Source organism: Pedobacter sp. AJM, assembly GCF_002197755.1.
Classification (GTDB): domain Bacteria; phylum Bacteroidota; class Bacteroidia; order Sphingobacteriales; family Sphingobacteriaceae; genus Pedobacter.
The window spans coordinates 1-115343 of sequence record NZ_NHOT01000011.1; the positions used below are offsets into that span (position 1 = coordinate 1).

Annotated in this window: 90 protein-coding genes, 1 tRNA gene and 1 other RNA gene; 52 read left to right on the plus strand and 40 right to left on the minus strand. The window is 39.2% G+C overall.

The features are described 5' to 3' along the window. On the plus strand, positions 1–364 hold a 364-nt coding region (locus CBW18_RS17415), incomplete at its 5' end, for an OmpA family protein (RefSeq protein ID WP_140418706.1). Positions 365–452: 88 nt separating this feature from the next. Here the strand turns inward: CBW18_RS17415 and CBW18_RS17420 are convergent. Next, on the minus strand, positions 453–1751 hold the full coding sequence (locus tag CBW18_RS17420) for a DEAD/DEAH box helicase (protein WP_088302612.1): 1299 nt from the start codon (positions 1749–1751) through the stop codon (positions 453–455). 337 nt (positions 1752–2088) lie between these two features. Between CBW18_RS17420 and CBW18_RS21460 the strand changes: the two genes are divergently transcribed. The 3 genes from CBW18_RS21460 to CBW18_RS17430 all read left to right on the plus strand — a co-directional run bounded on the left by CBW18_RS21460 (position 2089) and on the right by CBW18_RS17430 (position 3753). Further along, a complete protein-coding gene (locus tag CBW18_RS21460) occupies positions 2089–2250 on the plus strand; it encodes a hypothetical protein (protein WP_172406563.1) in 162 nt (53 codons plus the stop codon). Between the two features lie 7 nt (positions 2251–2257). Further along, positions 2258–2329: transfer RNA gene (locus CBW18_RS21465), tRNA-Met, on the plus strand. A 419-nt stretch (positions 2330–2748) separates the two neighbouring features. Further along, a complete protein-coding gene (locus CBW18_RS17430) occupies positions 2749–3753 on the plus strand; it encodes an LD-carboxypeptidase (RefSeq protein ID WP_088302741.1) in 1005 nt (334 codons plus the stop codon). A 354-nt stretch (positions 3754–4107) separates the two neighbouring features. Here CBW18_RS17430 and CBW18_RS17435 read toward each other — a convergent pair whose 3' ends face one another. Both CBW18_RS17435 and CBW18_RS17440 read right to left on the minus strand, forming a co-directional pair. Continuing rightward, complete coding sequence (locus CBW18_RS17435; RefSeq protein WP_088302614.1) at positions 4108–5424, minus strand: nicotinamide mononucleotide adenylyltransferase; 1317 nt, start codon at positions 5422–5424, stop codon at positions 4108–4110. A gap of 183 nt (positions 5425–5607) precedes the next feature. After that, the gene (locus CBW18_RS17440) at positions 5608–6042 is read right to left on the minus strand and encodes an Hsp20/alpha crystallin family protein (protein WP_088302615.1); all 435 of its coding nucleotides are present in this window, start codon (positions 6040–6042) and stop codon (positions 5608–5610) included. A gap of 115 nt (positions 6043–6157) precedes the next feature. Between CBW18_RS17440 and CBW18_RS17445 the strand changes: the two genes are divergently transcribed. Continuing rightward, positions 6158–6595 (plus strand): thioesterase family protein, encoded by a 438-nt coding sequence (locus CBW18_RS17445; RefSeq protein WP_253249076.1) that lies wholly within the window; start codon positions 6158–6160, stop codon positions 6593–6595. Between the two features lie 91 nt (positions 6596–6686). Here the strand turns inward: CBW18_RS17445 and CBW18_RS17450 are convergent, their stop codons facing one another. Together CBW18_RS17450 and folB are read right to left on the minus strand one after the other, a co-directional pair. Then, entirely contained in the window at positions 6687–8090 is a 1404-nt protein-coding gene (locus tag CBW18_RS17450; protein ID WP_088302616.1) for an FAD-binding oxidoreductase, read from the minus strand. 1 nt (position 8091) lies between these two features. Continuing rightward, complete coding sequence (gene folB, locus CBW18_RS17455) at positions 8092–8460, minus strand: dihydroneopterin aldolase (RefSeq protein ID WP_088302617.1); 369 nt, start codon at positions 8458–8460, stop codon at positions 8092–8094. Positions 8461–8572: 112 nt separating this feature from the next. Here folB and CBW18_RS17460 point away from each other — a divergent pair, with 112 nt between their 5' ends. The 4 genes from CBW18_RS17460 to CBW18_RS17475 all read left to right on the plus strand — a co-directional run bounded on the left by CBW18_RS17460 (position 8573) and on the right by CBW18_RS17475 (position 10849). Further along, on the plus strand, positions 8573–9763 hold the full coding sequence (locus tag CBW18_RS17460; protein ID WP_088302620.1) for an acyl-CoA dehydrogenase family protein: 1191 nt from the start codon (positions 8573–8575) through the stop codon (positions 9761–9763). Between the two features lie 23 nt (positions 9764–9786). Beyond that, positions 9787–10167, plus strand: coding sequence for an SRPBCC domain-containing protein (locus tag CBW18_RS17465; RefSeq protein ID WP_088302622.1), 381 nt, complete (start codon positions 9787–9789; stop codon positions 10165–10167). Between the two features lie 48 nt (positions 10168–10215). Then, complete coding sequence (locus CBW18_RS17470) at positions 10216–10431, plus strand: hypothetical protein (protein WP_088302623.1); 216 nt, start codon at positions 10216–10218, stop codon at positions 10429–10431. 226 nt (positions 10432–10657) lie between these two features. Continuing rightward, on the plus strand, positions 10658–10849 hold the full coding sequence (locus tag CBW18_RS17475) for a pinensin family lanthipeptide (RefSeq protein ID WP_088302624.1): 192 nt from the start codon (positions 10658–10660) through the stop codon (positions 10847–10849). Between the two features lie 40 nt (positions 10850–10889). On the opposite strand, the gene CBW18_RS17480 is transcribed toward CBW18_RS17475, so the two are convergent. Genes CBW18_RS17480 through CBW18_RS17495 form a run of 4 tightly spaced genes read right to left on the minus strand, consistent with a single transcriptional unit; the run spans position 10890 to position 18564 of the window. Then, entirely contained in the window at positions 10890–12785 is a 1896-nt protein-coding gene (locus CBW18_RS17480; RefSeq protein WP_088302626.1) for a lanthionine synthetase LanC family protein, read from the minus strand. A 5-nt stretch (positions 12786–12790) separates the two neighbouring features. Further along, on the minus strand, positions 12791–13672 hold the full coding sequence (locus CBW18_RS17485; protein WP_088302627.1) for a thiopeptide-type bacteriocin biosynthesis protein: 882 nt from the start codon (positions 13670–13672) through the stop codon (positions 12791–12793). Then, positions 13665–16337, minus strand: coding sequence for a lantibiotic dehydratase (locus CBW18_RS17490; protein ID WP_088302628.1), 2673 nt, complete (start codon positions 16335–16337; stop codon positions 13665–13667). The genes CBW18_RS17485 and CBW18_RS17490 overlap by 8 nt, the downstream gene beginning before the upstream one ends. A 25-nt stretch (positions 16338–16362) precedes the next feature. Next, positions 16363–18564, minus strand: a complete 2202-nt coding sequence (locus tag CBW18_RS17495; RefSeq protein ID WP_172406564.1) for a peptidase domain-containing ABC transporter — start codon at positions 18562–18564, stop codon at positions 16363–16365. A gap of 87 nt (positions 18565–18651) precedes the next feature. On the opposite strand from CBW18_RS17495, the gene CBW18_RS17500 reads away from it, so the two are divergent. The 3 genes from CBW18_RS17500 to CBW18_RS17510 are packed head-to-tail and all read left to right on the plus strand — an operon-like array spanning position 18652 to position 23793. Next, positions 18652–20097, plus strand: a complete 1446-nt coding sequence (locus CBW18_RS17500; protein ID WP_088302631.1) for an ABC transporter permease subunit — start codon at positions 18652–18654, stop codon at positions 20095–20097. Further along, a complete protein-coding gene (locus CBW18_RS17505; RefSeq protein ID WP_088302632.1) occupies positions 20084–21508 on the plus strand; it encodes an ABC transporter permease in 1425 nt (474 codons plus the stop codon). Before CBW18_RS17500 ends, CBW18_RS17505 begins: the two co-directional genes overlap by 14 nt. A gap of 32 nt (positions 21509–21540) precedes the next feature. Then, positions 21541–23793, plus strand: a complete 2253-nt coding sequence (locus tag CBW18_RS17510) for a TonB-dependent siderophore receptor (protein WP_088302633.1) — start codon at positions 21541–21543, stop codon at positions 23791–23793. Between the two features lie 70 nt (positions 23794–23863). Here CBW18_RS17510 and lysA read toward each other — a convergent pair whose 3' ends face one another. After that, positions 23864–25033, minus strand: a complete 1170-nt coding sequence (lysA, locus tag CBW18_RS17515) for a diaminopimelate decarboxylase (protein ID WP_088302635.1) — start codon at positions 25031–25033, stop codon at positions 23864–23866. 165 nt (positions 25034–25198) lie between these two features. On the opposite strand from lysA, the gene CBW18_RS21470 reads away from it, so the two are divergent. Further along, entirely contained in the window at positions 25199–25363 is a 165-nt protein-coding gene (locus tag CBW18_RS21470; protein ID WP_172406565.1) for a hypothetical protein, read from the plus strand. On the opposite strand, the gene CBW18_RS17520 is transcribed toward CBW18_RS21470, so the two are convergent. Continuing rightward, positions 25352–26665 (minus strand): aspartate kinase, encoded by a 1314-nt coding sequence (locus CBW18_RS17520; RefSeq protein ID WP_088302636.1) that lies wholly within the window; start codon positions 26663–26665, stop codon positions 25352–25354. The genes CBW18_RS21470 and CBW18_RS17520 overlap by 12 nt on opposite strands. 261 nt (positions 26666–26926) lie before the next feature. On the opposite strand from CBW18_RS17520, the gene CBW18_RS17525 reads away from it, so the two are divergent. The 12 genes from CBW18_RS17525 (at position 26927) to CBW18_RS17580 (ending at position 36736) form a co-directional block, all read left to right on the plus strand. Continuing rightward, positions 26927–28663 carry a phospho-sugar mutase gene (locus CBW18_RS17525; RefSeq protein WP_088302637.1) on the plus strand — a complete coding sequence of 579 codons (1737 nt, stop codon included), beginning with the start codon at positions 26927–26929 and terminating at the stop codon, positions 28661–28663. A gap of 165 nt (positions 28664–28828) precedes the next feature. Then, positions 28829–29038 (plus strand): hypothetical protein, encoded by a 210-nt coding sequence (locus CBW18_RS17530; protein WP_088302638.1) that lies wholly within the window; start codon positions 28829–28831, stop codon positions 29036–29038. A 27-nt stretch (positions 29039–29065) separates the two neighbouring features. Further along, positions 29066–29395: a type II toxin-antitoxin system VapC family toxin gene (locus tag CBW18_RS17535; protein ID WP_216359264.1), complete on the plus strand. Its 330-nt coding sequence runs from the start codon at positions 29066–29068 to the stop codon at positions 29393–29395. Positions 29396–29540: 145 nt separating this feature from the next. Continuing rightward, positions 29541–29855, plus strand: a complete 315-nt coding sequence (locus CBW18_RS17540; protein ID WP_140418708.1) for a hypothetical protein — start codon at positions 29541–29543, stop codon at positions 29853–29855. 152 nt (positions 29856–30007) lie between these two features. Then, complete coding sequence (locus CBW18_RS17545; RefSeq protein ID WP_088302641.1) at positions 30008–30778, plus strand: MbnP family protein; 771 nt, start codon at positions 30008–30010, stop codon at positions 30776–30778. 32 nt (positions 30779–30810) lie between these two features. Further along, a complete protein-coding gene (locus CBW18_RS17550) occupies positions 30811–31815 on the plus strand; it encodes a cytochrome-c peroxidase (RefSeq protein ID WP_253249077.1) in 1005 nt (334 codons plus the stop codon). After that, positions 31778–32755: a transporter gene (locus tag CBW18_RS17555; protein ID WP_088302645.1), complete on the plus strand. Its 978-nt coding sequence runs from the start codon at positions 31778–31780 to the stop codon at positions 32753–32755. The genes CBW18_RS17550 and CBW18_RS17555 overlap by 38 nt, the downstream gene beginning before the upstream one ends. Positions 32756–32766: 11 nt before the next feature. Continuing rightward, positions 32767–33222, plus strand: a complete 456-nt coding sequence (locus tag CBW18_RS17560) for a hypothetical protein (RefSeq protein WP_088302647.1) — start codon at positions 32767–32769, stop codon at positions 33220–33222. Positions 33223–33509: 287 nt separating this feature from the next. Beyond that, positions 33510–34160, plus strand: a complete 651-nt coding sequence (locus CBW18_RS17565; protein ID WP_088302649.1) for an SCO family protein — start codon at positions 33510–33512, stop codon at positions 34158–34160. A 32-nt stretch (positions 34161–34192) separates the two neighbouring features. Continuing rightward, complete coding sequence (locus CBW18_RS17570; RefSeq protein WP_253249078.1) at positions 34193–34672, plus strand: cytochrome c; 480 nt, start codon at positions 34193–34195, stop codon at positions 34670–34672. 48 nt (positions 34673–34720) lie between these two features. After that, positions 34721–35099: RNase P RNA component class A (rnpB, locus tag CBW18_RS17575), an RNA gene on the plus strand. 224 nt (positions 35100–35323) lie between these two features. After that, the gene (locus tag CBW18_RS17580) at positions 35324–36736 is read left to right on the plus strand and encodes a sigma-54 dependent transcriptional regulator (RefSeq protein ID WP_088302651.1); all 1413 of its coding nucleotides are present in this window, start codon (positions 35324–35326) and stop codon (positions 36734–36736) included. A 91-nt stretch (positions 36737–36827) separates the two neighbouring features. On the opposite strand, the gene CBW18_RS17585 is transcribed toward CBW18_RS17580, so the two are convergent. Beyond that, entirely contained in the window at positions 36828–38057 is a 1230-nt protein-coding gene (locus CBW18_RS17585) for an MFS transporter (RefSeq protein ID WP_088302653.1), read from the minus strand. A gap of 170 nt (positions 38058–38227) precedes the next feature. Here CBW18_RS17585 and CBW18_RS17590 point away from each other — a divergent pair, with 170 nt between their 5' ends. From CBW18_RS17590 to CBW18_RS17645, 11 genes are all read left to right on the plus strand, one after another. Continuing rightward, entirely contained in the window at positions 38228–38671 is a 444-nt protein-coding gene (locus tag CBW18_RS17590) for a MarR family winged helix-turn-helix transcriptional regulator (RefSeq protein WP_088302655.1), read from the plus strand. Positions 38672–38715: 44 nt separating this feature from the next. Continuing rightward, positions 38716–39546 carry an MBL fold metallo-hydrolase gene (locus CBW18_RS17595; RefSeq protein WP_088302657.1) on the plus strand — a complete coding sequence of 277 codons (831 nt, stop codon included), beginning with the start codon at positions 38716–38718 and terminating at the stop codon, positions 39544–39546. Positions 39547–40389: 843 nt separating this feature from the next. Continuing rightward, complete coding sequence (locus tag CBW18_RS17605; RefSeq protein ID WP_088302662.1) at positions 40390–47421, plus strand: type I polyketide synthase; 7032 nt, start codon at positions 40390–40392, stop codon at positions 47419–47421. A gap of 13 nt (positions 47422–47434) precedes the next feature. Next, a complete protein-coding gene (locus tag CBW18_RS17610) occupies positions 47435–51670 on the plus strand; it encodes a type I polyketide synthase (RefSeq protein WP_088302664.1) in 4236 nt (1411 codons plus the stop codon). Between the two features lie 38 nt (positions 51671–51708). Then, positions 51709–51957, plus strand: a complete 249-nt coding sequence (locus CBW18_RS17615; protein WP_229676745.1) for a phosphopantetheine-binding protein — start codon at positions 51709–51711, stop codon at positions 51955–51957. Continuing rightward, positions 51945–52709: an alpha/beta fold hydrolase gene (locus CBW18_RS17620; protein ID WP_088302668.1), complete on the plus strand. Its 765-nt coding sequence runs from the start codon at positions 51945–51947 to the stop codon at positions 52707–52709. The genes CBW18_RS17615 and CBW18_RS17620 overlap by 13 nt, the downstream gene beginning before the upstream one ends. Positions 52710–52725: 16 nt before the next feature. After that, entirely contained in the window at positions 52726–53931 is a 1206-nt protein-coding gene (locus CBW18_RS17625) for a glycosyltransferase (protein ID WP_088302670.1), read from the plus strand. 6 nt (positions 53932–53937) lie between these two features. Then, entirely contained in the window at positions 53938–55140 is a 1203-nt protein-coding gene (locus CBW18_RS17630; protein WP_088302672.1) for a glycosyltransferase, read from the plus strand. An 8-nt stretch (positions 55141–55148) separates the two neighbouring features. Further along, on the plus strand, positions 55149–56411 hold the full coding sequence (locus CBW18_RS17635) for a condensation domain-containing protein (RefSeq protein ID WP_088302744.1): 1263 nt from the start codon (positions 55149–55151) through the stop codon (positions 56409–56411). Positions 56412–56421: 10 nt separating this feature from the next. Continuing rightward, entirely contained in the window at positions 56422–57684 is a 1263-nt protein-coding gene (locus CBW18_RS17640) for a hypothetical protein (RefSeq protein WP_172406566.1), read from the plus strand. Beyond that, complete coding sequence (locus tag CBW18_RS17645) at positions 57677–58171, plus strand: hypothetical protein (RefSeq protein WP_172406567.1); 495 nt, start codon at positions 57677–57679, stop codon at positions 58169–58171. Before CBW18_RS17640 ends, CBW18_RS17645 begins: the two co-directional genes overlap by 8 nt. 143 nt (positions 58172–58314) lie before the next feature. Here CBW18_RS17645 and CBW18_RS17650 read toward each other — a convergent pair whose 3' ends face one another. Continuing rightward, positions 58315–58830 carry a glutathione peroxidase gene (locus CBW18_RS17650; protein WP_088302678.1) on the minus strand — a complete coding sequence of 172 codons (516 nt, stop codon included), beginning with the start codon at positions 58828–58830 and terminating at the stop codon, positions 58315–58317. A 240-nt stretch (positions 58831–59070) separates the two neighbouring features. Between CBW18_RS17650 and topA the strand changes: the two genes are divergently transcribed. Both topA and CBW18_RS17660 read left to right on the plus strand, forming a co-directional pair. Then, entirely contained in the window at positions 59071–61635 is a 2565-nt protein-coding gene (gene topA, locus CBW18_RS17655) for a type I DNA topoisomerase (protein ID WP_088302680.1), read from the plus strand. Positions 61636–61715: 80 nt separating this feature from the next. After that, positions 61716–62120 carry a hypothetical protein gene (locus tag CBW18_RS17660; RefSeq protein WP_088302682.1) on the plus strand — a complete coding sequence of 135 codons (405 nt, stop codon included), beginning with the start codon at positions 61716–61718 and terminating at the stop codon, positions 62118–62120. Positions 62121–62303: 183 nt separating this feature from the next. Here CBW18_RS17660 and CBW18_RS17665 read toward each other — a convergent pair whose 3' ends face one another. Further along, positions 62304–62738, minus strand: coding sequence for a nuclear transport factor 2 family protein (locus tag CBW18_RS17665; protein ID WP_253249079.1), 435 nt, complete (start codon positions 62736–62738; stop codon positions 62304–62306). A gap of 251 nt (positions 62739–62989) precedes the next feature. Here CBW18_RS17665 and CBW18_RS17670 point away from each other — a divergent pair, with 251 nt between their 5' ends. Continuing rightward, positions 62990–68581 carry an alpha-2-macroglobulin gene (locus CBW18_RS17670; RefSeq protein ID WP_088302686.1) on the plus strand — a complete coding sequence of 1864 codons (5592 nt, stop codon included), beginning with the start codon at positions 62990–62992 and terminating at the stop codon, positions 68579–68581. A 75-nt stretch (positions 68582–68656) separates the two neighbouring features. Then, positions 68657–71032, plus strand: coding sequence for a penicillin-binding protein 1C (pbpC, locus tag CBW18_RS17675; protein ID WP_088302688.1), 2376 nt, complete (start codon positions 68657–68659; stop codon positions 71030–71032). A gap of 158 nt (positions 71033–71190) precedes the next feature. Here the strand turns inward: pbpC and CBW18_RS17680 are convergent, their stop codons facing one another. The 4 genes from CBW18_RS17680 to CBW18_RS17695 all read right to left on the minus strand — a co-directional run bounded on the left by CBW18_RS17680 (position 71191) and on the right by CBW18_RS17695 (position 74968). Beyond that, entirely contained in the window at positions 71191–71883 is a 693-nt protein-coding gene (locus CBW18_RS17680; protein WP_088302690.1) for a lysoplasmalogenase, read from the minus strand. A gap of 73 nt (positions 71884–71956) precedes the next feature. Beyond that, the gene (locus CBW18_RS17685) at positions 71957–72154 is read right to left on the minus strand and encodes a hypothetical protein (RefSeq protein ID WP_088302692.1); all 198 of its coding nucleotides are present in this window, start codon (positions 72152–72154) and stop codon (positions 71957–71959) included. 300 nt (positions 72155–72454) lie between these two features. After that, the gene (locus CBW18_RS17690; RefSeq protein WP_088302694.1) at positions 72455–73879 is read right to left on the minus strand and encodes a glycoside hydrolase family 125 protein; all 1425 of its coding nucleotides are present in this window, start codon (positions 73877–73879) and stop codon (positions 72455–72457) included. Between the two features lie 12 nt (positions 73880–73891). After that, positions 73892–74968, minus strand: a complete 1077-nt coding sequence (locus CBW18_RS17695; protein WP_088302696.1) for a glycoside hydrolase family 76 protein — start codon at positions 74966–74968, stop codon at positions 73892–73894. A 381-nt stretch (positions 74969–75349) separates the two neighbouring features. Between CBW18_RS17695 and CBW18_RS17700 the strand changes: the two genes are divergently transcribed. After that, positions 75350–76537: a DUF1624 domain-containing protein gene (locus CBW18_RS17700; RefSeq protein ID WP_172406568.1), complete on the plus strand. Its 1188-nt coding sequence runs from the start codon at positions 75350–75352 to the stop codon at positions 76535–76537. 93 nt (positions 76538–76630) lie between these two features. On the opposite strand, the gene CBW18_RS17705 is transcribed toward CBW18_RS17700, so the two are convergent. Then, positions 76631–78916 (minus strand): GH92 family glycosyl hydrolase, encoded by a 2286-nt coding sequence (locus CBW18_RS17705; RefSeq protein WP_088302698.1) that lies wholly within the window; start codon positions 78914–78916, stop codon positions 76631–76633. A gap of 270 nt (positions 78917–79186) precedes the next feature. On the opposite strand from CBW18_RS17705, the gene mnmA reads away from it, so the two are divergent. Further along, entirely contained in the window at positions 79187–80278 is a 1092-nt protein-coding gene (gene mnmA, locus CBW18_RS17710; protein ID WP_088302700.1) for a tRNA 2-thiouridine(34) synthase MnmA, read from the plus strand. 144 nt (positions 80279–80422) lie between these two features. Beyond that, entirely contained in the window at positions 80423–82240 is a 1818-nt protein-coding gene (locus tag CBW18_RS17715; RefSeq protein ID WP_088302702.1) for a glycoside hydrolase family 15 protein, read from the plus strand. 11 nt (positions 82241–82251) lie between these two features. Here the strand turns inward: CBW18_RS17715 and CBW18_RS17720 are convergent, their stop codons facing one another. The 6 genes from CBW18_RS17720 to CBW18_RS17745 form a co-directional block, all read right to left on the minus strand. Continuing rightward, the gene (locus CBW18_RS17720) at positions 82252–83022 is read right to left on the minus strand and encodes an SDR family NAD(P)-dependent oxidoreductase (protein ID WP_088302704.1); all 771 of its coding nucleotides are present in this window, start codon (positions 83020–83022) and stop codon (positions 82252–82254) included. A gap of 28 nt (positions 83023–83050) precedes the next feature. Then, positions 83051–84133 carry an AI-2E family transporter gene (locus tag CBW18_RS17725; protein WP_088302706.1) on the minus strand — a complete coding sequence of 361 codons (1083 nt, stop codon included), beginning with the start codon at positions 84131–84133 and terminating at the stop codon, positions 83051–83053. 57 nt (positions 84134–84190) lie between these two features. Continuing rightward, positions 84191–84406 carry a hypothetical protein gene (locus CBW18_RS17730; RefSeq protein ID WP_088302708.1) on the minus strand — a complete coding sequence of 72 codons (216 nt, stop codon included), beginning with the start codon at positions 84404–84406 and terminating at the stop codon, positions 84191–84193. Between the two features lie 140 nt (positions 84407–84546). After that, positions 84547–85197 (minus strand): response regulator transcription factor, encoded by a 651-nt coding sequence (locus CBW18_RS17735; protein WP_088302710.1) that lies wholly within the window; start codon positions 85195–85197, stop codon positions 84547–84549. 56 nt (positions 85198–85253) lie between these two features. After that, positions 85254–86324, minus strand: a complete 1071-nt coding sequence (locus tag CBW18_RS17740; protein ID WP_088302747.1) for a PAS domain-containing sensor histidine kinase — start codon at positions 86322–86324, stop codon at positions 85254–85256. A gap of 94 nt (positions 86325–86418) precedes the next feature. Beyond that, the gene (locus tag CBW18_RS17745; RefSeq protein WP_088302712.1) at positions 86419–86796 is read right to left on the minus strand and encodes a response regulator transcription factor; all 378 of its coding nucleotides are present in this window, start codon (positions 86794–86796) and stop codon (positions 86419–86421) included. Between the two features lie 396 nt (positions 86797–87192). On the opposite strand from CBW18_RS17745, the gene CBW18_RS17750 reads away from it, so the two are divergent. Continuing rightward, positions 87193–87486: a hypothetical protein gene (locus tag CBW18_RS17750; RefSeq protein ID WP_140418710.1), complete on the plus strand. Its 294-nt coding sequence runs from the start codon at positions 87193–87195 to the stop codon at positions 87484–87486. A gap of 355 nt (positions 87487–87841) precedes the next feature. Here CBW18_RS17750 and CBW18_RS17755 read toward each other — a convergent pair whose 3' ends face one another. Then, positions 87842–88357: a DinB family protein gene (locus CBW18_RS17755; protein ID WP_088302716.1), complete on the minus strand. Its 516-nt coding sequence runs from the start codon at positions 88355–88357 to the stop codon at positions 87842–87844. Positions 88358–88570: 213 nt separating this feature from the next. On the opposite strand from CBW18_RS17755, the gene CBW18_RS17760 reads away from it, so the two are divergent. After that, positions 88571–89389 (plus strand): hypothetical protein, encoded by an 819-nt coding sequence (locus CBW18_RS17760; RefSeq protein ID WP_088302718.1) that lies wholly within the window; start codon positions 88571–88573, stop codon positions 89387–89389. A 66-nt stretch (positions 89390–89455) separates the two neighbouring features. Here CBW18_RS17760 and CBW18_RS17765 read toward each other — a convergent pair whose 3' ends face one another. From CBW18_RS17765 to CBW18_RS17775, 3 genes are all read right to left on the minus strand, one after another. Continuing rightward, entirely contained in the window at positions 89456–90532 is a 1077-nt protein-coding gene (locus CBW18_RS17765; protein ID WP_088302720.1) for a calcium:proton antiporter, read from the minus strand. A gap of 349 nt (positions 90533–90881) precedes the next feature. Then, the gene (locus CBW18_RS17770; protein ID WP_172406569.1) at positions 90882–91583 is read right to left on the minus strand and encodes a DUF421 domain-containing protein; all 702 of its coding nucleotides are present in this window, start codon (positions 91581–91583) and stop codon (positions 90882–90884) included. A gap of 60 nt (positions 91584–91643) precedes the next feature. Continuing rightward, positions 91644–92138 carry a hypothetical protein gene (locus CBW18_RS17775; protein ID WP_088302722.1) on the minus strand — a complete coding sequence of 165 codons (495 nt, stop codon included), beginning with the start codon at positions 92136–92138 and terminating at the stop codon, positions 91644–91646. Between the two features lie 234 nt (positions 92139–92372). Here CBW18_RS17775 and CBW18_RS17780 point away from each other — a divergent pair, with 234 nt between their 5' ends. Beyond that, entirely contained in the window at positions 92373–92867 is a 495-nt protein-coding gene (locus CBW18_RS17780; protein WP_088302724.1) for a hypothetical protein, read from the plus strand. Positions 92868–93031: 164 nt separating this feature from the next. Here the strand turns inward: CBW18_RS17780 and CBW18_RS17785 are convergent, their stop codons facing one another. Beyond that, a complete protein-coding gene (locus CBW18_RS17785) occupies positions 93032–93424 on the minus strand; it encodes a response regulator transcription factor (protein ID WP_036677030.1) in 393 nt (130 codons plus the stop codon). A 39-nt stretch (positions 93425–93463) separates the two neighbouring features. Continuing rightward, positions 93464–94228 (minus strand): DeoR/GlpR family DNA-binding transcription regulator, encoded by a 765-nt coding sequence (locus tag CBW18_RS17790; protein WP_088302726.1) that lies wholly within the window; start codon positions 94226–94228, stop codon positions 93464–93466. 159 nt (positions 94229–94387) lie between these two features. Between CBW18_RS17790 and CBW18_RS17795 the strand changes: the two genes are divergently transcribed. The 5 genes from CBW18_RS17795 (at position 94388) to CBW18_RS17815 (ending at position 100505) form a co-directional block, all read left to right on the plus strand. Next, the gene (locus CBW18_RS17795; protein ID WP_088302727.1) at positions 94388–95974 is read left to right on the plus strand and encodes a glycerol-3-phosphate dehydrogenase/oxidase; all 1587 of its coding nucleotides are present in this window, start codon (positions 94388–94390) and stop codon (positions 95972–95974) included. A 25-nt stretch (positions 95975–95999) separates the two neighbouring features. After that, positions 96000–97490: a glycerol kinase GlpK gene (glpK, locus tag CBW18_RS17800; protein ID WP_088302750.1), complete on the plus strand. Its 1491-nt coding sequence runs from the start codon at positions 96000–96002 to the stop codon at positions 97488–97490. 34 nt (positions 97491–97524) lie between these two features. Continuing rightward, positions 97525–98256 (plus strand): MIP/aquaporin family protein, encoded by a 732-nt coding sequence (locus CBW18_RS17805; RefSeq protein WP_088302728.1) that lies wholly within the window; start codon positions 97525–97527, stop codon positions 98254–98256. A gap of 129 nt (positions 98257–98385) precedes the next feature. Continuing rightward, the gene (locus CBW18_RS17810) at positions 98386–99069 is read left to right on the plus strand and encodes a 3'-5' exonuclease (RefSeq protein WP_088302730.1); all 684 of its coding nucleotides are present in this window, start codon (positions 98386–98388) and stop codon (positions 99067–99069) included. Continuing rightward, a complete protein-coding gene (locus CBW18_RS17815; RefSeq protein WP_088302731.1) occupies positions 99054–100505 on the plus strand; it encodes a DUF294 nucleotidyltransferase-like domain-containing protein in 1452 nt (483 codons plus the stop codon). The genes CBW18_RS17810 and CBW18_RS17815 overlap by 16 nt, the downstream gene beginning before the upstream one ends. Positions 100506–100788: 283 nt before the next feature. On the opposite strand, the gene rplT is transcribed toward CBW18_RS17815, so the two are convergent. The 8 genes from rplT to CBW18_RS17860 all read right to left on the minus strand — a co-directional run bounded on the left by rplT (position 100789) and on the right by CBW18_RS17860 (position 109679). After that, positions 100789–101133 carry a 50S ribosomal protein L20 gene (rplT, locus tag CBW18_RS17820; protein ID WP_029285460.1) on the minus strand — a complete coding sequence of 115 codons (345 nt, stop codon included), beginning with the start codon at positions 101131–101133 and terminating at the stop codon, positions 100789–100791. Positions 101134–101208: 75 nt separating this feature from the next. After that, entirely contained in the window at positions 101209–101409 is a 201-nt protein-coding gene (gene rpmI, locus CBW18_RS17825) for a 50S ribosomal protein L35 (protein WP_010600880.1), read from the minus strand. Between the two features lie 29 nt (positions 101410–101438). Then, positions 101439–102008, minus strand: a complete 570-nt coding sequence (infC, locus tag CBW18_RS17830) for a translation initiation factor IF-3 (protein WP_088302733.1) — start codon at positions 102006–102008, stop codon at positions 101439–101441. An 18-nt stretch (positions 102009–102026) separates the two neighbouring features. Beyond that, entirely contained in the window at positions 102027–103952 is a 1926-nt protein-coding gene (gene thrS, locus CBW18_RS17835) for a threonine--tRNA ligase (RefSeq protein WP_088302734.1), read from the minus strand. A 451-nt stretch (positions 103953–104403) separates the two neighbouring features. Further along, on the minus strand, positions 104404–105297 hold the full coding sequence (locus tag CBW18_RS17840) for a hypothetical protein (RefSeq protein ID WP_088302735.1): 894 nt from the start codon (positions 105295–105297) through the stop codon (positions 104404–104406). A 278-nt stretch (positions 105298–105575) separates the two neighbouring features. Continuing rightward, positions 105576–106313 (minus strand): (Fe-S)-binding protein, encoded by a 738-nt coding sequence (locus tag CBW18_RS17850; protein ID WP_088302736.1) that lies wholly within the window; start codon positions 106311–106313, stop codon positions 105576–105578. A gap of 17 nt (positions 106314–106330) precedes the next feature. Beyond that, a complete protein-coding gene (locus tag CBW18_RS17855) occupies positions 106331–107638 on the minus strand; it encodes an MFS transporter (RefSeq protein ID WP_088302737.1) in 1308 nt (435 codons plus the stop codon). 142 nt (positions 107639–107780) lie between these two features. Beyond that, positions 107781–109679 carry an ATP-dependent DNA helicase RecQ gene (locus CBW18_RS17860; RefSeq protein ID WP_088302739.1) on the minus strand — a complete coding sequence of 633 codons (1899 nt, stop codon included), beginning with the start codon at positions 109677–109679 and terminating at the stop codon, positions 107781–107783. A gap of 169 nt (positions 109680–109848) precedes the next feature. On the opposite strand from CBW18_RS17860, the gene CBW18_RS17865 reads away from it, so the two are divergent. Next, positions 109849–113076 carry an amidohydrolase family protein gene (locus CBW18_RS17865; RefSeq protein ID WP_172406570.1) on the plus strand — a complete coding sequence of 1076 codons (3228 nt, stop codon included), beginning with the start codon at positions 109849–109851 and terminating at the stop codon, positions 113074–113076. 67 nt (positions 113077–113143) lie between these two features. Here the strand turns inward: CBW18_RS17865 and CBW18_RS17870 are convergent, their stop codons facing one another. After that, positions 113144–115339, minus strand: coding sequence for a radical SAM protein (locus tag CBW18_RS17870; RefSeq protein ID WP_088302740.1), 2196 nt, complete (start codon positions 115337–115339; stop codon positions 113144–113146). Between the last annotated feature and the right edge of the window lie 4 nt (positions 115340–115343).

Consider the following 115343-nt stretch of genomic DNA (forward strand, 5'->3'; position numbering starts at 1 on the left):
TAAGGTAATCACTGAGGAAGACCGTAAGGTAGTTAAAGATGCGATTTCAAACTTAGAATTTGACTTAGGTAAATCAACTATCCGTTCTAAATCATATGCTAGCTTAAACAGGGTTGCTGGATTATTGGTAGACAAAAACTTTAGCTTAAAATTAGCTGGTCACACCGATAACACTGGTGGCAGAGAGTTAAACTTACGTTTATCTAAAGAAAGAGCAGAATCTGTAAAAGCTTATTTGGTATCTCAGGGTGCTAATGCTTCCAGAATCGAAGCTACTGGTTACGGACCTGATCAACCGATTTCATCTAACAAAACTGCGACTGGTCGTCAGGAAAACCGTCGTGTAGAATTTACATTATACTAGTCAACAGTAAAATGAAATAGAAAAGCCCCGATGAAAATCGGGGCTTTTTGTGTTTTAAACTTTTCGCCATCTCACTGGCCATGGCCAATTAAGATAATCCCTTTTTATTTTTGTAGGTCATTTTAGCTTTAGTACCTGCGCTATAGTTGTAGTTTTTTAGGTTACTCGCTTTCTTTTCGTGAAATGCAGCGCCTCGTTCAGACTGCTCTTCTTCATCATCCCCCTTCTTTTTCTTCGGTTTGGTGGTGGGATCAACTATTTTCAAATCTTCCGGTAATTCCATGACATCCATCCGCTGGCCAATGGCCTGTTCAATCTTTTTTACTTCACTCAGTTCAATATCTGTTGAGAAAGTAATGGCAACCACTTCATCATCATTATGCTTAATGATCCGCTGAATTAAGGTTTCCTTTTGCTCCGGTAATTCAAAATGAATAATAAAAGGAATACCCTGAATATCAAGGCTATCCAGATTTTCATTGGCTACGATGAGTACTCTTGAATTTGGGTTAGACTTAAAATCTTCAATATCATCATAACCCTTATCATCAAAAAACAGTGACCGGTAAATCGCATATTCCTCATCATTGGCATGATTGAAGTTTTTGTAAACGGTTTGTGCTGTTAATCGCGTATTAACAAATACCACTACTTTATCAAAAAACTCAGTATCGTTCATTAACAGGGTTAACAAATTCAGTTTCGTTCGAAAATTGGGAACCTGATATAACATTTGCTGATACACCTCTGCCTGCTTTTCGCCGATCTCATCCACTTCAATCGTAGTGGTTGAATCTTTCATGAAAGGTGATATCATATGATTTAATTTTTCATGCATTACCTCTGTAAACACAACATGTTGAGATTTATAAGCACTGTTTGCCAATTCAACAACAGGTAATTGCAAACCCTTTTTAACAATTAATTCGGCGTTATCAACGATAAATAACTGAATTTTGTTGGTATTAAGTGCAAGTTTGAGGTATAAGGCGCGTGCCCTGTCTGGAACAGCCACGATGATATCACAACCATCAGTGATCTCATTCATTTGTGCATCAACTGCTCCACGGCTATCGATGCCTAAAATTCTGAAAGTTTTATTTCTGTTTAATAAATTAAACTGTTCCAGCACATGATCTACATGTTCAGCATCAGGAACGAGGATTAAAGCCCTTGGTGCTTCTTCAAAAGCATATTTCAACTTCATTAAAGTAGCTAAAACATAAGTTGTTGTTTTCCCCGAACCCTCCGGTCCTACTGCAATAACATCCTGACCACCTAAAATTCTAGACATGGTTTTGACCTGGATTTCTTTTGGCGTTAAAAATCCTGCATCAGTCATGGCAGCAACCAGTGGTTTGCTAAGTTTTAATTTATCTAATGACACGCTTATTATTTTAATGTTTGAAATTGCAAATATCCTTAAAATAATTAGCTTTTCAGAAACTGAATTTAAAGACCCCGAAAGGTATGCACTCAAATTATACGAAACTTTAATGCTTAATCGCCTTCATTTCAAAGGTATATTGGAATGGCTATCCTCAACTTGGCTATTGAATCTATCGAATATTGAAATAATTAAAAATTTATTTATCTGTAAATCAGTAAGTTAATTAAAAAAAACTACGAAAGACTATAAAACCTATAGATATTATATACTAATTTATATATTTGCATACATAATCATTAACTAAACAAGTATTAAACCATTAAAAACTCAAGTGATGTCTGTTTATTTTCAATATCCCGCCATAGCCGAATATCCAAACTTGATTGAGGTCATAACTTCTCAAGTGAAAGATCAGAAAAAAATAAAAGATGAAGATACCTTAAATGATGAACTGGTAAAAGAACTGAGTGATTTTTTAGCGCTTAAATCAGTTTAATAAATACGGCCAGTTGACCGATTGGAAGGTTGGGGTTTCATAAACCCATGTACAATGGTTCGAATCCATTACTAGGCCGCTAAGTGTATCTCAAGCACTTAAAACCTGATTATGCTCAAATCAGGCAAGATTTGGTTATCTTATATTTGTTTTGTTGTTAGCAAGGCTATTCGCGATGGATAGCCTTAACTTTTTTAAGAGATTCAGCTAGATGATGTAAATACCTTTACCTTAAAGTTTCATTTTGAATAAAAAGATTTCAGGATAGTTCTATTGAGAAGTAAATCCGTTATTTCTTCTGGTTGTAAAATCTAAAATATTTTTTTTAAGGCAAAACATTTTATTTTATTCATGGTTATCTATATAATTCACATTATACTAATCTATTACAGATTAATTTGTTTGGTTTAAAAAAGGGATTTATGGATATGAATCCCTTTTCTTTTGTGCAAATTTTTAAAGGCTTATATTCGTTGTACGAAATCAATTCCCATAATTGTGAACAGAAAACATTTTCTTTCTTCATTTATTGCTGCTGCAACGGTCATGCCTGCATTTAAAACATTAGCTAAAACAGTTGAAAATGAAGGTTCATCTTTTAAAATTCCACCGTATCTAAAACAAGGTGACATGATCGGTATCACCAGTCCTGCAGGTTATATCAATGCTGAACAAATTCAGCCATCAGTTCTGCTTATGCAAAGCTGGGGGTTCCAGATTAAAATTGGCGAAACTATTGGAAAACGTGATTTTACCTATGGCGGAACTGATAAAGAAAGGTTAGCTGATTTTCAAAAAATGCTCGATGATCCGGGTGTTAAGGCCATTATGTGTGCCCGCGGAGGCTATGGTTTTATCCGGATTATTGATCAGCTTGATTTTTCATCATTTAAGAAAAGGCCTAAATGGATTATCGGCTTTAGTGATATCACTGTGCTGCATTGCCATCTGACTAAGAATTATGGTATTGCCTCAATTCATGCGAAAATGTGCAACAGTTTCCCGGATAACTGGGCAAAGGCCGAACCCATTCAGATTGAAACCATTTTATCCATAAAAAGTGCATTAACGGGTGAGCAAATGGGTTATGCTGCCCCGGCTAATTCAAACAATCGGTTAGGAAAGGTTGATGGAATTTTAGTCGGCGGTAATTTAAGCATCATTGAAACATTGGCCGGAACTGATTCTGATTTAGATACCAAAGATAAAATGCTGTTTATTGAAGATACGGGCGAGTACCTTTACAGCATTGACCGGATGCTTTGGAATTTAAAAAGAAGTGGTAAACTGAAAAATTTAAAAGCGCTCATTATCGGTGGCTTTAAAGTTAAACCTGATGATGCAGACGAAGAGTTTGGTAAAACCATCTACGAAATTGTTCTTGAGAAAGTTACAGAATACAAATACCCTATTGCTTTTGATTTCCCTGTTGGTCACCAGCGAAATAATTATGCGCTAAAATGCGGTGTAAATCATGTGTTAGAAGTGAACGAGCTTGGCTAAGTATTAAGAACAGTTTAACTCAACTCTTGGCATCTGAATTTGTTAAGATATCAAATGAGCATATTTAAGATTGAAATTTGTTTAAATGTTCCTTTTCAAAAGAAAGATGAAAGCCCTTATAATCCCCCAATTTGTAGTAAAAATAAAATTACGTATGAAAAGTGCTGAAAAAGGCAATGTTATCAGGATTAAAGATTCCAAAAATATATGAGGAATATTTTATAGCAGTTGAAAAGCAAGCCAAAGAAAGATTTAGAGGTTCAATTTAAATCTGGCGAAAAAGCACATATTAAAAGAATACATCCTTACCGTTACTATTGTCTCTGGTCTAGGTCATTATGGCGATAAATAATGCTAAACCGTTTTCACTTCATCTTCTGCATAATCTTCAATGTCTGTGATATAATTGTTAATCAGCAGGAAATCAAATAAAGGCTTCGCTTCTGGAGTAACAGGCATATTAGAAGTAGTAACCACCTCATTTGTCTTTTTATCAAGATAAGGATAAGCAAATAACCGGACATTTGTATTGAACATATCATTCACATAGCTTAAAAGCTGACCGGAATAATTCTCGCCTTTAAAATTAGTGGAGTTAAATACAAATTTCAGGTTGTTAATGTTTGTTGCTAAACCTACGCTTTTGGGTTTACACCGGGCCAGGTATTTGGCTAAACGATTGTGCCTGGTAAAGTTGGATACAATCACAATATTACCCGTATCGCACATTTCCTGCGCACGTTTAGCCACTGATTCCAGGTCAATATCATCAGGTGTTTCCTGTTCATCAGTTAAAACATTGGTTAATAAAACTTCAATCATCACCGCGAGATTCCTCTCCTCTACCTGATTGGTACGTTTAAACTGATCGGTGGCCTTATTAAACAGATTGAAGTTTGGCAATGATTTCTGGCCGTATTTGGTTCTCAAAATCATGATATCTTTCTTATATAATAAATCCTTAGCCTGGCGGGGATGTGCATCAGCATCAAAAATGGCTGCTGCTGAAAAATCTTTCATAATCATATAGAGATTAAGCAAGATATTATCTACTTCAGGAAAGGCAGGGCCTTTAACGGAAATTAAATCAATTTCTACCGAGCCTATGGTAAGGTTATCCGCTAAAGATTCAACCATTAACTTCGGATCCTGATAATGATAAAAAGCAGCGTAAAGCAAATTCACCCCAATAATTCCCAGTACACGTTGCTGCATGTTAACATCTGTATCCAGCAATCGGACGTGAAAGAATATTTCATTCGGCAAACCTCCGGGTTCATTCTGAAAGCGAATACCCACCCATCCGTGAGGTTCATTCGTACGTTTATAATTGAGCGTGGTTACCGTATCGGCAAAGGCAAAGAAGGTTCTGCTTTCATATTTCTCACCAGATAGCCGCTCATTCAATAAACCAAATTCATGATCAAGCATCTGAAGGAGCCTGTTCTGGGAAACATATCGTCCGTCTGATTCTGCACCATAAATGGCATCACTAAAAGTCATGTCATAAGCAGACATGGTTTTGGCTACTGTTCCGGATGCTGCACCGGCGTTAAAGAAGTTCCTGGAAACTTCCTGTCCGGCACCGATCTCGGCGAAGGTACCGTAAATTCTGGGATCGAGGTTTATTTTTAATGCTTTACGTTTAGTATCCAGGATTTCTCTTGCCATGGCGCAAAAATAATAAAAATCATTAGTTCATTCGTATTATTGGCCCATTTGTTTAATTACGGCTCATAATGAACTTTTCTATAATCGATATCCTAAAATAAAATAAGGTTAGCACCATCCGGTACTAACCTTATAAAAACCTAAACTTAAACTATGATGAATCCTTTTCAGGAATTCTAGATATTATGATACTACAATTTCCCTGTGTTTCAATTTAGCATCATCCTTTTTACTGATGTTGATGTTTAAAATTCCATCTTTATATTCAGCACTGATGTTATCACCATCTGCAGTATCTGGCAAATTAAATGAGCGTGCAAATGAGCTGTAGTCAAATTCTTTACGGGTAAAATCTTTGGCTACCTGGGTTTCGTCTTTTTTAACTTCTGCCCAAACAGAAAGTGTGTCTTTTTTCAGGTTGATCTGAAAATCTTCTTTTTTTAATCCCGGCGCAGCCAATTCAATTACATAAGCCATTTCATTTTCGTAAATATTGACGTTTGGTGACTGGCTGATCATTTTGTTTTTAGTTACAGCGTCGCTAAACAATGAATCAAAAACATTGTTAAAGTAAGGAGCTGTGTTGCGGGTTCTGTTGTTAAAATTTACAAGTGTCATATCTCTAATTGTTATTTTTTTAATTGATATTAACCCTTATTCAACTTACATACCAAACCAAAATTTTATGATTTTAAAGACATTATGGCAAAAATTTACAAAAAACAAAGACAAATTGTCAGAAATAAGATCTTTTTCAGACAAATTCAACTATAAAACGAATATTCACTTGCGGTTTATAGACTTTGATATGATGGGCCATGTAAATAATTCTGTGTATTTTACTTACCTGGAAATAGCCAGAACCAAGTATTGGGAAGAGATTATAAAATGGGATTGGAAGAAAACAGGAATTGTAATCGCTCATGCTGAACTGGATTATATTTTACCAATTGTTATGCATGATAAAATTGCAGTTCATGTTAAAACTTCGAGGATTGGACTAACCAGTTTCGATTTGGAATATCAAATTGTAAAACTTAAGGGCACTGAAGAAATAATTTGCAGTAAAGGCAAAACGGTTTGTATTGCGGTTGACTATAATACAAAAAGACCAACAACCATACCTGAAGCTGAAAAACAAAAGATGCTGGGGTTTGAGCAGTTAACTTAAAAGTAAGTCGTTATGCTTAACTTTGTTTGGGCATCTTAATGATGATAAAAAATATTAAGCCCCTGAATCAAGTTCAGGGTGACGAACTACATTAATCTGGCATTATCTTTCCGGGATTTAAAATTCCATTCGGATCAAAAACACTTTTAATACCCCGCATCAGGTTTAAATGAATTTCAGAATATTTGATGGGCATAAATTCTTTTTGCACCAAGCCAATTCCATGTTCACCGGATAATGTTCCGCCTAAAGCTGTTGTCAATTCAAAAATTTCAGTAATACCAAATTTCAGTTTATCTTTCCAGTCTTCATCGCTCATCCCAGCTTTAATAATATTCACGTGCAAGTTTCCATCGCCGGCATGACCATAACAAACGCTTTCGAAGCCATATTTAGAACCAATTTCTTTAATTCCGCTGATTAATTTTGGTAATGCTGCACGAGGAACGACCGTATCTTCTTCTTTATAAACAGAATTGGCCTTAACCGATTCAGCCATTGTTCTGCGCATCCGCCACAATTCTTCCTTTTGAGTTGCAGTATCTGCAAATAATACTTCGGTACAATTGTGTTCTTCCAAAACGATGTTTGCTTTCTCACAATTCTTAAAAATATCATCCAAATCATCGCCATCAAACTCAATCATTAATAAGGCGGCCACTTCATCTTTCAAATCAAATTTGATATCGTCAAATTGAATTACCCACTCCACTCCTTTCCGTTCCATAAATTCCAGGGCCGATGGCGTAACTCCAGCTCTAAAAATGGCCGAAACTGCTGCACAGGCAGCCTCATTGGTACTGAAAGATCCCATCATTAAAACAGACTGACCAGGTTTTGGTAAAAGCTTGGTCACGATTTTGGTTACCACCCCCAAAGTACCTTCTGATCCAATCATAAGTTGCGTCAGGTTATAGCCTGATGCATATTTTAACGTATTGGCACCTGTCCAGATGATGTCTCCGTTAGGCAAAACCACTTCCAGGTTTAAAATGTATTCACGGATGGTTCCGTATTTTACTACCCTTGGTCCGCCAGAACCATGTGCCACATTTCCTCCAATAAAGCAAGAACCTTTACTACTGGGATCTACCGGATAAAGCAATCCCTCTTCTGCTACTGCATTAATAAAATCTTCTGTAATCACACCAGGTTCAACTGTTGCCTGCAGATTTTCAGTATCGATATTGATGATGGATTTAAACTTTTCCATGGATAAGGAAATACCACCAAAAATCGGCAGAGCAGCACCGCTTAAGCCCGTTCCCCCACCGCGTGGCGTTACCGGAACATGATGGTGGTTACAAATCTTGAGCAAAGCAGACACTTCTTCGGGAGAGGTTGGCTTTACCACCACCTCCGGCTGAAAATGTAAGTCTTCCGTTTCATCATGACTGTATTGATCTAAACTTTCTGCATCGGTAAAAACCTTTTCATCACCCAGGGCTGATTTAATTTCAGCTAAAATTGCGGCATTTATTTTGGTAAAAATCATTTTATCGGGCTGAATTATAGGATAACTGGACAAAAGAATGCCCAATTTGTCCGGGCATTGGCGGGTTTAATTTTTTTACACTCACACTTACATGTTGCACAAAGGGATAAATATCGATCACTTTAGAAATAATATTTTTTAAAACCGTTTCCAGAAGCTTTTGCGTATTTTTCATTTCATTCAAAACAATAGTATTTAAATCTTCATAGTTAACGGTTTGAGCAAGTTCATCATCAAAGCCCTGAGGTGTAAATTCCGTTTCCAGATCGATTATAAAATGATTTCCGGTTAACTGTTCTTCCGGATAATAACCGTGTAGCGCAAAGCATTTGATATCTTTTAAGGCAACGGTTTGTTTGAATTGATTCATGTATGTTTTGTATGCTGCAAAATTAAATTTTTATTCATGAATATCACGCCCCTTACCGTAAATTGTTACCTTTGAAAGGAAAGCTATTTCTTAACCAGCGTATAAGAATGATATGAGCAAATCAGCAAAAAAAGACCTTTATGAGGCACCAGATTACTATTTATTGGATGAATTATTAACCGACGAACATAAATTAATTCGTTCTACCGCAAGGGAATGGGTAAAAAAGGAAGTCAGTCCGATCATAGAAGATTATGCGCAACGGGCAGAATTTCCTAAACATTTAATTAAAGGTTTAGCAGAAATCGGTGCATTCGGACCAACTATTCCGGTGGAATATGGCGGCGCAGGTTTGGATTATACCGCTTATGGAATCCTGATGCAGGAAATTGAACGTGGCGACTCCGGGATTCGCTCTACGGCCTCCGTTCAGGGTTCTTTGGTGATGTATCCGATTTATGCTTATGGAACTGAGGAACAGCGTAAAAAATATCTTCCAAAATTAGCCAGTGGTGAAATGATGGGCTGTTTTGGATTAACTGAACCCGATCATGGTTCAAACCCTGGCGGGATGGTAACGAATATTAAAGATGCCGGCACTCATTATATATTAAATGGTGCTAAAATGTGGATCAGTAATGCGCCCTTTGCGGATATTGCTGTGGTTTGGGCTAAAGATGAGGCTGGTAAAATTCGTGGGATGGTTGTAGAACGAGGAATGGAGGGATTTTCTACACCCGAAACGCATAACAAATGGAGCTTACGTGCATCTGCAACAGGCGAACTTGTTTTCGATAATGTTCAGATTCCGAAAGAAAATGTTTTTCCGGAAATCAGTGGATTAAAAGGACCATTAGGTTGTTTAAATCAGGCGCGTTATGGCATTGCATGGGGCGCTTTAGGTGCAGCGATGGATTGTTATGATACTGCTTTGCGTTACTCAAAGGAGCGTGTTCAGTTTGGAAAACCAATTGGCGGTTTTCAGCTTCAACAAAAGAAACTGGCCGAAATGGTGACTGAAATTACTAAAGGTCAGTTGTTGGTTTGGCGCCTGGGTACGCTAAAAAGCGAAAACCGCGCTACGGCTGAACAAATATCAATGGCTAAACGAAACAGTGTAGAGATTGCGTTGGATATTGCCCGCAACGCCCGCCAGATGCTTGGCGGAATGGGCATCACCGGTGAATATTCGATAATGCGTCACATGATGAACCTCGAATCGGTGGTAACCTACGAAGGAACACATGATATTCACCTACTGATTACAGGAATGGATGTGACCGGATTGAATGCGTTTAAATAACAAAAGATTTAAAAATTAAGTTAATGAAAGATTTTAAAAAATATACCTACATACCTGCAACACCTGAAGAAGTTTATTTAGCACTGACCAAAGATATCAGCATTAAGCTCTGGACTGGTGCTGAAGTAGAATTTGAAGAAAAACCAGACACCGAATTTTCTTTCTGGGATGGTGATATCGTTGGTAAAAACCTGGAATTTGAAACCAATAAAAGAATTGTGCAACAATGGTATTTTGGCGAAGATGCTGAACCTTCCATTGTAACCATCAAACTTCATGAAGACAAAAAAGGTACTTCTTTAGAGTTTAAGCAGACCAATATCCCAGATGCGGATTATAAAGACTTTACCGAAGGAATAGATGAATATTTTCTTGGCGGTCTGGTGGATTTCTTTGACGAATAAAACATAAAGTTAAGCGGGCTGTTTAGTTTTTAACCAATTTATAACGTCATGAACAGAACTGTAGGACTCATATTAATCATTGCTGGCATTGCCATGCTGATCTGGACCGGCTTCTCCTATACTAAAAAAGAAAAGATAGTGGATGCGGGTCCGATTCAAATTTCTGCAGACAGACAAAAGTCTGTGAACTGGCCTCCTTACGCAGGTGGTATTATTTTAGTGACGGGTGTTATTGTATTCATCGCATCTGGAAAGCGAAAATAGCTTGCCTTTCTTCTTGATCTCTTCATTTTCTTCCTGTCTCCTATTAAGCAAACGCGTTACGTTTGTAATAAATCTGGTCGGCTTAAATCTTATTGCAACAATGTAGCGATAAATAGATTTTTTATTTTGCAACATAGTTGCAATTGTATATCTTAGTGCTGTTGCAACCGGGGATAAGCCGAAACCCCGTAACCACCAGTAGGCATCATATTTAATCACTTATGTTATGAAAAATCAATCAGAAAAAATCACATTGAGCTTAGAAGACCTTCAGTTAGAAAGTTTTGTAACCAGTATTGACAGTGAAGTTGCGATGCGTTTATCAGGTGGTTTAGGTAATGTATCAGAACCTACGCACACAGAACAAACAGATGACCATCATACCCCACCGGTAAGATGCACCACGGTAATCTGCTAGTTAATTAATTCAATTTCAAGGCGCCAATTTGGCGCCTTGTTTATTCTTCAACACATAAAAAGCCACTCTTTAGCAACAGGCGGATTTGCAACACAATTTTTTGATTGATTTGTTCCTTTTCAGTAGCCGGTTTAAAATATTCACTGGTAATTTTATCAATCAATTTGCCCATTTTCATTTTACCATTGATCAAAGATTTAATGATGATGGCTGGAAAGATTCCGATTTTAATTTCTTCTACACCATTTTCATGGCTATATAAAAGAAGCTTATTGCCGTTTTCATCTTCTCCAAAATATTGTACATGATCATTCAGTTTTAAACTCAGCGCAATGAAATCGGAATCTGATTTTTGACTGGCACTTTCTGCATTTTTTTTGAGGTAAATGTTTCGTTGCTGATAACTAAAATAACCTTTATGAAGTTTCCATAGCTTCAACAGCTCTGATTCCAACCGGAATGATTGCATAATTGCTTCATGCGCTCCCTCTATCTGGCTGATTCTGACAGATAACACCTCACTAAACTCATCAATATTCTTTACTTCATACAGTGCACCAATGCTGACACCTAACAGATCAAGTTTTCCAATAGTTTTTTTGAAGTATGATGAAAAAATCTTCCGTTTAATATCAACCGTTGAGAACCTTCCTTCCAGATTGATTGTTTTTGCAGGTTTGGGTAAAGCTGGTTTTGCCACTGAATCGGATTGATCGCCAGCTATCAGCTGCAAAAGCATATAACCTACACCTGCTTTTCCGGAGAAAAGGCCATAATCATCGGCTCCGCATGATAGGTATTCGCTGTAGCTGTTTGTTTTTCGATATTGTTTAATGGCTCCGTCAATCGCATTACAAATATGATCAGCTATTCCGTCTCTGTCCTTATTGTACATCAAAAACGGAATCATTCCGGTATAGCCGCTTACCAAAGTGAAATCTGGCCGGGGTCTGTTTTGAAGATCTGATAAACATTTTTCAAGTGCCTGGTTACACTGCTTAGAATAGATGTTTTTTTGAGTGAGCGCATATGCAAGACTCCTTGATAAACCCACTCCTGCCGCGCCATGTGCCCAGGCATTTGCCCCTGCCATATCTGAAATAAAAGTTTCCAGTTGCCAGAGATGTGCGCCTGGTTTTGAAAGTTCATAATTACCCATCCGCAAATCAAGCCAGTTATTCGCCGGGGCATAATAATATTGCATTTCATAAGCCAATGCTTCTTCCGCCAGATACAACAAACCTGGTTCATCGAAATACATGCTCAATTGCATAAGACAATATGCAATACCTGATGCCCCGTGAGAAAACCCGGTCATGCTATCGTATGCCTTTTTCGATTGATGATAATCCCATTTCAAACCCATCTCTGATACCCGTGCTTCCAGAATCAACCGGTCTAAGAGCAAACGGATCAATTGTAAAACTTGTTCATTTTGGCTGTGGTGATAAAGTAGAGTGAATACCAGCAAATTACCTGTATAGCCACTTAATAAATCGGCTTTCAGTAATTTCGTACTGAATTGGTTCTGGTTGGACAATGTTAAAAGCAATGCATTATCCAGGTATTTCTGAATTCCTGTTACCTCATAAATTTTTAAATTTGTATAAATCACTCCACCAAGGCCAGTGTAGAATGCAAAAAAACTGGGTTTGAGAATGGCCTCAGATTTCATCATTCTGCTCATCATTTTATCAATTAAACTGATGTGCGTTTCGCTTTGATCAAAACGATAGAGTTCAAGAAAGAATAAGGCAATGCCGCAATTGCCATTAAAAATATCATAGCTTTCCTGGAAGGCATATTCATCGGGATTGATGTAATAAGGCGTTGGCCACCAGGCTTCATCTGCTGTTTCTTTTTTATTTAAGCGCAAATCATTTTTTATTTCATGAAGATGATTGATGAAAACTTCAATCTGAGCAGTTGTAAACATAGATTTTAATTTGAATGATACACTTGGAAAATATATTCGATGCAGATTTTGATCACATACATCAGGTAAGCTTCTTCCTGATTGGCAATGCCCAGTCGATTATTGGTCATGTGTATCAGGCTTGAAACGATTTCCTGGAACTTAAATTCATCAAATTCTGCTGTTTGGTACTGATCCATAACTTTCTGGCTGCAAGTCATGTATTTTGCTAAACCATTATGGAGATTGTTTGTGGCCAGTTCTTCCCAGAAAGAAGCAGCTGCCAGGCAAACAATTTCTTTTTTTGATAAAAATGCCTGCTCAAATTGGTGAAGCCAAAATGCCTTTTCATGGTCATTAGAAAAATCTGAACGGTAAAGCCTTGGTAACCATCCATTTATAAAAAAATCACATAACCTGATGATTTTGTCAGGCTTTAATCCAGCACAGAATAATAGAACCAGGTGAAGCTTTACCGCCTGTAAAGTAACCTGACTGCTATTTTCCCTAATCAGTAACCAGTTTAAAACATAGGTAGATGAAGCGGCAAAATGCTGTTCTGCCCAGGCGATACTTTCCCCGTTCCCATAACGGCTGATTTCCTGCTCGTATTCAACGGACAGAACTTTTTCCACCCTGAAAGATGCGCTTTGAAAATGACAAAGATCTTTACTTAAAGCACCGGTCATCTGTTCATGGTAAAACGGGTTGGCATGAAGCCTCAACCGAATATGACTTCCTCCTTCCCAATAGCGGATAAAGAACCAGGGCGACTCAGCAAAAAAACAAGATTTCCATTGACTGATGAACGGGGCAATGGCCTGTTTCAGAAGCTCATCAGCATTTCCGGAATAATAAATATGCAGACTAAGCCAGGTATAACTGATGGGGTTGATTGTGCTATTCATTATACCACTGCATTAAATATTCTTTAACTCCACTTTCCAAAGGTACCGGAAGTACCTCTTCTATGGTGATGTTATTTCCTGCTCTTGCCAAAAGTCGTTTAAACATAGACACAAACAGTGGCTTATCTAAAGCTAAATATTGTGGTTTATAGTCATCATGCAAGCCCTCTTTTTTGTTGATTTCGCCATCTACAGCCTTGTTTTGATAAGCACGTTTTCTTAGAAATAAAAAGAATTTTATTGGTATTTTGTGCAATTCGAACCAGTTATGTAAGCGAATAAAATAATCAAAATCCTCCTCCGTTGTTTGCTGAACAGGGATTACAGCAGTTTTTATTCTCCATGTTTTTCTCCTGATAATTACTGTTTCTTCAAATGTGATTCTCGGCAGCAGGTAAATTTCAGGCGCTGAATTTGCAAATCTGCCTAGATCATACTGATCTATCAGCTGGATAAAAGGCTGTAATGAAATCCTCGCATCAGGATTAAAGTGGGCCAATAACTGGTATAAGTTGGAACGGTTATAAAAAGATTCCAAACTCAAATCATAACTGTAGAGTTCATGATCATTTAGCCATAGTTTAAGGTTGTTCGTTTCCGAATCAAGGCAAACCCTTAAATCACCAACATTAATTTGCTGATCTGCCGGATAGATATTATTTCCAGAGGGAAGCGTCAGCTCGCGACTGAGCAGAGGAGGGTGAATGTTTGCGTTAAAGGTTGAGGCATCATTTAGTTCAGCTTTAATTACTTCTGGATTTAATGACGCATTCTGAGTAATAAAATCTTCCTGTATTTTTGAATCAAACAAAGACAGAAATCTTCCGCTTACCTTTCCCATTCCGGGCAAAAGCGAATTGATTACCCCATAAAGCTGGTCTTTTTTTTTGCAGGCATAAAATTGTACAAAAGCACCTGCCGATAATATTTTCCCAAGATCCGATGAAACAGGTAAATCTGCAAAAAAATCAGCACTCAGGTTTAATGTATCATCTAAAATCGTTTGCTGCTCCAGTTTGGCCAGAACAGCTGTTTTCCATGACATTGGATCTGTTAATGCCTGATCATTCTGATTTATCTGCTCCTTTTCTGGCTTTTTAACATAAAAATAGTAATCCCGGTAAAACTCGGTGATTTTTATCTTTTCATATTTGGGATAGTGCTTGATATAAAAATTGCGCATTTTGATACGCTCTTTTCGCATCACATCCAGCGGCAGCAGAAATTTGGCAAGCGCGTTGGTTTTAGAAGCAAACTCAGCTATCCCTTTTTCGGACAATACTTCAGTTTCACTTGTAAAACAATCTTCAAAAAAAATATTACGTGCCGAGAAATAGTAAGGAATAAAGTTGTTTGTTAAAAAGGCCTCTTGATGTTGAAATTCTTTTTCTCTGATGATTTTTTTCTCCTCAGCACTCGTATAGTATGGTAAGTTTGCTTCCTTTTGTAATGGAAGAAAAGTGCTGTTCACTGCTCTTTCTGCCTGTTGTAAAAGAACATAGCGTTCATCAGTTCCTGCTGCTGAATAGCTTTCACGGTGGACTTGCAATATTTCGAAAAGGCTGATTAAGGGCTTTACCAAGTGGTTTTTATCTGGTACAGATTTAAAAAACGCCAATAGTTTTACGTCCCAGTTTTCATCCATCCCTGTAAAGCCAAAGCCTGCCTCGAACAAGCCGGTGTTGATCAATTTTATGACATAAGCTTTAATGCTTTCTTGGACGGTATTTTCTACATGTTCTGACAGATATTTGATTAATTCTGCTAAAGTAACTGATTGGTGGTTTTGATGAAAATAATTGACAATCAACAGCTGCAGACCATTTGCGGGCAATTGTTGAAAGGATTCAATGTTGTGGAAATTAGTCAGGAATTGTATTTTATCACCTTTGATTTCTGCTGTGATATTAATTTTAAGCAATAAATATTCATTCAATACCGGATGCTGCCTCAGTATGGATCGTAAGTATTCGAAGAGAATATTGTTCAGCTTCAGCTTACTCTGAACTTTAGGATTTTTATTTGGATGGTTTACCGGGTGAGTACTGGTAGTCATCACACCAGTAAAGGTAAAGCTGCTAAATGGCGACGTTTTGAAAGCCATCCTGCTGAGATACCGCAATACACTAAATTCCATTCGCAGCTCTTTTTGCTTAAAACTTTCCGGGTCTTTTGTGACAAAGTTTTTCAGTTGGGTATAAAGCACCGGGCTGGATAACATTAAGCCATTTTGCAGCGCAGGGTTTAGTGCCATTTGCTGAACAATTTTTTGATGTAATGTTGATTCGTGGTTAAATAGCGTCTTGTTTACCTCAGAAAAATTGTTAATCAGGGTTTCGTTTAAGAGATAAGCTTCAAAAGATTCAGATAATAACTTAGAATTCAATCCTTTAATAAGAGTCGATTGTTCTGCATCTACCCGCTTGTTATTAAATATTTTTCTTTTAAGATTAATTAGCTGTTGCCTCAATTGATCATCGGTTTGTTCACTGATGATCGGAAATAAGGCATCACATAGAGTATTTTTTAATTCTTCCCTTTTTTTGAGGTGGTCACGGTGTGTTTCTATCAACTTTTCGCCCTGATGAAATGTAAGCTGATTGAATACATCGTGGTTAAGATTTGCATATCGAACTAAGGAATAAGGGAAAATTCTGACTGACATAAGATGGTTATAGGTTAATGGAAGATCATTGGCCGAGTTCAAGCTGATTTTTGATCAGGTGGTAATAGTGTCCTTTGATTTGAAGTAGTTGCTGATGTGTACCAACTTCTTTAATTTCACCTTGCTGAAGCACCACAATTTGGTCTGCATTTTTTACTGTGCTAAGCCTGTGGGCGACAATCAGCACCGTTTTACCCTGAAAAAAAGTGTTGAGATTATTTACGATGGAAAGTTCATTCTGTGCATCTAATGAATTAGTGGCTTCGTCAAGAAAAATGTAATCCGGATTACGGTAAATCATCCTGGCGATTAATAAGCGCTGTTTCTGGCCTTCACTTAAGCCAAATCCATCTCTACCAACAACGGTTTCATAGCCGAAGGGCATTTTCAGAAAAAAAGCATGCATGTTGGCCATTTTAGCTGCCTCATGAAGACGGTTAAAATCTTTAACCTCGGCACCAGCAAAAATATTATTGGCGATGGTATCCATAAACACATATCCATCCTGCATCACTACACCGCAATGTTTTCGCCATGATCTGGCATTAATGGCTTCGATTTTTTGCGTGCCAACTTCAATACTGCCTGCGGAAGAAGCATAAAATTTAAGTAAAAGCTTAATTAATGTTGTCTTCCCGCTGCCACTGGTCCCTACAATAGCTGTTACTTTTCCGGCTGGAATGTTCAAACTGACATTTTTTAATACCTGTGCACTGTGTTTACCCCCGTATTGGAACGATACCTGATTCAGCACAATATCTACCGGCTCATCCCCATTCAATTCCTCATCCACACCAAAATCTTCTTCAGTTTCTTGTTGCACTTCATCTATACGCAATAAGCTGAATGCTGCATTCTGCGAAACCCTCGAAAATTCCACCAACTGATTTACCGGAGCATTTAACTGTCCACAGATATAGGTGATGGCCAGCATGCCGCCCAATGTTACCTGGTCATGGATCACCAGCATGGCTGCAGCATAAGTGATCAGCACGTTCTTTACCTCGTTAATAAAAGCACCAACTCCCTGCATCCGTTGATCAAGTTGCAATGCTTCAAGTTTGAGATCGAAAGATTGATCTTGTAATCCTTCCCAAAGCTGTTTTTTTTCATCTTCACTCCCCGTTAATTTGATTTCCTGCATGGCATAGAAAATTTCCAGGAGCAGTTGCTGGTTGGCAGAAAGTACCTTAAACTTTTTCTGATCAATCATTTTTCGCTTCTGTTGAAAAGAGTTAGACCAGATTACGCTGATGCCAGCACCGACAATAAACAGCAGAAAAATCTGCCAGTTGTAATGAAGCAAAACGCCACCAAGTACAATTAAGGTAATTGCCGATAAAATAAAATTGATGAGTGAATTGGTCAGGAACTCCTCTATGCGCTGATTATCATTCACACGCTGCATATTATCTCCCGCCTGCCGGTTATCAAAAAAGGAAAAAGGCAATTTCATCAGCTTCGCCAGAAAATCTTTCAGCATGGTGATGCTCGTTCGGGCACCAATTCTAAATAACAATCTTCCCCGTACAAAATCCATCAGCATCCGGCCAGAAAAAAGCATGAGCTGTCCTAAACAAATCAGCAATAACAAATTGGTGTTTTTTCCTTGAATGCCTTTATCTACGATCATTTGGGTCAGCAAAGGAATCACGAGTGAGAAACCACTAGCCAACGCCAAACTCACCGCTATCGGGAACCAGCCTTTCCGGTGTAATTTCAGGTAAGGAACCAGGTTCCACAATGAAGTTTTATGCTCAGGCTTGCTATCCATTTCATGAAATGAACGGGTTGTCTCTAATAACAATACCCGGCCAATCTGTGTATCATCATTAATATTCCAGCCTGATAAAAATGCAGCTGTATCTAATTTTATTTTACTGTTAAGCGCCGGATCTGCAAGATAGACTGATTCATCATTTACTTCATAAACCACCACATAATGTTCTTTTTGCCAGTGCACGATACAAGGCATGGGCAATCTATTCAGTTTATTATATTCCAATTCTGCAGCCATGGTTTTGAAGCCAATGTTTTCTGCGGCATCAGTTAAATCAAGCATCGTAGTGCCTTGCTTCCCGATTTTGCAGAGCTTTCTTAAATGCTGCATGGAAAAATTCTTACCATGATAGCCGGCAACCATTTTAAGGCAAACCGGACCACAATCCATGGCATCTGGCTGCTTATAAAACGGATACTTTCTCCTGCGGATAAAATCTTTAAGCATGATTAATTTCAAAAATTGTAAATGCAATGCAGTTGCAAATATGTAAAATATAATGCAACTTTGGTGCATTATTAAATTAATCTTTGAATGAAAAAAACCAACATTGCCATTTGGCAAATGCTGATAAAAAAAGAGTTACTGGTGATTTACCGGAACAAGACAATGCTCATCTCCACGGTAATGATCTGGACACTTTTTATGGCGGCTGCCATTTGTACATACTTAGATTATCAATCAGCGCACAAACAAAGAATTGAAGCCAACACAATTTTCAGGCAGCAATGGGCGCATCAACAACGCAATCCACATGATGCGGCACACTTTGGCACCTACCTTTTTAAATCGATCAATCTGTTAAATGTATTTGATACCGGATTAGATGATTATGCCGGGAATACCTATCGTATTGAAGCCCATGTGCAACACGAACCCGATGCAGCAAATGCGGAAGGAAATGACAGCTCCATGCGTTTCGGCAGGCTCACACTTGCATTGATTTTGCAATTGCTCATTCCGCTGCTCATCCTCTTTATCACAGCAACCAGCATAACCATAGAAAAAGAACAGGGTACATTGAAAATGCTGCTGGCTCAGGGATTAAGCACTTCAAGGTTAATATGGGTTAAGGCTATTTCAAGTTATCTTTTCATCATAACAGTGGTTTTGCCAATCTTTTTACTGATGATCATGATGCTATTGATCTCTCCCGGATCTGACGTACTGCTCACCAGATTACTTTGGATGATATTGGCATTTCTATTGTATTTTTTATTCATTGCCTTGCTGGGCATACTGATTTCAGCCTGGAGTGGTAATTCAGGAAAGGCACTTTTAACCGCGTTGAGCTGCTGGATATTAATGAGCATTATCTCGCCGAAATTACTCACCGGAATTGCCGATCGCAGCTATCCGCCAATGTCTCGCGCCGCTTTTACCGATCTTGTTGAACAAGGATACAGAATGGGACTTAACGGCCATGATCCTTATGCAGAACGTGGGGAACGTTTCGTTCATCATATTCTTAAAAATTACCATGCAGACTCCGTTAGCGAGCTTCCTTTTAATATTGAGGGTTTAACTTTTCAATACCATGAGGATTATCGTAATATGGTGTTTAACCATTATCTGGCACAGGTAGCACAACAGTTTGATAAACAACAAAACTTTTTAACGATAGCGGGAGTCTTTAATCCTTTTCTTTCCATCAAACGGATTTCGATGGCCCTCTCTGGTACCGACTATTATCATCACCAGTACTTTTTTAAACAGGCGCAAACTTACCGCAATCATTTAATTAAAAAGCTGAATCTGCAGCTCGCCATGCACAGTAAAGATGTAAAGGGAGAGTATATCCTAGGTCCTAAGTATTTTGCAGGGCTTCAAAACTTTGATGATCAGCTTCCACCTGTCCATAAGGTGATCCAGTTAAACCAGATTGGACTATATGCTATCGCCGGATGGATTCTGCTGCTCGCTGCATTGATCCAGTTTATTGCTTCACGTTCTTTAGCCCGCCATTATGAACCTGCTTAAAATCGTATTTAAATTTGAACTGCGCATGCTTCTCAGACAGCGATTGGTATTGTGCTTAATTTCTTTCTTCTTTCTAACCGGTCTTTACAGCATCTATGATGGTTACCATTTAACCACAAAACAACTTACGGCTATAGATAGTCTGGAACAAAATTACGATCAGAAATTTAAGGAGCTGGCTAAAAATTTCACTGCAGATACCACTACATCAGTAGGAAAAACCAGCTATGCACAGGCAGGAATTCCGGCTGTGATTGAATACCGGAATCCGCTCAATGCGGTACACAGACCAGCATCACTAACCTCACTATCTGTAGGTCAAAGGGATCTGTTGCCTTATTATGAGGTGATTACCAGAAAACGAAATACAGTAAATGCACCAAATGCTGAAATTGCAAACCCGGAAATGCTGGCAGCCGGTAACTTTGATCTCGCCTATGTGATCATTTACCTTTTTCCATTATTGACTATCGCATTGTCATATAATACCTGGTCGAAAGAGAAAGAACAACAAACTGATCGCCTATTGGCTGTTCAGGGAAAGTATCTTGAACACATCATTATTTATAAACTCGGCTTCCGTTTTACCGTGGTGACTTTATTGGCCTGGTTGCTGAGTGCTATCGGAATCATAAGTGATTCGCAGCTCAGCCCCTTTAACCTGACAACTTCCTTATTATGGTTTTTTACCGTTACAGCCTATTTGGCGTTCTGGTTTTCAATCTGTTTAATCCTGATCAAAATCGGTAAAAGTTCTGCTGCGAATGCACTTTACCTACTGGCTTCATGGTGCTTCTTTCTCCTGGTATTGCCTGCCATTACCAATGCCTTCATTCGCCAGCTATATCCTATTCCATTAAAAACAGATGAAGCCGTTGCTTTACGGGAAAACAGTGAAGCCATATGGGCAATGCCAAAACAAGCCCTTATTGATACTTTTTACGCTAATCATCCAAAGTATAATTCCTTAAAAAGCGCTGCGGATACCAGCGAGAATAGCACCGTTCGTTTCAGTGCCTATTATGATCTTCTGGGCAGAAAAATGACTTCGGCGATAGCACAGTACAATCAATATCCGCGAAAGCAAAATTTAATTTCAGCCAAATTAAGCTGGATTAATCCTGCTACGAAAACACAATACTTACTGAATTCAATCGCTGAAAGTGGCCTGACGGATTATTTATCTTATCAAAACCAGGTCAATTGCTTTCAAAAAACATGGGTCGATTTCATGACAGGTTATATTATTCATAATAGAAATTTAAGCCTTGCTGAATTACATCATCTTCCTGAATTTAAAATGAAACCAGCTCCTGGAAAGAACACAAATATCTTAACAGACATCCTTGGTCTGCTGATTATATCTTTTTCTATCCTATCCTTAAGTACAAAAATCAAATTACCATTATAACACAATTACCATCCATTTAACAAATCACAGAAATGAAGAAAAAACTTTACTTGTTATTAGTCATCCTTATTTACATTCCCCGGCTATTTGCACAACAGCAAGGCAAAACAAAATCTACCTTAGATTCTAACAGAACGCAGCAGTTGAGCGAAATTAGTATTGCCGGAAAAAAAGCAGTAAAATTGCGAAAAGACACTTTATCTGCAGCCTTGAGAATGCAGATTCCGCTGCTTCAGATGCCTCAAAACATAATTAGTATTTCCGCTGCATTGATACAGCAGCAAGGAAGTTTTCAATTAAAAGACATGGCGAGGAATGCCAGTGGAATCTATTTCGGATACAACAGTTCGCCTTTTGACAATTCTGCTTCCATTAAAATCAGAGGATTTAATGCCGCTACCACCATTAACGGGATGCCCAGCCGACTGGTACTTGGTGCAACACTTGATGATGAAGCTTTAATTGAAAATCTGGAATTTATTAAGGGTCCGGCAGGATTTATCAGTGCCGTAGGCGAACCCGGCGGAACCTTAAACATTTCTACCAAAACACCGAAAGAAAAGCTACTGAATGTGCAGCTTACGGGAGGTAATTACAACCTTTTCAGATCTACCGTTGATGTTGGCAGTAAAGTTTTAGATAAAGGTTTCTCTTACCGTTTCAACACAGCATATCAGCGGCAAAATTCTTATCTGAACCATATGAAAACGGAGAAATATGTAATTGCTCCGGTAGTTCAGTATAATTTCAGTCCGCGGACTTATGTCATTGCCGAATATAATTACATTCGCGGTGAAGTAAAAAACGGTTCATCAATTAATAAACTTCGCCAGGATAAGGATGTGTTGCAAGATCCGATTGGCGTAAATTACAGCGCAGGTATTGGCCTTCCGTTGAGTGTTGCACAAACACATACGGGCAGATTTGTAGCCGTCCATAAATTCAATTCAAACTGGCAGTTGACTTCACAATCTAATTATGTGAAGGCTCCTTCTACGCAATGGTATATGGTTTCATCAAATAACAGAACTTCCATCAGCTTTGATGATGCGGGTAAAACCAAACGGATATCCAGTAATTCTAATTTGTTAGGTGAAACCTATAACACCAACTTATTTCTGAATGGTAAATTTAACACCGGGCAGTTTAAACATACAATCCTGGTTGGTGGCGATTATACTAAAGGAAAAGACTCGCTTTCAACCTATTATGGAACCAATTCCATCGCGTTCGATCGAAATAATCCAAATTATGATGTCGATCCAAACACGGTAGCTGTAACCAAAAGATCCATCAGGCAGGAAAACAAAATTCATTACACGGCGGCGTACGTTTATGATAACATTGCCTTTGATAAATTTTTACTGACTGCTGGAGCGCGGTATACGGAATATAGAAATCAGAATATTTTAACAACCACAAGAGGCCCACGTACGCCTGATCAATACAAGCAACACGCTTTTTCACCCCGTTTAGCCCTGACTTTTACACCGGATTCTACTTCCTCCATCTACTTTTTGTATGACCAATCTTTTGTTCCGCAAACGGGTCAGGTAGTCACTGAAACCACAGCCAGCGCAACAGCAGGACAGCGGACAGTTACCGGAACGAAACCTATAGACCCTCAATTCGGAAATAGCTTCGATCTTGGTTTTAAGAAAAAATGGTTTAATGGGAAACTGCTGACCACCATAAATGGTTTTCACTCGGCAAAACAAAATGTATCTGCCAGGGATTTCCGAAGTTACACAGCTGCCGCGGGCGCTGTAGCTTATTACCTGCAATTGGGTGAAGTAGTGAGTAACGGGGTTGAAGTTGATGTGATTGGAAACATCACCGATCGGCTTTCATTAGTAGCAAATTACACCTATGTAGATGCAAAAATTACCAAAGACAATAACCTTGATCCTACGCCGGACAATCCTTCTATTGTAGGACAAAAAATGCCCGATGTACCTCAACAAATTTTTAATACCTGGATTCAGTACAGCATTCCATTAAAGGGTTATAATAAAATTGCTCTGAGTGCCGGCCAAACCAGTATTGCAAAGCTCTCTGCAATTAGTCAGCGTGATGTTTTCTTACCTAATTACACCAAGTTTGATGCTGGGGTGAGCTTTACAAATCCGAGATATTGGGTTAGGGTAATTGCAGATAACCTGGCGAATAAACGTTATATTTCTTCCGGAGATATTACAACTGATTTCCCCTATACCGGAAATAACTATTTCTTTGTGGAAGGAGAACCCTTTAACATCAGGTTTTCTGTTGGCCTTAAATTTTAAAACCAGATAGCCTAAATAAAAAGATCGCCGATACGTTTGCAGCATTTGCTCCACGTATCGGCGATTAATATCAGATTTCGTTACTATAAACCGATCTTATGGCATCCCGAAGGTTATACTTGGAAGCCATTACCTCTCCGTAAGCACCTGCGCTACGGATGGCAAAAATATCACCCCTGAACGAAATTGGCTGTTCTACCTCTTTACCAAAGCAATCTGTACTTTCGCAGATTGGTCCAACGATATCGTATTTAACGACTTCGGACTTCGGACTCCCGACTCCGGACTGACTAAGATTTTCGATTTTATGATAGGCCTGATATAAAGCCGGACGCATCAATTCTGTCATGCCAGCATCTAAAACCACGAAGTTTTTTTTCTTCCCGTTTTTGATATATAAAGCTCTTGTAATGAGTGATCCAGTTTGTCCGACAAGCGCTCTACCTAACTCAAAATGAACTTCCTGTCCTGTTTTGATCTCCAAAAATTCATCAAATATTTTGAAATAAGATGCAAAGTCAGGTATTTGATGGTCAGGGTTATAATAGTCGATCCCTAAACCTCCGCCAACATTTAAAACTTTCAAAGTAAAGCCTCTATCTTCAAACCAGGTAGCAAACTCATTCACCCGAACACAAAGATTTTTGTATACATCCAGGTTGGTAATCTGAGAACCAATATGGAAGTGAATGCCAATAAATTTCAGGTTTGCAGATGCTTTCAAAGTCTCCGCACATTCTGGTAAATCCCACGAATTAATGCCAAATTTATTTTCATCTAAACCCGTGGTGATGTTGTGGTGCGTATGGGCATCAACATTTGGATTGATGCGGATAGCCACCTGCGCCACTTTTCCTTTTGCAGCAGCCAGTTCATTTAGCACTTCCAGTTCCTGGATAGATTCTACATTGAAACAGAAAATATCCAGATCCAGGGCTTCATTAATTTCTTTATCGGATTTACCTACGCCTGCAAAAACGATTTTCTGATGATCGAAACCTACTTCAACCGCTCTTCTCACCTCTCCGGCACTCACACAATCTGCGCCGAAACCAATGCCCTTAATCTCTTCAAGCAAAACAGCATTGAAGTTGGCTTTTAATGCATAATGGATATGAAAATGATACGGAGCTGCCGCTGCGGCACAGTTACGAAGCGTCTTTTGCAACAAATCGGTATCATAATAGTAAAAAGGGGTTTCTATATTGTTAAACTTTGATATATCTTTATCCGCAAACATGTTCAAATTCCTTATTATAATTTTAATTTTATTCTTTGGGCTGGTTTACTTCGGTAATTACCTCGATTTAAAGAATGGAAGAATTACCCAAAAACAATACAATGGAAAAATCCGGTTTACTATCGTTTTGCTCCTGATTGTACTGTTTATATTATTTATTAAAAAATGAAGATTGTAGCCGCTATATTTATTGTATTCATCATTTCCCTGGGATTATTCAATTCATATAAAAAATACAAAAATGATTTGCTTCCAAAAGGCTTTTTAGCTTTGCACATCTTACTTGGCCTTCTGGTCATCACCGGTGCATTCTATCTCCTATTCGAATAACCTGTTGTGTAAGCTTCTTAAAGCCTCGGTTTTATATTCGCTTAAAATAAGTAAGGACACATTGTAATTGCTTCCTCCGTAAGAAATCATCCGGATTGGAATATGCTTTAAACCTTCCAGAACCCTGCTGGCGAAACCATGTTTCTCTGAGCCGAAATCGCCCACCACGCATACAATACTATGGTTGGTGTCTACTTCAACGGTTCCGAAACTTTCCAGCTCTTCAATGATCTTTGGAAGATTTCCAATTTCATCAATGGTTAAAGAAACGGCAACCTCAGAAGTCGTGATCATATCGATAGGCGTTTTATAGCGTTCAAATACCTCGAAAACGCGACGAAGGAAACCATAAGCCAGTAACATCCTGCTTGATTGAATCCGAATGGCAGTAATGCCATCTTTTGCAGCGATAGATTTTATTTTTCCTTTTTCACTGTTATGGGTAATCAGTGTTCCGGCTGCTGAGGGTTCCATCGTGTTTAGCAAACGAACTGGTATTTTATATTTCTGAGCAGGAAAAACCGACTGCGGATGCAAAATTTTCGCACCGAAATAAGCCAGCTCAGCCGCTTCATCAAAAGACAATTGTGCAATAGGCTTTGTACCTTTTACAATTCGCGGATCATTGTTATGCATTCCATCAATATCGGTCCAGATCTGAACTTCTTCCGCTAAAATCGCAGCGCCTAATAATGATGCGGTATAATCGCTTCCTCCACGGCGTAAATTATCTACCTCTCCAAAACTGTTGCGGCAAATAAACCCTTGCGTGATGAACAATTTATTGTCTTTGTGCTGCTCTAAAAGCGGGGTTAAATGTTTCGTGGTAAATGGAATATCCGGTTCGTTATCCTCATCGGTTTTCATGAAATCAAGGGCAGGCAACAACACAGACCCGATTCCAATCGATTTTAAATAAATGTGGTATAAAGTGGTAGACAACAATTCACCCTGCGCCAAAACCACTTTCTCTTCAACAGGAGTAAAAATATCGTTGGTTAAAACCGCTAAAAAGCTGAAATGATAATCAATTACTTCATTCCCCATCTCCTGAAAATCAGCATCAGGCAAAAGTTCAATCACAAAATCTTTATATTTCTGGTACAAATTTTCTACTGCGCTGCTCCCCTTCTGCTTATCTCCGGACAAAAAATAATTAGAAATTTCAACTAAACTATTTGTAGTACCAGAAACGGCTGATAACACTACAATCTGCTCTTCATTTGGATTAATGATATCCAATAACTTCGTCATGCGCTCGGGACTACCAACAGACGTACCCCCAAATTTTAATATTTTCATCTACTTAAATTATATGAACTGTGATAAAAACTGCCAAAACTTTACATAATTCCTTTCGGACTGTGAAAAAGTTTAGATGGTTTTATTTTAATACCGGAATTTCTTTATTATTGTATCGGGGCGTGAAAATAAGCAAAACAAGCTTAAAAGCAACATCCTTAACAAAATAAAATTTGGATAAATAGAAATAAAATTCAATTCAGCCAAACTTCATTCATGAAATTTTGTTCAACACGAGATATTTAATTAAAAAACAGCTCAATGCAAGCAATTGACCAATCTACACAAGCCACCATTAACCAATGGCTAGGCGGTAATTACGACGAAAAAACAAAGGCAGAGATACAAGCCTTAGTTGATCAAAATGCAACAACAGAACTTATTGATTCATTTTATAAAAGTTTAGAGTTCGGAACGGGTGGCTTACGCGGAATTATGGGTGCGGGATCTAACCGCATTAATAAGTATACTATCGGTACAGCTACCCAAGGTTTAGCCAATTATCTGAATAATAAATATCCTGGTGAAAAAATCAGTGTAGCCATTGCGCATGATAGCCGCAACAATTCTGATTATTTCGCCAAAATTACAGCTGATGTTTTCTCAGCCAACGGCATTTATGTTTACTTTTTTGAAGCATTAAGACCTACACCGGAACTTTCTTTTGCGGTACGTCATTTCGGTTGTAAAAGTGGTGTGATGTTAACGGCTTCTCATAATCCAAAAGAGTATAACGGTTATAAAGCTTACGGTGCAGATGGCGGTCAGCTTACTTCTCCTGATGATAAATTGGTGATTGATGAGGTAAACAAAATCAGCAGTATTGATGAAGTTAAATTTGATCGGGTTGAAGGCAATATCGAATTAATCGGGGAAGCAGTAGATAAATTATATTTAGATGGTATCACCGCGCTTTCCATTTCTCCTGAAGCCATAAAGAGACAGCAAAACTTAAAAATTGTTTACTCTCCTATTCACGGAACCGGAATTACACTGGTACCGAAAGCTTTAGAACAATTTGGCTTTACCAATGTAACCGTTGTGGAAAAGCAAAGCAAACCCGATGGTAATTTCCCGACGGTTGTTTATCCAAATCCAGAAGAAAAGGACGCTTTAACTTTAGCGATAAATAAGGCGAAGGAAATTGACGCTGATTTAGTTTTGGCAACAGATCCTGATGCAGATCGTGTGGGTATTGCAGTGAAAGACAATGACGGCGAATGGGTTCTGTTAAACGGTAACCAAACTGGAAGTTTACTAATTAATTACCTGCTAACAGCATGGCAGGAAGCAGGTAAGTTAGATGGTAACCAGTTTATTGTAAAAACAATTGTAACCTCAAACCTGATTGAAGAAATTGCCAAGAAGAAAGATGTGACTTATTACAATACGCTAACCGGATTTAAATACATTGGTCAGGTAATGACTGAGCTGGAAGGAAAAAAATACTTTATTGGTGGTGGCGAAGAAAGTTATGGTTACTTAATCGGCGATTTGGTTCGCGATAAAGATGCGGTGGTTTCTGCTGCCTTCATTTCTGAAATGACGGCTTACTATAAAGATAAAGGGGCCAGCTTATATAATGCCTTGCTTGATATGTATGTAGAATATGGCTTGTACAAAGAAGACCTGGTATCACTGACTAAAAAAGGAAAAACAGGCGCAGAAGAAATCAAAGCCATGATGGTGAAATTCAGAGAGAATCCACCAGCTACATTGGGTGGTTCGAAAGTTTCGGTATTGAAGGACTACGAATTGGGTCAGGAAACAGATTTGGCAACAGGTAAAGTGACCAAACTGGATTATCCAACTTCTGATGTTTTGCAGTTTATTACAGAAGATGGAAGCATTGTTTCTGCCCGTCCGAGTGGTACAGAGCCAAAAATTAAGTTCTATTGCAGTGTGAATGCACCTTTAGCAGATAGAAAAGATTTTGATTCGGTTAATGCACAGCTTGGAGAAAAAATTAAAGCGGTAATGGCCGATTTACAGGCTTAAGAAAAAGTTGCCTATATCGAAGATAAGAACCACAGGTGATGTTTTCATCTGTGGTTTTTTTGTTTGATAATGTAATTTTATTAGTAAACTATTGTAGTTCTTTAGAAATGAAAAGTTATAATTCAGAATTGTAATTCTTATATTTACACCACAATATCAATTATTATGACAGAAATCATTTTGAAAGACGATGTAGAACAAAGTAAAATTGATGCTTTGCTGTTCTTCCTTAAATCATCGAATATCGATGCCGAAGTGAAGATTACTGATGTAAAAAAAATCCAAAAATCAAGTGCTTTTTCTCTTGCTAAAGGAATATGGAGTGATTACAATGTTGATGCAAATGAACTTAGAGATAAGGCCTGGAAAAGATAATGGTATTATGTGATACAAATATCTTTATTGAAATTTATAAAGGATACTTTTACAAAAATTGGCCAATCTAATGTTGCTATTTCCGATGTTACCTGTGCAGAATTATTATATGGAGCAAGAAATAAAATTGAGCTTGAATTGATTAAACGAGATATTAACAAGCTATTTATTTTACCTATCTCTTCTGCAATTTCATCTCATGCCATAAACTTAATTGAACAATATACACTATCCCATAACTTAAACCTTCCTGATTCCCTTATTGCATCCACAGCTATTATCCATAATATTAAATTATACACACTCAATCTGAAAGATTTCAGGTTTTTAGAGGAAATCGCTCTATTCAAAGTTTAAAATTTTTGTTTACTAATATCTGATTGCAGCGTTTCTAATTTTTATTTGCTAACCTCAATTTCGTTTGTACATTTGCAGCTGAAATACAATGTTTAAAAAAGCCCTTATATTTTTTCTGATGATCTGTACCCTATCTAATTGCTATATGCAATTGATTGTATATTCAGGTTATCAAATGAATAAGGAATACATTACCTCTGTATTTTGTATTAATAAAGCACATCCCGAATTGCATTGCGATGGCCAGTGTTTCCTAGCCAAAAAATTGAAAGATTTAGATGGAAAAAATAAGCAAATCCAGGAAACGCTGAAAAGAATTGTAGAGACTGACCCCGAGTTCCGGGTTTTGGCACTCAATCACCATCTTCCCTACTTCATTATTAAATCCGAAAGCCTTTATCTGGAAAAACCCATCAGAGACCTTTCTATTTCTATTTTTCATCCACCGAAAACGGTTTAAGAAAATCTTTTTTTGCGATCGTTACCCTGAATTTTTTTAAGGGTCTATCATGTATTTTTAAGATGTTGAACTCAATCCGATAGCTATCGGATCAGCAGGACGATCGTATTAGAATTTCTTTAAATACTTTTTACTTATTCAATTTTCAAAAAATGAAATTATCTCAATACTTACTGGCATTGTTATGTCCTATTATACTCCTGTCATCATGTAAAAAAGATGCAGATGAAACCACTCCAGATTCTAAATCCAGTTTCACTTTAGAATTCGAGCACCAGGTAAATGGATCTGCCCTGAATTTAAACACCACCACCTATAAAAATGCAAAAGGCGAAGATTTTAAAATTAATGTATTCAAATATTACGTGAGCAATGTTAAATTAAGCAAAGCAGATGGAACAAATTACCTCATTCCGGAGAGTTATTTCTTAATTGATGAATCTAAACCGGCAACAAAATTGATTACGGTAAGCGACGTGCCAACAGGCGATTACACCAAAATTGAATATACCATTGGTGTAGATTATGCCCGCAATTTCGCAGGTGCACAAACCGGAGCATTGGACCCGGTAAATGGCATGTTCTGGACCTGGAACAGTGGTTACATCTTTGTTAAGCTGGAAGGTACATCGCCGCAATCTACAGCAGCAAATCAATCTTTAACTTTTCATATTGGTGGAGTGGTAGATCCCAATAATACCATCAGAACCTATTCTACTGAGATTAATACTGCTAATCCATTAAGAATCAGAACAGATTCAAAACCAGATATGCACTTTATTGTTAATGCTGCCTCATTATTTACTGGCACAACTGATGTTAGTTTCGCAACCTTAAACTTCACAATGGGCGGAGCCAATTCTGTCGTCATTGCTAATAATTATGCAAAAGGTTTATTCCGTTTAGATCACATTCATAATTAATGGTTAGGCAAATAGTCGTCTTCGCAGTGCTTATGTTGAGCATAGCGTTGATGTATGCCTGTAGTAAAAATGAAGATAAAATTAATCCGGACGAAAAGCCGGTAACATTTTCTATTCCTTCAAATTTTCCTGCTCCGGCATACCATTTCGAACAAAACAAGATCAGCAATGCCGGCTTTGCTTTAGGTAAAAAGCTATTTTATGACGCCAGGTTATCTGCCGATAAAAGTGTTTCCTGCGGTAGCTGCCATCAACAGTTCGCTGCTTTTGCAAACCTTGATCATAAAGTAAGCCATGGTGTAAAAAACTGTCAGGGGAAACGCAATGCTCCGCCCCTTTTTAACCTGGCCTGGCAAAAAGCTTTCTTTTGGGATGGCGGTGTTAAAAATATAGAAACATCCCCATTAAATGCCATTACAGATGCCTGTGAAATGGGTACTGATATCCAAACCATCATTACTTTTTTGAAAAGCACCGCTCCTTATCCGGAGATGTTTAAACAGGCTTTTGGCACGAATGAGATCAGTTCTCAATTGCTATTAAAATCACTCACTCAGTTTACCGGAGTATTGGTTTCGGGAAATTCAAAGTACGACCAGGTTATCCGGAAGGAAGCTGGCGTGTCATTTACCGCCGAAGAACAGTCTGGTTATATGCTTTTTAAAAAGAAATGCAGCTCCTGCCATGCAGAACCCTTTTTTACAGATTTTTCTTATCGCAATAACGGACTTGATTTAGTTAGTTCGGATGAGGGGCGTTCTCACATCACAGGTGTGCTAGCAGACTTTGGAACCTTTCGTATACCCAGCTTACGCAACATTGAATATACGGGCCCATATATGCATGACGGTCGTTTTTACAGTCTGGATGAAGTGCTCGAACATTATAATTCGGGGATTAAAGCGGCAGAAAACTTAGATCCATCACTCAAAAATGGCATTCAGCTAAATGGTACAGATAAAGCACAAATTAAAGCATTTTTAAAAACCTTAACTGACAATGAGTTTATCAAAAACAAATTATATAGCGAATCGTAAGTTGCTGTTTGTGATACTATTGCTTTTCACCAGCAATGCTTTTGCCTGCGACATCTGCGGTTGTTTTATGGGCATCACACCCTATTATAACCGAAACAGCATCAGTGTATTATATCGTTACAGATCATTTAGCGGTTATGAAGGTCAGTCACATTCATTGTTTCCTAACGGAGGAAAATTTTTCATTCCGGCAAGAAGTCAGGATTTACCCATCACCGGTCATGACGGGAATCCCAACGATTATGAATTGTATCGTTCGATGGAAATACGTGGCAAATATTTTATTAACAGCAAACTGGAAGTTAACGCCATACTTCCATATGTGTCAAACAGCGAACGCTACAATGGATATACTGCTACTATTGGAGGTATAGGCGATGTTAATCTATATGCAGGCTATCATTTGATTCAAAAGTTTGATGAGAACTTCAAACAACAACTCATTGCTGGCGCCGGGATCAAGTTACCTACCGGTAAAAACGATTTCAAAAATACAGCCGGAATCCGTTACTCCTCTTTAATGCAAGGCGGTACAGGCAGTACAGATGGGTTTGTATACCTGAATTATCTGGTTGGCTTAGGAAAGTTTGGAGCGAGTTTAAATACCTCCTACAAAATAAATGGAAAGAACAAACGTGAAGAAAGTATTGCAAATAGCACTACGAGTTTCCTGAATATTTTTTATACCCAAAGCATCGGGAAAGACATGCAGGTTATGCCATCCGTTCAGTTTTTCTATGAATATTCTGGCGGAGAAAAGTATAATGGTGTTAAAACCGGGGAACATGTCATGAATAATTTAATGGGAGGCATTGGAGCTGACATCTTCTACAAGAATATAGCGCTAAATGCCGGTATACAAAAAAACATCTGGGAAGCGGAAACCGACCATCCCATGAGTGCAGGTAAAGTTTATGTCGGAATTACTTATAATTTTTAATTACAAATCAAATGAAAAATACAATCACACTAGGATTTTGCTTAATCGTTTTTCTTTTTAACGCTTGCAAAACAGAACCGGACGCCAAGGCAATAAAAAAAGAAGTACTTAACCTGCATGATAAACTGATGATTGATGGCGGAAAAGTAATGTCAAATAAAATGCGATTAGATTCCGTTTTGAAATCTGGTAAAATGAAATCTCCCCAGGATTCCTTAAATATAGCTGATCTGATTACAAATCTAAATCAAGCTGATGAACGTATGATGGATTGGATGCATGGTTTCAAAGATGACTTTAAAGGCAAAAATGAACAGGAAGATTTGGACTACTACAAATCTGAAATGGTGAAGGTTAGACAAGTTGAAGACGATTATATCAAAGTAACCAAAGCATCCGATTCAGTCTTAAAGGAGTATAATATTGAGCCGGCAGTTAAAATGAATATGGAACACCATAAACACTAAATTTCTCCCGCTGATTTTATAGATTTTCGCAGAGCCTATAAAAAATCTGCGTTTATCCTTTTAAATCAGCGGGAAACTATTTAAACATAATAAGAAAATATAAAAATGAAACACTATAAACACTAAACTGCTCCCGCTGATTACACGGATTTTCGCAGAGCTTTAAAAACACTATCTGCGTTTATCTTTTTAAATCTGCGGGACACTATTTAAACAAAGTAAGAAAACAACAATTAATTCCCTCCTGAAATACAGAGGTTGTATATTTACACTTTTAATAAAACAACATGAATAAAATTATTTCTTCGATAGCCATTTGCTTGCTATCCATTTCCATACTTACATCCTGTAAACAGGATAAAAAACTTCCGTTTTATGGTGAACGCCATGCCGAAACGGTTAGAGACGCGAATGGTGCAGAAAAGATAGATACCGTTTATCAAACCATTCCAAATTGGGCATTCTTAAATCAGGACAGTGTGCTTACGACAAATAAAGCTACAGATGGAAAAGTTTATATAGCGGACTTCTTTTTTACTTCCTGCAGCACCATTTGTCCGACAATGCACAGGAATCTCATGACAGTTTACAATGAATATAAAACAAACCCTGATGTGATGTTTGTGTCGCACACCATTGACTTTAAATATGATAAGCCGTCCGTATTGAAAAAATATGCTCAAAAACTTGGTGTGGATGGCTCAAAATGGCAATTCCTTTATGGAAGCAAAGATAGTGTTTATACATTGGCGGAAAAGAACTATCTGGTAGCAGTTGGTGAAGATAGTACTTCAAAGGATGGTTATATCCATCAGGGTTATCTGGTTTTGATTGACAAGGACAGACGCATTCGCGGTGCTTACGATGGTACAAAAGAAGACCAGGTAGAGCAATTAAAAAAAGATATTCCGGTTCTTTTGGCTGAATATAAAAAATAGAATTTAGCCACGGAAATATAGATTTGTATGGAATGAAAATTAATTTTATCCGTGCTTTCTTTGTTTTCGTGGCAATTAACAAAACATCAATGCGCAAATACATCATTAATGCTATTTTTCTGCTTTCAGTTATTGCCTCTGTTTTTTCCTGCCAGAGCCAGGGAACCATTGATTTACAGAATTATATGTCGAATGGGAAGGATATTTATAAAGCGAAATGTCAGAATTGCCATGGCGAAAATGGCGAAGGTTTAGGTAACCTCGCCCCACCTTTAACGGATTCGGTTTTCTTAAAAAACAACAAAACACGTTTGGCTTGTATCATTAAAAATGGAACAAACGAAAAAATCACAATAAATGGTAAAGTATATCAGGAAAAAATGCCCTCATTTCCTGAATTGGCTGATATTGATGTTGCCCAGGTGATGGTTTACATTACCAACTCATTTGGAAACAAACAGGGATTTGTGCCATACAGTAAGGTTTCGCTCCAATTACAAAAATGCAAATAATCAAAGTTTTTGGTGCCTTTTTCATTTAAAACAGGCATCTTTGTCCAAAATGCAGGTTGTTCTATCGCTGTTCCGATTGATCGGAAGAGAGGAAAGTCCGGGCAACGCAGGGCATCCCGCTTTCTAACGGAAAGGGATTGAGGAATGAAAACCTGAATCACGGATTAGTGCAACAGAAAATATACCTCCTGATGTAAAGTTGGGGAAGGGTGAAAACGTGCGGTAAGAGCGCACGAGCATTGCAGGCGACTGCAGTGGTTTGTAAACCCCGGGAGTTGAAAGACCAAATAGGCTAACGCATGTAGGGCTGCCCGTCCGATGTTAGTGGGTAGGTCGTTAGAGATAAACGGCAACGTTTATACTGGATTAATGATAGAAGTTCTGAGTAATCAGAAAACAGAACCCGGCTTACAGACCTGCATTTTTATTTTCTTGTCTTATCATTACTAAAATTTATAACAGCTTAGATTCTGCGGTAAATTCCAACAAATTAATATCTTTCCATATCAAATTCGCTCCTCAAATATTATTTAACATTATTAAAACTTTTTAGTGAATTGACCGTTTATAGCCTAAATTATTGTACAAAAAACTATACATTAATTTAAAAATAATATATTCGCACTAGAACTAGAATAAACAAATAACCAAATGGCCAAACTATTAATTATTGATGATGAAAGGGCAATAAGAAGTACTTTACGCGAAATCCTGGAATATGAAAATTACGATGTTGAAGATATTGATAACGGTATCGACGGCCTTGAAATGATCAGGAAGACCAATTTCGATCTGGTACTCTGCGATATCAAGATGAATAAAATGGACGGTATGGAAGTGCTGGAGCAGGCACAACTGATTAAACCTGATCTGCCTTTTATTATGATTTCCGGTCACGGAACGGTTGAAACCGCCATTGAAGCCAGTAAAAAAGGAGCCTTTGATTTTATCTCCAAACCACCTGATTTAAATCGTTTATTGATTACGGTACGCAATGGTTTAGATCGTGGAAACCTGGTGACCGAAACAAAGGTTTTAAAACGCAAAGTCAGCAAAACCCGCGAAATTTTAGGCAAATCAGAAAGCATATCCAAAATAAAAGAAACGATTGAACGTGTCGCTCCTACTGAGGCTCGAGTGTTAATTACCGGTGCCAATGGTAGTGGTAAAGAACTCGTGGCTCGCTGGTTACACGAAAAGTCGAATCGTGCTGATAGTCCGTTAATTGAAGTAAACTGTGCCGCAATACCTTCAGAACTGATTGAAAGTGAATTGTTCGGACATGAAAAAGGTTCATTTACTTCAGCGGTGAAGCAACGTATCGGTAAATTTGAGCTGGCCAACGGCGGAACACTGTTTTTGGATGAGATTGGCGACATGAGTCTTTCTGCCCAGGCAAAAGTTTTACGTGCCCTGCAAGAGCATAAAATATCACGCGTAGGTGGAGAAAAAGAAATTGAAGTGAATGTTCGTGTGCTGGCCGCAACAAATAAAGATTTACTTAAAGAAATAGAAGACGGTAATTTCAGGATGGACTTATACCACCGCCTCAATGTGATTAACATTCATGTTCCGCATTTAACGGAACGAACGGATGATATTCCGGTGATTGCGCAGAACTTTCTGGAAAGTATTTGTGGCGACTATGGCATGCCGGTGAAGAAAATTAATGATGGTGGAATGGCCGCCCTTCAGGCTTTACCATGGACAGGTAATGTGCGGGAGTTGCATAATATGATCGAACGTTTAATTATTTTAAGTGATAAGGTAATTACGGAAAATGATGTGCGTGCCTTTGCCAATCCTGGCGGCGGTACCAATATTGGGTCGGCTACAAGTACACAGATTGCGGGTTCGGTCAATGGTGCTTCCGGTATGTCATCATCATTTGATAGTTTTAACAATTTCCAGGATTATAAAGACCACGCTGAAAAGGAATTTATTAAATTTAAGCTGGAAAAAAATAACTGGAACGTGTCAAAAACGGCTGATGAAATAGATATTCAAAGAAGCCATTTATATAGCAAAATTGAAAAGTTTGGTCTGAAGAGAGATATGGTTTAGCCATACAATGCTTTCAACAGCAATTATTTAGGCTTTAAAAGCTGGAAGGTAAACTAAACTTCCAGCTTTTTTTATGGTGATCAGCATATACCTATCCAAAGAATGACAATTTGTTCTCCAGCTGATTCCGGTGTTTTTCATGGTAAAGAAAAGCCCCGACAATAAGCAGGCCTGCTATTCCCTCAAAAGCCACAATAACCTGCGTACCATACTCATGCGCCAGAAAGCCCATCAACAGACTGCCAACAGGCAATACGCCCTGATAAGCCATGATGTAATAACTTAATGTCCTGCCCCGCATCAAATCGTCGGCATGGGTTTGCAGATAGGTATTGATGGAAGAAGTTTGTGCCATTAATCCAAGTGCTGCCAGTCCGGTACAAACGAGTGCCAGTATCAGCGTTGGTGCAATTGATAAGGCAATTACTGCAAGGGCAAGCAATCCACCCGATACAATTACAATCTTCTGTAAATTCTGCCCAGCCTTTCTTGTCGCCATATAGATGGCTCCGAAAAAGGCACCAAAGCCAGCAGCACTTTCAAACCACCCAAAGGTAGTGGCATCTCCGTTAAAAATATCTTTCGCAAAAACAGGAAGCAAGGTGGTGAACGGAATGACCAGTAAACTGGAGGCGGCCATCATGAGGATCATTGAAGATAGATCAGGTGAGGTTTTGAGGTATTCATATCCCTTTTTTAAATCTATCCAGATGTTTTCTTTAGATTTTACCTGTGCAGTAAGTTTTAATTTCATCATCGCCAGACAACCAATCACCGCGATGAAACTGACAAAATTAATCAGAAAACAGATGTCCTCTCCCAATGTACTTAATATAACGCCAGCCAATGCCGGACCAATTAAACGGGCTGCATTAAACATGGATGAGTTTAAGGCAATGGCATTCGGTAAATCTTCCTTATCATCTATCAGGTTAACCATGAGAGATTGGCGTGCGGTTACATCAAAGGCATTTATCAATCCCTGTACCAGAGACAAAGCCGCGATCCAGAACATATCATAAACTTTAAACCAGATCATTACAGCCAGGGCACCAGCCTGTAACATCAAAATAATTTGTGTGATCACCAAAATCTTAAATTTATTGTGCCTGTCTACATAACTTCCTGCATAAGGCGCCAATATTAAAGATGGAATTAAACTCAGGAAGGTAATTAAGCCCAGTAAAAAAGCTGAGCCCGTAAGGCGGTAAACCAGCCAGCTGATGGCTACCCTTTGCATCCATGTACCAATAAGCGATATGGCTTGTCCTGTAAAAAATAGTCTGTAGTTATAATGTCTTAATGAACGAAAAATACTCATAATTAAAATAGTAAAGTAACTTTACAAAAGTATAAAATTACACTAAATAAGTAAAGTTACTTTATTATTTTTTTATCATACTAAGATCATAATTTTAGACAAAAACCAAAATAACATCTTTAATACCTTATAAATTAACATTACCTTTGTCAAGTTAATTTACCAAAGGCATGTCAAAACAAACACAGGAAATTGCAGCAAAGCTGAGAAGTACAGTTACCCGACTCACCAGGCAACTAAGAAAACAGAATGTCAGCTCTGAGTTCAGCAATGCAGAATTATTGACCATGTCTTTACTGGAACAACACGGTAAATTATTATCAACAGAGCTGGCCGAAATGGAGCGGGTTTCAAAGCAGGCCATTTCGCAAATTATTAACCGCCTGTTTGATGCACATTGTGTCGAGCGATTTCCTAGTGATGATGATAAGCGTAAAATACACATTGGCTTAACAAAACTTGGTGAAAAGCATATCATCGCCAGTAGGAAAATAAAAGAAGAATGGCTGGTTAAAACCATGGAACAAATATTTTCAGAGGAAGAAATTAATCTTATTCAGGCTTTTCTCCCACTATTAACCCGGCTTGTAGAACACAATGGTACAAAGGTATAGTTTTACTTTCCCGTTATGTTAATTAGACTTAACTTGCGAATCCAATGGCATTATACTTTACATCCATAAATTCAGGCAGTAATGGCAATTGTTACTATGTTGGCAACGAAAACGAAGCCATTCTGGTTGACGTGGGCCTTACCTGTAAAGAGGTGGAAAAGAGAATGCTGCGATTAGGCCTTGTTATCGAAAAAGTAAAGGCTATTTTTATTTCTCATGAGCATAGTGATCATATTAAAGGCCTGTCAGTGTTCGCAAGGAAATATAAAATCCCAGTTTATATCAGTGTGGCAACACTCAAAAACAGTAAGTTAACCCTCGATGAGCAAAATACCTTCGGATTAAGCCATACCCAAAATATTCAAATTGGTAAACTGAAGATAACGGCGTTCTCAAAATTTCATGATGCTGCAGATCCTTATTCTTTTACCATAGAGTGTAATGCGGTGAGGGTTGGTGTTTTTACAGATATTGGTTCAGTATGCGATCGCCTGATCTCACAGTTTAAACATTGTCATGCGGCATTTCTGGAAGCCAATTACTGCGCTAATATTTTAGCCAACGGACAATACCCTTATTTTTTAAAAAGAAGAATTACTGGTGGACGGGGTCATTTGAGCAACACACAGGCGCTTGATTTATTTATGAATCACCGTCCGGATTACATGACGCATCTCTTGCTCAGTCATTTATCCAAAGACAATAATGATCCGGCCCTGGTAGCGCAAATGTTTGCACCTGTTGCCGGCAATACCCTGATTAAGGTTGCATCCAGAGATCAGGAAAGTGAAATTTACTATGTATCCAATCAGGACAAAGAAAATTATCATTTCGATCCTAAACAGTATCAGCCTGATCAACTGAATTTATTTTAATTTTCTAAATTCATTCTGCAGCTTATCATTTAATATTTGAAGGCTTTCGCTTCTGTTTTCTTTAATCATAAAGAATATATGCCCTGGCCGGACTTAAATGATCAGTTTCATCTACCGCAAAAACAAATTTTTATTGTCTGCAATTCATTTTGTTCAGGCCGAAATACCAGTCTTTTCATGCTTTCATCTCAGTCCTTTTGATCATTTATCTGGGTTGTAGTGTAACTGTTTTGATTTAACTTTTTTGAGCAAGAAAAATCAACATATGAAAACGATAAGAAATAAAATGTAAGCAGATCTCTTCGAATAACACATTTAAAAAATATAATTTAAAATACAATACATTAATATTAATAATACAAATATAATCAATCGAAACTAATAATAAAAAAGCTGAAATCACACAAAAAGCATCATTAAAATGACTAAAAATAAAAATATATGTTTTTATTAAATCTTCCATAAAAGCTATTTTATTTAGGGAAAAGCATGATATTTTATATTAATTAACATTATTATAATAAAAAATTAATGATCATATCTATATTTTTTCTAAAAATTAGGATTATGTTTGTATTAAAATTACACAAACTATGTAATTTTATATCTTAATTGATATCAATATTTTGTCTTTGTATCAATTGTATTCATTTTATCCATTGCCAGATTTTATTATATTTTTATTATTTTTAATATATACATTAGACTTATTAATAATACACACAAATAATCTACTATTTTCTGCCTTTACGACATAAACTATACGAACTAATACATTCTATTTTTCATTCGGCATGCCGTTAAATCCTGCTGAATGGATGAGCAGAATAAAATGATCAAACTATGAACAGACATACGCTTATTGGCTTAACGCCTTTTGAAATTCCGGATACTACATTGGTAACCAGTTTAGCGAAAACTTCTTGTTTTCCTGTGCTCAGTCTTGGGCACGATCAGATTAAAGCCGTGCAGGCATTAAAAATCCTGAGCGAACAAACCATGACCGATTATGGTATCTGTTTCAATTCTGAAGCATTGCTGCAGATCGAAATCCCTACTGGGGTGAGTTTGATTATTGCTCCATTCGGCTTTGCTTTTGTCAAACCACCTGCTGCAAAAGTCATTTACCAGGTTTTTGATCTCGAATCAGCTAAAAATGCCAAAGCGGCCGGGGCGCACGGCATTATCATTAAAGGAAACGAAGGTGCAGGAAAAGTTGCCCGTGAATCCTCTTTCGTACTTTTTCAGCGGGTGATGAAAGCAGCCTTAGGCATTCCGGTTTGGGTACAGGGTGGAGTGGGCATTCATACTGCTGCCTCATTAATTGCTCAGGGCGCGGCCGGAGTCATATTAGACAGTCAGCTGGCACTTTTTAAGGAATGTGCTGCGCCGGTAGAATTAAAAGCCATTTGTGGTAAATTAAACGGAACGGAAACCAGGCTTATTGATCATCACCGGGTATTGGTTCGTCCTCATTCTCCAGTATTACCTGAAGATAGTCAAAACTACTCCACACTTAAAACCTACTTTAAGGGCTATGATCTCCATACGAGTTATCTTCCAATGGGTCAAGATATCAGTTTATCAATAGATTTATTTGAGAGATATAAAAAGCTTGATAAGCTGGTATTTGGTTTTAAAACTTCCATTTTTGGTCATTTAAAACAAGCAAAGGCTTTAAATACCATTAGTGCCCACAATGCACTTGCTACAGATCTAAATATCAAATATCCCATTGCACAAGGTCCTATGACCCGGGTGAGTGATGTGCCACTTTTTGCTGATGCAGTTTCGACAGCCGGGGCTTTATCATTTGTAGCCTTATCTCTTTTAAAAGGAAATGCGGCGAAAAACCTGATCGATCAAACCAAAGCATTAGCGGGTGCCAAAACCTGGGGCGTTGGTATACTGGGTTTTGCACCGCAGGAACTTCGCGATGAACAGCAGCAATATATTTTAGCAGCAAAACCACCCGTGTTGCTGATTGCCGGTGGAAGACCTTCACAGGCTAAACCCTTTGAAAAGGCCGGTATTAAAACATTTTTACATGTACCCTCTACCGCCTTATTAGATATGTACCTGAAAGAAGGTGCCAGAAGGTTTGTCTTCGAAGGCCGAGAATGCGGAGGCCATGTTGGCCCTTTATCCAGTATGGTTTTATGGGAAAAACAAATAGAACGACTTTTAAAGGAAGAGAAACCGGAAGAGATCAGTATATTTTTTGCAGGAGGCATTCATGATGCCTTTTCAGCTGCATTTATTTCCATCATGGCCGCTCCCCTCGCCGCAAAAGGAATGAAAATCGGTGTGTTGATGGGTACAGCTTATTTATATACACAGGAAGCCGTAAGCACGGGTGCTATCCTGAATAAGTTTCAGCAGGAAGCCATGCAGGCTCAGGATACCATTTTACTGGAAACCGCTCCGGGACATGAAACCAGGTGTCTGAACTCTTCATTTGCCGGTTTTTTCAATCAGGAAAAATCACGGTTACAAGCAGAAGGAACAGACAAAAAGCTGATTTGGGAAAAACTGGAAAGCCTGAATGTGGGCCGGCTGAGAATTGCGGCCAAAGGAATTGAAAGGCAGGGCGATCAGCTGATTGAAATCAGTGAGCAAGAACAAACTGAATTGGGCATGTATATGATTGGCCAGATTGCCCCTATGCACCAGGAAGTAATTTCCTTGGCGGATTTACATGAAGAGGTGGCGACTAAAAATTTCAGTTATATTGATCAGGCTATTTTACCTGCTCCGCCAAAAAGCGAAACCAAATCATTAGATGTAGCCATTGTTGGAATGGCCTGTATTTTCCCTGGTGCCAAAAATCTGGATGAATACTGGCGAAACATTGTATTAGGGAAAGACTCCGTTACAGAAGTTCCGGATGAAAGATGGAATAAGGATGTTTATTATGATCCTGAATCTACAGCCGGCGACATGTCGCACTCTAAATGGGGTGGTTTTATTCCACAGATCGATTTCGATCCGCTTGAATTTGGTATTCCCCCGCAATCTCTGGCGGCCATTGAACCTACCCAACTCCTCACCTTACTGGTGGCTAAACAGGCCATGCAGCATGCCGGCTATGGTGATCAGGGCGTTGACAAGGAAAACGTATCCGTAATTATTGGGGCAGAAGGTGGAAATGACCTTGCCAACAGTTACAGTTTCAGGTGTTTTTATAAACAGGTGTTTGGAGAAATGCCGGCAGAAGTGGATGCCGCACTTCCTAAAATGACAGAAGATTCTTTTCCCGGCATTCTGGCCAATGTAATATCTGGCAGAATTACAAACCGGTTAAATTTAGGTGGACGAAATTTTACCGTTGATGCAGCCTGTGCCTCATCCCTTGCCGCTATTGACCTGGCTTGCCAGGAGCTTTTCCTCGAAAAGTCGGATATGGTTCTGGCTGGTGGCGCCGATCTTCACAACGGCATCAATGATTACCTAATGTTCTCCAGTACACACGCCCTCTCGAAAAAAGGAAGATGTGCCACTTTCGATTCGGAGGCAGATGGAATAGCCCTGGGCGAAGGCATTGCCATGGTAGTTTTGAAAAGACATGAGGATGCTTTAAGGGATGGCGACACGATTTACACTGTGATAAAAGGTGTTGGCGGTTCCAGCGATGGTAAAAGCCTCGGCCTTACTGCACCGCGTAAAAACGGACAAATCAATGCTTTGGAAAGGGCCTACGGCCAGGCCGGAATTATGCCTTCGAGTGTGGGCCTGATTGAGGCGCATGGTACGGGTACCGTTGTTGGCGACAAAACAGAGATCAGTGCTTTAACCGATATGCTGAACGAAACTGGTGCAACGGCCGGGCAAACACATCTGGGTTCAGTCAAAACACAGATCGGCCACACCAAATGTGCCGCCGGTATTGCCGGCTTAATTAAGGCCTCACTTGCCGTTTACCATGGCATTAAACCACCAACCATTCATTTAAAAACACCGAATAGTTTTTACAATGCACAAACAAGTCCTTTTGCCTTCCATACTGAGGCTGGTTTATGGATGGATCGAAAACGTTATGCCGGAGTGAGTGCCTTTGGCTTTGGTGGAACCAATTTCCATGCCGTGCTGGAAAGTGGCAAAAATATAGAAAATGAACATCCCATACTGAAATCGTGGCCATCAGAATTATTTGTGTTCAGGGGTGATACTTACGATGAAGCAAAAACGAGTCTTAACAACATCAAAAATTTACTGGAAATTAATGCTCAGATCGCGCTGAAAGATTTAGCCTTCAGCCTGGCAACAGGTAGCCAGAAGACCGTTCAAATGAGTATTGTAGCCAATAATGCTGAAGATCTAGTGATGAAAATTGACCTGGTTTTATCTGGTATAGAAAGTAAAGACACCTATAAAACGAATATAAAAGAAGGCAAAGTAGCCTTTCTGTTCCCAGGACAAGGCAGCCAGCGGATTAACATGGCCAGAGATCTTTTTGTGATTTTTCCTGAAATGAGGAAGTTGTTAAAGGACTATCCTGATCATGAAAAAATATTGTTCCCGAATGCAGTATTTGATCCTGAATCTGTCAAAAAACAAAAAGAAAACATCAAAGATACACGGATGGCCCAACCACTACTTGGCGTTGTTGACCTGGCCATTGCAAAATTACTCCAGTCTTTTGGTATTCAGCCTGATATGGTTGCCGGCCACAGTTACGGCGAATTACCGGCACTTTGTTTTGCAGGCGCTTTTGAAGATGACCAACTGGTTAAATTAAGTGCCGAAAGGGCACAGTCAATTCTGGATGCGGTTACGGATGGAGATCCCGGAAGTATGCTGGCGGTAAGTGTAAAACGTGAAGATTTAAACAGCCTGCTTTCTGGCGTAGACCATGTTTATCCCGTAAACTTTAATGCGCCAACGCAGTGCGTTATAGCAGGTTCAACACCTGGCATTCAGCATTTGGCGGCTAAACTCAAAGCGGCAAAAGTGTCTTACCGGCAGCTGGAAGTAGCCTGTGCTTTTCATAGCCCGGTGGTAGCCAAATCTAAAGAACTTTATCGCGATGTACTGACAAAAGTTTCATTTAACAATATTGAACTGCCTGTTTGGTCGAACACTACGGCCAATGAATATCCTACAAATGCAGCAGCCATTAAGGAACGTTTAACGGAACACCTGGTTCAGCCGGTACTTTTTGTTGATCAGCTGAATAATATGTATCAAGCTGGCGCGAGAATTTTTATCGAAGTAGGCCCAGGTAAAGTACTAAGCGGATTAACAAAAGCCTGTATCGGTAAAGATGAAACTATATTTCATACCGAAGATCAGGGACAGAATAAACTGAGTAACCTGCTTGGAACTTTAGCCAGCTATATTTCAACCGGAAGAAGCATCAATCTGGAGAAATTATTTAAGGGAAGATCAGCAACCATGATCCAGGTTGATCAACCATTATTATACAAAAAAAGTTCAGCCATTTGGCATGTAAATGGTCAGCATGCCATCCCATCCAACGGAAAGCTTCCTGAAAACGGTGCTGCTCCGATTACCAAACCCATCATCCTCATGAAAGAAACACAAAGCCAAAGTATCAATCAACAGGTTACCACATCAGCAACAGACATGATGATGCAGGAATACCTGCATAGCATGAAAACTTTAATTCAGGCACAACGTGATGTGATGCTGTCTTTTCTGGGGCAAAACCCATCGGTTCAGATACCCGCTTACCCGCAGCCACAGAATGATTATCCAAACCAGGTTCCTATCAAAATTGAAAATCAGTTAACGGGTCAGGTGGAAATTTCTCCTGTGATGGAAGTAAAATCTGCAGTACTGGTGCAGAAAGATATTAAACAAATTCTCCTGCAAATTGTGAGTGATAAAACAGGCTATCCTCAGGAAATGCTGGGCATGGAAATGGATCTGGAAGCCGACCTGAGTATCGATTCCATTAAGCGGGTGGAAATTATCGGCGCATTACGTACTGAACTGGGTGGTTTTTCTGAACTGAATCTTCCGGAAGATAAGATCATGGAGCAGCTGGCAGGCTTAAAAACACTGAGCAGCTTAGTGAACTGGATTACAGAAAACACACAACAGCAGGCACCTGAAATCCAGGTGGTGATTTCCACACAAATTGCAACGCCGCAAAAATTGTCTGTCGATCAGTTAAAACTGGCTATACTGGAAGTAGTAAGTGAAAAAACAGGCTATCCGAAAGAAATGCTGGGCATGGATTTAGACCTCGAGGCCGATTTAAGTATCGATTCGATTAAGCGCATGGAAATTATTGCCTCACTTAAAGAGAAAGTTGGTTTCGGTGCTCAAGGCGAGCAGACGGATGATTTAATGGAAAAATTAGCCGCCATAAAAACCCTGAAAAGCCTGGTGAACTGGATCGCGGATATTGAAACCGAAACCACCGAAATACTGATTGAAGCGAAAAAAATAATAGAAGACAGTATTGACGACCAAACGGTTAAAGAGAAACTTTCGCGTTTACGTTTCGAACTCACTCCTGCGGCACTAACCATTACAGAGGCGGCGATATTAAAAGATCAACGTTTTGCACTTATGAATGATGGTGGCGGACAAGCTTTAAAAATTAAGGCGATGCTTGAAAAACATGGTGCCATTGCAGATATTGTAAACTTTGACGATGCACTTGAAAGCTATCAGGGCTTAATTATCCTGAACATGTTTGAAGCACAAAAAAAAGCAGGTATCCTGGATCATTTCTCTACCATTAAAAAACTCAACTTCGATAAGGTGAAATGGGTTTATCTGATCGCCGATACAAAAAGGTATTTCAATGCAGAATCAGATATTTCTTTTCTGAGAAATTACCAGGGCTATTCGGGTTTCTTTAAAAGCCTGGATCGGGAATACGAACACACCAAATGTCGCTTTATCAGCCTGGAGACTAAAATGTCGGCAGATGAAATTGCCAACGTAACCTTAAATGAAATCCTAAATCCGGATAAGCCTTCTGAAGTGATTTACAATGACCATAAAAGGCATATCATGGAACTGATCCCCACACAGCTGAGTATGGAAACTGATGAGGAACATATCAAACTGGATAAGGAAGCCGTAGTGTTGGTTCTGGGTGGCGCACAAGGCATTACGGCAGAATTGATGATACATTTCGCAAAAGATTATCCATGCCGCTACATTTTAGTAGGCCGCTCAGCCAACCCGCAGTTAAGCCTTCAGGAAGCGACTTCAAAATTAGAAACTAAAGACGACATCAGGCACTACGTCATTCAACAGGGGCAATTTCCCACACCTGCAGAAATTGAAAAGGAAACCAGCCGGATTTACAAAAACAACCAGATCCTCCGATGCATTTCCATGCTGGAAGAAGGTGGCTCTACCGTGGTTTATGAATCATTAGACTTAAGGGATGAAGATGGCCTGACCAGATTGATCAAACAGGTTTATCAGGACTTTGGAAGGATTGACGGCGTGGTACATGGTGCCGGGCTACTGGAAGATAAATTGTTCAGCAGTAAAACTTCCGAATCTTTTGGAAGAGTTTTCGATACCAAGGTGACGCCTTTACGGGTACTTGCAGAGCAACTCCGGCCAGAAACCCAGTTCGTTATTCTCTTCTCCAGCATTGCATCGGTATACGGTAACCGCGGGCAAACAGATTATGCGGCGGCAAACAGCGTAATGGATAAATATGCCTGGGCTTTGAAACAAAAAATAAAGGGAAAAGTAATGGCCATTAACTGGGGACCCTGGAAAGGCGCCGGAATGGTTTCACCAACGCTTGAAAAAGAATACCAGCGCCGGGGCATTGCACTGATTCCCTTGCAGGATGGAATGAAAACTTTCTTGAACGAACTGAAGTATGGCAAAGAAAGCCAGGTGTTAATTATGGCTGGTAATACCTGGACTTAACCCATTTACAACTATGACGAAGAAAAGTGATGTTGCAATTATAGGGATGTCTTGTACATTTCCCGGGGCGAAGAATGTCCAAATCTTCTGGGAAAATATATTAAATGGCGTAGATTCTACCCAAACCGTTCCTGCTGATCGGATCGACCCGGTTCATTTTGATCAATCGGCGACAGGCGTAGATCGTTTTTACTGCAACAAAGGTGGTTTTATTCCAGAGTATAGCTTTGATCCGCAACGCTTTGGGATTTTACCCTTAGCTGTTGAAGGTACGGAGCCAGATCATTTGATTACGCTGGATTTGGTGCACAGTGCCCTGGAAGATGCGGCTATTTTCGAAAGAAATTACAGTCTTGATAAAACCGGCATTGTCATCGGCAAAGGCAATTACACTGGTCCCGGAGCAACCAGGGCCATTGAAATCGTGAGAACAGGAGAACAGATTTCCAGCATACTCAAAAACCTTATTCCTCATTTATCTGATGCAGACCTGGAAAAAGTAAAACAGGAGTTTCAGTTAAAAAAAGGCCGTTTTAGTGCAGATACCGCCATGGGATTGATCCCTAATCTGGTCGCATCACTGGTGGCTAACCGGTTTAACCTGGGTGGTTTGGCCTTTACACTTGATGCCGCCTGCGCAAGTTCACTTCTAGCTGTCGATCACGCCATACAGGAGCTAAACAGCGGACGCTGCGACATGATGATTGCAGGTGGTGTTCACTTGGGGCAAAACGCGGCTTTCTGGAGCATCTTTTCGCAACTCGGTGCCTTATCAAAACAAGAAAAAATAAAGCCTTTTGATCAGCATGCCGATGGATTAATCATTGGTGAGGGTTGTGGCTTTGTCGTACTTAAAAAACTGGAAAATGCAATTCAGGATCAGGATAAAATTTATGCGGTAATTAAAGGCGTTGGGGTAAGTAGTGATGGTAGTGGCACGAGCGTGATGAGTCCATCCGTTAAAGGTCAGCTGAAAGCTGTTACACAGGCCTGGCAAAATGCAGCACTTGAACCACAGCACATCGGATACCTGGAGGCGCATGGAACAGGAACACCATTAGGCGATAAAACGGAAGTTGAAACACTGAAACAGTTTTTTGGCCGGGATGAAACGCTGCCCAAAGCCGGAATCGGTTCGGTGAAATCAAATATCGGGCATGCCATGCCTGCCGCCGGTATTGCAGGATTGATTAAAACTGCTTTAGCCCTGTACCATGGCGTAATCCCTCCTACTTTACACTGCGACGATCCATTGGCGCAATTGCAGGAAACCAGATTTTCTGCTGTTCAACAAACAACAGACTGGGAAAATTCGGGTTTACCAAAGCTGGCCGCCGTAAATGCTTTTGGCTTTGGCGGCATTAATGCGCATGTGGTTCTGGCTGGTTTTGATCAACCCAAAAAAGACGAAGTGATTGTACTTGCCCGTCAAACGCAGGAGGAATTATTGGAAGCCCTTAAAACGGAAGATTACCGTAAAGGATCGGGAAATTTCCGGATCGCCATCTTTAATCCAACTGTCGACAGGATCAATAAAGCCCTTAAAATTGTAACCAAAAATATGCCCTGGAAAAACAAGCAGGACATCTGGTACAGCAATCATCCCCTGCTTGAGGAAGGTGCTAAAATAGCTTTTGTTTTTCCAGGCCTGGATGGCTTATCTGGCGGAGAAGTAAATAGCGTAAGTAAATATTTCAACATCGAAACAAACGAACAGGAAACTAGCGATGGCCTGCTCAGTGATGCGCTTCAAACTTTAAATAAAAGCAGTGTTCTGGATCAGGCACTAAAAAAATTAGGCCTGCGGTCTGACATGAACGCGGGCCACAGTTTAGGCGAATGGCTGGCTGCAAGATCTTCAGAACTGGCAGAAGAAAGTTCGGTAATGAATTTACTGAAGGTTTTAACACCCGAAACATTTGAACTAAAAGACTCACGCTTTATCGCCATCGGCTGTGGTGTAGAAAGCCTTGAACCTATAATCAAAAATATTCCAGACCTGTATATTTCAAACGATAACTGCCCGCAACAGGCTATTCTATGCGGCAGCAAAAATGCGTTGGAAGAACTGATTCCTGTTTTAAAAAGGAAGCAGATCTTTCACCAGGTTTTACCTTTCCAATCAGGTTTCCACTCCCCTTTTGTAGCCGATAAACTGGAAGTCATCCTGGCAGGAATGAAAGACATGACTTTCAAAAAAACCACTACGCCATTGTGGTCGGCCACTACACTGGAAACTTACCCAGAAGGTTTCGAGGCCATCAGACAGTTAAGTGCAGAACATTTAATTAAACCGGTTCGTTTCCGGGAGCTGACAGAAAAGCTTTATCAGGAGGGCGCAAGAGTATTTATTCAGGTGGGTTCAGGTGGTTTAACCGGTTTTATTGATGATACCCTGAAAGGAAAAGAAATTAGTACAATCAGCGCCAATGTGCCTATCCGGTCTGGCATCGCACAATTACAAAGAGTTATAGCCGCCTTGTTTGTGGAGGGACGGGAAATTGGACTTGATTTTCTTGCACACAAAATATCCAGTCCGCTTAAGCAAAATAAGGGGATCAGGCTTGCACTGGGCTCACCCATCATCCGAGACCTTGAGCACTTAAAAAGCCTGTCTAGTAAAAATCAGCCGAAGGCGAAACCGGTATTGGCCGATTCTTTACACCCGGTACTGAATGCTTTTAATGAAAACGTTTTAGAACTGATCAGCATGCAGGAAGAAATGATCGGGCATTTTGAAAATACAAATTTCAATGTCCGGCACCAGGCAAACATCGCATACCAGCATCCTCTAAAACCCATCCGTCAAGCTTTCAGCCAAATGCTGGATGTCAGCCTGGATAATTGTCCGTATTTAATTGATCATTCCTTGTTGCGGCAGCCAAAGGGATGGCCAACGGTTGAAGATATGGACCCGGTAATCCCGATGACAATGATTTTTGAACTGTTTGCAGAAATTGCCCAAGCACAATCACCAGCAGATAAGATTTATAAAATCAGCAACATGCGTGTTTTCCAATGGATGAACGTGGTTAAACCCTTTCAGGAAACGGTTATCGGAGCATGGAAAGATGAGGATACCGTTTACCTCAATTTAGAACGCTTTGCCAATGCAGAGGTAAAACTCTCACCTTTTTTAAACACAGCGCCAGACCATAGTTTTGATATTGGCGAAAAGTTAAATATAGACCGGACAACGGAACAAATTTATGATGCCCATATGTTTCATGGTCCGGCCTACCAGGGCATTAAAAAAATTGTAGCTGTTGGCCAAAAAGGCATTACCGGAATTATTGAAGCAGCAGAAGGTAAGGGCTCACTACTGGATAATGCCGGACAGCTTTTTGGCTTATGGTTACAGCTCACGCTGGAAAAAGACCGTATCGCCTTTCCTGTTAAAATACAGGAAATAGAATTTTTCGGCGAAATGGCCGATCAGGAAGGCACTTTTGAATGCACTTGTGTGCTGACAGATCTGAACGATGAGTTTGCCACGGCCGATATCGTCATGAAAAAGGCCGGCAAAACCTGGCTGATTATTTCGGGCTGGCAAAACCGGCGACTGGAAATAGACGAACCGCTTTGGAATGTATCCATGTCGCCACTACGCAACCGCTTATCTGAAGAAATTGCACCTGGGGTTTTCCTTTTCGGAAATGCCTATTCGAGAGTGGTATCATGGGATTTTATCCTGAAAAGATATTTCAACCAAACCGAAAAAAAATACCATAACAACCTTTTACCTAATAAAAGAAAAACGTGGATGATCAGCCGGGTAGCAGCAAAAGATGCAGTTAGAAATTTATTAAATACGGAAAAGCAACAGGCCTGCTACCCCATTACTTTCGAAATTTTTTCTGATGAGTTTCGCAAACCCTATGTAAAAGGCGGTTTAACTGAAGGAATACAGATTTCTATTGCCCATAAGGGAACAGATGCCGTTGGTATTGCCCGGTTTGATCAGGCCGTGGGAATAGACATAGAGACCATCGAAGAAAGAAGTCCTACCTTTTTCGACCTGGTTTTTAATGACCACGAACTCGAACTTTTAGCACAAAAAGATAAAAAGGAATGGGCAACCCGCTTCTGGGTAGCCAAAGAAGCATATGGCAAATTTTTAGGCAAAGGCTTACAGGGAAATCCCAAAGCTTATACCATAGAAAAAATTAATGGTGATGAACTCATCATTAATAACATCACAATCAAAACAATTCAACATCAAAACTATATCATCGGATGGACACTATAACGACTACAAAATTAAGCAGCGAAGAGATTTTCAATCTCATGAAAAAATTTATAACTGAAGTAATCGGAGAAGAATTTGTGGAGGAAATGGATATCACACCAGAAAGTTCCTTTACCAAAGATTTAGAAATGGACAGCATTGAGATTGTGTCCTTTTCAGAAAAAATCAAAGCTCATTTTGGCGATCAGATTGACTTTACGGGCTGGCTGTCATCAATGGATCTGGATCAATTGATCAATCTCAACCTGGGCATGATCATTTCTTACATCGAAGAATGCCAGTCTTAAGGATTAATAACAAATCTGTACATATTCAGGAGCTGAATCAAAACGCACCTGAAACCGTTGTGCTGGTGCATGGCATGTTCAGTAATTTATCGGTTTACTATTTCAACATCGCTCCTATTCTGGCTACGCATTTTCATGTAGTGCTGTATGATTTAAAAAGTCATGGCATGAGCGAGAAAACCCTGTCAGGTTATGATCTTGAAAGCATGACGAATGATTTAAAGTGCTTAATAGATGCACTGGACTTAAAACAGGTTTATTTAGGTGGCTATAGTTTCGGTGGATTAATTGCATTGAAAATGGCTATCCGATTTCCAAACCTGGTTAAAAAACTGGCGGTGATTGAAGCACCCGATCCCAGCGATGAAAAAGCCCGTGGCATCATTGAAGAATATAGCCGTGAGTTTCTGGAACATTATGTGGAAAATTTCACAGATACCACCAAAGTTAAAATGGGAAAACGGCAAATGGAAAAGAATCACCGCATGTATGAATACCTTTTTCATCAAACCTCCATTAAAGAAGATATGATTCTGGAGAAGGATTTTTTTGAGGATGGTGCCATTAATCAACTTGATCAGGATGTGCTATTACTTTACGGTTTGACATCAAATTGCCTTGATGCCGGTAAAAACTTAAATCAAAAAATTAAAAATTCATCGATTCAAATTGTTGATGGAGACCATAATATTCCAATACAGGAGCCACAACTCATTGGAGAGGCGCTATTAAATTTCTTTCAACAAAAATAAAAAAGCATTGATGCGTATGGCAAAATTTGTATTCATTGTACCTCCATTAACCGGTCACATTAACCCGACATTAAGCCTGGGTACTGTCTTGCTGGAACGCGGGCATGATGTTGGCTGGATTACTTTAGATCAATCATTGGGTGAAAAACTCCCTCCTGGTGGTGAGTTACTGCTCATCCAATACCACGAAAACGACCAGCAGAAAAAGGAAGCCGAAAAATATCTGGATCTCATTACCCAAAAAGTGGTTTACGGAATTGACAGTGTTAAGTTTCTGTATGAAGAGGTATTGATTCCCCTGAACCGACACAGTTACGAAGGTATTGCTGCCTTACTGGATGAATTTGAACCAGATCTTATCATCACAGATCATCAGATGTTTGCAGGCGCCATGGCTGCTTTCCATAAAAACTTACCTTACGCCACTTCCGTTACTGCGCCAGCGGCGATAAAAGTAATGGATGAATTGCCAAAAGTTCATGAATGGGAAGTGAATCAAATTACAGCTTTGCAACAGGAATTTGGTATTGAGCATTCAAAAAATCTCGCTACATCTGACCTCCTCACACTGATTTTTACGTCAAAAGAATTTTTCGGTGAAATGGAATTACCTGAACAATTTAAATTTGTGGGACCTGTTTTTAACCGTCGGCAAGTGGAAATCCCATTTAACTGGGAAGCTTTTCATGCCATTCGCCAACGCAGCATCCTAGTTAGTATTGGTACAACATTCGATCATGAACACAAGAAAAGCTTTTTTAGTAAAGTTGTCGAAGCATTTTCATCCCTGGATATTCATGTTATTGTTGTTTCTGATCCGGGTTTATTTGAGGCATGGCCGAAAAACTTTACCGTTCAAAAACAAGTCCCGCAGGTTAAATTATTGCCTTATGTAGCTGCAGTAGTTTGCCATGGCGGCCACAATACCGTTTGCGAAAGTTTAATGCATGGTCTCCCATTGGTGGTTATTCCGATTGCTTATGATCAAAGTCATGTTGCAGGACGCGTCGTTAGAGTGGGTGCAGGTGAACGCCTGAATTTTAATCGCTTTATAGCGAAACATCTTTTAGAAGCAGTAAATCTTGTACTTGAAAATCCATCATACAAAGATGCTGCCATGCAGATTAAACAATCTTTCACTCATGCAGGTGGAAACGAAACTGCTGCCGATTTATTGGAAAATGCACTTTTCAAAACAAGTAAAACACTTATCATAACCTAAATCCATATGTCTAAATTTCTATTTGTCGTTCCGCCTTTCTTTGGTCACATTAGTCCAACACTAAGCATTGGTGCAAGCCTACTGTCCCGGGGGCATGAAGTAAAATGGTTCGGAATCACTCCGCTGGCTCAAACTCATCTTCCGGAAGGTGGTGAATTTATCTATCCTGAGACAGATCTGCTCCCCTATGCTGATGAAATCAAACAGATCTTAAAACGTCAGGATGATGGCCCCGCCTGTTCCGGCCCGGAAGTGATGAAACTTGCCCTCGAAGAAACTTATGTTCCCTTTGCCCGGATGATGATGAAGGGCCTGAATAAATTTGTAGATGAATGGAAACCCGATGTTATCATTAACGACTGCATTACCTTTGCCGGTGCATTAAGTGCTCATTTGAAAGGCATTCCTTCAGTAACCACCACGCCGGTACCGCCGGATGTGATGGGTGATGCGGCAAAAAATACACCTAAAATATTTGAATGGCAGCAAAACCTGATTTTAGGCCTGCAGAAAGATATGGGCATTTATAGTGATCAAATCCATATCCATTCTCATCGGCTGAATTTAGTTTTCACTTCCCAGGCTTTTGCAGGTTTCGAGGAAAAACCACCACATATGCACTTTGTGGGCCCGGTAAAGGGTCGTCCAAACTCAGCCGAATTTGACTGGGATCGATTGGCCAAATCCACCACGCCAAAGGTTTTTGTGTCTTTAGGCACTTTACTGGTGGATATCCGCGCAGCATTTTTCCAGAAACTCATCGATGCTTTTGCTCATGAGCCCATTACCATCATTGCCGCAACCAATCCTGATATTTTCGAAGAATGGCCGGATAATTTTATTGTTAATGGCTTCGTTCCCCAGTCTGAACTCATGCCTTATATGGATGCTGTCATCTGCCACGGCGGCTTCAATACGGTAAACGATACTTTCACAAACGGGTTACCCATGCTGATTACTCCCATAGCCTACGACCATTTTCATACGGCAAAATTAATTGAGCAGGCTGGTTGTGGCATCAGCATCCGGTACAAACGGCTTCGAATTTCTGATTTAAGAAATACCGTTTTTGAACTATTGGAAAACCCCAAATATCGCGTGGCTGCTCAAAAAATAAGGGAAACATTTATCGAAGCCGGAGGAAACGATAAAGCAGTTGAACTACTGGAAGATTTTGCGAAAAACAACAGCGTTTTAGAACCAGCCTGATGCATCAGATGAAAAGGAAATTACTCTTCGGCGAAAGGATGCTCTATGGTGATGGAAAACATCCGTTTAATATGGTAATTGGGTTTAAAGTGAGCGGATCAATTAAGGAAATCAATGTTAATTTAGCACTTATCAAAGTGCAGCAAAAGCATCCATGGCTAAGGGCATCAATAACAATTGACAAAGATAAAAGACCATGGTTTACCACACATTCAGCTTCTTCATTTAAAGTAGAGGTACTTGTGGTCAATCGCATTAATGATGACGATTGGAAAAGGCAGTCTGAAACGGAATGGGCTAAACCCTTTGATGCGTCAAGATCGCCATTGTTCAGATTAACCTGGATAAAAGGTGAAGCGTTTTCGGAATTTTTACTCGTTTTTCACCATTGCCTTTGTGATGGTGCTGCAGGCCTTTCCATCCTGAGGGAGTTTCTTATATTACTCGATAATCCCGAAGCCGCAATCGGTGAGGAAATTGCGATTCAAAGCATGAATGATATTATTCCGCCAAAGGTGCTGAAAAGCTATCGAATGCGCACTAAAAATACCTTAATTGGTAAAATGGCAACACTGGCCTTATGGATGATGCCGATAAAAAAAGTTGCAGTAGACCGGAAGCGTGATTTTTTGATCCACTGGAAACTTGATGAGCAATTTACTACAGCCATTTTATTGTTCTGCAAAACACATGGTTTTACTGTGAATACGCTCTTAAGTGCAGTTGTGCTAAAGGCTTTTAAGGCAGTAATGGCAGATAAGTCTTTTAATAAAATTTCCCTTCCTGTCGATATCCGGAACCTAAATCCATTAATCAAAAAAGACCATGTTTTTGCTTTTGGTTTGATGATCGTGCTCTCTGCCAGTAATGTCGATAGTTTTATTGAGGGTGTGAAACAACTTCAGAAGGATGTAAACCGTAAGCTGGCGAAACTTGATCCTTATACGCTAATGATGATGATGGAGGCCTGTCACCCTGCCATAGCTAACTTTAGTAACCTCTTAAAATATGGCAAAACGAGTAATGATTGCATGTTTTCCAATTTAGGAAAGCTCGATATTCCGCATGAGTATGAAAACTTTCGATTGGAAACCATTTACAGTCCTTCTGTAATAGGTCCGTTAGGCAATACAACTACCATTCTGACATCAACATTTAGAAAACAGATGGACTTTTCATTTGTGGCAAGCGAAGGATATGTTTCCTTTAATAATGCCGAACGAATTAAGGAGAAAATGATTTCTCTTCTCAAAGAAAACATTGGATTATAGGATGATCAATATGAATAGAAAATTAATACTCGGTGAAAGAATCATGTATGTTGATCCGGTAACACCACTAAACTGTGTGTTCACGGCGAAAATACTGGGTGAGTTTGAGGAAGCAAATCTCAGGATAGCGCTCGACAAGATTCAGCGAAAGCATCCCTTGTTGAGGATGAATATTGAGCAGATAAATAAAACGCCACACTTCGTGCTTAATGAAAACATTGATAAAATTCCAATACGCGAAGTTGATTTTCATTCCGATCAGGATTGGCTCAGAGAATCGAAAACGGAGTGGTATAAATTATTTAACCAGCATCATAAACCACTGGCCAGACTGGTTTGGATTAAAGGTCACCAGGAATCAAACCTGATATTGGTATTACCGCATTGTATTTGCGATGGCAGTACGATTGTTAACCTGATGCAGGAATTATTGACACTCATTGACAACCCAAGTCACGAACTTTATCCCTATCCGTCATTTTCTTCCGTTAATGAATTACTACCAGATCATTACGTACCTGACCATTATCTAAAACGCAAAACTTTTGCTGCACTCGGCAGATTATTTTTTCTCTTCAAGCAAACCTCTGAAAAAAGATTGAACCAGAATAATTATGCAATTAACTGGAAGTTGGATAAAGAAGAAACCATTTTTTTTATCAAAAAATGTAAAGCTGAAAACACAAGTGTGCATGCTGCCATCTGTGCCATTTTTATAGCTGTTTTTAAGGTATTGAAGAATGATAAGGCACATGGGAAAGTAATTTGCCCCGTAGATATCAGGCGTTTTATTCCCGAAATTAAAGCCGATACCATGTTTGCATTTGCCCCAATTGCAGAGCTGAAGGTTCGGAAAAATGATGGTGATGTTTGGGAAAATGCCAGAATGTTAAAAGCAGATCTCGACAAAAAAGTCAGCGAAATGAATGTACCGCATCTGCTGCATGTGAGTGAATCTTTCCATCCGCTTGTAAATAAAATGATCGGTTTTCTACGGTCTACAAATGGATCCCATGATATTACGCTAAGCAATATGGGTTTGTTAAATATTAAACAAGATTACAAAAATTTTAGTGTGGAAACCATCTACAGTCCTACAGTTGCCTTCCCCTGGAAGAACGCAAACACACTGGTTGTCAGCACTTTCAATAATCAACTTGACTTTTCTTTAATGTCTGATGAAAATTTCCTGACCGCATCTGATGCGATGTGGATTAAGAAAAAAGTACTCGAAATGATGACTACTCACCATAATTCCCTTGCCAGTGCCTGATTTTGCAACAAATCATAAATTACGCTGGCGAAAATTCGTGAGGAAAACGTTATTGATCTATTTAATTCCGAATGTTACATTGAATACCGTGATTCCATATTTTGCGCTTAGCACGCAATCGTCAGTACATCTATTTACCGGTGAGCAAAACCTTGCCCGCTTTATATTGCCGATGTCTTTACTTCTTCCTTTTCTGATAACGGTGGATGTTTTTAAAAAGATAAAAGCATTACAGCATACTGAAGGTTTGCATTTTGAATGCAATAAGATACTAGAGGGAAAGATGAAGATGTTTAAGTTAGCAGGACTACATAGCCTATACACTATTTTGGCCATTCTATCTGCCCTGATGTTCATCCACTTTAGCTTTCCTGCAAATTTCGATTTCGGGATCATGACATCGGCTTTGTCAGCTGGTATATTGGCCGGATTTTACTCCATCACCTTTTTTTATTTATCCGTTAAGAAAATCCGGGAAGTGCCTTAATGTGAAAAGCATTCTGAACGATCACTAAACAACTAACTACCTGCAAAACAAAAAGCTTTAAGGAAGATGAGTCAGATCATTCTTTCTTAAAGCTTTTCTTGAAATTCTTTTTCAGCTGATTTTTTTTGAGTCAGCCGCCAGAATTATAAATTTTTCACAATTGCTTCATCTAATGGTTTGGTTTTAGAACGGAAACGGTGTACCAGTTCTCCTTTTTCATTAATCAGGAATTTTTCAAAGTTCCATTTGATATCGCCCTGCTCCTCTGTATTGGTTTGGGAAGTCAGGTATTTAAATAACGGACTGATATCATCACCCTTTACACTTGTCTTTTCTGCCATTAAGAAGGATACATTGTACTTACCTGTACAGAATTCTTTAATTTCGGCATTGGTAGAAAATTCCTGCCCGCCGAAATTACCAGCCGGGAAGCCAATTAACACCACTTTTTTACCATACTGTTTCTGAAGTTTTTCAAGGTCTTCATATTGAGGAGTAAAGCCACATTTTGAAGCCGTATTCACTATCATAATTTTTTTACCTTTAAATTTAGATAGTTTTACTTCCTTGCCATCAATGGTTTTAAAGCTGAAATCATAAACATTTTTTGGAGGGTTCGGAACCAAAAAGTTCAATAGGATTAAGATTGTGCTGATCATCGTTTTTTATTTTTATTTACGAATATAGGCACAAAAAGTTTGCTTAAACGTAATGTTCCTGTAATAATGTAAATGATCATTTTTCTTTCACCCTTGCAAGATAGCAAAACGAATAGCTTTCTGCTTTCTGAAAATAATGATTAGCCTCACTTCTTAAATTTGAAAAAAAATCGTATAAAATTCCCTGCATGTTTTGATTTATGCTTTAATTATAGCTTTATTTGCACAAAATCGTATTTCATGGCTAAAAACTTATTAATCGTCGAGTCACCCGCAAAAGCTAAAACCATAGAGGGCTATTTAGGAAAAGATTTCCTTGTGAAATCAAGCTACGGCCATATCCGGGATTTGGTTAAAGGCGACATGGCCATTGATATTAAAAACAATTTTGCCCAGACCTACGAGGTACCAGCTGATAAGAAAAGCATGGTGGCCGAACTTAAAAAATTAGCAAAGGAAGCCGAAATGGTCTGGCTAGCATCCGATGAGGACCGCGAGGGAGAAGCCATTTCCTGGCACCTGTTTGAGACTTTAGGCCTGAAAGAAGAGAAAACCAAAAGGATCGTATTTCATGAAATTACTAAACCTGCCATTTTAAAAGCCATAGATAGTCCGAGAAGTATTGATTACAACTTAGTTAATGCGCAACAGGCTCGTCGTGTTTTAGACCGGTTGGTAGGTTTTGAACTGTCACCGGTACTATGGAAAAAAGTAAAACCTTCCCTTTCAGCAGGTCGGGTTCAATCCGTAGCGGTGCGTTTAATTGTTGATAGAGAAAGAGAAGTTCAAAACTTTAATGCTTCAGCAGCCTTTAAAATTACCGCACAGTTTTCTACGGGCAAGGGCAAAGAAATAGTTAAAGCTGAACTGCCACAACGTTTCGATAGCGAGGCGGAAGCAGAAAAGTTTTTACAGGATTGTGCAACAGCAAAATTTGACATTACCAGCCTGGAAACCAGACCAGCGAAACGTAATCCTGCTGCCCCATTTACCACTTCAACCTTACAACAGGAAGCATCCAGAAAATTGGGTTTCTCCGTAGCCAGAACCATGCAGGTGGCGCAGAGATTGTATGAAGCCGGTAAGATTACGTATATGAGAACGGATTCGGTAAACTTATCTGATACCGCCTTATCTGCTGCTGAACAAGAAATAAAATCGGCCTATGGTAACCAATACCACCAGCCAAGAAAATATAAAACGAAATCTGCAGGTGCTCAGGAGGCTCACGAAGCCATCCGCCCAACTTATTTCGACAGACACACTGTTGACGGTGATATTTCTGAGAAACGTTTGTACGATTTGATCTGGAAACGTTCCATTGCTTCACAAATGAGCGAGGCATTATTTGAAAAAACCACTGCACAAATCACCGCATCTACCAGAAAAGAACATTTGGTTGCCGAAGGTGAAGTATTAAAATTTGATGGTTTCCTGAAAGTTTACCTGGAATCTACCGATGATGATGAGAGTGAAGAAAAAGAAGGTGGTGCCATCCTCCCTCCGTTAGCAAAGGGCCAGGAGTTATTTTTAAATGAAATGCAGGCTACGGAACGTTATTCTCGTCCGCCGGCAAGATATACAGAAGCCAGTTTAGTTAAGAAATTAGAAGAACTGGGTATTGGCCGTCCATCTACTTATGCACCAACCATTTCTACCGTTCAGAACCGCGGTTATGTGGTTAAGGAAGACAGAGATGGCAAACCGCGTAAATTTACCGCAATTGTTTTAAATAACGGAACGGTTAAAAAAGAAATTAAATCTGAAATTTCAGGTGCTGAAAAATCAAAACTTTTCCCAACTGATATTGGCGAAGTTGTAAATGATTTCCTGGTTGAACACTTTAAAGGTATTGTCGATTTCAATTTTACAGCAAATGTAGAAAAGGAATTTGATGAAATTGCGCAGGGTTTACAGGAATGGACTAAAATGCTCCACTCCTTCTACAATCCATTCCACTTAGAAGTTGAAAACACTTTAGAAACCGCGGAACGTGCCACTGGTGAACGTTTATTGGGTACAGATCCGGCTACGGGCAAAAATGTATATACTAAGGTTGGTAAATTCGGTCCGCTGGTTCAGATTGGCGAACAGGATGACGAAGAAAAACCACGTTATGCCAGCTTAATGCGTAATCAGTCTGTCGCCACCATCCAGCTGGAAGATGCCCTTGAATTGTTTAAACTTCCGTTTTCGCTTCCTGACTTCGAAGGTAAAGAAGTGATGATCGGCGTAGGTCGTTTCGGCCCCTATGTAAAATGGGGAGAGAGCTTTATTTCATTGCCTAAAAATGAAGATCCCCTATCTGTTACCTACGACAGGGCAGTGGAAATTATTCGCGAGAAGATGGATGCGGATGCACCAATTGCGCATTATCAAGGCTTAGGTGTTACGAAGGGAAAAGGCCGTTTCGGACCATTTATCAAATGGAATGATTTATTCATCAATATTCCTGCAAAGGGCTATGATTTTGATAATTTATCTCAGGAAGATATTGAAACCCTGATTAATAAAAAGGTGGAGAAAGAAGCAAACCGCTTTATCAAAACCTGGGATGCGGAAAAAATTTCGATTGAAAATGGCCGTTGGGGACCATTTATCCGCTTCGGTAAGTTAATGCTTAAACTGAGAAACAACGAGGCTACCAAACAAAAATATACGCCTGAAGAATTAGCAGATATTGATTTGGAAGTGGTTAAAAAAATGATTGTTGAGCAGGTGCCTAACGCATTTGAAACCAAGAAAAAAGCACCGGCAAAAAAGAAAGCACCAGCTACGAAAAAAGCCGTTGCGAAGAAAAAATAGATCAGGATTAAATTTACATGCTATTATTCTATCATTCAAAATTTCAATTATTCCATCATTAAACATTCAATCATTAAAAATTGAAAGCAGATTTACCAGAAAATATAGTTGAAGATATCGCAATGGCCGTTGTACTGATGAGCGAAACGCCGGAAGTTAAAAACTGGACTGTCTATTTGGTTAACTTAAAAAATGAGCCGATTACCAATGTGTTGATCAGCTCTAAAGGTTATGGCGAAAAAGATGGCAAGCAGGTTAAAACTTCTGTTTTGCGACATTTCATCGGCGATATGGCTGCACAGGACTTTAAAGGTGTAGAAGCCATTGATCCGGAAGTTTTTGGCTTAACCAACGAATACTGGCTGAGTTATTATATAGGTTCTACCATCTATGATAAGAAGTTTATCTTTCTTCCGGAAAGCATCATTGATACCAATCTGATTAAAATCCCATTGGTGAATAGACCGGGAGTAATGATTAAATAAAAAGTAAAAGAATGAGGGTGTAGGAGGTTATCGATTAATGGAAAATAGCCAGGTATCAGGACTTTAGACGCTAACGTTAATTAAAGCACCTAAAACTGTAAACTAAAGGACTCAAGACTCCGAACTCTAGACTCAAGACTAATTAAGGCACCCAGGACTCAAGACTCCAAACTCAAGACTAAACTAAGGCACTTTAACTGCTTGCCTGCCCAGCAACTTCCACCCTGCCTTTTCTTTAGACCAGATGAGCAGGATATAAAGATTTACACTGCCCTTAATGCCCTTATCATTTGTTTGCGCCATCAATTTATGACGAACCAGTGCTGTATTACCTTGGACGATGGTTTTAGGATCAGCTATTATGATATCATCTAAAAAATCTGATTCACCAGAAAGTAATGAATGCATAAACTCCTGCTTATTTTGAATTTTTCCGCTAGAATGGCCGTAACTCAGATTGTTTAAAAGCAGCTGATCCAATTTAGTGCTATCTGGCGTAACCATTAACGCTAATAATTTGCTTACCGCCTGATCAACCTCCTTTTCAGCATTTTTTTGTTGCGCAAAAGAGCTAACAGCGACAAACATCAGGCATCCAAAAATCAATATTCTTTTCATTATATCTGGTTTAGGAGATTTAAGATGTAAACATATCTAAATCATCCTATATCAACAAATAGAAAAAGGAATAAACATTTTATGTGTTAAGTATTGATTGGCATTTAATGATTACATTCATTGATGATAAAACTGAAACAATCAAGACTATTAAAAGCTACAGAATCATTCTAATTGCGTCTTACTTTTCAACATCATTCTTTTTCAGCTGAATTTTATTTAATTTCCTCCACCTAAAACATTATTCCAAAATGGAGCAACCATCTACCTACCAATCATCATCCAAAAAGAAATTCATTTTTATAGGTCTCTTAGCAGTTTCTATTGCGGCAATCATCTTTATTTATTTCCGCCACAAGAAAAAATCAAATGACGACAATCAGGCCTATGCCAAATACATCGAGGCATATACCTCCGGTACAATATCTAAAAAAAGTTTCATCCGTATTCACCTGGCGAATGCAGCAACGGGCATGCAGGATTTGGGAAAGGCAGACTCCCGGGAGTTGTTCGATTTCTCGCCATCTATTTCTGGAAAAACTTATTGGATTGACCCACAAACGGTCGAATTCAGGCCGGATGAAAATCTGAAACCAGGCAAGGAATACGAAGCAAGCTTCAAATTATCAGAAGTTTCTGCAACGGAAAAAGGACTGGAAGATTTTGATTTTGAATTTAAGGTGATTACACCTGGCATCATGCTTACGCAGAATGGCCTGGTGTCTCAAAACAATACTTCGCTGGAGTATATGAAACTGACAGGCGAAGTGGCGACAGCAGATGCAGAGGAAACCGCGAAGATTGAAAAAGTCATTACCCTTGATTTTGACCAGAAATTAAAAATAAAATGGCAGCACGATCCTGCAAAAAACATATCAAAATTTACGGTCGACAGCATCAAGAAAAAAGCAACAGATCAAACCCTTAAATTAGATTGGGACGGTGATGAATTGGATGCAGAACAGAAAGGTAAAGAAGAAATCCGCATACCTGCTTTAAATAAGTTTGAAATTCTGGATATGAAAGCCATTCAGGGCGAAGAAGACTATGCCCTGGTACAATTTTCTGAACCCATTAGTGTAGGTCAGGATTTAACAGGTATGATTGCGCTTGGAAATTTAAGTGATTTAAGGTTTACGATAGATGCCAGCCAGGTAAAGGTGTATGCTGCAGAAGAACTCAAAGGAAATTACACGTTAAATGTGAACAACGGCGTTGAGAATATTAATGGCAAAACATTAATGGGCGGTAAAACTGCCAATTTGGTTTTTGAAGATAAATTACCCGCCGTAACCATTGCAGGTGCAGGTACAATTCTACCTAATTCAAGCAAACTTGTACTGCCTTTTGAAGCCATTAACCTTAAGGCTGTAGATGTGACTGTCATTAAAATTTATGAAAACAATATTCCGCAATTCTTTCAGAGCAATAGTTACCGGGATGGAAACGAGCTCAGAAGGGTAGCTAAACCTATTCTGCAGAAAACCATTCGCCTGGATGAAGACAAATCTTTAAACCTGCATAAAAAGAATCGGTTTACGCTTGACTTAGATAAGATGATCCGTACGGAACCTGGTGCCATGTACCGGGTAACCATCGCGTTCAGAAGGGAATACAATGCGTATAACTGTAAAGCCAATGATGAAAAAGAGGAAAGCGATGGTGAGGATAGCTATTATGGTGAGAACGAAGGATATGGTGAAAAAATTGATGAGGATGACGATTTCTGGCAACGCTATAATAACTATTATCCTACCAATTACCGCTGGAATGATAAGGATAATCCTTGTACGCCATCTTTTTATACCAATCAGCGTTGGGTAAGCAGAAACTTACTGGCTTCGAATATCGGCTTGGTTGCAAAAAGAGGAAATGATAACAGCATGCTGATTGTGGCAACAGATTTGTTAACTGCCAAGCCATTAAGTGGTGTCGATTTGGAGTTGATGGATTACCAGAAGCAGGTCATTTTTACAACGAAGACAGATGGTGATGGCTTTGCGCGTTTTGACTTAAAACGCCAGCCTTTCTTGTTGATTGCCAAAAACGGTTCTGAACGTGGATATTTAAAACTGGATGACGGCAGTTCGCTCCCGTTAAGTCGTTTTGATGTAAGTGGTGATGTAGTGCAAAGTGGTTTAAAAGGATTTATTTATGGAGAACGCGGTGTCTGGCGACCTGGAGATAGTTTGTTTGTCTCTTTCGTACTGGAAGATAAACTCAAAAAACTACCGGCCAATTATCCGGTTACCATGGAATTTTATAATCCAAAAGGGCAATTGTATAAACGTCTGATTAATGGCAAACCGTTAAATGGTTTTTACACTTTCAAAACGGCAACCGAAAATACAGCACCAACCGGGAACTGGATGGCGAAAGTGAAGGCTGGCGGTGCAACTTTTACCAAAACCCTCAAAATTGAAACGGTTATGCCAAACCGGTTAAAGATTGATTTCAATGTAGGCAACAGGCCTTACCTTACCACCGGAACTTCCGCTGCTACCCTATCGGCTAAGTGGCTGTTCGGAGCAGTTGCTCAGAATTTAAAGGCCAAAGTGGATGTTAACCTGAATACCACAGAAACTAAATTCAAAGGTTTTGAAGGCTTTAGCTTCGATAACCCTACGGTTAACTTTGAATCGCAGGTGAAAACCATTTTTGAAGGCACACTAAATGCTGCAGGAAGCGCACAGGTGAATACCAATTTAAATGAAAACAACACCGCCCCTGGTGTTTTGAGGGCTAATTTTACTACAAAGGTTTTTGAACCGGGTGGGAATTTCAGTATTGATAATTTTAGTATTCCTTATCACGTATATAAGAGCTATTTGGGTATTCGTCCGGAAAAAGGAGATAAACTCAGTGGCATGCTGGTTACCGGCAAAGACCATAAAATTGAAATTGTAAATGTAAATACAGATGGAAAATTGCTTTCTGGCAGTAAAACCGTTCAGGTAGAACTGTATAAAACACAATGGCGCTGGTGGTGGGAACAGGATGATCAGTATACCTACGCCAACTTTACGCAAAATCAATACAACAAGCTGGTAGAAACACACCAGGTAAACCTCTCAAATGGAAAAGGCAGCTGGAATTTAAGAATTAATGAACCGGAATGGGGTCGGTATTTAATTTTAGTTCGGGATGCAAATGGTGGTCATGTAACCGGAAAATCTGTTTACGTGGATTGGCCGGGATGGGCACAGCGCGAACAGGGTTCAAATCCAACAGAGGCCTCTATGTTATCATTCACCGCAAATAAAGAGAAATTTACGGTTGGTGAAGACATCACCTTAACCATTCCTACTGCCGAAAATGGCAGGGCATTGGTATCTATTGAAAATGGAAGCCGGGTTTTAAAAACCTTCTGGATTGATACCAAAGCCGGACAAACACAATATAAATTTAAGGCAGAGAAGGAAATGGCACCCAATGTTTTCGCAAACATTACATTGTTACAGCCTCATGCACAAACGGTTAATGATTTACCGATCCGGATGTATGGTGCGATTCCAATTTTGGTGGAAGATCCACAAACCATTTTGAAGCCTACTATTAAAATGCAGGATAAGATTAAACCTGAAACGGAAAACACCATTACCGTTGGAGAACAGAATGGAAAGGCCATGACCTATACCATTGCACTGGTTGACGAAGGCTTACTGGATTTAACACGTTTCAAAACGCCGGATCCACATGGTGCATTCTATGCCCGTGAAGGATTAGGTGTTAAAACCTGGGATTTATTTGATTATGTTTTAGGTGCATGGGGTGGAAACCTGGAAAGAATTTTAAGTATTGGTGGAGATGGCAGTATCAATAAAAACCTAAATCCGGCAAAGGCTAACCGATTTAAAGCCGTGGTTAAATATATGGGACCATTTACGATCGGTAAAGGTGAAAGCAAAACCCATAAATTCAAATTGCCACAATATATTGGTGCCGTAAGAGCAATGGTTGTAGCCGGACAGGATGCAGCTTATGGCTTTGCAGAAAAATCAGTTCAGGTGAAAAAGCCTTTAATGGTTTTAGCAACATTGCCACGGGTAATTGGTCCGGGTGAAACCTTTACCTTACCGGTTACCGTTTTTGCAACAGAAAAAAATCTGAAAAATGTTTCTGTTCAGCTTCAGGCAAGTAACCTGATTGTTCAGGGTACCAATAAACAACAGCTTTTCTACAAGCAAACTGGAGAGCAAATGGCTTATTTTGAAGTAAAAGCTCCGAATACAATTGGCATTGCTAAAGTAAAAGTTATTGCACAAAGTGGTGGTGAGCGAACTGACTATGATGTGGAAATGGATATTCGAAATCCAAACCCTTATGTAACCAATGTGGTATCTGCGACCGTTCAACCTGGTCAGAAATGGGCGGTAAATTATGCCCCTATCGGGATGACCGGAACAAATTCAGGTGCACTTGAGGTATCTTCTATCCCATCGATTGACCTGAAGAAACGCCTGAGCTATCTCATTCAATATCCACATGGATGCATTGAGCAAACTACGTCAGGTATTTTTCCGCAATTGTATTTAGATCGGTTAAGTCCGTTGAATGAGCAACAAAAAGCCATGACGGAGAAAAATATTAAAGCTGGAATTAACAGAATAAAAGGATTCCAAACCACTGATGGTGGGTTATCTTACTGGCCTGGCGAAGGAAATGCAGATGAATGGGGCAGTAATTATGGTGGCCACTTTTTGGTTGAAGCACAAAATGCAGGCTACACCTTACCTGTCGGATTGCTGGAAGATCTGCTGCGTTATCAAAAAACAAAAGCGGCTAACTGGGCACCTAACAGCAATAATTTTTATGGTGGAGATTTATCTCAGGCTTATCGCTTGTATATGCTCGCACTTGCAAAAAAACCAGAAATGGCTGCGATGAACAGGTTAAAAGCATTCGAATACTTATCCGTTTCAGCAAAATGGCGCCTGGCTGCTGCTTATAAATTGGCCGGACAAAATGATATTGCCCAAAGCATGATTCGTGGATTAGACACTTCCATCCAGCCATACAAACAGTTAGGAGGAACTTATGGCTCCGATGTTCGTGACGAGGCAATGATCCTGGAGACGTTAACGCTGCTTGGTCAAAAAGCCAGGGCAGGAAGCTTGTTGCAACCCTTAGCAGCCAAATTAGGCGAAAACTCCTGGTATAGCACGCAAACCACTGCATACAGTTTACTGGCTATTGCCAAATTCTGTGGTACCAATCAATCATCGAATAAATTACAATATCAATATGTTTTAGACGGAAAAACCGCAGCAGTTAATTCTGGTCAGTATTTAACCAGCACGGCAGTAAACTTTAAAGGAAATACGGCCTCTGTTACTAATAATGGTAAAAACGTAGTATTTGTACGTTTGGTTTTGGAAGGACAACCTGTCGCAGGTCAGAATAATTTCTTACCAAACCGACCTGAGGTATTGGACATGAACGTAATTTACAAGCGTTTAAACGGAAAGGTTTTAGATCCAACGACATTGAAACAAGGGACCGATTTTTATGCTGAAGTAACGGTTAAGAATCCGGGAAGAATGGGATATTATGAGCAAATGGCTTTAACGCAGATTTTCCCATCCGGATGGGAGATTATCAACTCCAGGGTCAATGATAATCAAAGCATCCTGGCCTCCTCTCCTTTCACTTATCAGGATATTCGGGATGACCGCGTTTTCACTTACTTTAACATTCGTGAAAATGAAAGTGTAGTCTATAAGGTATTGCTTAATGCTTCTTATTTAGGGAAATATTATTTATCAGCCGTTCAGTGCGAGGCCATGTATAATATTGATATTTCAGCAACGCAAGATGGTAAATGGGTGCAGGTAGTGAAATAGCCTGTTTCATTTATTCCTATCTTCAAACCTCACAGGTTTTAAAAACCTGTGAGGTTTCTAATTTTATAAAATAGTATGTATAAAACACCAAAAGCATTTCTTATCACAGATATCATTTGCATCATCTTGCTGTTGGTGTTTTTATTGCTTTTACCTTCAAAACTTTTTAAATCTCCAACCTCTTTTGTGGTAGAGGCCAGTAATGGAAATCTACTGAGTGCAGCCATTGCCAGCGATGGCCAGTGGCGTTTTCCAGTGGCTGATTCTGTGCCTGTAAAATTCAAGGATTGTATTATTGCATTTGAAGATAAACGATTTTACAATCATTTTGGTGTTGATTTCCTCGCCATGAGCAGAGCCATGCGGCAAAACTTTCGGGCAAAAAGTGTAGTGAGTGGTGGCAGTACCTTAACCATGCAAGTGATCAGATTATCAAGAAAAGAAGATAGAAACATATGGCAGAAGATTTATGAAATGATCCTCGCCTTCAGGCTGGAACTCAAATATTCCAAACAGGAAATTATTGGTTTATATGCTGCCAACGCACCTTTCGGTAGCAATGTAGTTGGATTGGAAGCTGCAAGCTGGCGTTATTATGGCCGTAATGCAAAAACACTCTCCTGGGGTGAAATGGCTACCTTAGCTGTTTTACCCAATAGCCCGTCATTGGTTCACCCCGGAAAAAATTCAAACCGGTTAATCAAAAAGCGAAATGATTTATTAGATAGGTTAGCAAAGCTTAAGTATATAGATCAGGGAACGGCAAACCTGTCAAAGCTGGAACCTATTCCTGGAAAGCCCATGCCCCTGCCACAAAATGCGCCGCATTTGCTAAATCGATTCAAGGCAGAAAGAGCGAGTTTGGAAATTAATTCTACCCGAATTACCACAACGCTGAATGAGGATATACAACTTAAAGTGAACGCCATTCTAAAACGCTATAATAATCGTTATCGTTCAAATGACATCAATAATATTTCTGCATTAATTCTTGATGCCAAAACCGGTACGGTGGTCAGCTATGTAGGTAACATTTATCAACCTGAAAATACAGAACTGCTTAGTCATGTAGATATGATCAAAGCATCAAGAAGCCCGGGAAGCACTTTAAAGCCATTGCTCTACGCCAGTATGTTAAACGATGGCTTTATTCTGCCGCACACCCTGATTCCGGATGTGCCCACGCAAATTGCTGGTTATTCCCCTCAAAATTATGATTTGGGTTATGATGGTGCCATTGCCGCCGATAAGGCTTTAAGCCGCTCATTAAATATACCAGCAGTGAAAATGCTGCAGCAATATAAGTATGAAAGGTTTTACGATAAGCTTAAAAAACTTGGGATCGGAACATTAAATCAACCGGCAGATCACTATGGTTTATCTCTTATTTTAGGCGGCAGCGAAGTAACCATGTGGGATCTGGCAAATACTTACATGGGGATGGTGAGAACTTTGAACCATTTTAATGCCTATAAGGGATTATACGACCCTAATGATTATAAGCAAGCAACCTATTATCATCCTAAGAAAGATCCTGACAAAGATTATGAACGTAACTCTTTTTTAGATCATGGAGCTATTTGGGCAACATTTAATGCTATGGAAGAAGTCATGCGTCCGGGCGATGAAGGCTTATGGGAACAATTTTCTTCATCGCAAAGAGTAGCCTGGAAAACAGGTACAAGCTTTGGCTTTCGCGATGCCTGGGCATTAGGCTTAACGCCCAGTTATGTTGTTTGTGTGTGGGTGGGCAATGCAGATGGAGAAGGCAGGCCAGGTTTAGTAGGCATAGAAGCTGCCGCTCCGGTTTTATTTGATCTGTTCAGGTTATTGCCTAATGGAAAATGGTTTGAAACACCTAAAACAAAACTTAAAAAAATCAAAGTGTGTAAGCAAAGCGGTTACAAGGCCGGAGAATATTGTCCCGATGTGATAGAAGATTGGGTACCAGTTGCCGGAGAAAAAACCGCTGTTTGTCCCTTTCATAAAATTATTCATTTAGACAAGACCGGAACTTATCGTGTTACTGATCAATGTGAAAGTGTAACCAGCATGCAGCATAAAAGCTGGTTCATTCTTCCCCCGGCTATGGAGTATTATTACCGGATTAAAAACAGTGACTATAAAAATTTGCCACCTTACCTTCCTGGTTGTGATCTATCCGGTGGAAATAATGTGATGGAGCTCATCTATCCAAAAAATGGCGCTTCAGTTTATATTCCGCTTGAATTAAATGGAACACGGGGAAAAATCGTTCTAAATGCAGCACATCGAAATCAAGGTTCTAAAATTTACTGGCACATAGATCATGAATATATCGCTACCACCACCAATTATCACCAATTGGCTGTTAGTCCGCCGCCAGGAAAACATACACTGACTTTGGTAGATGAAAATGGAGAAAGACTGGTGCAGGTTTTTACAGTGATGGATAAAGATAAAAAGAAATAGCGAGGTTATATCTTGGGAAGTTTTAACTGCAAAAAAAGAAGATTTCCGCAAAGAATAAAAAATTAGGCCGGTTATTTTTTCACCACAGGATGGTAAAGAGATTTACACAGCGCACACCAAGAACTTGTAAAAGAAATAAAATTTGAGCTCGATACGCGCTATATCTCCGTTTGCTTCACCACCAATTCCCGCACCACTGTTCCATAAACGATCAGGTATTGCGCTAACATATAGCTGGCCATGATTAGTATGCCTGCCTGCGGAATAAGCCTGCTAAACTTATTAACTGCCAATACACTATCTGATAAAAGAAAGAGTAATGCACCCATCAACACCAACTTAAAACTACTTAAATTCACTTTCCCATAACGGTTAAGTGCCATAATCGCCATGAATGTAATGATGATGGCATACATTAAAATAGCAAACTGCCAGGCACCAAGATGAGGTTGTAAGTAAAAGAATAAGCCCATACAGAAGATAATTAATGCACCTGCACCCCACAAAAAAAACGGACTTCTAAACTCTGGATTAGATTTATGATCAAGTGTAAAAGCCCTGATATAGAAGATGTGACAAAGCAGAAATGCAAACAGTCCATAATTAAAAAAGCGTCCATTCCCTGCTGGTAACATTAAAAAAATATCACCAGCCAAACTGAAAATTAATCCTGTAAATATTCTTTTATGGAAACGGCCTTTAAGATGAGTAGCTACATACAACCAAATCAATAATATCATTATGATGAATGGTTTAGAAACTTGGCTCAACAAAATATGTCCTGCTGTTTCTGCATACAACTGAACAAGATATACTAATGAAAAAATGAAGGCAAAAAGTTTAGTTTTCATTAAAATTTACGAATTGAAGAACAAATTTAATGTTAATACTTAATGCCAGGAAATGGTAATGAAGGTATTCTGGTTAGCAAACCTGGCGAAGTTTTTTTGCCTTAATCTCGCCGCCCTCCTGAAGTCCAAAAATTAACATTAAAAATTCATCAGTTTCCTGAATGGCAATATTAACCACCACACCTGATAATCCACTTTCATCACTTATAGTATCACCCACCTTAATTTCCAGTAGTGTTGATGTTGGAATGTTATCATTTAAAACAGTCATGATATTGATATATTTATATAAATTAATTTGTCGGTAAAACAAGCTTAATGAGCTACATTTTAAATTTCACAGGAAAATAAAATATTCTTTAGGCCAGCTTCCCCTTAAACGCTGGCAAAATTGAACATATTTTTAATAAGGCAAAGCATTAATCGTAAAGAAATTTGGTTTTCTTGACAAGCCAGTGAGACGGCTTTTGAGAAAAATGCACCAACACCGTTTTACAGCGAGATCGAAAACGAAATGTATTTTAAGCTAAAGGCCTTCACAAAAATGAATGGCCTTTAGCAAAATATTGTATTAAACGGTTAAAAGTGAGGGCTTCTCATGGTAGGTTCTCCATAGCAGTTCACCAAATAAGGTGTTCGACCAGGCAAACCAGTCACGGGTAAATTTAGCCGGATTGTCTTTATGAAAAGATTCGTGCATAAAACCTTTGCCGGCATGAGTTTTTTGTAAAGTACTGATACAATATTTGATTTCTGCATCATCTTTTGATGTTAATGCCCTCATCGTAATGCTCATTGGCCAGATCATATCCTGACCAACATGTGGTCCGCCTATTCCTTCAGCAGCAGTACCCTTAAAAAAGTATGGATTATCTTTAGACAACACAAATTTCCTTGTGTTTTGATAAATCGGATCATCGGCACTCATCGCACCAAGATAAGGCAAACTTAACAAGCTGGGTACATTAGCATCATCCATCAAATAATTACTTCCAAAACCATCGGTTTCAAAAGCGTAGATTTTGCCATATTTTGGATGCGCCACAATTGCATGCTTTTGCAAAGCCGCATTTACCTCATCCGCCAGATTAAGCAAATTGCTTTCCAAAGTTTGATCACTTTGAAGTGCCTTAATCATTTCAGCTGCTTGCTTCAGACTGGATACGGCAAAGAAATTTGAAGGTATTAAAAATGGAAAAATGGTTGCATCATCACTTGGGCGAAAGGCCGAACAAATCAATCCTACCGGATTTACGGGAAAACCATATCCAGCCATTGGTAGTGAATCTGTTGGTTTGTTGGTTTCACGTTGAAAATGATACGGGCCGTGATCCGTTTTACGTTGCTGCTCTTTAAAGGTTTTTAGAATGGTTTCTATACCCTTCTTCCAATTGGCATCAAATGGTGCTTTATCACCTGTTTTTTTCCAATAATGATAAGCTAAACGAATGGGATAACATAACGAATCGATTTCCCACTTACGCTCATGTACACCTGCCTGCATGGCGGTATCATCTGTTTTCCATTCACCAACTTTATTGGCATCGCCATAAAAAGCATTGGCATAAGGATCTTTCAGCACACATTTCGTTTGATGATTGATCACTCCGGCAATTAATTTCTTAAGGGCTTCATCTTCATTTACGAACTGTAAATATGGCCAAACCTGAGCCGAGCTGTCCCTTAACCACATGGCATCTATATCTCCGGTGATCACATAAGTATCCGGACGACCATTTTTTTCTGAATAATAAACGGTAGTATCTAATGTATTCGGAAAGCAATTTTCAAATAGCCAGACCAGCTCAGGATTTTTAACCTTCGACTGGAAAGTTTTTATAGCATCATCTACAGCTTTACTTTGAAAATGCCTTTTTCCTGCCGGAACGCGAACTACCGGAAACGCCGGAGCAAAGTCTGCGGCAAACGAAAACTTGGACGCCACTACTCCTGCTCCAAGCAAGCCTGTATTTTGAATAAATGTTCTTCTTTTCATTAATTTATATTTTTACGATTTGGTTAAATTTAAAGTCGCCAGCCGGGCATATATTTCCAGTATTCCGGCTTGCTGCAACAAATTTTTATCAGTTTCCTTTCCTAAAAGATTTCTTTCATCACGTTCCGTTTTCCAAACACGTTCTGCATCATTAATGAAGAATGCCAGACGTGATGCATTTTTTTCAACGGAATACAGCGCGAGGTAACCTCTAAGTAAAACAGCATTAAACCAGTAATGATCCGGCAGTTTTCCATTTTTATAAAATCGTTTTTCGGCAGCAGTGGCAATAAATTTTGCTTCTTTGAGGTATTTTTCATCCTTTGTGATTTTATATAGCAGCACATTCGATTCCAGCATCGTACCCGTATTGTAAGTGTAGGTAGCAGAATCTATTTTTAAAGATGAAACCTTTATGGCATCATAATAAATACCATCAGGCCCCCTCAAGGTTTTATTTGTCCAGTTATAGACCATTAACGCTGTATCCAAATACTTCTTTTCCTTGGTAGCCTGATATAACCCAAGCGAAACTAAGATATTAGGCCCATTAGAACAAGTGTTTTTGGAGGTTTTCTCATCTTCTTTCCAATATAAACCCCCACCGGTTTTTTCATCATATCCCGTTAAAAGCCAGGTATAAATTTCTTTTGCCCGGTTAAAGTAAACTTTGTTTTTGGTACGGCTGTAAGCATCGAGGTAAGCAATGGCAATCCATTGATTATCATCATAAAACCGACTGCTTTTTTCAATGTAGGACTGATAGGCTGGTGCAGGAGATGTTTTGGTATAATACTGATCAATCGCTTTCATCACTGGCTGCATCCCGCGATCATTTTTTAATACCTCTGTTTCATTTTTAGCCTGAATCAATGCACAAAGTGGCCATAAATAAGAATATGGTTTTTCGGTTTTTCCAATGTTTTCCAGGTATAGTCCCTTATCCTTCAAGTAAAAATAACGATCTATATTACCTTCGATAATCTTAATACGTTGTAAATATTCAAATCTACTAACTTGTGCAGGTGAATTGATCCAGCAGGAAATCAGTAGTAAAAAGCCGGTTAATACTTTAATGATGTGTTGCATTTAAAATTATCAAATGTTAATCCCGCTTTATACCGATCATGGTTAGCCCTTAAGAAGATTCAGGTAATCGGCATTTGGTCAGAACTTAACAAATATTAGAATATTTTTTAAAAGATCAAAATTAAAAACATACATTTTGACATTCCTAAATCGATTTTATGAATCATTATGGGTAATTGATCTGAAATAGCAATATATCATCAATCAATATAAATAAAGCTGCATTTATCGGTTAAATCACCGCCACAGAAATATAAAAAGAGCAACAAGATCACCAGATAAAAAGAAACATGCATTGCTTAAATCAATGCTTCATTTAAGCGGAATCATTCAGCATGCTTTTTTATCTGGATTTTATATCTTTAAATAGATTATATAAATATGAATACAGATCATTTCCTGCCTTCAAACCGCATCTTATCTATTGATATCCTGAGAGGAATAGTAATGATTGTTATGGCACTTGACCATACACGTGATTTTTTTCACATATCGGCCGTAACAGGTAATCCGCTCGACCCGGCCACCACAACCGGGGTGCTGTTTTTCACCAGATGGATTACCCATTTCTGTGCACCAATATTTGTCTTTCTTTCAGGTTTATCAGCTTATTTATCTGCTCAAAATAAAACTCCGGCAATAGCAGGTAAATTTCTGATTAAGCGTGGGCTATGGCTTATCGCAGTTGAAATTGTGATTGTGTCATTAGGATTAACCTTTAATCCATTTTATCATTTTATCATTCTGCAGGTCATTTGGGCCATTGGCTGGAGCATGATTCTCCTGGGGCTGATAAGCAGATTATCATATAAAACGGTATTAATTATTGGGTTGATCCTGGTATTTGGGCATAATATCTTAAACCTGTTGCCAGTACCTCAAAATCCTACCTGGGCAATGATATTAAAAGTATTATTTACCGCATTTGGAACAGTGCTACCCATATCTGACCATCATTTAGTTGGAGTATTTTATGCCATTCTACCCTGGACGGGCATCATGTTTATCGGTTATGCCATAGGCAGCTGGTACAAAAAAGGATATGATGGCGCGCGGCGCAAAAGAAATTTAATCCTCACAGGTTGTTTAACTACCCTACTATTTTTGGCTTTAAGATGGATTAACTTTTATGGCGATCCCGCTCCTAGAAAAGAATATCTTGATCTTTTCCGTAACATGCTTTCTTTTTTAAATGTAAGTAAGTACCCACCTTCCTTGCAATATATCTGCATGACTTTAGGTCCCGCGATGCTGTTTTTGGCTTTCTCAGAACGTTTAAAAAATATCGGAAGCCGGATTTTTGCTATTTATGGTTCAGTCCCCTTCTTCTATTATATATTGCACTTTTACCTGTTGCATACTTTTCTGGTTATCGCTTTTTTTGCAACAGGCTTCACAGGGAAAGATATTGTTCAGATTCCATTTTATTTCAGACCGGTTAATTTCGGCTTTAATTTAATAGTGGTTTATCTGATCTGGTTTTCAGTTGCAGCGTTACTCTATCTTCCCTGCAAATGGTTTAAAAGATATAAACAAACGCACAGGCAATGGTGGCTGAGGTACATTTAAGTTGATGCCGCAACATATAATCAACAAATTGAAGAACAAAAAAACCGCTGGCAAAACCAGCGGTTTCATATCATAAACCTAAACAATTAAATATTATTTTTTAGGTTTGGCACTCATGTAGAAAGTCAGCTTTCCGCCAGCTGTAATATCAGTATGTTTAATGTTATGATTTGTAATCTCTTTACCATTCAGCATCACTTTTTGAACATATACATTTTTATCACTTTGGCTTAAAGCCTCTACCGTAAATGTTTTATTATTTTCTAATTTAATTACTGCTTTGTTCACCAGCGGGCTACCCAGCGCATACACATCTGATCCCGGAGCTACCGGGTAAAAACCCATAGCCGAAAACATATACCAGGCACTCATTTGTCCGCAATCATCATTTCCACCTAAGCCATCGGCAGTAGGTTTGTATTGCATGTTTAAGATGTGGCGGATTTGTGCCTGGCCTTTATAGACCTCATCCGTCCAGTTGTACAGATAAGCTACATGGTGAGCGGGTTCATTTCCATGTACATAACCGCCGATGATACCTTCACGGGTAATGTCTTCAGTGTGGGCAAAAAATTCGTCCGGCAGGTGCATGCTGAAAAGAGAATCCAGGCGTGCGGCAAATTTCTTTTTACCCCCCATAACCTCAATCAGGGAAGTGGGATTATGAGGCACAAAAAAACTGTAATTCCAGCTGTTACCTTCAATAAAACCTTGCCCCTCGGTATCCTTTGGATCAAATTTTTGCTTAAAAGTTCCGTCAGCCAATTTAGGGCGCATAAAGCCAGATGCCTGATCATAATTGTTTCTCCAGTTTTCTGAACGCTTAATAAACTCATTATAAACATCCGTACGATTTAATTTCTTAGCCAATTGTGCTATCGCCCAATCATCGTAGGCATATTCTAAAGTATTGGAAACAGATACACCACTTTTTTCGGCCGGGATATAGCCCTTATCCATATAATAACCTATTCCTTCGTAATCCCGATGTTTTGCGGTTACTACACAAGCATCAAGTGCCTGATTTGGATCTCCGTTGTAAGTGCCTTTAATAATAGCATCTGCAATTACTGAAACACTATGATATCCGCTCATACACCAGTTATCATTGGCGTAGTGTGACCAGATGGGCAACATGTGTAAACTGCTCTGATCATAATGGGCCAGCATCGATTTGACCATGTCATTGCTGCGACTGGGCTGCACCAGGTTGAAAAAGGGATGCAATGCCCGGTAAGTATCCCATAATGAAAATGTAGTGTAATTGGTAAAGCCTTCAGCTTTATGAACACCCTGATCCAAACCCTTATATTCGCCGTTTACATCAGTATAGGTAGTTGGATTTATGAAGGCATGATATAAAGCCGTATAAAAGTTAATTTTATTGGCGTTTGAAGTGGTTACCTGAATTTTATTCAGCTCTTTATTCCAGGTGGCTTGTGCTAGTGATTTTACCTTTTCAAAATCCCACCCTGAAATTTCAGTTCGCATATTTTGCAAGGCATTTTCCTGACTTACCGGAGATAGCGCAAACTTAATTTTCACCTGCTCTCCTTCTTTTGTATCAAAATCAAAGTACATTTTAATTTTTTTACCCGCTATTTCAGGGAAATTCTGCTCCTGGTTGAATTTACCCCAGAAACCCCGATAGGCCTGTTTAGCATCATAGCTCTTTCTTCCGTAACTTTTAAAGGGTTTAGAAAAACTCATGGCAAAATAAACTGTCCGGGTACGTGCCCAGCCATTTGTTTGGCGATAACCTGTAATTAGTGTATCATTAACTACCCGAACGTAAGTCCAGACTGTCTTATCTTCGTAATTATAGATTCCCGCCATTAGATCCAGAATAATATGCGATTGATCTGATTTTGGGAAGGTATACCGGTGCATGCCTACCCGGTTGGTTGCCGTTAATTCTGCAGTAATGTGATGATCATCCAGCTTTACCTTATAATAACCGGCTTCAGCAGTTTCATTAGCATGAGCATAGGCAGAACGATAACCACTTTTGGGTTGATCTGCCGTACCCGGATTTAACTGCAGTTTACCTTGCGTAGGCATAATTAAGAAATCACCCAGATCTGAATGCCCTGTGCCACTAAAATGCGTATGACTAAAACCCACTATGGTTTTATCCTCATACTTATAACCTCCACAATACTTGTATACATCACCATTATACTTTCCATTCACTTCATAAGATAAAGTATCGGTTTCAGGGCTTAACTGTACCGCTCCAAAGGGTACTGTTGCCCCCGGATAAGTATGTCCCATTTTAGAGGTACCAATAATGGGGTTCACATATTGCACTAAATTCTGTTGTGCGGTGGCTAAAAATGCCGATAAAAGCAAACAAGGGAGGATAATTTTTTTGATCATGGATGTATTAAATTGAACAATTTCAACGAAAATTCTAAGGTATAAATTAAAATTGGAATCTACTTAAACATAAAACTAAAACGTTTAACTTAATTTTATATCTCTAGATTTCATCCATCTAAACCTATATTCACAAAATCTATTTGATGTTTGATGTAGCATACACCTTACGCTGGCCTGCTTCTCCTTCAGCGGCTTTTTACAACGAACTGACTTGCTTTAAAAAATTTCAGGTAAATAAACCTTATTTTTGCAGGCAATAATTTAGAAATGAGTAAACACGGTAGAATTCTGGTGGCCATGAGTGGCGGGGTTGATAGTTCGGTAGCAGCGGTAATGTTGCATGAGCAGGGTTATGAGGTAATCGGACTGACCATGAAGACCTGGGATTATGCCAGTTCAGGGGGCAGCAGTAAGGAAACCGGATGTTGTTCACTGGACAGTATAAATGATGCCAGAACGCTTGCGGTTAACTATGGTTTTCCGCATTATATTCTGGATATTCGCGATGAGTTTGGCGATTATGTAATCGATAATTTCGTAGATGAATACCTTGCCGGAAGAACGCCTAACCCTTGTGTGTTATGCAATACCCACATTAAATGGGAAGCATTATTAAAACGTGCCAATAAACTGGATTGCGAATTTATCGCCACCGGTCACTATGCTAATATTCGTCAGCAAGACAGCGGAAGATATGTAATTTCTAAAGGTAAAGACGAAAATAAAGACCAGTCTTATGTGCTTTGGGGTGTATCGCAGGAAAACCTCTCACGCACCAAGTTTCCTTTAGGAAGTTTTGCCAAATCAGAAATCAGGCAAATGGCATTGGATATGGGGCAGGAAGAACTGGCTAAAAAATCAGAAAGCTATGAAATTTGTTTCGTTCCTGATAATGACTACCGTGCGTTTTTAAAACACAAGGTAGAAGATCTGGAAGATCGTGTAGCTGGAGGAAATTTCATTTTAAGCAACGGAATGGTGGTTGGACAACATAAAGGTTATCCGTTTTATACCATTGGCCAACGTAAAGGTTTGGGCGTAGCATTTGGTGAACCTATGTTTGTAACACAGATATTACCAGAAAGTAATACTGTAGTTTTAGGCCGGGCTGACGAACTGGAACGTAAGGAGGCCATGGTGCGCAATCTTAACCTGATTAAATATGCCAGCATAGAAGAGCCCATGGATAATGTTATCACCAAAATCCGTTATAAGGATGCGGGTATGCTAAGTACTATTGTTCAGGAGAAGGATAAAATGCGTGTTGTCTTTGATCATAACGTTTCGGCCATTGCACCAGGCCAGTCTGCCGTATTTTATGAAGGAAATGATTTGCTAGGCGGTGGTTTTTTAATTTAATTTTTACCTATCAAGATACGGATCCCGGCTGGCCACAGTCGGGATTTTTTTTTGTATTAAATCTTAATTCCAATTTACAACCAAACAAAAAGTAGGTAATTCGCTTTGTTAAGGTAAACTTTATTAAATCATACTACCTTAAGCATGAATCACATCAAAAGACCATTTCAGCCGATAGAAAACTATGGCATTATCGGAAATTTAAAAACGGTGGCACTGGTTTCACTAAATGGTTCAATTGATTTCATGTGTGCGCCAAAATTTGATTCGCCTTCTGTATTTGCAACCATGCTCGACAGGCAGAAAGGTGGCTATTGTGCCATAGAACCTGAACTGGAAAATTTCACAACCAAACAGCTTTACTTTCCTGGTACGGCCATTTTACTCACCAGGTTTTTTTCGGATACCGGAATTGCAGAACTGACTGATTTCATGCCCATATCAGAAGGTAAACACTTATCAACAAGTGCCATTGTCAGAAAAATTAAAACCATCAGGGGCTGTATTAATTTTAAGTTCAGTTGCGTACCCCGGTTTGGTTATGCACAAAGCGAGTATAAGGCTAATAGTCATGAAAATCACCTCATTTTTGATTGCCCTGATGAAGAATTAAAAATTAAAGTTTCTGCAGATGTACCGCTGATACTGAGAAAGGCAAATGGCTATGCCGAGTTTACACTCCAGGAGTCTGAAACGGCAACGATTGTACTCGAATTTTTAAAACCGGAAGAGGCAGGTGAGCAACTCGCCTACTATGCTGATCACGCTTACCATGAAACCAAAGATTTTTGGGTAAAGTGGATTAGCAAAACGAGTTATAAAGGGCATTATGGTGAATTGATTAAACGATCTGCCATTACACTGAAATTGCTCACTTCTGCAGAATTCGGTTCTGTGGTGGCCGCACCAACTTTTGGACTGCCAGAAATACTGGGAGGTGATAGAAACTGGGATTACCGCTTCACCTGGATCCGTGATGCAGCCTTTACCATGTATGCTTTCCTGGCCCTTGGTTTTAATGAAGAAGCCACTGCATTTATGGACTGGATTTTTAACCTTTGCCAGAAAATTGACCTGCAACTCATCTATCAGATAGACGGCAACCCAAAAATCGAAGAAAGAGAACTGGAACATTTTGAAGGTTACCGTAAATCAAAACCGGTACGCATTGGCAATGCTGCAGCAAACCAGGTTCAGATTGACATTTATGGTGAACTGATTGACACCATTTATATCTATAATAAGTCATACAAACCGATTACCTATCAATTCTGGATGCTCATTGAGAAACAGATTGAACAGGTAATCAAAAACTGGAAAAAGCCAGATCATGGTATCTGGGAAATCAGGACCGCAGAAAAAGAATTTTTACATACCCGCCTGATGTGCTGGGTAGCCATGGACCGTGCCATTAAAATTGCGGAGCATCGTTCTTTTCCTTATCCCGAAGCGGAATGGCATAAAATCAGAAGTGAAATCTACCAGGATATTTACCATAATTTCTGGAATGAAAAACTGGGTTCATGGGTTCAATATAAAGGCGCAGAGCAGGTTGATGCCAGTGTATTGTTAATGCCGCTGACGCATTTTATTTCGCCAATAGAACCTAGGTGGCTTTCAACCATAAAAGTGATTGAAAAGGAATTGCTTTTAGATGTACTGGTTTACCGTTACAAAAATGGCGAAGAAAATTTTGATGGCCTGGAAGGCGAAGAAGGCACATTTAACATGTGTTCTTTCTGGTTTATCGAATCTCTTGCAAAAAGTGGCGAACTGGATAAAGCCGTGGAATATTTCGAGAAGATGATCAGCTATTCTAATCACCTTCTCTTATTTAGTGAAGAACTGGGTAAAAAGGGCGAACACTTAGGTAATTTCCCTCAGGCCTTTACACATCTAGCCCTTATCAGTGCCGCTATTGAATTGAACAAACAGCTGAACAGAGAAAGCGAAAAAGACTAAGGTTCAAATATTTATTGTTCCTCATAATGATAAGTTAAACCACCGTCTACATAATAGGTTGATCCTGTTACGTAGGCGGCCTCGTCTGATGCCAGAAAAGCCACAACCGCTGCCACATCATCTACTGTACCCATCCTTTTCATTGGAATATTTCCGATTACTTTTTCCAACTGCTCTTTATCATTTAAAAGATCCTGATTAATGGGGGTAGATATGGCACCTGGCGCCACATTGTTCACCCTGATATTAAATGGAGCCAGTTCAGTCGCCAGATTGCGGCTTAGCATCTTTAATCCGCCTTTACTGGCACAGTAAGCTGCAAAATGCGGGAAAACTATTTCTTCGTGCACCGAACTCATATTAACAATAGTACCAGGTCTTTTTTCCTTCCTGCAATAATTAACAAAAGCCTGCATGCCAAAAAATACCCCTTTTAAATTGGTATCCATCACCAGGTCATAATCTTCTTCCGTTACGTCCCAAAAATCTGCTTTTGTTTCTAAACCTGCATTATTCACCAGAATATCCAGTGCACCAAAAACATCAATGGCATCATGAACAAGCTTAATTACATCTTTAGTATTGCTCACATCAGCAGCTAAAAATTCTGCTCTTCCGCCCATTGCTTTAATCTCGGCAATTAGCTCCTCTCCACGTTCGTCGAATTTTCTACCATTTAAAATGATGTCGGCTCCTTCTTTGGCTAAACGCAATGCACAGGCTTCACCTATCCCCTGACTACTACCGGTAATTAATGCGATTTTATTTTTAAAACGTTTCATGAAAAGTATTTTTTTAATGATATGTAAACTACTTGTGGTAAACTATTTCATCGATTCGATGGTCCATTTTATGATCTTCAGGCAGGTTTTTCAGGTAAAACTCTTCATAGTAAGCTTTAACAATAGCCGCCATGGGCGTAGCCAGAAGTGCTCCGGTTAAACCAAAAGCCGCACCCATGGCTAATAACATAACCAGTGATGATACCGGGTGGATGTTCATGGTTGATGAACGCAGCTTAGGCATCAAAAAATCGGATACCAGCTCATTGAGTAAAAGAAAAAATAAAAGGCACCAGAATGCCGTTAACGGACTAATGGAAAGCGCAACCAATGTTGGCGGGATGGCCATAATATAAAATCCCAGTTTGGGAATCAATTCGGAAAAGAACGCCAGCGCAGCCCAAACCAATGCACCCGGCACACTTACAATACTGAGAAACGCATATACCAAAACAGATTGTATGGCACCTCCGATTAAATTGGATTTCATCCAGCCCACCAGCATGGTAGTGGTATGTTGCAGGGCATTTTTTGCGCTGTCTCTTTTACGTGGCTGAAAGAGCGACAAATACAATTCAACAATTGGTTTAGGATGACTTACATAAAAGACCACTAAACAAACAAATACGATAAACAAAAATACACCACCGATGATGCCGAAAGAAAAATTACCCAGACCAACAATGGTCTTTCCTACCGACGGGATGGCTGAACCGATGGAAACACCGCTATCCTGGATTTCACGGTTGAACTCAGGATAATTCTTCAATACCGATGCGATATGATGGGATGCAGAAGTATAATAACCGGGTAAATTGCTGATTAAAACATCCAGCTGGTTGGTAATATGCGGGACAATTAACCAGCCTAGCCCAATACTTACCCCGAAAATAACCACAAAAATAATCAGGCTGGCCAGCCATCTTTTCATTCCTTTTTTTTCAAATTTACTCACCGGTGCACTGATGATAATTCCCAGTACCAGCGCAAAAATGACCAGCAATACGATAGAAATAATCTTAAAGGTAAAGAATAGCAGTAAAGTTAATCCAGTAATGTATAAGATGGTTGATTTTATTGTTTGGAAAAGGTTATGATTAGATACATTCATCTGGCTGGTATTTTTTTAATTGTTTGCAGTTATTCAAGATCGGCAATTGAAATGGCATTAAACCAAAACTATTTTTTCTATCGTATGATCATCCTCACAGCGGATAAAAAGAACCCTGGGTTGATTTAAATTTCTGAAGCGACTTTTCAGCTTGGCAATAAAGCTTTTTGAGTTAGTTTCCTTCACCAAAGTAATGGCAATCGCATCAGAATTACCTCTTACCGCTATAATTTCTGTGGAATAAATCTCTTTAAGCTCACGAGTAAAATCCATACAAAAGAAACCAACATTTTAAATTAAAGTTTGATTCCAGGTATTAATTTTATAAAAGCAAAAAAAATCCTGAAAAAATGACAGGATTTTTTTCAGGAGAATTATACTTGTAAAGTATGGTGAATAGTTGCTAACCTAAATTAACTTACATAACCATTTAATACCGCATAGCGGATTAATGCAGCTGAATTTTTAGCCCCTGTTCGGTCAATTAAAGCCTGCCTGATGCCTTCAACCGTTCTTCTGCTTAAAAATACTTGTTCAGCGATTTCCTGATTCGTCATTCCATTGGCAATTAAAGCTAAAACCAATTGCTCCCGCTCCGACAGTGCAAGTCTGGGCATACCTTTTTCAGGCATATTGGTAAGTTGGTGATTGAAACGTTCCAGTACACCAATACTTAGTTCGGAGGATAAATAACGTTTTCCATTCATCACCTGGCGTAAAGCAAATAGCAATTCTGTTTCATCCACATCTTTGGAGAGGTAGGCTCGGGCACCTGCGACAAAAGATTTTGCCGCATATTTTTCATCTTCAAGGATAGAAAGCATTACTACCTGAATCTGTGTATTGATGAGATAAATTTCTGAGATCATTTGAATCCCATCCATATCAGGCATTGATACGTCTGTCAGTACGATATCAGCCTTTGTTCCATTTTTTAAAAGTTCTAAAAGTGCATGTGCGCCATCTACTGCAGCCACAACCTCTAAATCAGTATGTTGCTTTAACAACGCCTGTAAAGATCTGCGAACAATCTGATGGTCTTCTACTAAGATAATTCTGATCATATAATTTATTTAAAATAGCCTGGTCATTTACCAGACCGATAACATTTACCTAAATGTTATTTTGGAAGCATGATATAAAAGGTTGTTCCTTTATTTATTTCGGTATCAAACCAGATTTTCCCACCATGTAAATCAACAATAGCTTTAATGATCCCCATACCTAGTCCGTGCGATTCTTCTCCACTTAAACCACGTTTAAGGCCCTGTTCTCTCCTGTCAAAAAGCGTTGACCTCAGCTCAACAGGAATACCACATCCATTATCCGCAACAGATATCAGTACGGTCTCCTCCATTTCCTGTGCGGTAAGGGTAATTTCGCCCTGATCTGCCGTAAACTTAATGGCATTGGAAATCAGGTTATTTAACACCTGAAGAAATTTCATGCTGTCCATGCGGATGTAAATGCGGTCGGCCTTACAGTTAAATGAAAAGTTCTTTTTTTCTTTCAATCTTGATCGCCTGTAAAAACGAATCAGATCCCGGAATTCCCATACCAGGTCAGTCCGCTCTTTTTTAATTTCTACCTCTGATGATTTCAGGAATTCTTTATTGATCAGGCTTCTGACCATCTTCATATTCCTTTCACACATTTCAATAATAAAGGATAAGCCCTCCGATAAATATGTTTCATCTTTATCTTCAATGCCATTAACCATTGAAGAAGCGGCAAGTTTCATCATCCCAAAGGGCTCCTTCAGATCGTGAGAAAGCACTTCAAGCGCAATATTTTTGCGGTTATTGATCATTTCAATAAGGATTTTATTTTGTCTGTCGACAGTAATATCTTCCACTATGCCGCATAAGGTTGTATGTTGAACACCGCTTATCTGGCTAATGCTCATTTTTAAGTACTTTACATCTTCATTTTCCAGCATCAGCCGGAATTCATACTTTCTGAAAATAGATTTAGCCGAAATTTCCTGAAAACAGTAGCCAACCAGAACCTGATCATCGGGATGTACCCGATCAAATAAGACAGTTGGTGATTTTGATATATCTTCAGGCTTTAAACCCCATATGGATGCCAGTGCTGTGTTGAAGTATAAAAATGTACAATCAATAATATCATAAACAAAATATCCATCAGTGGATTTTTCTCCCAGTTGATAAAAAAGATCTTGTTGCATTACATTACTATTTTGTTGATAAATCATAAGCTATTGATTAAGTAGACAGGCATAACCCAAACAATAGGTTTGACAAAATGTTTACCAAAGCAGGTCAGATATCCAGGCTTTTCTGTAATAATTTTTCAACCATGCTTTCCAGGTAGGAAATATCAAAAGGTTTTGTGATCAGAAGATCATGTCCGCAGTCTAGACTTTCTTCATTTATAATTGCTGCTGACAGCAGGATTATGGGAACGTTAGACAGTGCCGGCATTTGCTTAAGTTTCCGGCAGATCACTCTCCCATCCTCAGCTCCCAGCATAATGTCGAGCATGATGAGGTCTGGTTTGAACTTCTCAAGTAAATTTTCGATATCGCTGATATCAGCAATGGTTTCAATTTTATAATTTTCCTGATCAAAAATAAATGGAATCATCTCACGGATGTTTTCATCATCATCAATAAGCAATAATTGTTTCCAGAGTCGCATAATTCAAAAGCTCAAATCTATATATAAATCAGAATTGGCGTACAAGTATATCTACGTGAATTTACCGCAACTATCATCATTACATTTCATTAGGAGCAGTTGTTAAACAGAAATTTAGATTCAATATGTAGGTATCAGGTCTGTATATGAAATTTTATCGCTTCAATTCTATAAAACAGTGCCTTTAAATACTTAGTCAGGATTAAGCACTAATAATGATTTGGGCCAAATAAAGCTGCAAGTTTTTGATTTTCAGACAATAGCCAATATCAGTAAAATCATTTTGAAAATGTTCAAAAATAAAATTCAATTATATAAGATAAGCCCATTACATTTGCCGGAATGTTGTCACAATACCAAATCTTATATTTTTTTGAAGGCGAAGGATTAGTTATCATGGAACTTAAACGACTGGATATGCACGAGGGTGCAGATTTAGCTGAAATTTTCCATTGGCTTTATCTCGAAAAACAATCTCAGTCGTTAATTAAGTTATGGTTCAGGTCTATGGATTCATCAGCAGACATTGAGGAAAGATTTTTTGAGCAGGGCTATTTGAAATTCAATGCCAGGGAAGCTACCTTTATTGAAAAATATAATTCAGCGCAGCATAAATTGATCAATAACCCCGTTGACGCAGTAAGAGAAGAAATTCACATCATTATCAAAAATTACCTGAAGCAACCTTAATATTATTTTTTTTTCTTTTGGGGTTCACTTTTTAAGTCAAACCAGCCCTTCACCCATTTCTTCCGCCCATATCAAACAAATAACAACTTTATTTCCAGACATTTTTGGTTTTTAAGTGATAATTTCTTATATTGACGACATTAATCACCCTTAAATCAGATTGTTATGAAAAATATAGCCATTTTCATTCTTGCTTGTCTGATATCTACAGGCTCAGTCTTTTTTTCTAAAACAATAGCTGCGCCCGAGTTGGGAATATCTACTATATTACTGGTATGGGGTATGGCGAGCTGGTATTTTATCAACCGCCAAAATTCAACTATTGAAGATGAATGATACGTTGAAATTTATCCACTCAAACTCCGTTATTTCTCACCACTGCCACGGTAACCATTAACTGTCCTAAATGGCGCATGGTATGTTCAGCGGCATGAAAGAGTAATCCAATAACAGTAGAAGGTAAACCTGCTCTACCAACTCCCCTATATGCAGTTAAAGTTGATTCCGCTGTTTCTGTCAATTGTTTCAATGCCTGATTCACCTGAAGATTAAAACGCTCCACCAACATCAGCGTAGAAAGTTTCCCTGTGCTGTCATGCCCTTCTGCATTTAAATGCCGGAACTGTTCATCAGAAAGACTTTCTGCCCTGGCATAGGTAAATACCCGATCCAGCACGCCGCTTAAGTGTTGCAAATGAAATCCGGCTGAAGCCATTCCCGCAGGACGAACCCAGAGAAGCTCATCCGGAAATTGATTCAGATATTCGTTTAGTTCTTCCCTGGCCTGCAGCAAAGCATGGGCTACAGGCTGTAGTAACGGAGGAATTTCTGGTATTGGTCCTCTTTGCCAAACTTCTGTTTTCTGTGTCATATTAATGCTTTTGCATTTAAAGTTAAGCTTAATTTATAATTCAGGTTAAAAGCCGTAGAATAATCTTAAAACTTTAATGGTTTTCAGCCGTTTAATGGTGCAGATATTCATTGGCAACTAAAAACTTTTGCAGCACAAGTCTTTTTGCACAGAAGAATGACCAGTGTGTTGATATAATTTTTATAATTTTAAAGCCTAATACCATAAAGCCACATGTCCTTCCGTTCACTTTCAGTCAATCACTTTTCTCAATATCAGGAAACACTTTCAGCACTACCTGATGCAAAGGAACGCTATTCTTTCATTAAAGAACTTTATCAGCGTTTAACCATAAATGAAGAAGAGTTGGAAGCACTGCAATTTGAGGCCGCACTTACCGAAATTCAGGAGCAACATGATCTTCAGAAAGATGCTTTTAGAAATGACCACCAGGTATTGAAAAGCATTAGGAAAGCTATTGACGACCGGATTTTAGCCGTAGAACAAAAGCTCTATCTTGGCCTGCCGGATGACCTGGCTGAAATGGATCGTTTAATAGCAGAGCAGGAAGCTATTGTTGCAGACCAGGAACAGCTCAATGAAAATGAACTTGCACTTTTAGAAAAGATGAGTCAGAGCGATATCAGCTATGGAAAAAAACTGGCCGCTCTTGATCAGTCCAAAACCAATCGCGAAGTGCCCTTAAAATCAAAACTCGAAAGGCAACTTGCACAAGTAGCAGAAGCAGAGAAACAAACTGCATTTCGTACCGGTATAATTTCAATGGTAATAATTTTGCTGATTCCGATTATCCTTGATTACTTTGCCTATCTGCTTGGATTAAACGGAAAAACCGATACCAGACTCATCTTTACGCACTATGTCTTCCTCATTTCTTTAATCCTTATTGAATTCTTTTATGCACAACGCATTAAGATCCTGGTTGCTGCATTTCTTGCTAAAAAACAAGGTGATTTATTTTTAAATGAGATTTCAGCTTCGCTGGAAAGTATTGAAAAGAGCAAACGAAAACTGACTATTAACCGCAATTAAATCACAACCGGCAATCATTCATGAATATGCCTTCTGGTCTGAAGCGAAAATAAAACCTCAACTGCTCTAAGGCACTACGGTATAAAACAGATAGGAAGCAAATATTACAAGCAATACCACTCCCTGCTGTACGTTTGTTTTACCGGTAGCCAACGAGAACATAATGGTAATCATAGATAGCAGCAGCAATACAGTAGAACTCATATCAATACCTAAAGTAATCGGCATCCCAAAAGCAATAGACACTGCTGCAACAGCCGGAATGGTTAAACCGATGCTGGCCAAAGCAGATCCAAGTGCAAGGTTCAGGCTGGTTTGAAGCCTGTCTGCTTTTACAGCTCGGTAAGCGGCCAGGCCTTCAGGCAGTAAAACAATAGCCGCAATAATTACCCCTACAACAGACTGTGGTGCCCCCAAGGCCAATACCATCACTTCAATATCATTAGAAAGAAACTTGGCCAATAGCACTACCGTTACCAAACTAATAATTAATAAGGCTAGACTGCTAAAGGTGGTTGCAATATTTGGTGAATGTTCATGTTCTTCTTCAGAAGCCGGATCTTTTGGTAAAAAGTAATCTCTGTGACGTACCGTTTGCATAAAAATAAAACCACCATATAAAACCAGTGATACTATAGAAACAAATATTAACTGACTGGTGGTATATTCTCCAAGCGCACCGCTAATGGTATAATTTGGTAAAATAAGGGTAAGTACCAGGATGGATGCCAGCGTAATCAATGCTGCATTTACACCCTGTAGTTTATAGATCTGTTCTTTAAACTTAATTCCTCCGCGCAGCAAACAGATACCAACAATAGCGGTTAAAATAATCATGACGGCTGCAAAAACAGTATCCCTTGCCAGTGCTCGGGTGGCATCACCTCCGGCAAGCATTAAGGAAACGATCAGTCCAACTTCAATAGTAGTAATGGCCAGGGCAAGGATAATGGTTCCAAAAGGTTCACCAACCCGGTGTGCAATTACTTCCGCATGATGTACCGAAGCCAGAATACTTCCCACCAGCAAACCTGCCAGGATAATCCTGAACCAGCCACCTAGTTCAACTCCAGTTAAAAAATAAGATAAAATGCCTAGTATAGGTATAATGATAGTCCACTTGGGTAGATTTATATATTTCATAATTAAAATTGAGTTGCTTAACTAACAAAAAACTATATGTAGAGTTTTAATAAATCCGAATCAATAGGTATCAGCCGGCCCTGAAAACAATTGCATTTATTAGAAAACACTGGTATATTTATCAGATCAATCGAAATAATAAATTCAGAATATCACAAAAACTAATTTTTAAATTATGCTATTTTATGCGGTTCCTTTATATTTTCTGGTTTTCATTGGCTGGCTGATTTACGCCGGGTTGATCAAAAGAAACCTGAAGCAAAATTTACCTTTGGTATATTTTGGGGGTGTTTTCAGTGTAATCTGGGTGGTGATTACAATTATATCCTTTACATAATCAGTTCGGGCATTATGTATATCGCACAGTATTAATTGCAGGTACCCATTCCTTTTTGCCACAACGTTCGCAAATATGTGCTGTTGCTATTTTTACCACTTTGGCGCAATGTGTACAGGCATAATGGCCATCCTTAAAAATATTTTCAGTTTTTTGATGATAGGGTTTTGGGAAGATAGGCAAGCCGTAATCAATCTGTTCATCGGGATAAAACAAGAAGCTCACCTGCCCGTTGGTTTCCAGTACCGCTGCCCTGACCTGGCCAAGATGCTCAATATTCTGAACCCTCATTTCTGCAAAAAATTCATCTTTGGCAAAGTTGGCATCACCGTCTTTTTTCATGGTAAATAAGCCATCTTCCACAATATACATCGGGTCTCCTTCCAGGATCATTTCAATTTTCTGGCTTTTAGCCGTAAGATAAGTAATCAGCCTGTACAGCAGCAGAATAACGATAAAAACCAGCAAAGATGGTAAAATAGCAGATTCCGAACTAACCATAGGGTCGCCTGCAGCAGAACCCAGCGCAATAATGATGGCCACTTCAAAGATACTAAGCTGGCGAACGCCCTTTTTTCCTGATGACCTCAGAAACACCAATACAAAAGTAAACATGATTAATGTACGGATCCCAATTTCCAGTGCCAATGAAAAATCAAGGTCCCTTAACCAAAAATTCTTCCAATCAATTTCGAGCAAAATATTTATTCCCATTGGAATACAACAGCTTTTAGCAGGATTTGTTGCTGCTCTTCCTGAATGATGGGCAATATATCAGCTAAGTTGCTGATCCCAGCCAGTCTTGTTTTTTTGCCTGACCGTTGGTTTTGCCTGTACGGTAAAATCATCTGAGAAATCATGGTTAAAGACCTGAAACGTCACAGACCACTCATCTTTTAATAGTCCGGATACAAACTTTGAAAATATCCCTTCAAAGCTTCTAAAGCTGATATCTGCCTTACAAACCACCAAATATTCCCGGTCAGATTTGATAATTACTTTATGAATCAGATTTCCCCATCTGGAGGTTAAAGCCAAAGGCAGGTGATTGAAATTTTGCTGATCAATAAAAGCAGCTAATTCCCTTAAAAATGAAGGTGAAAAATCTGTTCCACTCACCTGACGCCATGTTCCTTCTGATTTTTCCATGCTGCCCAGCAACTCCCCATCCAGCAATAAACGCCATGGATCTTCAGGAGAAAACTGAATCATCTGATAAATGAGTATTTCATTATTGGCCTTTCTTGAAAAAAACTCCAGTTCAATCATAATTTAAATATCAATCCCAATAGTTTTCAAATATAACAATAAATACTAAAAATAATAGCAATCAGTTTCTGTAATTAATAAGCCAATCAAAAGCAGGCGATACGTTTTGATAGATAAGTTGTTTAATTTTAGCTAATTTGCTTTTAGGAGCTATTCTCATATATCTGTTACAATCATAATCTTGGCACAGCATTTGAAATTTAATTAAAACACACAAATTAAATTTAGATTATTATGAAAAAGCTATTCATCATCTCCGCGATTGCAGGAATTGTTGCTTTAACATCCGGTCAATCTAATGCTCAGGTAAGTTTAAATGTAAATATTGGCACACAACCTGCATGGGTTCCTGCTGGTTACCAAAATGTAAACTATTATTATTTACCGGAAGTAAACTCCTATTATTATGTACCACAACGGCAGTTTGTATACCTGAATGGAAACAGGTGGACCAGATCAAGAAGCTTGCCTGCCAGATACAGGGGTTATGATTTGCGCCAGGGAAGAAAGGTTGTGGTATATGGAAATCAGCCTTACCGAAGCTATTATACACACCGGGTGAAGTATGCAAACGGACCAAGAGTTTACCGATCAGCCTACGGAGGCGGTCCACGTTTAGATCATGCCGGACCAGGAAGAGGTCGACACCATTTTTTTAAGGGAGATAGAAGACACCATAATGGTCACGGACCTCACGGCGGGCCAAGAGGGCGACATGGAAGACATTAATTAATTCATTAAGGAAATAATTGGCCGGAAGAGATTATCTTTCGGCTTTTTGATATGCAGTAAAGTTTTTCATCTTCAATTCAGAATAGCAATCAATAATAAAGGCTGGAATTTCTCCCAGCCTTTATATTTTGCAAATGTTATTAATTAACCTACTAAAGTAATTAAGCTTTTGCAGGGCTATTTTCTTTACTGATTTTTAACTGTGCGTTAATGCGGTCTAAAACATCATAAATATCAAAAGGCTTACTGATGTAATCATTGGCAAAGGCTGCAATTGCTTTTTGTTCGCTGTTATTTTGTGCAGACATTACAATAATGGGAATGTGTTTGGTAAACATATCTGTTTTTAAATCTTCACATATCTCTGCACCATTTCCATCAGGCAACATCACATCCAGCAAAAACAAGTCTGGCATAGCATCCTGAATATTTTTTTTCAATTCTGCGAAAGAAGATGATAACTGCAATTCAAAGCCCTCTTCTTTTAAAAGAATTTCTATTACATTTCTGATTTCCTGATCGTCTTCTAAAATGTGTATTCGTTTAGTTTCCATATTCAAATTATATTGTTTTGGTTCTTGTATAAAATAAATTTATACGATAGTTACAGTAACACCTAAGCCTTCTAAATGTTTTACAATTTGTTCAGAAATTCCTTTATCGGTAATGATATGATCAATTTCTTCCAGCCCGCATATTTTCCCAAAGCCTCTTTTTCCAAATTTGGTAGAATCAGCAAGTACGATTGTTTTTTGAGCGGCATTAATCATTTTTCTGTTCAGGTGGGCTTCCATCGCATTGGTAGTGGTTAAACCGAAATCCAGGTCAATTCCGTCAACCCCTAAAAAAAGTTTGTTAAAATAAAAATCCTGCAGCACCTGTTCTGCATAGGCACCCATTACAGAAGAAGAACTTTTTCTTAAAATTCCGCCAAGCTGGATCACTTCTATATTGGGTTCGCGCATTAATTCCAAAGCAACATTAAGTGCTGATGTTACCACGGTTAAATGGGTTGATGGTGTAATGTTTTTAGCAAAATAATAAACCGTGGTGCCTGAAGCGATGACAATAGAATCATTTTCATTCAACAATGCAGCGGCGGCCATACCGATTTTATTTTTTTCTGTAGATTGGATTTTCTCTTTCTCATTTACCGGCCGATCAATGGTATAAGGATTATTAACAGTGGCACCACCATGGGTTCTGAAAAGTAAGCTCTTATCTTCCAGGAGTTTTAAGTCCTTTCTTATCGTCACAGAAGACACTTTCAACTCCTTACATAAATCCACAACATTGATATATTGATCCTTTTGTAAGCGACTTAAAATAAACTGGTGCCTCTCCGCCAAATTCATCATAAACTTTTTTAATTAAGTATTTCGCAAAATAGCAAATAAAAATCTCTATAAAATTGATTTGTGGAAATATTTAATATTTTTTTAATACAATTCGTATATGATTTCGAATTTGATTATCTATACTTGCGTATTGTTTCGTTTTAAAATTAGTGAAACCAAATGAAAACAGCATCGGATTATATTTTACCAGCCCACTCCGAATGGGACATCATCATCATAGGTGGTGGTGCCACTGGCTTGGGTACCGCACTGGATGCTGTTACCCGTGGCTTAAAAACATTGCTGGTAGAACAATCAGATTTTGCCAAAGGTACTTCGAGCCGTAGCACCAAACTGGTTCATGGAGGTGTTCGATACCTGGCACAAGGTGACATTGGTTTAGTGAAACGCGCATTAAAAGAACGTGGTTTATTACAGCAGAATGCCAGTCACCTGGTGCAGCATGAAGAATTTATTATTCCCTGCTACAGTTGGTTTTCGGTAATTAAATACTTGACGGGCTTAACCCTTTATGATTGGCTGGCTGGCAAATTTTCTTTTGGTAAATCCAGGTTCTTTTCAACAAAAGAAACCCTGCAACGAATGCCTGGGATTAGATCTAAAGGATTGAAAGGCAGTATCAGTTATTATGATGGTAAGTTTGATGATGCCCGTCTGGCGATTAACATTGCTCAAACTGCTGTAGAACAAGGTGCCACAATTTGTAATTATACCAAAGTAACCAACCTTATTAAAAATGAAAGTGGTGCAGTAACAGGTATTGAAATCCTGCACATACTTAATGGCAACACCGCAAAAGCAAAAGGAAAAGTAGTGATTAATGCCACAGGAGTATTTGTAGATGATATTCTGGCGATGAATGACCCAACATCTAAAAAATTGGTCAGGCCGAGTCAGGGTGTGCATATCGTGCTGCACAAAGCATTTCTCCAAAGCCATGCAGCCTTAATGATTCCAAAAACGTCAGATGGCAGGGTACTTTTTGCTGTGCCCTGGCATGATCACCTTTTGGTAGGCACAACCGATACACCTTTAAATGAACACGCTTTAGAACCCAGGGCTTTAAAAGAAGAAGTTGATTTTATTTTAAATACCGCCGGTGATTATTTCCAAAAAGTGCCAAATGAACAGGACATTTTAAGTGTGTTTTCAGGTTTACGTCCATTGGCCGCACCAGCCAGTGGCGATGAAAACAATACAAAAGAAATCAGCAGAGACCATAAACTTATTGTATCAGCCAAAGGCCTGATTACCATTACTGGCGGTAAATGGACAACTTATAGAAGCATGGCAGAGGAAACCGTTGATCTAGCCATCAGTCATGCACAACTCAAAGCAACCACCTGCAAAACCCAAAACCTGAATATTCATGGTTGCAGTGCATTTAATGGAAACCATTATCTTGATCTTTATGGATCAGACCGTGAAAAGATTGAAAAGCTTGCTGCTGAACTTCCTGAATTTAACCAAAAGCTTCACCCTGATTTTTCGGACAGCGAAATTCAGGTAATCTGGGCAGCCAGGTATGAAATGGCCAAAACAGTTGAAGATGTGCTGAGCAGAAGATTGCGCATCTTATTTATTGATGCCAGGGCAGCAAAAATGATGGCACCGAAAGTAGCAGCCATTCTTGCCGCTGAGTTCAGTCAGGATGAATCCTGGCAAATTGAACAGGTTAAAGCCTTTAACCTGCTGGCCGATGGCTATATTTATGGGCATCAAAACAGTGAACAACTTCCAAATTAAGTTAAACGTATCTAACCAAAACATAATGAGCAAGTATATCTTATCCCTTGATCAGGGAACCACAAGTTCAAGAGCGATTGTTTTTAACCACAATGGAGAAATCGTAGCCATTGCGCAGAAGGAATTTACACAGGTTTATCCGCAGGCCGGCTGGGTAGAGCACGATCCCTTGGAAATCTGGTCTACACAATTAACTGTTGCTACTGAAGCCATTATAAAGGCTGGATTATCAGTTTCAGATATTAATGCTATAGGTATTACCAATCAAAGAGAAACTACTGTGGTATGGGATAAGGAAACAGGACAGCCCGTGTACAATGCTATTGTTTGGCAAGACAGGCGAACTTCAGCATATTGTGATGAAATTAAGGAGCAGGAATTCTCCGGTAAAATACAACAGAAGACAGGTTTAGTGATTGATGCTTACTTTTCTGCTACCAAAGCCAAATGGATTCTGGATCATGTGGAGGGTGCGAGGGAAAAAGCAGATGCAGGTAAACTGGCCTTCGGAACTGTGGACACCTGGCTGATCTGGAAACTTACTGCCGGAAAAACCTTTGTTACTGATGTTACCAATGCTTCACGCACCATGTTGTATAACATTCATACGCTGAACTGGGATGATGAGCTTACGGATTTTTTTGGCATCCCGAAAAGTATGTTGCCTGAAGTCAAATCATCAAGTGAGGTATATGGCGAAACTGCCGGCAAAATCCTGGCGGCTAAAATACCTATTGCCGGAATTGCCGGAGATCAGCAATCTGCTCTTTTCGGGCAGATGTGTACGGAAGTCGGAATGGTTAAGAACACCTATGGTACGGGCTGTTTCATGTTAATGAACATTGGTGATACACCTAAAATATCTGCCAATAATTTACTAACTACTATCGCCTGGAAAATAAATGGCCAGGTAAATTATGCCTTGGAAGGAAGTATTTTTATAGGAGGTGCGGTGGTACAATGGTTAAGAGATGAGCTTGGACTGATTTCTAAATCAGCAGATATAGAAACGCTGGCCAAACAGGAAAAAGACACCAATGGAGTGTATATTGTTCCTGCTTTTGCCGGTTTAGGTGCACCACATTGGGATCAGCATGCCCGGGGAACCATTACCGGTTTAACGAGAGGTACCAACAAAGCACATATTGCCAGGGCGGCACTTGAAAGTATTGCTTACCAAACCATGGATGTGTTAAAAGCCATGGAGGCCGACGCCGGTATAGAAATCACTGAACTTCGCGTTGATGGCGGTGCAACCAGTAACGACCTGCTGATGCAGTTTCAGGCCGATTTATTAAAAAGTACAGTGGTCAGGCCTGAAATCACTGAAGTGACTGCCCTGGGGGCTGCCTACCTGGCCGGACTGGCAACAGGTTACTGGGATAGCATTGAACAAATCAGGTCGCAATGGAAGATCGATAAAACATTCAGGGCTCAAGAAGGAATAGATAATACATCACGAATTAAAGGTTGGAACAGAGCCATAAAAGCTGCCAGGATCGGTACCGCAGATTAAATCAACATATAAAATAAGATCAATCAATCAGCTTATGACAGAATTTGTCGCAGAATTAATTGGAACAGCCCTGCTTATTCTTTTAGGAAACGGCGTAGTGGCAAACGTAGTGCTTAATGGTACAAAAGGCCATAACAGTGGCTGGATGGTGATCACCACCGCATGGGCCCTGGCTGTTTTTGTAGGTGTGGTAATTGCTGCACCCTATAGTGGTGCGCACCTGAATCCTGCAGTGACTATTGCCCTGGCCATTGCCCAGAAATTTGATTGGATTAAAGTTCCTTATTATATCCTGGCTCAATTGTGCGGGGCGATGATCGGCTCATTCCTGGTGTGGATTATGTATAAAGATCATTTTGATGCGACTGCAGATCAAAGTTTAAAAGCAGCCCCATTCGCTACCTCACCAGCGATTAGAAATCTTACATCCAATCTCTTATCTGAAATTATTGGCACCTTTGTACTCATTTTTGTAATCTTCTATTTTACGAATGCTGAAATGGGAATTGACAAAACGCCTATCGGTTTAGGCTCATTAGGTGCTATACCAGTAGCCTTTTTAGTTTGGGTAATTGGTTTAGGACTTGGTGGCACAACTGGCTATGCCATTAATCCGGTCAGGGATCTAGGGCCCAGAATTATTCATGCACTCATTCCAATGAAGGGAAAAGGAAGCAGTGACTGGTCTTACGCCTGGGTGCCGATTCTTGGTCCGTTAATAGGTGCAACACTCGCTGCCTTGCTTTACATGGCCTTATTGAAGTAAGAGCGTTATTAAAGTGTTTATTGGCTGATCAAATTAATTAGGTTATCGATCAGCATAATCAAATTTTATTACCTTTGGTACAAGATGCAGTTTTCATTTAATTGCTTCGGCTAACCTAAATATCACCAGTTGCACAATTATTTCCTTTTTATAGATACAGAAACATCCGGACTGCCCAAAAACTGGCGGGCTCCCTATTCCAAGGAGAATAACTGGCCGCACATTCTGCAAATGGCATGGATTATTTTTGATCAGCATTTCGTTGAAATCAAACGTGCAAACCATTATATCGAAAACTCGGGCTTTATCATTGATAAATCCGCACAAAAAATTCATCACATTACAAATGATTTTTTAAAACTTCATGGCGAGCCGATTCAACCCATAATGCAATCTTTCTGTGCGGATATGAAAAAATTTAATCCTTTAGTTATCGGGCATTTCGTCGAACTGGATTTTCATATGGTTAATGTTGAACTCAATCGTTTAGGTATAGAAAGTATTTTTAGTCTGTCAACGTTCTATTGCACCATGAAAACAAGTGCTGATTATGTGACCAATACCGTGATCAGCCACCTTAAACTTGATAAATTCTATACCATTCTGTTTAATGAAGAGCCTGATGAAACACATAATGCGCTTACTGATGCTTTAAATACTTCAAAAATTTTCTTTCATTTGCTGAGAGATCAAAAAATAAGCATATCTTCCATTTACAATCAGGAACAAACCTTTATAAAAGTGTCGGTGGAAGAAGAACGCTCATTGTTTAGACGTATTTTACAAAAAATATTTCCATGGATAATAAGTTAGCAGATAAAATCTATACTTCAAGAATTGGTGATATTACGTTTAAGAAAATCGTGAGCTGTTCTCCGGATACGCCGGTTTTTGAAGCGGCGATTAAAATGGCTGAACACAAAACCAGTTGCCTGTTTATTGAAGATGGTTCAGGCCAGTTTAAAGGCTTTGTAACGGACATCATTCTTCGTGATGAAGTTATTGCCAAACGCATTGACCCCCAAATAGCCATCAGTAAAGTGATGGATCCAGATATAGTAACCATTACACCTCAGGCATTTGTATATGAAGCAATCCTGATGATGTTTGGGAAAAAATCAAGGTATCTATTGGTGAATGACAATGGCAATTATGTTGGTTTCCTGAGTCGTAACAGGCTTTTGAGCGAGCAGGCAGAATCGCCGCTGGTATTTATCCAATCAGTTAAATCAGCTGTAAATACTGCTGACTTAAAATCTAAATGGCAAAAAGTACCACATATTGTGGCGCAGCTTTTAGATAGAGGTGTTCATGCAAAAATCGTGAATGAAGTGGTTACCACCATTGCCGATACGATCTCGCTTAAAATAATAGAAGAGGTAATTGATAAACTCGGACAGCCCCCGGCAAAATTTGTGTTTATGGTTCTGGGCAGCGAGGGCCGAAAGGAACTGAGTTTAAAAACTGATCAGGACAATGCCATTCTGTACGAAGATACGCCAGAAGATCAAAGACCGGCAGTTCGCTCCTACTTTCTTGATTTTGCCACACAGGTGTCAGACAAATTGAACCATGTGGGCTTTGTTTACTGTGATGGCGATTATATGGCAACTAATCCAAACTGGACACATTCACTGGAACACTGGAAATACAATTACAAAAACTGGATTGAAGAAGCTCTTCCTGAAACCGCCGTTAAGTTTGCCGCTTTTTTTGACTGCAGGGCCATTTATGGTGATTTATCTTTAATGACCAGTCTGCGGTCTTTTGTAGATGAGGAACTTCAGAAACCTATAGAAAAATTTTATGTATATCTGGCCAAAAATGCATTATTATATGAGCCGCCGCTCACTTACTTTAGAAACATCCGGACACAAAAAATTGCCAAGCGTGAAGTTTTTGATATTAAAACCGCAATGACGCCAATTGTGGATCTGGCAAGGGTATATGCTTTACAAAACAGAATTTTCCAGAAAGAGAATACTGGCGAGCGTTTAAAAGCATTAAGAGAATTAACTGTTTTTAGTGAAAAGCAATACAGTGAGCTTTCGCATGCTTATTATTATTTGATGGCACTGCGCCTAAAACATCAGGCCAGTCTCATCATTAATGATCAGGCTATCCCAAATAATTTTATTGATATTGATTCACTGACAAAAATTGAAAAGGTAACTTTAATTGAAATCTTTAAAATTATTCAGGATTTCCAAAGCGGGATCAGAATGAAGTTTACGAATAGCTTAAGCTAAAGAGATTGGTTAATTGATCATTGATTGAGTGGTGCACGTATATTTAAAAGCTCAATTGAATCGAGGCCTATTCTATACAATAGTTATCTTCAGGTAATTTGATTTGATGCAAGGCGTTACCTGCAGATCAACATGATTTCGCAGGTTATTGCTACTTGCTTCCTTGTGAATCTCCAAAATCTGCTTGATAGTATTTTGATCGTTAAGGATTCGTATAAAACAAAAATGTTCCGATTTTCACCGGAACATTTTTAAAATATGATTGTCGCCTAAGCGAGAATTTCTATTTTACTGCATCAATTACAGCTTTGAAAGCTTCTGGGTGATTCATTGCTAAATCAGCCAATACTTTACGGTTTAAACCGATTTCTTTTGAAGCCAGTTTACCAATTAATTGAGAGTAAGAAATACCGTGCTGACGAGCACCTGCATTAATACGTTGGATCCATAATCCGCGGAATTCTCTTTTCTTAACTTTACGGTCACGGTATGCATATTGCAAACCTTTTTCTACCGTGTTTTTAGCAACTGTAAAAACTTTACTTCTTGCGCCCCAATAGCCTTTGGCCATATTAAGGACTTTTTTCCGTCTTCTTCTCGAAGCTACTGCGTTTACCGAACGTGGCATGTTGTTGTTGTTTTTTGGTAAGCGGCGTTCCTTTTTCTCGGAAACTTAAGGCCTGATACCTGGTGAATTAATAAATTACTTTCCGATGCAAAGCATACGTTTAACATTACCTGAATCTGCATCTGTTACAATTCCTGCATTTCCAAGCGCACGTTTACGTTTAGTACTCATCTTGGTTAAGATGTGACTTTTGTATGCTTTGTTTCTTTTGATTTTACCTGTTCCAGTAAGCGAAAAACGCTTTTTAGCACTGGAATTGGTTTTCATTTTTGGCATAACCTGTTTTTTAATTTATAAACCTATTTTTATTTTTTTGCTACTTTAGGCGCAACGGTTAAGAACATTCTTTTACCTTCTAACTTAGGTAAAAGTTCTACTTTACCCACATCTTCCAAAGCCTGGGCAAATTTTAAAAGTAAAATTTCACCCTGCTCCTTGTACACAATTGCCCTACCTTTAAAATGCACATAAGCCCGAACTTTTTCACCGTTCTCTAAAAAGCTTATTGCATGTTTCAATTTAAACTGGAAATCGTGATCATTTGTATTCGGACCAAAACGAATTTCCTTAATTACAGTTTGTTTAGCATTGGATTTAATTTCTTTCTGCTTTTTCTTTTGTTCGTAAACAAACTTACTGTAATCAATAATTCTACAAACTGGTGGTACAGCATTTGGAGAAATTTCTACCAAATCCAATTCCAGATCATCAGCAAGCGCCAAAGCTTTTGCCAAAGGATAAATCCCAGGTTCAACATTATCGCCAGCCAAACGCACTTCAGGCGATTTAATGTACTGATTAATGTTATGCTCTGCTTCTTTTTTCTTAAAAGGCGGACGTGGTCCCCTGTTAAATCCTGGTCTTCCTAATGCCAAACGTGTAACTATTTTAATTTAAACTGTTATTTCTTTTTTTAATAAAGTGTTGAACTCCTCCAACGTCATTTCCCCTAAATCTCCTTCACCATGTTTACGCACTGAAACTTTTCCATCAGCCATTTCTTTATCGCCAATAATAAGCATATAAGGGATCTTTTTAACTTCGGCATCACGGATTTTACGTCCGATTTTCTCATCTCGAAAGTCAATCAGCCCGCGAATATCGGAATTATTTAATTCATCTAAAACTTTTTTTGCATATTCTTCATATTTTTCTGAAATCGGAAGAATAATAAATTGCTCCGGACTTAGCCAAAGAGGGAAATTTCCGGCACAATGCTCAATTAAAACTGCGATGAATCTTTCCAATGAACCAAATGGCGCACGGTGAATCATTACCGGTCTGTGTTTTTGGTTATCGCTACCGGTATATTCCAGTTCAAAACGCTCTGGTAAATTATAATCTACCTGGATAGTCCCTAACTGCCATTTCCTACCCAAAGCATCTTTCACCATGAAATCCAGCTTAGGTCCGTAAAATGCCGCTTCGCCATATTCTACCACAGTATTCAAACCTTTCTCGGCAGCAGCCTCGATAATGGATTCCTCTGCAAGTTTCCAATTCTCATCATTACCAATATACTTCGATCTATTATCCGGATCACGAAGAGATACCTGGGCAATATAATTATCAAAACCCAGCGATTTAAATACATAAAGTACTAAATCGATCACTTTTTTAAATTCTTCTTTTACCTGATCAGGGCGGCAAAATAAATGCGCGTCATCCTGAGTAAAACCTCTTACACGTGTTAAGCCATGTAACTCACCACTTTGTTCGTAACGATATACCGTACCAAATTCTGCAAAACGAACAGGCAGATCCTTGTATGATCTTGGCTTAAATTTGTACATTTCACAGTGGTGCGGACAATTCATCGGCTTTAATAAAAACTCCTCTCCTTCTTGAGGCGTTTTTATTGGCTGAAAACTATCCTTACCATATTTCTCGTAATGTCCGGAAGTGATATATAAATTCTTATTCCCTATATGTGGTGTAACTACTTGCTCATAGCCGTGTTTTGCCTGCGCTTTTGTTAAAAACTGTACCAAACGTTCTCTTAATGCAGTTCCTTTTGGCAACCACATTGGTAAGCCCATCCCTACCTTTTCTGAAAACATAAAGAGTTCTAACTCTTTTCCAAGTTTACGATGATCACGTTTTTTAGCTTCTTCAATCATGGCTAAATATTCGGTCAGCTCGCTTGCTTTAGGAAAAGTTACACCATAAATACGGGTTAACTGTTTTTTAGTTTCATCACCGCGCCAGTAAGCACCGGCAACGTTCATCAGTTTTACGGCTTTAACGAAACCTGTATTGGGAATATGCGGACCACGGCATAAATCAGTAAACTGGCCCTGAGAATAGAAAGTAATTTTTCCATCTTCCAAACCCTCAATCAAATCCAGTTTATATTCGTCGCCTTTTTCAGTAAAATATTTGATTGCATCCGCCTTGCTTACACTTTCACGGGTGAAAGTTTCCTTTTGCTTAGCCAGTTCGATCATTTTAGTTTCGATGGCCTTGAAATCATCAGAAGAAAACTCCTTGTCGCCGAAATCTACATCGTAATAAAAACCAGTTTCAATCGCCGGACCAATACCGAATTTTGTTCCCGGATAAATTGCTTCTAAAGCCTCAGCCATTAAGTGGGCTGATGAATGCCAGAAAGTCGATTTACCTGCAGTATCATTCCAGGTTAGCAATTTTACTGAAGAATCAGCTTCAATTGGGCGTGTGGCATCCCAAACTTCGCCATTAACCTCGGCAGCTAAAACATTACGGGCTAAACCCTCAGAAATGGATAGTGCAATTTGATGGGCAGATGTGCCCTGTTCATACTGACGAACGGAGCCGTCAGGTAAAGTAATATTAATCATCTACAACTATGATTTGTTCCTTATTCAGTATTAAAATTTCGGAACGGTTTAAAAATATGATGAATTCTAAATCACATACAAAGTGATTTTTATTGCTGCGAAGATAAGAAAATTTATCTCACCGTTATTTGAGACGGCGAAATATTTTGAGAAATTTGAGGGTGGTTGATTACGGTAGACATATCCTGAATGAAGTTCAGGAAGATGCTCGGGGACTACGCTGAAGTGCAGGAATGATTCGGCAGGAAACATGCCGGGAAAATTGCGCTTCATGCCTTAATATTCCAAATAAAATCCAGATTTGAATCGAGTTTAGGAGGACGCCCAAGGGAGGAGTACATGAGAACGGACGAAATAATTACTTCTAAAACTTCTTAGAAATTAACCCTTTTTAAAGATAAAAGCCTTTCAAAATAAATCTGAAAGGCCTCTATAATACATTTTTCCAATTTTAATTCCCTGGAACAACGATTCGCTGAACACCACCACGTGGCCTGTTTTGCCTGAAACGCTTCATCATATTATCCATTTTAACTTTATATTCCGCTTCAGTAATTAACCTTGCTTTCTTTGGAGGTGTAACATCTTTAGTGCTCACGCCCCTATATTCAATACTTTTGGCAATGGTTGAACTACCTCTTCCTTCAATAGCCAAAACTGTACCTTCTGTCCACATTTTAGGATTTGGAGAAAAATTAAATCCAAGATCATTCGTATACCAGAGATGTGTTTCTTCAGTTACGTCTTTATCCATATCCAGAATTTTAACTGATCTGGTTGATTTGACAATGACCTCTTTGCAATCAAACCCAATGATTTTTTTTGTAGCATCCGTTTTTAAAACTTCTATTTTTGGAGCTGCAACCGGTTTAGGTTTTGAAGTATCACCAGGTGTTCCGCCCATTCTAAATGAGCTAATTGGACCAGAAGCAGACAGTTCCAATTTACTTGGCATATAATAGGTGGTATCATTTAAATCAAAAACTTCAGTAAGCTTTTGATCTGCAAAATTATAATAGTATTCCCGGTTGCCGCCTCCTCCACCGAAACGCATCATCATTCTGCCCATTCCGCCGCCGCCGCCACCGGCACCATTGCTATCTTCCATATCTTCAACAGCCATGTAACTTGCCTGAGTGGCCGTAAACAACAATTCGAAATTGCTCTTACTGGCCGAAGGCATTCTAGCTTTCATCTGATCCGGAATCTGCATGCCACTTGCTGCTGCCATAGCTGCCGGATCAATGGTGGTTTCAAACTGAATGGCACCCGAAGTTTTCTTTTGTGCATCTGCAACGGATAAAAGGCAAGTAATCCCTATCAGTGCTAAAAATATTTTTTTCATTTTTTGAATGTGTTTTTTTAATCATTAAGAGGCAAATAAATCTGATTTTTTTTGGCTTATAATTGCTGCTTCTTAATTTCTTTTGGATACAATCGGATCAAAAAGGTTTAATGACCTTTGGGTTTTGTTTGGCGTTTGGCGTTTGGCGTTTGGCGTTTGGCGTTTGGCGTTTGGCGTTTGGCGTTTGGCGTTTGGCGTTTGGCGTTTAAGGAAAATTTTAATTAATGCGAGTGGTTTGTATTAAACGCTACTTTACGGAAACATTTATGCTGACGAAATTAATATTCAGTACTTTCCAGCCAGCCATTACACAAAACATCAGCAAGGTGCATGGTTTTGATGGGCAGGTTATTTTTTTCAATATAGCCTTGTAAATGCAATAAGCAGGATAAATCTGTTGAAATAATGTAATCAGCATGTTGTGCCATGGCGTGATTTACTTTTTGTTCGGCCATTGCAGAAGAAATCGCATCGAATTTAACAGCAAAGGTACCTCCAAAACCACAGCACATATCTGTATCCTCCATTTCCAGCATTTCCAAACCATGAACTTTTGAAAGCAACTGACGGGGTTCGTCTTTAATTTTACATTCACGTAAAGCACTGCACGAATCGTGGTAAACGGCCTTACCTTCCAGCTCTGCGCCGAAATAATCTTTTTTCGCTACGTTGATCAAAAAGTCTGAAAGTTCCCAGATATTAGATTGTAAATTCCTGCATTTGTTGTGCACGATCGTATTGGTAAACAAATCATTATAGCCACCCTTTACCATGCCTACACAAGAGGCAGAAGGTGCCACTACATAAGTATTTTCTGAAAAATCATTTAAAAATTTAGTACCTACTTCTTTTGCTTCATCCCAGTAACCGGCATTGTAGGCTGGCTGTCCGCAACACGTTTGTTTGGAATTATAGCTAACCTCACAGCCTGATTTTTCTAATAACCTTAACGTATTAAAGGCGGTTTCCGGATAGAGCTGATCTACAAAACAAGGCACAAATAATTCTACTTTCATCATATTTCAGGGCAAACTTACGGTTTTACTATTTCTTTGCTTTCGTTTTTTCTTAAGATCAGCAAAAAGATTAAACCAATGATGAAAAATGATGCCAAAGCAATAATGGAATAGCGAATATTACCTGTTAAATCTTCAATATAGGCAAAACTAAATAACCCGATTACAATAGCCAGTTTCTCCGTAACATCATAAAAACTAAAAAATGAGGTGGTATCTGGTGTATTTAAGGGCAAATATTTAGAATAGGTAGAACGGGATAGCGACTGAATTCCACCCATAATCAGTCCCACAATCGCGGCCAGAGCATAAAACTGGTATTCGTTGGTAATGTTGTAGCCATATACGCAACAGCCGATCCAAACCAGCACCACCATGATTAAAACATTCACATTACCCACCTTTTTAGCCAGAAACGACATCAGTAATGCTCCCGGAATAGCAACGAGTTGAATAATTAAGATCACCGCAATTAACTTTGCTGTTCCTAACTTTAATGTTTTTTCGGCAAAACCTGCAGCAGCCAGCATGATGGTCTGAACACCCATTGAATAAAAGAAAAAAGAAAATAGAAAACCTTTTAGTCTTTTAATTTGCTTCAGCTGTTTCCAAACCTTCGATAATTCACTAAAGCCATCTTTAATGATATTGGTTTTGATTTTAGTTACCTGGGGAGTTCCGTTTGGCAGCACATGAAACGGAATTTGGGAAAATGCGATCCACCACACACCTACCAGTAAGAATGACAATCTCGGCGGAAAGGAGGCATCTGTAATACCGAACCACTCTGGCTTTAATACGAATAAAAAACAAATCAGCTGAAGCAAAACAGAGCCGATATATCCATAAGAAAAGCCCTGTGCACTTACCCGGTCCTGGTGTTCTTCTGTCGCGATTTCAGGGAGGTATGCATTACTAAATAACACCCCACCAATATAGCCCATTGCAGCCAGTACAAAAAATATGATACTCATTTCAAGGGTATCCAGCTTAAAGAAATATAAGGCCATACAAGCCAGGCCACCCATGTAAGTAAAAAATTTCATGAATGATTTTTTATTCCCCCTCCTGTCGGCAATAGAAGAAAGTATGGGCAGGGCTAAAGCCATAATCAGATATGCAAATGATAGCGCATAGTTAGAAAGCGATGTATTAACAAAATGTCTTCCAAAAAAGGTAACCTGATCACCATGTTCTTTAGTTGTGGTGATAATGGTATAGTAAGCCGGAAAAATTGTGGACGTAATTACGAGGTTATAGGCCGAATTTGCCCAGTCGAAGAAAGCCCATGAACGGATGGTTTTCTTATTGTTTTTTTCTATCATTTATATTTTCGCTTCGCGGAAGATTACACAGATTGATATGATTAATACAAAACTAATATTTTACCGATAATTATGGTTAACAGTTCTCAATTTACAATTAATAGTTTTCAAATCTCAAATCTGGCATCTCAAATCTATCTTTTTACGCCTCCAGATAATATTTCTTTCCATCCGTTTTAATTTTACCTGCGTCTAATAATTCCCGAATGGCATCGATCCGTTCATTTTCGGTACCCTTCTTAATGGCGGTTACCAAATCATCCAGCGTAAAGGCCTGTTGCTGCAATAAAGAAATGATTTCGAAGTCAATTTCATCATTGATCAGCTGGTCGTTTTCAGCTTTTTTTTCAGCCAGGCAAACATCGCAAACGCCACATTTTGAAGCATGATGTTCATCAAAATAAGCCAGTAACTGAATGCTGCGGCAAATATTTGTTGAAGCATAGCTGATTACTGCATTTATCTGCTTCAGTAGAATTTCTTTACGCAATTCGAGATACTTTACATCTAAATCAAAATGATCCATATCCACACGTGGCCTGACATATTGCAACTGTGGCTGGTCGGTTTGCTGAATATAAGTAAGTAGTTCCAGCGATTGTAATTTATGCAGTAAGGCAATGATATCTTTATAAGACAAACCTGTTTTTTTGGCCAGATCTGCTTCATTGATGCTGATAAAGCCATCAAAAGCACCTCCATGTGATCTTAAAATGGTTTTAATAATACCATCGTAAACCTTGTTTTCAATCTGAAACCTGTAAATATCTTCATGACTGGCGATAAACATCATTCTGGAGGGTAGAAAAACACTTTCTGACAGGGTAAGGTAGCCATCATGTTCCAGAAACTTGAGGGCAGATATTGTTTTTAATACACTGATGTTAAAACGCTTGCAAAAATCAGCTATATCAAAAGTAAAAGTAAGGCCTTCGCCCGCACCAAAAGCCAGCTGAAAATAGCTGCCCAGATAATGGTAGGTTTTTCGGATATCATCAGGAGCAGGAAAACTATCAATATAGCGTGATTCCAGGTTCAAGATATCAGATTGATTGGCCAATAAAACGGCGTAACTTCTTTTCTCATCCCTTCCGGCCCTCCCCGCTTCCTGATAATAAGCTTCCAGGCTTTCGGGTAAATCCAGGTGTACCACAGTACGCACGTCAGCCTTGTCAATCCCCATTCCAAAAGCATTTGTGGCCACCATAATACGGGTCTTATTTAGTTTCCAGTCTTCCTGCTTTTTAAATCTGACATCCCTTTCTAAACCAGCATGGTAAAAATCAGCCTTGACCTGATTGCGGTTTAAAAAATTAGAAACTTCAGCCGTTTCACGCCTGTTGCGCACATATACCAAACCTGTGCCCTTCACATTTGTACAAATGTCCAGTAGTTTTTTATACTTATCTTCTTTATTAAAAACAACATAGCTCAGGTTATCGCGAGCAAAACTTTTCACAAAAACCTGCGGATCAGTCATCTCCAGCTTATCCATTATATCTTGCCTTACAAAAGCCGTTGCCGTAGCAGTGAGTGCCAATACCGGTACTTCGGGATGAATTTCCCTGAGCCTGGCAATTTGCTGGTATGGCGGGCGAAAATCATATCCCCATTGGGAAATACAATGCGCTTCATCAACTGCAATAAGATTGACATTCATATAAGAAATCCGCACACGAACCAATTCAGCTAATAGTCTTTCAGGAGACAGGTAAAGGAACTTGATCTTACCGTAGATACAGTTATCCAGTAAAATATCAATTTCGCGCTTTCCCATCCCTGCATAAATGGCTATGGCTTCAATTCCCCTTGATTTCAGGTTTTCCACCTGATCTTTCATCAGGGCGATTAAGGGCGAAACGACAATACAAATGCCTTCTTTTACCAATGCGGGAACCTGAAAACAAACCGATTTACCTCCTCCGGTGGGTAGAAGTGCTAAACTGTCTTTTCCTTCCAGAACAGAATTGATAATATCCTGCTGGAGCGGTCGGAAGGCTGGATAACCCCAGTATTTTTGTAAAATCTCTATGGCTGTCATAAATCGGCGGTATCAAAACTATAAAATTTATATGTAAAGCAATAGCATATTTACAATTGGATCAAAACCATCTTGCAAAAGATTATTAACTTTGTTCAATACGTCAATAAATGCTGGAAAATCAGTTCACTGAAATTATTTACTTGATTAAAAATGTCCTTAATATAAAATGAAAAACCTTTACTTTTTTTCTGCGCTCTCTCTTTTATTTTTCACTTCAAATGCCCAGGAAAAAAAATGGGATGTAGAAAAATATCAGGGTACAACCAAGAATTTTACGCTAAATACGGATGAAGGTACCTGGATGAACCTGGATGTGAGTCCGGATGGCCAGGAAATTGTTTTTGATTTATTAGGTGATATCTACACCATGCCCATTTCCGGTGGCCAGGCCAAATTAATCAGCGGTGGCATTGCTTACGATGTTCAGCCAAGGTTTAGTCCGAATGGCAAATATATTTCTTACACCAGCGATAAAAGTGGTGGTGATAACATCTGGATTATGAGCCGCGATGGCTCCGATAAAAAGCAGGTAACAAAGGAAAACTTCAGGCTCTTAAATAACGCTACCTGGATGCCAAACAGTGAATACCTGATCGCCCGTAAGCATTTTACCGCCAGTCGCTCATTAGGTGCCGGTGAAATGTGGATGTACAATATAAACGGCGGTGAAGGTGTTCAGCTTACCAAACGGAAAAATGACCAGCAGGATGCCGGTGAACCCAACGTTTCACCCGATGGAAGATATGTCTACTTCAGTGAAGATGTAAGTCCCGGACCAGATTTTGAATACAGTAAAGACCCGAATGGTACCATTTATGCCATCCGCCAGCTGGATTTAACCACCGGAAAATTAACCACATTTATTAATGAGCAAGGGGGCGCCTGCCGTCCTCAGGTTTCACCGGATGGAAATCTGATCGCTTTTGTGAAAAGGGTCCGTTTGAAATCTACACTATATGTACAAAATATTAAAACAGGTGAAGAATGGCCTGTAAACGAAGATTTATCTCACGATCAGCAGGAAACCTGGGCTATTTTTGGTGTTTACCCGAACTTCGCCTGGACACCTGACAGCAAAAGCCTTGTGTTTTATGCTAAAGGAAAAATCAGGAAGACAGAAATTGGAACGCTGATCAATTCAACCATTCCGTTTCAGGCAAACACTGTTCAAACCATACAGCAGGCTTTACATTTTGAGCAGCAGGTATTTAGCAAAGATTTTTCAGCAAAAATGCTCAGACAGTTAAGTACATCACCAGATGGTAAAACCATTATTTTTAACGCAGCCGGATATCTTTATAAAAAAGAATTGCCCAATGGAACACCCGAACGTTTAACCAATGGATTGGATTTTGAATTTGAGCCGGCATTTAGTCCGGATGGCAGGTTTGTAGTATACACCACCTGGAGCGACGAACTCCGCGGAGCCATTAAAAGAACCGATTTAAGATCTGGAAAAACCATTAGCTTAAGCGACGAAAAAGGTTTTTATTATTCGCCTCAATATTCTACCAAAGGTGATAAAATCGTGTTCAGAAAAGGTAGTGGAAATGATGTGCTGGGCTATAATTATGGTCGTGGAACCGGAATTTTCATCATGCCGGCAAACGGTGGGGCTAAAACGCTTGTTTCTGATAATGGCATCCGCCCGCAGTTTAACAATACCGATACGCGGATTTATTTTCAAAGTTATGCTGAAGGGAAGAAAGCCCTGAAAAGCATTGATCTAAATGGCGGAAATGAAAGAACACATTTCACATCCCAATATGCCAATCAGTTTGTCATCAGTCCGGATAATAAATGGCTGGCTTTTAACGAGCTCTTCAATGTGTATATTACCCCGATGATCAATATTGGAACCGCCCAGGATGCATCAGCAGGAAACAAAGCCATTCCGGTGGCCAAAATCACCACAGATGGCGGAACATACATCCAATGGAGTGCCGACAGTAAAAATCTGCACTGGACTTTAGGACCTAAATATTTTACTGTAGATGTAAACCGTTCCTTTAATTTTGATGGCAGTTCGCCAAAAATTCAGGCCACTTCAGTTGATATTAACCTGGTTCTAAAATCAGATGTACCAACTGGTATGGTGGCATTAAAAGGTGCCAGAATTATCTCCATGAAAGGCGACGAAGTAATTGAAAACGGAACCATATTAACTGATGGTAATAAAATTACGGCCATTGGTAAAACTGATGCGGTTACGATTCCGGCCAATGCAAAAGTGATTGATGTGAATGGAAAAACCATTATGCCCGGTATAATTGATGTACATGCGCATCTACGCACAAGTCCTGACGGGATTTCACCACAAAGCGACTGGAGTTACCTGGCCAACCTGGCCTTTGGAGTTACAACATCACATGATCCATCCAGCAATACGGAAATGGTATTCAGCCAGAGTGAAATGCTGAAAGCGGGCAGGATGATTGGTCCGAGGGTTTATTCAACCGGTTCGATTTTATATGGTGCCGATGGAGATTTCAAAGTAGTGATTAATAGTTTAGATGATGCCTTGGCCAATCTTAAGCGTTTAAAGGCCATGGGTGCATTTTCCGTAAAATCATATAATCAACCCCGCAGAGAGCAGCGCCAGCAAATTCTGGAAGCAGCAAGACAGTTAAAAATGGAAGTGGTGCCTGAGGGTGGTTCCACATTTTTTCATAATATGAATATGATTGTGGACGGACATACCGGCATTGAGCATAGTATACCGGTTTTACCTGTTTATAAAGATGTCACCACGCTATGGAACAATACAGATGTGGCCTATACCCCTACTTTAATTGTGGCCTATGGAGGGCAGTGGGGCGAAAATTACTGGTATGATCGAACCAATGTATGGGAAAACGAAAAGTTAATGACTTATACGCCGCGTTCCATTATTGATGCCAGGGCCAGGCGCCGAACAACTTCTGAATACAGTGACTACAACCATATTGATATTGCCAAGGCTGCCAAACAAATTGCCAATGGAGGTACTAAAGTAAACCTGGGCGCACACGGCCAAATCCAGGGTTTGGGCGCACACTGGGAATTGTGGATGTTTGTACAAGGTGGATTTACACCGCTGCAGGCAATTAGAAATGCCACTTTAAATGGTGCAGCTTATTTAGGAATGAATAAAGAACTTGGCTCTTTGGAAGTTGGAAAACTGGCCGATATGGTGATTATGGATGCCAATCCCCTGGATGATATTCGTAATTCAGAAAAAATCAAATACGTGATGATTAATGGCCGGCTGTATGATAGTGCAACCATGAATGAGGTTGGCACCAGGGAAAAGCTCCGCAGTAAATTATGGTTCGAAAATGCCAGGGGAAATGGATACATCGTGCCAAATGGTGAATCTGAAACCTGGATTTTTACGGTTCCGCATTGTGACTAAATTTTATCCCGCAGATTAATAAGATTTATGCAGGTGTTTGTAATCTGCGGGGAAACTTATAAAAAAATTAAAGCACCAACAAACCAAATTCCCTCAAATTGTTGACTGGTTTTGAATACCAGAACAATTCGAAGTTTTCCATCCCTGTTTCAAAATCAGCTTTAACATCGGCGAAAGTATAAACCTTTTCTCTTTCAATTGAAATTTTTTGAAGAATAGCACTCAACCATTCGCCTTCATTTCTATTGGTTTGAATGGTAAATGTTTGCTTTTTATCATGAAAAGTAAGCGTTGTCATTTCCCACGAATTTCCTTTTTTGGTTTTAGTAAAATAATCTATTTCAGGATTATTACCTAACCAAACTACTTTTGCTGTAGGCTTCGTATTGAATTGTTGATCTTCGTTTAAGGCAATTTCAATAAAGTCTTCCGGGATTTTTGTCCTGGGAATCTTAAAATCAAACCAATCCTGAAGTTCATAATCAAAGCAGATGCCGTGCATGAAGTTGAACAATGACTTTTTTAATCCAAAGCTGAATTTATTATGATCGATTCCTGTTCTATCGGTATAATTAATGTCGTTATTGGCAAAGGTTCCGATGATTTCTGAATCTTTTATTACGCCAAATTTTTCAGGATATAATCCCACCGGACTATGTGCCGTCATGGCGAACTGATGCCAGAAACCGGATTGCAGGATACCTGCTTCAAATAACTGCCTGACCATTTCAAGGCTATCTACCGTTTCCTGGATGGTTTGTGTAGGATAACCGTACATTAAATAAGCATGTACCATAATACCTGCTTCGGTAAAGTTCCGGGTTACCCGGGCTACCTGTTCAACCGTTACCCCTTTTTCTATCAGTTTAAGTAAGCGATCGGAGGCAACTTCTAATCCACCTGAAACAGCAATACAACCTGATGCCTTTAAAAGTAAACATAAATCTGCGGTAAAACTTTTCTCGAACCGGATATTGGTCCACCAGGTAACAGCCAGTTTACGCCGGAGAATTTCCAGGGCCACCTCACGCATCAGGGCTGGTGGTGCGGCTTCGTCCACAAAATGGAATCCGTTTTGTCCGGTTTTAATGGATAATTCCTCAATCCGGTCTACAATCTGCTTTGCCTGAACTGGTTCATAAACTTTAATATAATCCAGTGAAATGTCACAGAAAGTGCACTTACCCCAATAACAGCCATGGGCCATGGTTAACTTATTCCACCTGCCATCGCTCCACATGCGGTGCATTGGGTTCACGATTTCAATCACTGAGATGTATTGATCCAGCAATAAACCTGAATAATCCGGTGTACCAACATCAGCCTGTTTATAATCTTTGCGGAAGGAATCATTTCTGTAAACTACTTTTCCGTTTTCCAGCAGAAAAGTACGTTTATAGAGCTGCATCTCTTTTGGAACTCTTCCACTGATGTTCTCAATAAGCAATTCTATCGGTAACTCACCATCATCCAGGGTGATGAAATCAAAAAATTCAAAAACCCGCGTATCCGAAAGGGAGCGCAACTCTGTATTTGGAAAACCGCCACCCATGGAAATTTTAATTTGGGGATGATGTTTTTTAACCCACTGTGCAGCGCGGAATGCACTATACAGATTCCCGGGAAAGGGAACTGAAATCAGAAATAGCTCCGGCTGAACTTTTTCGATATGTTCTTTTAAAATGGAAATCAGGAGCTCATCAATATAACTGGGAGCCTGCGCCAGTGTAGTATACAATTCGTCAAAGGAATTAGCACTTCTGCCCAGTCGTTCTGCATACCGGCTGAAACCAAAATTCTCATCCACACATTCTACAATATAATCTGAAAGATCTTCGAGATAGAGTGTAGCCAGATGTTTGGCTTTATCTTGTGTACCCATGGCACCAAAGGCCCAGTCAAGCTCTTCCAGCTGTGAAAACCGTGATGCCTCCGGCAGAAAATCACTGCTGCAAATCTGTAAGGCTAAAGTTGGATTTTTACCCTGGAGAAAATGAATAACCGTATCAATGGTTTTCAGGTACTCATTTTTTAAAGCGAGTATTCGCTTTGAATTGGCACTTAGCGGTTTTGTTAAAGGCGTAGCAAATAATGAGGTTAAGCCGTTCTTAGAAAACATTTTGAGGATCACCTCAATACCTAGATCAGCCTGGGTAGCACTGATATTTTTAGTATTCAGAAAGCCTTTTATATACGCCGATGCCGGATAGGGTGTATTCAGTTGGGTAAAAGGTGGCGTGATGATAAAAAGTTCTGTCTTCAAAGGA

Bases quoted from the DNA above. Each gene is read 5' to 3' on its own strand.
- CBW18_RS21460 (WP_172406563.1), top strand. From the start codon at position 2,089: ATGTCTGTTTATTTTCAATATCCCGCCATAGCCGAATATCCAAACTTG.
- CBW18_RS17435 (WP_088302614.1), bottom strand. From the start codon at position 5,424: ATGGCAAGAGAAATCCTGGATACTAAACGTAAAGCATTAAAAATAAAC.
- CBW18_RS17440 (WP_088302615.1), bottom strand. From the start codon at position 6,042: ATGACACTTGTAAATTTTAACAACAGAACCCGCAACACAGCTCCTTAC.
- CBW18_RS17450 (WP_088302616.1), bottom strand. From the start codon at position 8,090: ATGATTTTTACCAAAATAAATGCCGCAATTTTAGCTGAAATTAAATCA.
- folB (WP_088302617.1), bottom strand. From the start codon at position 8,460: ATGAATCAATTCAAACAAACCGTTGCCTTAAAAGATATCAAATGCTTT.
- CBW18_RS17460 (WP_088302620.1), top strand. From the start codon at position 8,573: ATGAGCAAATCAGCAAAAAAAGACCTTTATGAGGCACCAGATTACTAT.
- CBW18_RS17465 (WP_088302622.1), top strand. From the start codon at position 9,787: ATGAAAGATTTTAAAAAATATACCTACATACCTGCAACACCTGAAGAA.
- CBW18_RS17470 (WP_088302623.1), top strand. From the start codon at position 10,216: ATGAACAGAACTGTAGGACTCATATTAATCATTGCTGGCATTGCCATG.
- CBW18_RS17475 (WP_088302624.1), top strand. From the start codon at position 10,658: ATGAAAAATCAATCAGAAAAAATCACATTGAGCTTAGAAGACCTTCAG.
- CBW18_RS17480 (WP_088302626.1), bottom strand. From the start codon at position 12,785: ATGTTTACAACTGCTCAGATTGAAGTTTTCATCAATCATCTTCATGAA.
- CBW18_RS17485 (WP_088302627.1), bottom strand. From the start codon at position 13,672: ATGAATAGCACAATCAACCCCATCAGTTATACCTGGCTTAGTCTGCAT.
- CBW18_RS17490 (WP_088302628.1), bottom strand. From the start codon at position 16,337: ATGTCAGTCAGAATTTTCCCTTATTCCTTAGTTCGATATGCAAATCTT.
- CBW18_RS17495 (WP_172406564.1), bottom strand. From the start codon at position 18,564: ATGCTTAAAGATTTTATCCGCAGGAGAAAGTATCCGTTTTATAAGCAG.
- CBW18_RS17500 (WP_088302631.1), top strand. From the start codon at position 18,652: ATGAAAAAAACCAACATTGCCATTTGGCAAATGCTGATAAAAAAAGAG.
- CBW18_RS17505 (WP_088302632.1), top strand. From the start codon at position 20,084: ATGAACCTGCTTAAAATCGTATTTAAATTTGAACTGCGCATGCTTCTC.
- CBW18_RS17510 (WP_088302633.1), top strand. From the start codon at position 21,541: ATGAAGAAAAAACTTTACTTGTTATTAGTCATCCTTATTTACATTCCC.
- lysA (WP_088302635.1), bottom strand. From the start codon at position 25,033: ATGTTTGCGGATAAAGATATATCAAAGTTTAACAATATAGAAACCCCT.
- CBW18_RS21470 (WP_172406565.1), top strand. From the start codon at position 25,199: ATGAAGATTGTAGCCGCTATATTTATTGTATTCATCATTTCCCTGGGA.
- CBW18_RS17520 (WP_088302636.1), bottom strand. From the start codon at position 26,665: ATGAAAATATTAAAATTTGGGGGTACGTCTGTTGGTAGTCCCGAGCGC.
- CBW18_RS17525 (WP_088302637.1), top strand. From the start codon at position 26,927: ATGCAAGCAATTGACCAATCTACACAAGCCACCATTAACCAATGGCTA.
- CBW18_RS17530 (WP_088302638.1), top strand. From the start codon at position 28,829: ATGACAGAAATCATTTTGAAAGACGATGTAGAACAAAGTAAAATTGAT.
- CBW18_RS17540 (WP_140418708.1), top strand. From the start codon at position 29,541: ATGCAATTGATTGTATATTCAGGTTATCAAATGAATAAGGAATACATT.
- CBW18_RS17545 (WP_088302641.1), top strand. From the start codon at position 30,008: ATGAAATTATCTCAATACTTACTGGCATTGTTATGTCCTATTATACTC.
- CBW18_RS17550 (WP_253249077.1), top strand. From the start codon at position 30,811: ATGTTGAGCATAGCGTTGATGTATGCCTGTAGTAAAAATGAAGATAAA.
- CBW18_RS17555 (WP_088302645.1), top strand. From the start codon at position 31,778: ATGAGTTTATCAAAAACAAATTATATAGCGAATCGTAAGTTGCTGTTT.
- CBW18_RS17560 (WP_088302647.1), top strand. From the start codon at position 32,767: ATGAAAAATACAATCACACTAGGATTTTGCTTAATCGTTTTTCTTTTT.
- CBW18_RS17565 (WP_088302649.1), top strand. From the start codon at position 33,510: ATGAATAAAATTATTTCTTCGATAGCCATTTGCTTGCTATCCATTTCC.
- CBW18_RS17570 (WP_253249078.1), top strand. From the start codon at position 34,193: ATGAAAATTAATTTTATCCGTGCTTTCTTTGTTTTCGTGGCAATTAAC.
- CBW18_RS17580 (WP_088302651.1), top strand. From the start codon at position 35,324: ATGGCCAAACTATTAATTATTGATGATGAAAGGGCAATAAGAAGTACT.
- CBW18_RS17585 (WP_088302653.1), bottom strand. From the start codon at position 38,057: ATGAGTATTTTTCGTTCATTAAGACATTATAACTACAGACTATTTTTT.
- CBW18_RS17590 (WP_088302655.1), top strand. From the start codon at position 38,228: ATGTCAAAACAAACACAGGAAATTGCAGCAAAGCTGAGAAGTACAGTT.
- CBW18_RS17595 (WP_088302657.1), top strand. From the start codon at position 38,716: ATGGCATTATACTTTACATCCATAAATTCAGGCAGTAATGGCAATTGT.
- CBW18_RS17605 (WP_088302662.1), top strand. From the start codon at position 40,390: ATGAACAGACATACGCTTATTGGCTTAACGCCTTTTGAAATTCCGGAT.
- CBW18_RS17610 (WP_088302664.1), top strand. From the start codon at position 47,435: ATGACGAAGAAAAGTGATGTTGCAATTATAGGGATGTCTTGTACATTT.
- CBW18_RS17615 (WP_229676745.1), top strand. From the start codon at position 51,709: ATGAAAAAATTTATAACTGAAGTAATCGGAGAAGAATTTGTGGAGGAA.
- CBW18_RS17620 (WP_088302668.1), top strand. From the start codon at position 51,945: ATGCCAGTCTTAAGGATTAATAACAAATCTGTACATATTCAGGAGCTG.
- CBW18_RS17625 (WP_088302670.1), top strand. From the start codon at position 52,726: ATGGCAAAATTTGTATTCATTGTACCTCCATTAACCGGTCACATTAAC.
- CBW18_RS17630 (WP_088302672.1), top strand. From the start codon at position 53,938: ATGTCTAAATTTCTATTTGTCGTTCCGCCTTTCTTTGGTCACATTAGT.
- CBW18_RS17635 (WP_088302744.1), top strand. From the start codon at position 55,149: ATGAAAAGGAAATTACTCTTCGGCGAAAGGATGCTCTATGGTGATGGA.
- CBW18_RS17640 (WP_172406566.1), top strand. From the start codon at position 56,422: ATGAATAGAAAATTAATACTCGGTGAAAGAATCATGTATGTTGATCCG.
- CBW18_RS17650 (WP_088302678.1), bottom strand. From the start codon at position 58,830: ATGATCAGCACAATCTTAATCCTATTGAACTTTTTGGTTCCGAACCCT.
- topA (WP_088302680.1), top strand. From the start codon at position 59,071: ATGGCTAAAAACTTATTAATCGTCGAGTCACCCGCAAAAGCTAAAACC.
- CBW18_RS17665 (WP_253249079.1), bottom strand. From the start codon at position 62,738: ATGAAAAGAATATTGATTTTTGGATGCCTGATGTTTGTCGCTGTTAGC.
- CBW18_RS17670 (WP_088302686.1), top strand. From the start codon at position 62,990: ATGGAGCAACCATCTACCTACCAATCATCATCCAAAAAGAAATTCATT.
- pbpC (WP_088302688.1), top strand. From the start codon at position 68,657: ATGTATAAAACACCAAAAGCATTTCTTATCACAGATATCATTTGCATC.
- CBW18_RS17680 (WP_088302690.1), bottom strand. From the start codon at position 71,883: ATGAAAACTAAACTTTTTGCCTTCATTTTTTCATTAGTATATCTTGTT.
- CBW18_RS17685 (WP_088302692.1), bottom strand. From the start codon at position 72,154: ATGACTGTTTTAAATGATAACATTCCAACATCAACACTACTGGAAATT.
- CBW18_RS17690 (WP_088302694.1), bottom strand. From the start codon at position 73,879: ATGAAAAGAAGAACATTTATTCAAAATACAGGCTTGCTTGGAGCAGGA.
- CBW18_RS17695 (WP_088302696.1), bottom strand. From the start codon at position 74,968: ATGCAACACATCATTAAAGTATTAACCGGCTTTTTACTACTGATTTCC.
- CBW18_RS17700 (WP_172406568.1), top strand. From the start codon at position 75,350: ATGAATACAGATCATTTCCTGCCTTCAAACCGCATCTTATCTATTGAT.
- CBW18_RS17705 (WP_088302698.1), bottom strand. From the start codon at position 78,916: ATGATCAAAAAAATTATCCTCCCTTGTTTGCTTTTATCGGCATTTTTA.
- mnmA (WP_088302700.1), top strand. From the start codon at position 79,187: ATGAGTAAACACGGTAGAATTCTGGTGGCCATGAGTGGCGGGGTTGAT.
- CBW18_RS17715 (WP_088302702.1), top strand. From the start codon at position 80,423: ATGAATCACATCAAAAGACCATTTCAGCCGATAGAAAACTATGGCATT.
- CBW18_RS17720 (WP_088302704.1), bottom strand. From the start codon at position 83,022: ATGAAACGTTTTAAAAATAAAATCGCATTAATTACCGGTAGTAGTCAG.
- CBW18_RS17725 (WP_088302706.1), bottom strand. From the start codon at position 84,133: ATGAATGTATCTAATCATAACCTTTTCCAAACAATAAAATCAACCATC.
- CBW18_RS17730 (WP_088302708.1), bottom strand. From the start codon at position 84,406: ATGGATTTTACTCGTGAGCTTAAAGAGATTTATTCCACAGAAATTATA.
- CBW18_RS17735 (WP_088302710.1), bottom strand. From the start codon at position 85,197: ATGATCAGAATTATCTTAGTAGAAGACCATCAGATTGTTCGCAGATCT.
- CBW18_RS17740 (WP_088302747.1), bottom strand. From the start codon at position 86,324: ATGCAACAAGATCTTTTTTATCAACTGGGAGAAAAATCCACTGATGGA.
- CBW18_RS17745 (WP_088302712.1), bottom strand. From the start codon at position 86,796: ATGCGACTCTGGAAACAATTATTGCTTATTGATGATGATGAAAACATC.
- CBW18_RS17750 (WP_140418710.1), top strand. From the start codon at position 87,193: ATGGAACTTAAACGACTGGATATGCACGAGGGTGCAGATTTAGCTGAA.
- CBW18_RS17755 (WP_088302716.1), bottom strand. From the start codon at position 88,357: ATGACACAGAAAACAGAAGTTTGGCAAAGAGGACCAATACCAGAAATT.
- CBW18_RS17760 (WP_088302718.1), top strand. From the start codon at position 88,571: ATGTCCTTCCGTTCACTTTCAGTCAATCACTTTTCTCAATATCAGGAA.
- CBW18_RS17765 (WP_088302720.1), bottom strand. From the start codon at position 90,532: ATGAAATATATAAATCTACCCAAGTGGACTATCATTATACCTATACTA.
- CBW18_RS17770 (WP_172406569.1), bottom strand. From the start codon at position 91,583: ATGGGAATAAATATTTTGCTCGAAATTGATTGGAAGAATTTTTGGTTA.
- CBW18_RS17775 (WP_088302722.1), bottom strand. From the start codon at position 92,138: ATGATTGAACTGGAGTTTTTTTCAAGAAAGGCCAATAATGAAATACTC.
- CBW18_RS17780 (WP_088302724.1), top strand. From the start codon at position 92,373: ATGAAAAAGCTATTCATCATCTCCGCGATTGCAGGAATTGTTGCTTTA.
- CBW18_RS17785 (WP_036677030.1), bottom strand. From the start codon at position 93,424: ATGGAAACTAAACGAATACACATTTTAGAAGACGATCAGGAAATCAGA.
- CBW18_RS17790 (WP_088302726.1), bottom strand. From the start codon at position 94,228: ATGATGAATTTGGCGGAGAGGCACCAGTTTATTTTAAGTCGCTTACAA.
- CBW18_RS17795 (WP_088302727.1), top strand. From the start codon at position 94,388: ATGAAAACAGCATCGGATTATATTTTACCAGCCCACTCCGAATGGGAC.
- glpK (WP_088302750.1), top strand. From the start codon at position 96,000: ATGAGCAAGTATATCTTATCCCTTGATCAGGGAACCACAAGTTCAAGA.
- CBW18_RS17805 (WP_088302728.1), top strand. From the start codon at position 97,525: ATGACAGAATTTGTCGCAGAATTAATTGGAACAGCCCTGCTTATTCTT.
- CBW18_RS17815 (WP_088302731.1), top strand. From the start codon at position 99,054: ATGGATAATAAGTTAGCAGATAAAATCTATACTTCAAGAATTGGTGAT.
- rplT (WP_029285460.1), bottom strand. From the start codon at position 101,133: ATGCCACGTTCGGTAAACGCAGTAGCTTCGAGAAGAAGACGGAAAAAA.
- rpmI (WP_010600880.1), bottom strand. From the start codon at position 101,409: ATGCCAAAAATGAAAACCAATTCCAGTGCTAAAAAGCGTTTTTCGCTT.
- thrS (WP_088302734.1), bottom strand. From the start codon at position 103,952: ATGATTAATATTACTTTACCTGACGGCTCCGTTCGTCAGTATGAACAG.
- CBW18_RS17840 (WP_088302735.1), bottom strand. From the start codon at position 105,297: ATGAAAAAAATATTTTTAGCACTGATAGGGATTACTTGCCTTTTATCC.
- CBW18_RS17850 (WP_088302736.1), bottom strand. From the start codon at position 106,313: ATGAAAGTAGAATTATTTGTGCCTTGTTTTGTAGATCAGCTCTATCCG.
- CBW18_RS17855 (WP_088302737.1), bottom strand. From the start codon at position 107,638: ATGATAGAAAAAAACAATAAGAAAACCATCCGTTCATGGGCTTTCTTC.
- CBW18_RS17860 (WP_088302739.1), bottom strand. From the start codon at position 109,679: ATGACAGCCATAGAGATTTTACAAAAATACTGGGGTTATCCAGCCTTC.
- CBW18_RS17865 (WP_172406570.1), top strand. From the start codon at position 109,849: ATGAAAAACCTTTACTTTTTTTCTGCGCTCTCTCTTTTATTTTTCACT.